At 55.2% G+C, this 115,343-nt stretch carries 106 protein-coding genes and 1 other RNA gene (1 of these 107 running past the window's edge); 8 read left to right on the top strand and 99 right to left on the bottom strand.

Going from position 1 to position 115,343, the window contains the following annotated elements:
• The 28 genes from murA to PT964_RS10510 all read right to left on the bottom strand — a co-directional run.
• On the bottom strand, positions 1–395 hold the beginning of the coding sequence (gene murA, locus PT964_RS10645; RefSeq protein ID WP_274363329.1) for a UDP-N-acetylglucosamine 1-carboxyvinyltransferase. Its footprint begins 886 nt before the window's first position; 395 of the gene's 1,281 nt are visible here — the first part of the coding sequence; it begins with the start codon at positions 393–395; its stop codon lies off the left edge, out of view.
• Positions 396–411: 16 nt separating this feature from the next.
• Positions 412–1,317 carry a UDP-N-acetylmuramate dehydrogenase gene (gene murB, locus PT964_RS10640; RefSeq protein ID WP_274363328.1) on the bottom strand — a complete coding sequence of 302 codons (906 nt, stop codon included), beginning with the start codon at positions 1,315–1,317 and terminating at the stop codon, positions 412–414.
• A gap of 187 nt (positions 1,318–1,504) precedes the next feature.
• Positions 1,505–2,602: a stage V sporulation protein E gene (spoVE, locus tag PT964_RS10635; RefSeq protein WP_274363327.1), complete on the bottom strand. Its 1,098-nt coding sequence runs from the start codon at positions 2,600–2,602 to the stop codon at positions 1,505–1,507.
• Positions 2,603–2,670: 68 nt separating this feature from the next.
• Entirely contained in the window at positions 2,671–4,059 is a 1,389-nt protein-coding gene (murD, locus tag PT964_RS10630; RefSeq protein WP_274363326.1) for a UDP-N-acetylmuramoyl-L-alanine--D-glutamate ligase, read from the bottom strand.
• 3 nt (positions 4,060–4,062) lie between these two features.
• The gene (mraY, locus tag PT964_RS10625; RefSeq protein ID WP_425262700.1) at positions 4,063–4,998 is read right to left on the bottom strand and encodes a phospho-N-acetylmuramoyl-pentapeptide-transferase; all 936 of its coding nucleotides are present in this window, start codon (positions 4,996–4,998) and stop codon (positions 4,063–4,065) included.
• A gap of 43 nt (positions 4,999–5,041) precedes the next feature.
• Complete coding sequence (locus PT964_RS10620) at positions 5,042–6,436, bottom strand: UDP-N-acetylmuramoyl-tripeptide--D-alanyl-D-alanine ligase (RefSeq protein ID WP_274363324.1); 1,395 nt, start codon at positions 6,434–6,436, stop codon at positions 5,042–5,044.
• A gap of 3 nt (positions 6,437–6,439) precedes the next feature.
• A complete protein-coding gene (locus PT964_RS10615) occupies positions 6,440–7,918 on the bottom strand; it encodes a UDP-N-acetylmuramoyl-L-alanyl-D-glutamate--2,6-diaminopimelate ligase (RefSeq protein WP_274363323.1) in 1,479 nt (492 codons plus the stop codon).
• 75 nt (positions 7,919–7,993) lie between these two features.
• Positions 7,994–9,946, bottom strand: a complete 1,953-nt coding sequence (locus PT964_RS10610; protein WP_274363322.1) for a stage V sporulation protein D — start codon at positions 9,944–9,946, stop codon at positions 7,994–7,996.
• Between the two features lie 95 nt (positions 9,947–10,041).
• Positions 10,042–12,357, bottom strand: coding sequence for a penicillin-binding transpeptidase domain-containing protein (locus tag PT964_RS10605; protein ID WP_274363321.1), 2,316 nt, complete (start codon positions 12,355–12,357; stop codon positions 10,042–10,044).
• Between the two features lie 40 nt (positions 12,358–12,397).
• On the bottom strand, positions 12,398–12,811 hold the full coding sequence (locus tag PT964_RS10600; protein WP_274363320.1) for a septum formation initiator family protein: 414 nt from the start codon (positions 12,809–12,811) through the stop codon (positions 12,398–12,400).
• A gap of 98 nt (positions 12,812–12,909) precedes the next feature.
• Positions 12,910–13,869: a 16S rRNA (cytosine(1402)-N(4))-methyltransferase RsmH gene (gene rsmH, locus PT964_RS10595; protein WP_274363319.1), complete on the bottom strand. Its 960-nt coding sequence runs from the start codon at positions 13,867–13,869 to the stop codon at positions 12,910–12,912.
• 29 nt (positions 13,870–13,898) lie between these two features.
• Entirely contained in the window at positions 13,899–14,336 is a 438-nt protein-coding gene (gene mraZ, locus PT964_RS10590; RefSeq protein WP_274363318.1) for a division/cell wall cluster transcriptional repressor MraZ, read from the bottom strand.
• Between the two features lie 130 nt (positions 14,337–14,466).
• Positions 14,467–15,441, bottom strand: coding sequence for a DUF4349 domain-containing protein (locus PT964_RS10585; protein ID WP_274363317.1), 975 nt, complete (start codon positions 15,439–15,441; stop codon positions 14,467–14,469).
• A 73-nt stretch (positions 15,442–15,514) separates the two neighbouring features.
• Entirely contained in the window at positions 15,515–16,246 is a 732-nt protein-coding gene (locus PT964_RS10580) for a hypothetical protein (protein ID WP_274363316.1), read from the bottom strand.
• Positions 16,243–16,965, bottom strand: coding sequence for a fluoroquinolone export ABC transporter permease subunit (locus tag PT964_RS10575; RefSeq protein WP_274363315.1), 723 nt, complete (start codon positions 16,963–16,965; stop codon positions 16,243–16,245). The genes PT964_RS10580 and PT964_RS10575 overlap by 4 nt, the downstream gene beginning before the upstream one ends.
• Positions 16,962–17,819: an ABC transporter ATP-binding protein gene (locus PT964_RS10570; RefSeq protein ID WP_274363314.1), complete on the bottom strand. Its 858-nt coding sequence runs from the start codon at positions 17,817–17,819 to the stop codon at positions 16,962–16,964. The genes PT964_RS10575 and PT964_RS10570 overlap by 4 nt, the downstream gene beginning before the upstream one ends.
• Complete coding sequence (locus PT964_RS10565; RefSeq protein WP_274363313.1) at positions 17,816–18,433, bottom strand: TetR/AcrR family transcriptional regulator; 618 nt, start codon at positions 18,431–18,433, stop codon at positions 17,816–17,818. The genes PT964_RS10570 and PT964_RS10565 overlap by 4 nt, the downstream gene beginning before the upstream one ends.
• Before the next feature lie 168 nt (positions 18,434–18,601).
• On the bottom strand, positions 18,602–19,594 hold the full coding sequence (locus PT964_RS10560; RefSeq protein ID WP_274363312.1) for an NAD-dependent epimerase/dehydratase family protein: 993 nt from the start codon (positions 19,592–19,594) through the stop codon (positions 18,602–18,604).
• 151 nt (positions 19,595–19,745) lie between these two features.
• Positions 19,746–21,008, bottom strand: a complete 1,263-nt coding sequence (locus PT964_RS10555) for an adenosylhomocysteinase (protein WP_274363311.1) — start codon at positions 21,006–21,008, stop codon at positions 19,746–19,748.
• A gap of 38 nt (positions 21,009–21,046) precedes the next feature.
• Complete coding sequence (gene bshC, locus PT964_RS10550) at positions 21,047–22,708, bottom strand: bacillithiol biosynthesis cysteine-adding enzyme BshC (protein ID WP_274363310.1); 1,662 nt, start codon at positions 22,706–22,708, stop codon at positions 21,047–21,049.
• A gap of 118 nt (positions 22,709–22,826) precedes the next feature.
• Positions 22,827–23,783: an ABC transporter ATP-binding protein gene (locus tag PT964_RS10545; protein WP_274363309.1), complete on the bottom strand. Its 957-nt coding sequence runs from the start codon at positions 23,781–23,783 to the stop codon at positions 22,827–22,829.
• Complete coding sequence (locus PT964_RS10540) at positions 23,780–24,796, bottom strand: ABC transporter ATP-binding protein (protein WP_274363308.1); 1,017 nt, start codon at positions 24,794–24,796, stop codon at positions 23,780–23,782. Before PT964_RS10540 ends, PT964_RS10545 begins: the two co-directional genes overlap by 4 nt.
• A 16-nt stretch (positions 24,797–24,812) precedes the next feature.
• Positions 24,813–25,757, bottom strand: a complete 945-nt coding sequence (locus tag PT964_RS10535; protein WP_274363307.1) for an ABC transporter permease — start codon at positions 25,755–25,757, stop codon at positions 24,813–24,815.
• Between the two features lie 6 nt (positions 25,758–25,763).
• Positions 25,764–26,693, bottom strand: a complete 930-nt coding sequence (locus PT964_RS10530) for an ABC transporter permease (RefSeq protein ID WP_274363306.1) — start codon at positions 26,691–26,693, stop codon at positions 25,764–25,766.
• Positions 26,694–26,877: 184 nt separating this feature from the next.
• The gene (locus tag PT964_RS10525) at positions 26,878–28,617 is read right to left on the bottom strand and encodes a peptide ABC transporter substrate-binding protein (protein WP_274363305.1); all 1,740 of its coding nucleotides are present in this window, start codon (positions 28,615–28,617) and stop codon (positions 26,878–26,880) included.
• Between the two features lie 225 nt (positions 28,618–28,842).
• Complete coding sequence (locus PT964_RS10520) at positions 28,843–29,109, bottom strand: late competence development ComFB family protein (RefSeq protein WP_274363304.1); 267 nt, start codon at positions 29,107–29,109, stop codon at positions 28,843–28,845.
• Entirely contained in the window at positions 29,096–29,509 is a 414-nt protein-coding gene (locus tag PT964_RS10515; RefSeq protein ID WP_274363303.1) for a DUF3397 domain-containing protein, read from the bottom strand. The genes PT964_RS10520 and PT964_RS10515 overlap by 14 nt, the downstream gene beginning before the upstream one ends.
• A gap of 163 nt (positions 29,510–29,672) precedes the next feature.
• A complete protein-coding gene (locus tag PT964_RS10510) occupies positions 29,673–30,332 on the bottom strand; it encodes an RsfA family transcriptional regulator (RefSeq protein WP_274363302.1) in 660 nt (219 codons plus the stop codon).
• 279 nt (positions 30,333–30,611) lie between these two features.
• Between PT964_RS10510 and PT964_RS10505 the strand changes: the two genes are divergently transcribed.
• Positions 30,612–30,845: a DUF2626 domain-containing protein gene (locus PT964_RS10505; protein ID WP_274363301.1), complete on the top strand. Its 234-nt coding sequence runs from the start codon at positions 30,612–30,614 to the stop codon at positions 30,843–30,845.
• 141 nt (positions 30,846–30,986) lie between these two features.
• Here PT964_RS10505 and PT964_RS10500 read toward each other — a convergent pair whose 3' ends face one another.
• From PT964_RS10500 to PT964_RS10465, 8 genes are all read right to left on the bottom strand, one after another.
• The gene (locus PT964_RS10500) at positions 30,987–31,706 is read right to left on the bottom strand and encodes a response regulator transcription factor (protein WP_274363300.1); all 720 of its coding nucleotides are present in this window, start codon (positions 31,704–31,706) and stop codon (positions 30,987–30,989) included.
• 123 nt (positions 31,707–31,829) lie between these two features.
• Positions 31,830–32,813 carry an ABC transporter ATP-binding protein gene (locus PT964_RS10495; protein WP_274363299.1) on the bottom strand — a complete coding sequence of 328 codons (984 nt, stop codon included), beginning with the start codon at positions 32,811–32,813 and terminating at the stop codon, positions 31,830–31,832.
• A 2-nt stretch (positions 32,814–32,815) separates the two neighbouring features.
• Positions 32,816–33,820 (bottom strand): ABC transporter ATP-binding protein, encoded by a 1,005-nt coding sequence (locus PT964_RS10490; RefSeq protein ID WP_274363298.1) that lies wholly within the window; start codon positions 33,818–33,820, stop codon positions 32,816–32,818.
• A gap of 45 nt (positions 33,821–33,865) precedes the next feature.
• Complete coding sequence (opp4C, locus tag PT964_RS10485; protein WP_274363297.1) at positions 33,866–34,792, bottom strand: oligopeptide ABC transporter permease; 927 nt, start codon at positions 34,790–34,792, stop codon at positions 33,866–33,868.
• Between the two features lie 15 nt (positions 34,793–34,807).
• Complete coding sequence (locus PT964_RS10480; protein WP_274363296.1) at positions 34,808–35,776, bottom strand: ABC transporter permease; 969 nt, start codon at positions 35,774–35,776, stop codon at positions 34,808–34,810.
• A gap of 125 nt (positions 35,777–35,901) precedes the next feature.
• On the bottom strand, positions 35,902–37,536 hold the full coding sequence (locus PT964_RS10475) for an ABC transporter substrate-binding protein (RefSeq protein WP_274363295.1): 1,635 nt from the start codon (positions 37,534–37,536) through the stop codon (positions 35,902–35,904).
• Positions 37,537–37,560: 24 nt separating this feature from the next.
• The gene (locus PT964_RS10470) at positions 37,561–38,814 is read right to left on the bottom strand and encodes an S-layer homology domain-containing protein (RefSeq protein WP_274363294.1); all 1,254 of its coding nucleotides are present in this window, start codon (positions 38,812–38,814) and stop codon (positions 37,561–37,563) included.
• A gap of 1,060 nt (positions 38,815–39,874) precedes the next feature.
• Entirely contained in the window at positions 39,875–41,002 is a 1,128-nt protein-coding gene (locus PT964_RS10465; RefSeq protein WP_274363293.1) for a class I SAM-dependent methyltransferase, read from the bottom strand.
• 114 nt (positions 41,003–41,116) lie between these two features.
• Here PT964_RS10465 and PT964_RS10460 point away from each other — a divergent pair, with 114 nt between their 5' ends.
• A complete protein-coding gene (locus PT964_RS10460) occupies positions 41,117–42,175 on the top strand; it encodes a hypothetical protein (RefSeq protein WP_274363292.1) in 1,059 nt (352 codons plus the stop codon).
• A gap of 137 nt (positions 42,176–42,312) precedes the next feature.
• Entirely contained in the window at positions 42,313–43,422 is a 1,110-nt protein-coding gene (locus PT964_RS10455) for a hypothetical protein (protein ID WP_274363291.1), read from the top strand.
• On the opposite strand, the gene PT964_RS10450 is transcribed toward PT964_RS10455, so the two are convergent.
• Positions 43,408–44,679, bottom strand: coding sequence for an ABC transporter substrate-binding protein (locus PT964_RS10450; protein WP_274363290.1), 1,272 nt, complete (start codon positions 44,677–44,679; stop codon positions 43,408–43,410). The genes PT964_RS10455 and PT964_RS10450 overlap by 15 nt on opposite strands.
• A gap of 95 nt (positions 44,680–44,774) precedes the next feature.
• Between PT964_RS10450 and PT964_RS10445 the strand changes: the two genes are divergently transcribed.
• The gene (locus PT964_RS10445; RefSeq protein ID WP_274363289.1) at positions 44,775–45,266 is read left to right on the top strand and encodes a hypothetical protein; all 492 of its coding nucleotides are present in this window, start codon (positions 44,775–44,777) and stop codon (positions 45,264–45,266) included.
• Here PT964_RS10445 and PT964_RS10440 read toward each other — a convergent pair.
• Positions 45,258–46,589, bottom strand: coding sequence for a PhoH family protein (locus tag PT964_RS10440; protein WP_274363288.1), 1,332 nt, complete (start codon positions 46,587–46,589; stop codon positions 45,258–45,260). The genes PT964_RS10445 and PT964_RS10440 overlap by 9 nt on opposite strands.
• A 94-nt stretch (positions 46,590–46,683) precedes the next feature.
• On the opposite strand from PT964_RS10440, the gene PT964_RS10435 reads away from it, so the two are divergent.
• The gene (locus PT964_RS10435) at positions 46,684–47,340 is read left to right on the top strand and encodes a YhcN/YlaJ family sporulation lipoprotein (protein WP_274363287.1); all 657 of its coding nucleotides are present in this window, start codon (positions 46,684–46,686) and stop codon (positions 47,338–47,340) included.
• Positions 47,341–47,378: 38 nt separating this feature from the next.
• On the opposite strand, the gene PT964_RS10430 is transcribed toward PT964_RS10435, so the two are convergent.
• The 7 genes from PT964_RS10430 to PT964_RS10400 form a co-directional block, all read right to left on the bottom strand.
• Positions 47,379–47,834 carry a pyridoxamine 5'-phosphate oxidase family protein gene (locus PT964_RS10430; protein WP_274363286.1) on the bottom strand — a complete coding sequence of 152 codons (456 nt, stop codon included), beginning with the start codon at positions 47,832–47,834 and terminating at the stop codon, positions 47,379–47,381.
• Positions 47,835–47,923: 89 nt separating this feature from the next.
• On the bottom strand, positions 47,924–49,042 hold the full coding sequence (locus PT964_RS10425) for an LCP family protein (protein WP_274363285.1): 1,119 nt from the start codon (positions 49,040–49,042) through the stop codon (positions 47,924–47,926).
• 17 nt (positions 49,043–49,059) lie between these two features.
• On the bottom strand, positions 49,060–49,335 hold the full coding sequence (locus PT964_RS10420; protein WP_274363284.1) for a hypothetical protein: 276 nt from the start codon (positions 49,333–49,335) through the stop codon (positions 49,060–49,062).
• A 57-nt stretch (positions 49,336–49,392) separates the two neighbouring features.
• Positions 49,393–49,692 (bottom strand): YlaH-like family protein, encoded by a 300-nt coding sequence (locus PT964_RS10415; RefSeq protein ID WP_274363283.1) that lies wholly within the window; start codon positions 49,690–49,692, stop codon positions 49,393–49,395.
• A complete protein-coding gene (typA, locus tag PT964_RS10410) occupies positions 49,689–51,524 on the bottom strand; it encodes a translational GTPase TypA (RefSeq protein WP_274363282.1) in 1,836 nt (611 codons plus the stop codon). Before typA ends, PT964_RS10415 begins: the two co-directional genes overlap by 4 nt.
• Before the next feature lie 110 nt (positions 51,525–51,634).
• The gene (locus tag PT964_RS10405) at positions 51,635–52,111 is read right to left on the bottom strand and encodes a hypothetical protein (RefSeq protein WP_274363281.1); all 477 of its coding nucleotides are present in this window, start codon (positions 52,109–52,111) and stop codon (positions 51,635–51,637) included.
• Positions 52,112–52,199: 88 nt separating this feature from the next.
• On the bottom strand, positions 52,200–52,862 hold the full coding sequence (locus PT964_RS10400; protein WP_274363280.1) for a TerC family protein: 663 nt from the start codon (positions 52,860–52,862) through the stop codon (positions 52,200–52,202).
• A 313-nt stretch (positions 52,863–53,175) separates the two neighbouring features.
• Between PT964_RS10400 and PT964_RS10395 the strand changes: the two genes are divergently transcribed.
• Complete coding sequence (locus PT964_RS10395; RefSeq protein WP_274363279.1) at positions 53,176–53,889, top strand: TerC family protein; 714 nt, start codon at positions 53,176–53,178, stop codon at positions 53,887–53,889.
• 57 nt (positions 53,890–53,946) lie between these two features.
• On the opposite strand, the gene PT964_RS10390 is transcribed toward PT964_RS10395, so the two are convergent.
• The 4 genes from PT964_RS10390 to PT964_RS10375 all read right to left on the bottom strand — a co-directional run bounded on the left by PT964_RS10390 (position 53,947) and on the right by PT964_RS10375 (position 56,071).
• Positions 53,947–54,639, bottom strand: coding sequence for a lytic transglycosylase domain-containing protein (locus tag PT964_RS10390; RefSeq protein WP_274363278.1), 693 nt, complete (start codon positions 54,637–54,639; stop codon positions 53,947–53,949).
• Between the two features lie 225 nt (positions 54,640–54,864).
• Positions 54,865–55,296 (bottom strand): hypothetical protein, encoded by a 432-nt coding sequence (locus PT964_RS10385; protein WP_274363277.1) that lies wholly within the window; start codon positions 55,294–55,296, stop codon positions 54,865–54,867.
• On the bottom strand, positions 55,296–55,511 hold the full coding sequence (locus PT964_RS10380) for a DUF1540 domain-containing protein (RefSeq protein WP_274363276.1): 216 nt from the start codon (positions 55,509–55,511) through the stop codon (positions 55,296–55,298). Before PT964_RS10380 ends, PT964_RS10385 begins: the two co-directional genes overlap by 1 nt.
• Positions 55,512–55,570: 59 nt before the next feature.
• On the bottom strand, positions 55,571–56,071 hold the full coding sequence (locus PT964_RS10375) for a DUF3907 family protein (protein WP_274363275.1): 501 nt from the start codon (positions 56,069–56,071) through the stop codon (positions 55,571–55,573).
• Positions 56,072–56,247: 176 nt separating this feature from the next.
• On the opposite strand from PT964_RS10375, the gene PT964_RS10370 reads away from it, so the two are divergent.
• Complete coding sequence (locus tag PT964_RS10370; RefSeq protein WP_274363274.1) at positions 56,248–58,155, top strand: S8 family peptidase; 1,908 nt, start codon at positions 56,248–56,250, stop codon at positions 58,153–58,155.
• Positions 58,156–58,249: 94 nt separating this feature from the next.
• Here the strand turns inward: PT964_RS10370 and rnpB are convergent.
• The 30 genes from rnpB to PT964_RS10220 form a co-directional block, all read right to left on the bottom strand.
• Positions 58,250–58,656: RNase P RNA component class A (rnpB, locus tag PT964_RS10365), an RNA gene on the bottom strand.
• A gap of 73 nt (positions 58,657–58,729) precedes the next feature.
• Complete coding sequence (locus PT964_RS10360) at positions 58,730–59,845, bottom strand: Nif3-like dinuclear metal center hexameric protein (protein WP_274363273.1); 1,116 nt, start codon at positions 59,843–59,845, stop codon at positions 58,730–58,732.
• On the bottom strand, positions 59,830–60,600 hold the full coding sequence (locus tag PT964_RS10355) for a tRNA (adenine(22)-N(1))-methyltransferase (protein WP_274363272.1): 771 nt from the start codon (positions 60,598–60,600) through the stop codon (positions 59,830–59,832). Before PT964_RS10355 ends, PT964_RS10360 begins: the two co-directional genes overlap by 16 nt.
• A gap of 5 nt (positions 60,601–60,605) precedes the next feature.
• Positions 60,606–61,439: a hypothetical protein gene (locus PT964_RS10350; RefSeq protein WP_274363271.1), complete on the bottom strand. Its 834-nt coding sequence runs from the start codon at positions 61,437–61,439 to the stop codon at positions 60,606–60,608.
• An 87-nt stretch (positions 61,440–61,526) separates the two neighbouring features.
• On the bottom strand, positions 61,527–62,636 hold the full coding sequence (gene rpoD, locus PT964_RS10345) for an RNA polymerase sigma factor RpoD (protein ID WP_274363270.1): 1,110 nt from the start codon (positions 62,634–62,636) through the stop codon (positions 61,527–61,529).
• An 18-nt stretch (positions 62,637–62,654) separates the two neighbouring features.
• Complete coding sequence (gene dnaG / locus PT964_RS10340) at positions 62,655–64,493, bottom strand: DNA primase (RefSeq protein ID WP_274363269.1); 1,839 nt, start codon at positions 64,491–64,493, stop codon at positions 62,655–62,657.
• Positions 64,494–64,531: 38 nt separating this feature from the next.
• Complete coding sequence (locus tag PT964_RS10335; RefSeq protein WP_274363268.1) at positions 64,532–65,008, bottom strand: YaiI/YqxD family protein; 477 nt, start codon at positions 65,006–65,008, stop codon at positions 64,532–64,534.
• Between the two features lie 73 nt (positions 65,009–65,081).
• On the bottom strand, positions 65,082–66,470 hold the full coding sequence (locus PT964_RS10330; protein ID WP_274363267.1) for a glycine--tRNA ligase: 1,389 nt from the start codon (positions 66,468–66,470) through the stop codon (positions 65,082–65,084).
• Between the two features lie 341 nt (positions 66,471–66,811).
• Positions 66,812–67,573, bottom strand: a complete 762-nt coding sequence (gene recO, locus PT964_RS10325) for a DNA repair protein RecO (RefSeq protein WP_274363266.1) — start codon at positions 67,571–67,573, stop codon at positions 66,812–66,814.
• Positions 67,558–67,656 (bottom strand): hypothetical protein, encoded by a 99-nt coding sequence (locus PT964_RS26665; protein ID WP_482194167.1) that lies wholly within the window; start codon positions 67,654–67,656, stop codon positions 67,558–67,560. Before PT964_RS26665 ends, recO begins: the two co-directional genes overlap by 16 nt.
• Positions 67,657–67,821: 165 nt before the next feature.
• Complete coding sequence (gene era, locus PT964_RS10315) at positions 67,822–68,724, bottom strand: GTPase Era (protein WP_274363265.1); 903 nt, start codon at positions 68,722–68,724, stop codon at positions 67,822–67,824.
• Positions 68,717–69,139, bottom strand: a complete 423-nt coding sequence (cdd, locus tag PT964_RS10310) for a cytidine deaminase (RefSeq protein WP_274363264.1) — start codon at positions 69,137–69,139, stop codon at positions 68,717–68,719. The genes era and cdd overlap by 8 nt, the downstream gene beginning before the upstream one ends.
• Positions 69,140–69,168: 29 nt before the next feature.
• Complete coding sequence (locus PT964_RS10305) at positions 69,169–69,534, bottom strand: diacylglycerol kinase family protein (protein WP_274363263.1); 366 nt, start codon at positions 69,532–69,534, stop codon at positions 69,169–69,171.
• Between the two features lie 7 nt (positions 69,535–69,541).
• Complete coding sequence (gene ybeY / locus PT964_RS10300) at positions 69,542–70,009, bottom strand: rRNA maturation RNase YbeY (RefSeq protein WP_274363262.1); 468 nt, start codon at positions 70,007–70,009, stop codon at positions 69,542–69,544.
• Positions 70,006–72,303: an HD family phosphohydrolase gene (locus PT964_RS10295; protein ID WP_274363261.1), complete on the bottom strand. Its 2,298-nt coding sequence runs from the start codon at positions 72,301–72,303 to the stop codon at positions 70,006–70,008. The genes ybeY and PT964_RS10295 overlap by 4 nt, the downstream gene beginning before the upstream one ends.
• 24 nt (positions 72,304–72,327) lie before the next feature.
• The gene (locus PT964_RS10290) at positions 72,328–73,296 is read right to left on the bottom strand and encodes a PhoH family protein (RefSeq protein ID WP_274363381.1); all 969 of its coding nucleotides are present in this window, start codon (positions 73,294–73,296) and stop codon (positions 72,328–72,330) included.
• A 61-nt stretch (positions 73,297–73,357) separates the two neighbouring features.
• The gene (yqfD, locus tag PT964_RS10285; RefSeq protein ID WP_274363260.1) at positions 73,358–74,572 is read right to left on the bottom strand and encodes a sporulation protein YqfD; all 1,215 of its coding nucleotides are present in this window, start codon (positions 74,570–74,572) and stop codon (positions 73,358–73,360) included.
• Positions 74,573–74,594: 22 nt separating this feature from the next.
• Complete coding sequence (gene yqfC / locus PT964_RS10280; protein WP_274363259.1) at positions 74,595–74,870, bottom strand: sporulation protein YqfC; 276 nt, start codon at positions 74,868–74,870, stop codon at positions 74,595–74,597.
• Positions 74,871–75,019: 149 nt separating this feature from the next.
• Positions 75,020–75,349, bottom strand: a complete 330-nt coding sequence (locus PT964_RS10275) for a hypothetical protein (RefSeq protein WP_274363258.1) — start codon at positions 75,347–75,349, stop codon at positions 75,020–75,022.
• A 165-nt stretch (positions 75,350–75,514) separates the two neighbouring features.
• Positions 75,515–76,498 (bottom strand): flotillin-like protein FloA, encoded by a 984-nt coding sequence (gene floA, locus PT964_RS10270; protein ID WP_274363257.1) that lies wholly within the window; start codon positions 76,496–76,498, stop codon positions 75,515–75,517.
• A gap of 33 nt (positions 76,499–76,531) precedes the next feature.
• Positions 76,532–77,959 (bottom strand): NfeD family protein, encoded by a 1,428-nt coding sequence (locus PT964_RS10265; RefSeq protein ID WP_274363256.1) that lies wholly within the window; start codon positions 77,957–77,959, stop codon positions 76,532–76,534.
• Positions 77,960–78,453: 494 nt separating this feature from the next.
• Positions 78,454–78,897 carry a GatB/YqeY domain-containing protein gene (locus PT964_RS10260; RefSeq protein ID WP_274363255.1) on the bottom strand — a complete coding sequence of 148 codons (444 nt, stop codon included), beginning with the start codon at positions 78,895–78,897 and terminating at the stop codon, positions 78,454–78,456.
• Positions 78,898–78,914: 17 nt separating this feature from the next.
• Positions 78,915–79,088, bottom strand: a complete 174-nt coding sequence (rpsU, locus tag PT964_RS10255; RefSeq protein WP_138196048.1) for a 30S ribosomal protein S21 — start codon at positions 79,086–79,088, stop codon at positions 78,915–78,917.
• A 98-nt stretch (positions 79,089–79,186) separates the two neighbouring features.
• On the bottom strand, positions 79,187–79,528 hold the full coding sequence (locus tag PT964_RS10250) for a histidine triad nucleotide-binding protein (protein WP_274363254.1): 342 nt from the start codon (positions 79,526–79,528) through the stop codon (positions 79,187–79,189).
• A gap of 163 nt (positions 79,529–79,691) precedes the next feature.
• Positions 79,692–80,141 carry a hypothetical protein gene (locus tag PT964_RS10245; RefSeq protein ID WP_274363253.1) on the bottom strand — a complete coding sequence of 150 codons (450 nt, stop codon included), beginning with the start codon at positions 80,139–80,141 and terminating at the stop codon, positions 79,692–79,694.
• Between the two features lie 82 nt (positions 80,142–80,223).
• The gene (locus tag PT964_RS10240; protein WP_274363252.1) at positions 80,224–83,685 is read right to left on the bottom strand and encodes an AAA family ATPase; all 3,462 of its coding nucleotides are present in this window, start codon (positions 83,683–83,685) and stop codon (positions 80,224–80,226) included.
• Positions 83,682–84,863, bottom strand: a complete 1,182-nt coding sequence (locus PT964_RS10235; RefSeq protein ID WP_274363251.1) for an exonuclease SbcCD subunit D — start codon at positions 84,861–84,863, stop codon at positions 83,682–83,684. Before PT964_RS10235 ends, PT964_RS10240 begins: the two co-directional genes overlap by 4 nt.
• Before the next feature lie 125 nt (positions 84,864–84,988).
• Complete coding sequence (addA, locus tag PT964_RS10230; protein ID WP_274363250.1) at positions 84,989–88,870, bottom strand: helicase-exonuclease AddAB subunit AddA; 3,882 nt, start codon at positions 88,868–88,870, stop codon at positions 84,989–84,991.
• The gene (gene addB / locus PT964_RS10225) at positions 88,867–92,418 is read right to left on the bottom strand and encodes a helicase-exonuclease AddAB subunit AddB (protein ID WP_274363249.1); all 3,552 of its coding nucleotides are present in this window, start codon (positions 92,416–92,418) and stop codon (positions 88,867–88,869) included. The genes addA and addB overlap by 4 nt, the downstream gene beginning before the upstream one ends.
• 891 nt (positions 92,419–93,309) lie before the next feature.
• Entirely contained in the window at positions 93,310–94,722 is a 1,413-nt protein-coding gene (locus tag PT964_RS10220; protein WP_425262699.1) for a class I SAM-dependent rRNA methyltransferase, read from the bottom strand.
• Positions 94,723–94,807: 85 nt separating this feature from the next.
• Here PT964_RS10220 and PT964_RS10215 point away from each other — a divergent pair, with 85 nt between their 5' ends.
• A complete protein-coding gene (locus PT964_RS10215; protein WP_274363247.1) occupies positions 94,808–95,893 on the top strand; it encodes a Na/Pi cotransporter family protein in 1,086 nt (361 codons plus the stop codon).
• On the opposite strand, the gene deoC is transcribed toward PT964_RS10215, so the two are convergent.
• From deoC to PT964_RS10115, 20 genes are all read right to left on the bottom strand, one after another.
• Positions 95,856–96,539 (bottom strand): deoxyribose-phosphate aldolase, encoded by a 684-nt coding sequence (gene deoC / locus PT964_RS10210; RefSeq protein ID WP_274363246.1) that lies wholly within the window; start codon positions 96,537–96,539, stop codon positions 95,856–95,858. The two genes, PT964_RS10215 and deoC, sit on opposite strands and share 38 nt — an antisense overlap.
• Positions 96,536–96,973, bottom strand: a complete 438-nt coding sequence (locus PT964_RS10205) for an NUDIX hydrolase (protein WP_274363380.1) — start codon at positions 96,971–96,973, stop codon at positions 96,536–96,538. Before PT964_RS10205 ends, deoC begins: the two co-directional genes overlap by 4 nt.
• Positions 96,974–97,084: 111 nt before the next feature.
• Positions 97,085–98,446, bottom strand: a complete 1,362-nt coding sequence (gene mtaB, locus PT964_RS10200) for a tRNA (N(6)-L-threonylcarbamoyladenosine(37)-C(2))-methylthiotransferase MtaB (protein ID WP_274363245.1) — start codon at positions 98,444–98,446, stop codon at positions 97,085–97,087.
• Between the two features lie 33 nt (positions 98,447–98,479).
• Positions 98,480–99,244 carry a 16S rRNA (uracil(1498)-N(3))-methyltransferase gene (locus PT964_RS10195; protein ID WP_274363244.1) on the bottom strand — a complete coding sequence of 255 codons (765 nt, stop codon included), beginning with the start codon at positions 99,242–99,244 and terminating at the stop codon, positions 98,480–98,482.
• A gap of 75 nt (positions 99,245–99,319) precedes the next feature.
• Positions 99,320–100,012, bottom strand: coding sequence for a site-2 protease family protein (locus PT964_RS10190; protein WP_274363243.1), 693 nt, complete (start codon positions 100,010–100,012; stop codon positions 99,320–99,322).
• Between the two features lie 31 nt (positions 100,013–100,043).
• Positions 100,044–101,015, bottom strand: coding sequence for a 50S ribosomal protein L11 methyltransferase (prmA, locus tag PT964_RS10185; RefSeq protein ID WP_274363242.1), 972 nt, complete (start codon positions 101,013–101,015; stop codon positions 100,044–100,046).
• A 120-nt stretch (positions 101,016–101,135) separates the two neighbouring features.
• Entirely contained in the window at positions 101,136–102,869 is a 1,734-nt protein-coding gene (locus PT964_RS10180; RefSeq protein WP_274363241.1) for a copper amine oxidase N-terminal domain-containing protein, read from the bottom strand.
• A gap of 176 nt (positions 102,870–103,045) precedes the next feature.
• Positions 103,046–103,414, bottom strand: a complete 369-nt coding sequence (locus PT964_RS10175) for a hypothetical protein (RefSeq protein ID WP_274363240.1) — start codon at positions 103,412–103,414, stop codon at positions 103,046–103,048.
• A 1-nt stretch (position 103,415) separates the two neighbouring features.
• Positions 103,416–103,802, bottom strand: coding sequence for a hypothetical protein (locus PT964_RS10170; RefSeq protein ID WP_274363239.1), 387 nt, complete (start codon positions 103,800–103,802; stop codon positions 103,416–103,418).
• A gap of 15 nt (positions 103,803–103,817) precedes the next feature.
• Positions 103,818–103,979, bottom strand: coding sequence for a YfhD family protein (locus tag PT964_RS10165; RefSeq protein WP_274363238.1), 162 nt, complete (start codon positions 103,977–103,979; stop codon positions 103,818–103,820).
• A 76-nt stretch (positions 103,980–104,055) separates the two neighbouring features.
• Positions 104,056–104,238: a hypothetical protein gene (locus tag PT964_RS10160; RefSeq protein WP_274363237.1), complete on the bottom strand. Its 183-nt coding sequence runs from the start codon at positions 104,236–104,238 to the stop codon at positions 104,056–104,058.
• Positions 104,239–104,430: 192 nt separating this feature from the next.
• Positions 104,431–105,552 (bottom strand): molecular chaperone DnaJ, encoded by a 1,122-nt coding sequence (gene dnaJ / locus PT964_RS10155; RefSeq protein ID WP_274363236.1) that lies wholly within the window; start codon positions 105,550–105,552, stop codon positions 104,431–104,433.
• A gap of 126 nt (positions 105,553–105,678) precedes the next feature.
• Complete coding sequence (dnaK, locus tag PT964_RS10150; protein WP_274363235.1) at positions 105,679–107,535, bottom strand: molecular chaperone DnaK; 1,857 nt, start codon at positions 107,533–107,535, stop codon at positions 105,679–105,681.
• A gap of 61 nt (positions 107,536–107,596) precedes the next feature.
• Positions 107,597–108,172, bottom strand: a complete 576-nt coding sequence (grpE, locus tag PT964_RS10145) for a nucleotide exchange factor GrpE (RefSeq protein ID WP_274363234.1) — start codon at positions 108,170–108,172, stop codon at positions 107,597–107,599.
• 159 nt (positions 108,173–108,331) lie between these two features.
• Positions 108,332–109,357 (bottom strand): heat-inducible transcriptional repressor HrcA, encoded by a 1,026-nt coding sequence (gene hrcA, locus PT964_RS10140; RefSeq protein WP_274363233.1) that lies wholly within the window; start codon positions 109,355–109,357, stop codon positions 108,332–108,334.
• 113 nt (positions 109,358–109,470) lie between these two features.
• Entirely contained in the window at positions 109,471–109,938 is a 468-nt protein-coding gene (locus tag PT964_RS10135; protein ID WP_274363232.1) for an N-acetyltransferase, read from the bottom strand.
• A gap of 130 nt (positions 109,939–110,068) precedes the next feature.
• Complete coding sequence (gene hemW, locus PT964_RS10130; RefSeq protein ID WP_274363379.1) at positions 110,069–111,220, bottom strand: radical SAM family heme chaperone HemW; 1,152 nt, start codon at positions 111,218–111,220, stop codon at positions 110,069–110,071.
• Between the two features lie 75 nt (positions 111,221–111,295).
• Positions 111,296–113,110 (bottom strand): translation elongation factor 4, encoded by a 1,815-nt coding sequence (gene lepA, locus PT964_RS10125; RefSeq protein WP_274363231.1) that lies wholly within the window; start codon positions 113,108–113,110, stop codon positions 111,296–111,298.
• A 105-nt stretch (positions 113,111–113,215) separates the two neighbouring features.
• Positions 113,216–113,620 carry a hypothetical protein gene (locus PT964_RS10120; RefSeq protein WP_274363230.1) on the bottom strand — a complete coding sequence of 135 codons (405 nt, stop codon included), beginning with the start codon at positions 113,618–113,620 and terminating at the stop codon, positions 113,216–113,218.
• A 20-nt stretch (positions 113,621–113,640) separates the two neighbouring features.
• Positions 113,641–114,726: a stage II sporulation protein P gene (locus PT964_RS10115; RefSeq protein WP_274363229.1), complete on the bottom strand. Its 1,086-nt coding sequence runs from the start codon at positions 114,724–114,726 to the stop codon at positions 113,641–113,643.
• Between the last annotated feature and the right edge of the window lie 617 nt (positions 114,727–115,343).

The raw sequence follows: 115,343 nt of genomic DNA, 5'->3' as shown, positions 1-115,343 counted from the left end.
GCCTGCAGCCCTCTCAGATGGAGATCGATCTTTCTTTCTCCGATCGCGCAGCCGCCCGGCTGGTAGACGGTAACCTCGCCGAACCGCGCCAGCAGCGGCCCCATCAGAAAGATGGAGGAGCGCATTTTGCTCATCAATTCTTCCGGAATTTCGGAAGAGTTTACCGTCGAAGCGTCGACGGCCGCTATTTTGCCGGAATAAGACGCACGAGCGCCAAGTGCGCGCAAAATATCCAGCATGACATGGATGTCCAGTAAATCGGGCACATTGTCGATCAAGCTTTTGCCTTCCGCCAATAGGCTGGCGGCAAGAACCGGCAGCGCCGCGTTTTTGGCTCCGTCGATGCGTGCCGTGCCTTGCAAAGGCCGCCCGCCTTCAATCACCAGTTTCTCCAATGTTCCACCTCCGGAATTAGCGCCCGCCCACCTCCAACACTTCCGGAACCAATCGAATACCGAATTTTTGTTCGACGGTTTGTTGGATATGTTTCATCAAGGCAAGCACATCTTCCGCCGTTGCATTGCCGGTGTTGACGATAAAGTTTGCATGCAGCGTCGAAACTTCAGCGCCTCCTACACGCGTTCCCTTCAGGCCCGCTTCCTCGATCAGCTTCGCCGCGTGCGTCCCTTCCGGATTGCGGAACACGCTCCCCGCACAAGCATCCGCCAGCGGCTGCGTGCGAAGCCTGCGCTCTTTGTAGGCGGCCATCATCGCCGCTATTTCTCTGCGGTCTCCGTGCTTGAGCCGGAACACGGCTTCGGTCACGATCGCAGGCGTCTTATGCAGCGAGGAATGCCGGTAGGCGAATTGAAAGTCCTCTGCGCTCCATACCGCCAATTCACCATTCGATAGTATTACTTCGGCGGATTTCAGAATGCGTGAAACGTCAGAGCTCATCGCCCCCGCGTTCATATAAACGGCGCCGCCTACGCTGCCCGGAATGCCCCCTGCAAATTCCAAGCCGGTGAGTCCCTCTTGACCGGACATGACGGAAAGCTTAATGAACGAATAAGCCCCTCCCGCTATGACCAGCGTATCCTCAAACCTTACGTAGTCGAACGCCTTTCCCAGCTTGATCACGATTCCCGCAATGCCTTCGTCGGATACGAGTACGTTCGAGCCGCGGCCGATCGTCGTCCAAGGAACGCCGCTTTCTCCGGCGATGCGGATCGTATCCGCCAGCTCCCGCTTCCCCTTCGGAACGACGAGGACGTCGGCCGGACCGCCAATTTTCCATGTCGTATGGTTTGCCAGCCGTTCGTTCGGATAAATGTCTCCCACCTCGGAAGCTCGCAGCTGATCGATGAGTTGCCGCATAGTCGTACCTCCTTGCTAATTTTCGGGCATGAGGGAACTCGTTCTCTCGCGGACATCAACGCATAGGGTAAAGTCAGCGTTTCTGACGGTTCATTCATGCGATATACTATGTACCCGCGCGAGAGAGTGTGACAAATGCCCAGTACCTTTTCATCAATATGGGAAAAAGGGTTCCTGCCCCCTTACTTCACCTGGAATACCTCGAAACGTTAAGCAAAATGCCGATGGCCGTCAGCAGCAGCGTAAGCGACGAGCCGCCCGCCGAGATGAGCGGCAGCGTGATGCCGGTAACCGGCAGCATGCCGATAACTACGCCGATATTAATAAATACTTGAACGGCAAAAATGCCGATAATGCCGACCGCCAGCAAGCTGCCGAACGAATCCGGAGCCGTGATGGCCGTCCGCATGCCGCGCCACACCAGCAGCAGAAACAGAAGCAGCACAAGCGCTCCGCCGATAAAGCCGAGCTCCTCGGCGACGATCGAAAAAATAAAGTCGGTTTGCGGCTCGGGCAGGTAGCTGTGCTTTTGGCGGCTGGCGCCGAGACCGAGGCCGATCAAGCCGCCCGGCCCGATCGCATACAGCGATTGAATGATTTGATAGCCGGAGCCGAGCGGGTCGGACCACGGGTCCAAAAAGCCGGTGATCCGCTTCATGCGGTACGGCGCCGTCAGTATGAGCCCCACAAAGCCGGCTACTCCTACCGTTCCCAAGCCGGCCAAGTGAGAGATTCTGGCGCCGGCCGTGTAAATGATAATCAGCGTGGAGCCGACAAGCACTGCGCCGGAGCCCAGATCGGGCTGCAGCATGATGAGTCCGAAGGCAAGGCCGAGCAGCCCCAGCGGAGGCAGCAAGCCCGTCGTAAACTTGGATAAGGAAGCCTGGTTGTCCGACAAGTATTTTGCCATAAACACGACCATCGCCAGCTTCATGAATTCCGACGGCTGAATGCCGAAGCTTCCGATGCCGAGCCAGCTTCTGGCGCCGCCTCTTACGACGCCGATGCCGGGAATCAGCACGATGACAAGCAGCGCGAAGCAGACGATTAAGCCGATTTTAGCGTACTTCTTCAGCACCCAATAATCCAGGTTCATGGTAAAATACATGGCGACAAGACCAAGGCCGGCAAATATGAGCTGCCGCTTCAAATAATAGAACGAATCGCCGTACTCGTGAAACGCAAGCACGGCGCTTGCGCTGTAAACCATGACGATTCCGATTCCGAGCAATCCGAGCGTCGCCAGCAAAATGTAAACATCCGGCGCGGAACGAGCTTTCGGCATACGAGACACACCTCTTCACGTCTTGTGTAAGAGGCGGCACAAGTTTAATCCCCCTTGTACAACCTCTATTACAAGGTATGCACGGATTGCTTAAACATGCGTCCGCGTTCCTCGTAGGAAGGAAACATATCCCAGCTTGCGCAGGCCGGAGACAGCAGCACGACGTCTCCAGGCGACGCAAATTCATACGCGGCGCGGACCGCTTGAGCGATCGCCTCTTGCGGGTTGTCACAAGCTTCGACCGTTTTGCGGCGTTCTATTCCTGCGAGCTCGGCGATTCCATTCAGCTTCTCCCGCGTTTGCCCCATCGTGACGACCGCCCGGACGCGTTCCTTGAATACCGGGAGCAGGTCCGCGTAATCGGCCCCCCGGTCCAGTCCGCCGCAGATGAGCACGATGTTCTCCCGCTCGAACGCCCCGATCGTCTTGATTGTTGCGGTTGAATTGGTCGCCTTGGAATTGTTGTAGAACGAAATGCCGTTCAACTCCCGTACAAACTCCAGCCGATGCTCCACGCCGCCGAAGGAGGCGAGTACGCTGCGCACCGCTTCAAGCTTCGCTCCCGCGGACAGGGCGGCCGCAGCCGCGGCAAGCGCGTTCTCCACGTTAAAGGAGCCCTTCATGGCGATCTCGCTCACCGGCATAATTTCGTCAGGGCTGCCGCCGTTCGCGTACATTACTTTATCGCCGTCCAAGTAAACGCCTTTATCCAGCCGCTCGGTATATGAAAACGGCAGCACGTTCGCTTTGACCGACGGCAGGAGCGAACGGCAGAACGGGTTGTCCCAGTTCAACACCGCCGTATCGCCGGACGTCTGGTTGGCAAACAGCTTCGCCTTGGACGCCGCATAGTCCTCCATCGTGCCGTGATAGTCGAGATGCGTTTCGTACAAATTCAGCAGCACGGCCACCTTCGGCCGAAAATCGGTCGTTCCCTTCAATTGAAAGGAGCTGAGCTCCGCGACGAGCCATTGATCCGGCACAGCCTCCAATGCGGCTTCGGTCAACGCGCGGCCGATGTTGCCGGCAGCGACGGCGTTCACGCCCGATTCGGTCAGCATGAGGGAGGTCAATGTCGTTGTCGTCGTTTTTCCGTTCGAGCCCGTAATACCGATGATCGGCGCCGAGCATACATGGTACGCGACCTCCACCTCGGTGACGACCTCGATGCCGAGCCGAACCGCTTTCTCGATCGGAGCGATCGAATACGGAATGCCCGGATTTTTGACAACGAGGCTGACGTCTTGATCGATCAAATCGTCCGGATGCCCCCCGCAAATAACAGAAATACCCAGAGCCGCCAAATCGTCGGCTTCAGGGCATAATGAACGTTCCTTTTTATCGTTAACCGTTACGACGGCGCCCGCGCGGTGAAAAACTTGCGCGACAGCCACGCCGCTGCGCGCAAGGCCGAGCACGACGACCTTGCGGCCTTTGTAACTTTCCGGATGGAGCATATGCTACAACCCCTCGTTGATATAAATTCCAAGTCCGGCCAGCACGACTCCCGCCAGCCAGAACGTAACGACGACTCTCCACTCCGACCAGCCCGTAAGCTCGAAATGATGGTGAATCGGACTCATTTTGAACACGCGCTTGCCCCTCGTCTTAAACGACACGACTTGGATAATGACGGACAGCACTTCGATGACGAATACGCCCCCGATCAAGAGCAGCAGCAGCTCCGTCTTCGTCAAAATAGCGACAGCCGTAATGCCGCCGCCGATTCCGAGGCTTCCCGTATCTCCCATAAACACTTTCGCGGGATGCGCGTTAAACACAAGAAAGCCGAGCACCGCGCCGATCATCGCCGCCGAGAAAAACGCCGATTCGTGCTCCGTATGGATCATCGCGATGACGGCGAACGCTCCGAAGGCGACCGCGCTCGTTCCCGACAGCAGACCGTCCAGTCCGTCGGTGAAGTTGACCGCGTTCGACATGCCGAGCATCAGCAAAATAATGAACGGATAATAAAGCCATCCGAGCGGAATCGCCAGCTGCGTGCCCGGAATCGTCAAATCGGTGTTGTGTCCGTTCATAAACAGCATGACGCAGATGACGACGGAAAACAGCAGCTGGCCGAACAGCTTTTGCTTTGCCGTCAAGCCCAAGGAGCGTTTAAAAGCGATTTTGATGTAATCGTCCAAAAACCCGATCAGTCCGAACCCGAGCGAGGCGATCAGCAAAATATAAAACTCCGGGGAACGCATGGAAAAGCGCATAAACGACAGCGTCAACGCGATTAATATAATAATGCCGCCCATAGTAGGCGTGCCGGCTTTTTTCTGATGTCCTTTCGGCCCTTCCTCCCGGATTTGCTGGCCGAACTTCATCCGCCGCAGCACCGGAATAAAGAGAGGGCCGAGGATGACTGCCAGAGCGAAAGAAACGCCCATTGTAAATAAGATCGGATTAAGTTCCAAGGTAAAGCCCTCTCCTTTACTTCTCCTTGCGGAGCGAGTTCACAATATCCTCCAGCCTCATGCCGCGGGATGCTTTGACGAGCACCACGTCGCCGGGTCCGGCGGTTTGTTCGATTTTCCGCACGATATCTTCCTTCGAATCGAAAGCCTCCACATAACCGGAATCGAAACGTTTCGACGCTTCGTGCGCAATCTGTTTCCCCAGCTCTCCGTAGGTAAAGACGTAATCTGCAGTATGCGGGTCGATGAAGCGGCCGATGTCCCGATGCAGCTCCTTCTCTTGCTCGCCCAGCTCCAGCATATCGCCGAGCACCGCGAATTTGCGGCGGTAGCTCTTGGCGGCGGCGAGCAGCTCCAGCGCGGCTTTCATCGAGGCGGGGCTGGCATTGTAGGCGTCGTTCAGCAGCGTGATGCCGTTCACGCCTTCCAGCCGCTCGATGCGCATGCCGGTCGGAGTCATTGCGCGGAGACCTTCCGCGATGGTTTCGTCCGGGATGCCGAACGAGCGGCCGATCAAGATCGCGGCAAGCGCGTTCATTGCGTTATGCTTCCCGAGCAGCGGAATCGTGAAGGCGACTGACGAATCGTGCGTGCGGAATTCGGTCTGCGCTTCTCCGATCCGCACCTCCCGCAGCACCAAATCGTTGCCGCCGCCTTCCCCGAAGCGCAGCTTGCGGTAAGCGGACGGCTTGTTCGCGTCTCCTTCATATCGATCGATGAGCGGCTCGTCGCCGGGGGAGACGAACAATCCCCCCTCCTTCAGACCGCTCAATATTTCCAGCTTCGCTTTCGCAATGCCGTCGCGGGATCCGAGCTGGAGAAGGTGAGCTTCTCCGATATTCGTAATAACGACGGCATCCGGGTTCGCTATGCCGGCAAGCAGCTCGATTTCGCCGAAGCCGCTCATCCCCATTTCGAGCACGGCGACCTCCGTGTCCGGTTCAAGCGCCAGCAGCGTCCGCGGCAAGCCGATATGATTGTTCAGGTTCCCTTGCGTCTTATGAACCTTATATTTCATTCCGAGTACGGCGGCCGTCATATCCTTCGTCGTCGTCTTTCCGTTGCTGCCGGTAATGCCGACGATCGTGAGCGGAAGCGTCGAACGGTAAGCTGCCGCCAATCGTTGATAAGCCTTCAGAGAGTCGTCGACAATTACGGCCGTCACGGATTCGGGCGGCTCCCCTTGATTGTCCTGCCACAGCACCGCAGAGGCGCCGAGGCCGACGGCTTCCGTGACGTAGGTATGGCCATTAAATTTCTCTCCGATCAGCGGAACGAACAAATTGCCGGTAACGATCGACCGCGTGTCGGTCGATACGCCCGCAATTTTCGTTTCCGCGGCGGTTTCATTTCCCGCGGACAGCTTTCCGCCGGTCCATTGAACAATTTGTTGTATGTCAGCTTTTATCATATGTCAGGCACCTCGAATCGCTTCCCGTGCGACAGCGCGGTCATCGAACTCATACGTGGCGCCGCCGATGATTTGGTACGTTTCATGTCCCTTGCCCGCAATCAATACTACATCTTCGGGGCCTGCCATTTCAACCGCTTTTTCGATCGCCCGTTTCCGGTCCGCAATCAATTCGTAACGGGTGCGTTCCACCCCCGCCTCCAAAATTCCCGCCTCGATGTCCCGCATAATCGACTCCGGGTGTTCGGAACGGGGATTGTCGGACGTTACGATGGCATAATCGCTGCGCTCGGCGGCGATGCGGCCCATAATCGGCCGCTTCGTCTTGTCGCGGTCCCCGCCGCAGCCGAACACGGTGATGACCCGCCCCCGTTTAATTTCATTGACGGTGTTCAGCACGTTCAGAAGACCGTCCGGCGTATGCGCGTAATCGACGAGCACGGCGAACGGCTGGCCTGCGTCGACCGGCTCGACGCGGCCTTCCACGCCGGGGATGCTTTCCAGCGCGGCGACGACGGCTGCGAGCGGCAGGCGCTCCGCCAGCGTCGCGGCGATGGCGGCAAGCGCGTTGTATACGTTGAACTTGCCGATCAGCTTCACGTTTACGTACGCATCGCCTGCAAAGCTAGAAAGCCGAAAGCTTGTGCCCTGCGCGCTCATCCGAATATCGGACGCCCGTACGTCCGCTTCGCTGTCGATTCCGTAAGTAATCGTCTCTGCGGCGGTTACCCGTTTATATCGGGCGTGAACAGGGTCGTCGGCGTTGAGCACGGCGAACTTACCCGGCCCGTGATTCTCCTCCGCGTTGCCGAGTCTGGCGAAAAACAGCTCCTTCGCGGCGGCATACTGCTCCATCGTGCCGTGGTAGTCCAGATGATCCTGCGTCAAATTCGTAAACACAGCGGTCCGGAAATCGGTGCCGATCACCCGGCCCTGCTCCAGCGCGTGCGAGGAAACCTCCATGACGCAATATTGCGCGCCGGCGTCGCGCATGCTGCGGAATGTGCTCTGCAGGGCAAGCGCGTCCGCCGTCGTGTTTTTCGATTCCTTCGTTACGCCGCCGACCTTCGTCCGAACGGTGCCCATCAGTCCCGTTTCGAAGCCGGCCGCGCTCAAGATGCCTTCGATGAGCATCGCCGTCGTCGTTTTCCCGTTCGTGCCCGTTACGCCGATCACCTTCAGCTCGCGGCTCGGATAGCCGTACATCCGGCTTGCGATGCGCGCCATCGCTCGCTTCGCATCCCGTACGACAAGCTGGGGCAAGTGAAGCGGAAGCTCCCGCTCGACGACAAGCGCGGCTGCGCCTTGATTCGCCGCCGCCTCTGCGTAATCGTGTCCGTCCACCGTATAGCCCGGGACGCATATAAATAAACACCCCGGTGTAACATGCCGGGAATCGGCCGTTACGCCCGTCACCTCGGTATTGTCGTCGCCTATGATGCGGGAAAGCAAAAACAGCGAGGCGAGCTCACGGATTTGCATGGAATTTCCTCCGTTCATTAACACAATCATTTCTATATTATGGGGTGAAAATCGTTTTCTTTAACATGGAAGCGCCTATTTCTTCTTCGTTTCCTTCGAATTCTTAGGTTCGTCTTTCGATAAATAAATTTGAATCGTCGAGCCCCGGGGCAATTTCGTCCCGGCCTTCGGCTCCTGCATGATGACCGTATTGCCCGAGCCGTATTTCGCAAGGCGGAAATTGGAGTTGAGGCTTTCATAAATTTCCGACACGGTTTGGCCAACGAGATTCGGAACGACGGCCGTCGGGGTATCCAGCCCATAACGGTACTCCTCCTTCACTCCGTCCTTCCGCGGCGGAACGCCCATGTAGCGCAGCGCGTCCTCCATAATGTTCTTGACGATCGGCGCGGCGATCAGTCCGCCGAACTGCAGCCCCTTCGGGTTGTCGACGGCGGTGTAAATGACGATCTTCGGATCGTCCGCCGGCGCGAACCCGATGAACGATACGATATGCTCGCTCGCGGAATAGCGGCCGTTCACGACCTTCTGCGCCGTACCGGTTTTGCCGCCGACGCGGTAGCCGTCGATAAAGGCGTTGCGGCCCGTGCCTTGCGCCACGACATACTCCAGCGTCTCGCGAACCTTCTTCGAGGTTTCTTCGGAAATAACCGTTCCTACGAGTTCCGGCTCAACCTGATCGACCACTTCGCCCGTTTCCGGATGAATCCAAGCCTTTGCGACATGCGGTTTGTACAGCTTGCCGCCGTTGACCGCCGCCGAAACCGCCATAATTTGCTGAATCGGCGTCACGGACACCCCTTGACCGAACGAGGTCGTGGCAAGCTCGACAGGGCCTACTCGATCGAGCTTGAACATAATTCCGTTCTCTTCGCCGCCGAGGTCGATGCCGGTCTTGGTGCCGAAGCCGAATTTTTTAATGTAGTCGAACAGCGTTTCTTTCCCGAGCCGCTGGCCAAGCGCAACGAAGCCGGGGTTGCACGAATTTTCGACGACCTCCCGGAACGTCTGGGAGCCGTGCCCGCCTCTCTTCCAGCAGCGAAGCCGCGCGCCGCCGACCTCCACCGCGCCGGGATCGTGGAATCGGTCGTTCAGTCTCACTTTGCCTTCCTCGAGCGCCGCGGCCAATGTGATGATCTTGAAAGTAGAACCGGGCTCATACGTCATCCAGATCGGCAAATTGCGGTTATACACTTCCGTCGCGTATTGCTGATAATTGCCGGGCTCATAGCTCGGACGGCTCGCCATCGCCAGCACTTCGCCGTTCGTCGGATCGACCGCGATGGAAATAATATGGTCCGGCTGGTATTTGACCATCGCCTGATCCAGCTCCCGCTCCATGGCGGTTTGTATATATTTATCGATGGTGAGCTCTAAATTCAGTCCGTCCTTCGGAGGAATATATTTTTCGGACGAATTCGGCATCCTATCGCCGCTCGCATTCGACAAAAACGCGACATTGCCTCGATGACCCTGCAGCTCCTTGTCGTATTTCGCCTCGACCCCGGTCAAGCCTTGATTGTCGATGCCGGTAAATCCGAGTACGTGAGCGGCAAGCTGATCATACGGATAATAGCGCTTGTTGTCCTCCGCGACGACGATGCCCGGCAGCGCAAGCTTTCGAACGTCCGCCGCTTTCTGCTGCGTAATTTTGCGGCCTCCCGGCTGAATTTTGACGATCATTTCCCGCTTGGTAATCGTTTTATACACGCTCTCCTCGGTCATCCCGAGAATGCGCGACAGCTGCGCGGCGGTATCCTTCGGATTGTCGATCTGAGCGGGCAGCGCCCAGACGGTAGGCGTCGTGACGTTGTAGGCGAGCCGTTCTCCGTTGCGGTCCCATATTTCGCCCCGCTTGGCCGCGAACGGAATTTCCCGCCTCCACGATTCTTCCGCCTTTGCAGACAGCTCCGGCCCCATCGCCAGCTGTACCCAGCCGAGCCGAACGATTAACGCTATAAAAAGGATTGTCCCCAACACCAGCACAGAGTACAGTCTACGCCGCAGCGTAACGCTGGAAGCGCGCATGAAACCCCTCCCCCTTGTCCTCGAACGAGTCCTATAGTAATTACTAATAGACTATTCGGGACAAACGGTAGGTAGAACAAGCCCGGGAGGACGCGCTATCCGGCAGCGTCTCCCTGAGCCGGCGAAGCTTCGCCGCCGTCCCCGCCGCTTTCCGCATCGTCAGGCGGATCGGTTCCATGTTTCGCTCCTTCGCCTGTGTCGCCTTCTTCCGGCGGGCCGTTATCCTTCGGCCATTCGTGCAGAGGCTTCAGAACCACCTTCAGCACTTTCTCGCCTTGCGCTTCCGTTACTTCCTGGCTGACGACATATCCTTCGCCCTCTGCTTCGAACCTAAGGCCGAGCAGCGAAGCCACTTGAACGACGTCGCGCAAGCTTTGTCCGGTGAAGTCCGGTATGGCGGCCTGATCCCGGTCGGCAGTAAGCAGGATCACCTTAGATCCTTCCGAGATTTGTTCCCCCTTCGAAGGATATTGCCCGAGCACCTTCGGCCCGCTTCCGAGCGATTCCGCCGCGAGGCCTCTCGCCTTGAGCTCCTTCACCGCCGCCGCCGTCTCCATATCCGACACATCCGGCACGGTTATAAGCTCGGCTTCGGTTTTCACGGATTGAACGTTCGTCCCTTCCTCTGCGGTGTCGCCGGCTTTACGCTCCGTCGGCACTCCCATATAGCGCAAGCTTTGCGATACAATTTCTTTGAAGACAGGCGTTGTCGCCAGTCCGGCATTGTTCGAGTCGCAGCCTAAATTCGGGGAATCGATAATGACGGCCACCGCTATGCGCGGGTCCTCTGCCGGCGCATAGCCGATGAACGAAACGACCCAGTCGCAAGCCGCGTACTCACCGTTCTTGACGATGTTGGCGGTTCCGGTTTTCCCCGCCACGCGATATTCATCCAAGCGCGCCCGTTTGCCGGTGCCGCGATCGTCGGTAACGACCTGCTCCAAGTAACCGCTGATCTCCTTCGCCTTCGCTTCGGACACGACTTGCCGAATCACTTTCGGCTGCCGTTCGGAGATGACTTTACCGGTTTCCGGATCCAGCACCTTCTTCACGACATACGGCTCCATCAGCTTGCCTCCGTTGGCGATTGCCGCATAAGCCATCAGCTGCTGGATCGGAGTGACGAACACACCGCCTTGTCCGTAGGTACCGGTTGCGACTTCAACCGGATAACGAAACTGTACTCTGCCTTGACTTTCGCCGGGCAAATCGATTCCGGTTTTGCTGGTGAAACCGAAACGGTTAATATACTCCATAAACTTCTCTTCTTTTAACTGCTCGTACCCGAGCTTTACAAAGGCTACGTTACTTGAGCGGAGGAGTCCTTCAAGATATGAAATTTCGCCCCAGCCGCCTCTTCTATGGTCTCTAAGAGTCCAACCCGGCACACGGATCGAGCCCGATTGATACGTTTCGTCCGGATGGAATATCCCTTGATCGACCGCGCCCGTCAGCGTGACGAGCTTAAACGTGGAGCCAGGCTCGTACAGCGACTTGATCGCCATATTGTTGAAATCTTTTTCCGGGTCGTACTCCCAATACTTATTCGGGTTGAACGTCGGCAAATTCGCGAGCGCGAGCACCTCCATCGTCTTCGGGTCGACCGCGATCGCCGTCATCTGCTTCGGCTTAAATTCGTCATACACCTTCTTCATCGCTTGTTCTGTATAGTGCTGGATCGTTTGGTCGATCGTCAGCACCACGTTATTGCCGTTCACGGGAGGGACGAGCTCGGGCTTTTCGCCGGGAAGCTTTTGCCCCTTCTCGTCCTTCTTGTAGGCGATCTTCCCGTCCTTCCCTCTAAGCAGCTCGTCGAGTGAAAACTCCAGCCCCATGCTCGGTTTGCCGTCTTTGTTGATATAACCCAAAATGTGCGACGCAAGCGAATTTTTCGGATAATAACGGATTTTTTGCGGATACAGTCCGACCCCTGGCCAGTCCGCGCCAAGGATGTCGTGTTCTTTCATAAATTCCTTTTCCCAAGCTAAAACCTGATCCGCCAAATCCTTATCGATCTTCCAGCCTTCGATTCGAATTTCTTTATTTCGCAGCAGCTTGCCTTCTTTATTTGTGGCAGTCACTTGGGCGTATACCTGATCCTCCGGCTTATCGAGCACGGCGGAAAGTCCGGCGGCCACTTCGCGCGCAAGGCCGAGCTTATCGATTACTTGCGGATCCACGATCACCGTGTAGCCGTCGGCGTCCGAAGCCAACACGTTCATCTTCCGGTCGTAAATCGTCCCGCGGTCGGCTTCCAGCTTCTTCTCCGTGCTCCACGTTTTTTTCGCTTCGGCAAGCAGCGCCGATGCCTCTACCACCTGAAGCCAATAGAGCCTCGCAACGATCCCCATAAAAAAGAGAGTGAACACTACGCCGAGCACCAGCGAGCGCACTCTAATCTTTTTGTGCATCCTTACATCCCACCTTGGGTTGCCTATTAAAAGAAAACTTTTAATCCTGAGCTATAGACGCAACGGCTTGATCTCCGGCTTTCGGCGGAGCGATCTCATCCGGAAGCACAAGCCCGAGCTGGATTCCCGTATCGATCAAACGCTGCGGATCCTGAAGCTTCGCGACTTCGTTCTTGAGCGCTGTGTTTTCCTTCTCCAGCTTGCGGATTTCCGTTTCCATCTGCACAATGCGGGTATTCATTTCAAAAATCATGGCATACCGCCAAATGACGATTCCTGCGATCAAACTGAATGCTACGACTCCAAACAAATACAACAGCTTTTCCGGAGCGGTGAGCGACTTCACCTTCTGCGCTTTCTTCGCGGCCGGCTTCGCTTTCGTCTTTACCGCCGGCGCGGCTGTGTTGGACCGGCGCTCATCCAGCGCCAAACTTCCGTCTATGTATGCAGGCATGATTCAAACAACCTCCCCTATTATAATCGAACGAATCTCACCTCGTCCCGATCTCCCGCCATGCAAATGTTGGCAGTTTGTGTTGCCGGACGAACACCCTAGCCGGGAAGCTTTTCCGCGACGCGCAGCTTGGCCGAACGCGCCCTCGGATTGTCCGCGAGCTCTTCCGCGCTTGCTTCGATGGGCTTGCGGTTCACAAGACGAAGCGTCCCCTTCGCTCCGCATGCGCACATCGGCAAATCGGGCGGGCAGACGCATTTCCCCAGACGCTCGGCGAACGCCCTCTTGCAAATTCGGTCCTCCAGCGAATGAAACGTAATGACCGAGATGCGCCCGCCCGGCGCCGTGCAGCGAATCGCCTGCTCCAGTGCATCCTCGAGGGCGCCGAGCTCGTCGTTCACCGCGATGCGGATCGCCTGGAACGTCCGCTTCGCCGGGTGCCCGCCGGTTCGCCGCGCCGCTGCCGGAATGCCCGCTTTCACAAGCTCCGCCAGCTCTCCGGTCGACCGAATCGGCCCCCGCTCCCTCGCCTGTACGATTTCCTTCGCAATGCGGCGGGAAAACTTTTCTTCCCCATATAAGAACAAGATCTTTGTCAGCTCCTGCTCCGGCCATTCGTTCACGATGTCTGCGGCCGTAAGCGGCGCCGTCCGGTCCATACGCATATCGAGCTCCGCGTCTTGGTGGTAGCTGAAGCCACGTTCCGCCTCATCCAGTTGCGGCGATGAGACGCCGAGGTCGAACAGCACCCCGTCCACCTGCGGGTTCCCTTCTTTATCCATAGGAACGTTGAGCTTGCTCAATGCATCGGCCAAATGCCGAAAGTTGGATTTCACGATCGTAACCCGATTGCCGTAAAGCGCAAGAATTTCTTGCGCATGTTCGATCGCGCGTTCGTCCTGATCGAAGGCAATCAGCCTTCCCTCCGGTCCAAGGCGAGAGGCGATTAGAGAGCTGTGCCCCGCTCCTCCTAGTGTGCAGTCAACGTAAATTCCTCTTTCGCGAATGTTCAGTCCGTCAACCGCCTCTTCCTTCAGCACGGTTCTATGTATAAACAATGTTGCTAACCCCTTTGATTCCGCAGCCCTTACAAATCGAAATTAAAATCGACCAGCTTCTCGGCGATTTCATTGAACGATTCCTCGGACTGACGGAAATACGATTCCCAAGCTTCCTTGCTCCAAATTTCCACGCGGTTGGATACGCCGAGTACGACGCAATCCTTGTCCAGCTTGGCGTATTCGCGAAGATTGCTTGGTATATTTACCCTTCCCTGTTTATCGAGCTCGCATTCGGCGGCTCCCGAGAAGAAAAACCGCGTAAACGCGCGCGCATCCGATTTCATGAGCGACAGGCTTTTCAGCTTTTGCTCAAGCACGGTCCATTCCGTCTTCGGATAAATAAACAAACATTGATCCAAGCCGCGGGTCATAATGAAGTCGGAGCCAAGCTCTTCCCGGAATTTGGCGGGTATGATCATGCGACCTTTCTCATCAACGCTGTGTTGATATTCACCCATAAACATCGCACAATCACCACCTGTCCACCCTTTTCCACCACTTCGCCCCACTTTTCCCCACTATTGAATCACTATTCGATATAGAAAAAGAAAATCCTGCTCAATCGGCAGGATTTTCGAAAATTATTTTATAGAATTAAAGGTCAAGGGATGGAGGCGGTCCGTCCGGAGTCCGGCCTCTTCTCCGTTTCCACAGCCAATAAACGGGCGCCCCGATAATGCCGGCGGCGACGCCGATCGGCAGAAAGCCGGCAAGCACGACCATAACCCCTTCAAACACGGCAACAAGAACGTCGATGCTGCCGCTAACCGCCCGGCTCATTTTTTCCCCAAGCGGGATGCCTGCGCTTTTTCCGGCTAAAGTTGCCCGGTCGTTCACTACCTCGTATACTCTGAGCTCTACCGTGCTGTATGCGACATTTTGCTCCAAATATCTCATTCGGCCTTTCATTCGTTCGATGTCTTCCTGAACTTGGCCTAGCTCGTTCGAAAACTTGACCAAGTCGTCCGATTTCGTCGCTCTCTCCATAAAATCGAGCAGCCGCTTCTCCACGACCTGCTTCGCCTTCAATCGGGAATCCAGATCGACATATTCCTCCGAGACGTCCTGCGCCTTCATGCTCCGGTTCAGCTGAACGTTCGGAACGTTCTCCAGCTTCGCAAGGAACCCGTTAAAGCCGTCGGCCGGCACTTTTATCGTAAACAGCCCCGTCTTCTCGAAGGAGGTCGTCTCCTCCGTGAATCCGACAATATACCCGCCCGACAGATGGATCAAGTTTTGGATTTCCGTATACGCTTTGGCGTAGCTCTCCACTTCCATCGTCAAATTGGCGGTATAAATCAGCATTCTCGCCGTTCGCGGCTCACTCGCGGCCGGTGCCGCACCGGAGTCGTCCCCGTCTGCGGCTCCGCTTCCGAAACCGCTCCCCCCTGCCGCCGCCTCTTCCGGCATAGCCGCCGGCGCTTTATTGGCCGCCGTCTCCATGTCCGCGACCAACGCGCTTTCCGATGCCGCCGAATCCGTTCTTCCGCCCGACCCGGAACTGCAGCCGGCCGTCCATACCGCAGTAAGCGCGGCAACGGCCAGCCATTTGATCCATCTCCCCTTCATAACGTATCGCCCCTTTTTCCGTTTGATTCTCCTCATACTTTAGACGAAGACATAGGAAAAAGGTTCCTCCGCTTTATCCCGATTTTTTACTAAAATGCTTAAAAAACAGGAAACACCATCCGGCATGAACCGCCAAGCCGATCAGGCCGTACCACAGCGCGCGAGATTCGTCGGACAACGCCAGCGACATCGTCTTCGCAACCCAATAGGCAGGGAACGCCCATCCCGCAGCCTGCCACGTTTCGGGCAGCAGCAGCATCAGCGGAGCAAGCACGGGAAGCGCAGCCAGCTTCGAAAGCGCCAGCCCTTCGACTTTATTGGAAGCGAAACCGGCCAGAAATAAAGCGGTGATAACCCCTTGCATCGTAGCCATCAGAACCGCGCAGGCGAGTGCCGGCCAAACGAAACCGTCGTCCGCGGCTCCGCCGGCCACCAGAACCGTCAAGCAACCGTAACAGGCCATCAGAGCAACGGGGATCGTCAGACGGTATACAAAATATCCGCTCCTCGCAATCGGAGTAATGCCGTAAACCTGAAGCAGCCCCTCGTCCCGTTCGTCCAGCATGAGAAATCCCGCCATCGTTCCGGGCAAACCCGGGATAAGAAGCAGCACCGCGCACGCCGCGAACGGATAATACGCTTCGACGCCCCAACCTGTTTTCGCGCTTAACAGCTTAAGGCCGAACGGGACGACAGTCGAGAACAAAAGCACGAGCAGCAGCGGCGCCCCGGCCATGAACAGCATCATTGGATCTCGCACGACTTGGCGAGCGTCGGAGGCGGCCAAAGCGAGCGCTTTTTTCATACGGCTGCCTCCCTTCCTTCTTGGGCGCGAAGCACGACGAATCGCCGGAACGATCGATCCGCCCAAACATAGGCCAATACAATCCAAACGATTAACGAGCCGAAGCCATAAACATATTCCCAAACCCCCAGCCGGGAAAACATGGACTCAATCAACAGCAGCGAAGCTTTGGAAGGCAGCAGGTAAAAAAGCGGCGTCGACCAAACATGCACGGCATCCAATACCGGCAGCGTAAATACGAGAGCTGAAAGCGTCGATTCGATAAAATATTGATTGACTGTGCAGCAGCGCACGGCGACTCCTAAACCGAACAAAGTAAAAAAGATGGAGGTAAGCAGCATGCCGGCCACAAACCCAAACCAATGTCCGCCGAGTCCGAAAGCGCCGAGCCGCACAACGGATCCGGCCATCGCGGATAAAAAAGCAAGCGATATCACCTTGGACATCAAATACTCGCGAACACGCAAGGGAGTCACCATTAACGGATCTAAAATCCGCTGGTTTTTTTCAAGCAATACAAGCCCACCGACAAAATAAAAGCCGAGCATCGAAGGATCCGAGAACGTAATGACGATCTCCGCCATTTCTTTCGCTTCCCCGCTTCCGATCGAGCGCAGCAACACAATATAAACGGCGCTGATAATTACGTATGCCGCATAAAAGCCTTGCCGCAGCTGCAAACGAATGTCAAACCGCACCGCCGCGCCGAAACGGGTCATGAGATCAATTCCTTCCCGGTTACCTGTATAAAAATATGTTCGAGCGTCGCTTCCGTCGTATGAATCGTTTCGATGTTCCCGCTCCCGATCAACCGCATAAACCGATCATCGGCCGCTAGCCGGTCAAGCTCGAAATCCTCCCGGACCAGCTTTCCGCTTTCCCTGTATTCGACCCTAACCTTTTTGCCCCCCGATCGGATTTTGAGAGCTCGAGGCTCGTCAATCAGACGAATGGCGCCTTCGGCCATAAACGCCACCCTGTCGCAAAGCTCTTCGGCAATATTCATATTGTGGGTGGTCAGAAAAATCGTCTTTCCATCCGCTTTCATTTGCAAAATCAAATCCTTCATTCGTTTCGCGTTCACAGGATCAAGTCCCGAGGTGGGTTCATCCAAAAAGAGCAAATCCGGATCGTTCAACAGCGCGCGGCAAAAATTGAGGCGCATCTTCATCCCCTTAGAAAACTGCGACACTCTCACATTTGCCGCCTCGCTAAGCCCTACGCTTTCCAGAAGCTTATTAGGGTCTGCCGTACGTCCGTTGTATAATGCGCGAAACAAATTCAAATTTTCCAGCGCCGTCAACCGTTGATAGAACGAAGGAAATTCAAAAGCGACGCCGATTTTCTCATAATAATCCTTATTTATCGTCTTCAGCTCTTTGCCGAATACGGTTACGCTCCCCTCATATCCTTTAAGCGACCCGATCAAAATGTTTTGCGTCGTGCTTTTCCCGGCTCCCGACGGTCCGAGAAAGCCGAATATTTCGCCCGGCAGGACGGAAAAATCGAGCCCCTTAAGCGTCTCATCTCTTTTTCCGGGATACGTGAACCGAAGCTCTTCGACACGAATCATTCGGATGATCCCCTTTCCACAATCAGTCCTTGGGCGATGCATTCGATCAGCAATTGAATCGTCGCTTCGTAATGCTTTTCCCCGATTCGCTGTTTCTGCAGCGCGAACAGAACAAGGGAGCGGATTAACGACACAACCGCTTCCGGATCTTTGTCCGCAAGCCATCCCTCCGACCGGCCGCGGGCTAAGAACGGTTCCAGCGCCCCCGCGTCCTCGGTGAAGTGCTCTTCGATTGCCTCCGGCGGCAGCTTTCGGAATAAAGCTTCGACGATCCGCTCGTCATACAGCTGCTGCAAAATCGGACTTTCCTCGATACAGCGGATCGATTCGCGCAGAAATACCGCAAATCGGCTTCTGGTCATCGGGCCTTCCGACAAGTAACGCTCGAAAACCGTTGTGCGGACCTTCTCCTCCTCCATAGCGACAATCTCCATGTAAAGCGACTCTTTCGAATCATAAAACAAATAAAACGAACCTTGCGCGATGCCGATCGGTTTCGTCAAATCGGCGACGCTTGTTTTCTGTAACCCGAGCGAAGCAAATAACTTTTTTCCCGTTTCAATCAGCTTTGCGTGAATTCGTTCCTTTTCCTGATCTGAAAACTTTTTCGGCACACCTTGCACCTCATTTTGTATTTGTATGAATGATTTTATTTTATATTCACAAAAGAAGTGTATACCGATTTCTTGCAATTGTCAATTCTACCTTTCGGAAATACCCCTCCGATCCGTTACGTGCAAAAAAGCGGATTACCCGGCAAAAACCGGATACTCCGCTTTTTTCTACGCTCTTTCCTTATTCCATAGCTCCAACAGTGCTATCTCCTTCTCCGGTGCGAGCCCGGCTTTCATTTCGTAGCCGTCGGGACGCGAACGGTCCCATTCGGCGATATCCAGGAGCGTTTCCCGGAGAGGCCGATACGTAAGTCCCGCATTCTTGGCATGCGATACGTCAATCGACATGAGCGCTCCAAGGTTTTCCTTCTCGGGAATCCAAAGCGGCATTTCAATCCAGGACCCTACTTGATGCTTCAGCAAAAATTCGTCGTCCGCCCACGTCAGCTTGGCGTCGCTGTTTAGCACGTCTTTGCAGCTTTCCAAAAACGCCCCCACCGTAATCGGCTCCGAAGGACCGGTTGCCGTAAAGGTGCCGGACAGTTTCTTCTCCGCCATCCGTATAATCCATTCGGCCGCGTCGCGCGCGTCGATGAATTGAATCGGCGCATCGGGATTGCCAGGGGCGAGCACCTCTCCTCCGCGTGCAATGCGGCGCGGCCAATAGGTAAGCCGGTCCGTATGATCACCCGGTCCTGCCACCAAGCCGCATCGCACGATCAGGCTGCGATCCGGCATATTCCGCCGCACGATTTGCTCGCAGCGCGCTTTCATCGGGCCGTACGCCTTCTGGACGTCCTCCGTCGTCTCGTCCTCGAGCGTCACGGTCGGATGCGCTTCGTCAATCGTCCCGGGCACTGTATGATCGTACACATCAATAGTAGAAATAAAGGTATAATGCCCGGTCTGTTCCTTCAGCAGCTCAACCGAATCCGCTACGATTCTCGGAACGTACCCGCATGTATCGATGACGGCATCCCATGTCCGGCCCTTCAACGCCCCCAAATTGCCATCCCGGTCCCCGGTCAGCCGCTCCACATCGGGAAACAGGTCGGCCCGGCTGCCCCGGTTAAACAGCGTTACCTCGTGCCCTCCCGCAAGCGCCGCCTCAACGATCGTTTTCCCGACAAAGCGGGTTCCGCCGAGCACTACTATTTTCATATCCCTATCCCCTTTACATCGTTTACGAGTCCTCTATTGAAGAAACGGTTCCAATCGGGAAAAAGATACGGGTGCCGCGGTACTTTTTGCCGTTATCCCTTCCGTCAAGAAACAATCACCAAAAAAGGCACCCGCTAAGGTGCCTCCCGTGTTAATGCTCGGCCCAAGAATCCAAATATGCCTTCTGCTCGTCGGTCAACGAATCGATGCCGATGCCGAGCGATTCCAGCTTGTAGCGCGCCACCTGCTCGTCGGTCTCATACGGCACGTTAATGACCTTGTTGCCGACCTCTTTATAGTTGTCGTTGACATATTTGAGCGCCATCGCCTGCAGCGCGAACGTCATATCCATAATTTCGGCCGGATGGCCGTCGCCCGCAGCCAAGTTCACGAGCCGGCCTTCCGCCAGCAAGTAAATGCTGCGGCCGTCCTTCAGCTTAAATTCCTCGATGTTGCGGCGAACCGTTCGCTTGGCAACGGACAGCGCTTCAAGCTCCGGCTTGTTGACCTCGACGTCGAAGTGACCCGCGTTGCAAAGAATCGCCCCGTCTTTCATCACTTCGTAATGCGGACCGCGAATGATGTCTTTGTTTCCGGTTACCGTAACGAACAGATCGCCGTGCTTGGCCGCCTCCGACATCGGCATGACCGCGAAGCCGTCCATATACGCTTCGACCGCTTTGATCGCGTTAATTTCCGTAACGATGACGTTAGCTCCGAGGCCTTTCGCGCGCATCGCCACTCCTTTGCCGCACCAGCCGTACCCGTTTACTACAACCGTTTTGCCGGCGATCACCAAATTTGTCGTCCGCATGATGCCGTCGAACACCGATTGTCCCGTCCCGTACCGGTTGTCGAACAAGTACTTGCAATACGCGTCGTTAACGGCCACCATCGGAAACCGAAGCTTCCCTTCGCGCTCGAGCGATTTGAGCCGCAATATTCCCGTCGTCGTCTCTTCCGCTCCCCCGCGCACCTGCTCGAGCAAATCTTGCCGTTCGGAGTGCAAAATCGTTACGAGATCGCCGCCGTCGTCAATAATGAGGTCCGGCTTCGTTTCCAGCGTCTTGATCATTAAGTCCTTGTATTCCTTCGGATCCGGATTATATTTCGCGAATACGGTAATGCCGTCTTCGACTAACGCCGCGCACACATCGTCCTGTGTCGAAAGCGGATTGCTGCCGGTAATCGCCACCTCGGCGCCCCCAGCCTTCACGACCTTCGCCAAATAGGCGGTTTTCGCTTCCAAGTGAAGCGATATAGCGACCTTAAGCCCCTTAAAGGGCTGCTCCTTCTCAAACTGCGCACGAATCCGGTTCAGAACCGGCATGTGAGCCTGCACCCAATCGATTTTCAATCGGCCTTCGGGGGCCAGCTTCGGGTCGGTAATAATGCTTTGAGCCGTTGTTGCCATACGCGAAAAAACCTCCTGTTTTTTTGACTGCGACTCTCCTACAAATAAACTACACAATGGTTCGGCGGTTCGTGTTTAAAATCGATGAACGGATTCAGCATCAGATGATCCAGCAAGTCCGGTCCGTATTTCATTGCATATAAAAACAGATTGTAAACCCTCTCCTGCGGCTTTCCGTGCGGAGACACCGAAAGACGGATTCGTTCCCAGTGCCGGAGCGCCGCTTCGTGTTGGGATTTATGCGCCTCCAAAGACCGCGCTTGAAGAAAATCGATCTGTTCGAGAATTTTGCTCATGTTCGTCTCGCCCAGCTTCCGAAGTCCGCCGTTAATTTCCGCAACCGTTCGAATGAGCGGCTCGTAAACTTGCCGGAACTGCTCCTTCACCTCGGCGAACCGTTCGCTTAGTCCGAGCTCATCCTGTCCGCGCAGCCATTCGTCGCGTAGCGTCTCAATGCGTTCGGCCGCGTCCGCAAACGTCAAGCCGAACTTATCCATCTGCTTTTGAACCGTGCCTTCCAGCAGCGTGAACTCAAGCCGCGGAATGATTACCGGCGTGCGCATGCCGAACGCATGGAACGACTCCTTCAGCACGCCCCAGTAAGCGATCTCGCTCGGTCCAAGTACCGTGGCAAGCGTCGGGAACAAGTATTCCTGCATTAGAGGCCGGGTCAACGCATTATTGCTAAGCAGCTCGGGCGAACGGTCCGGCAACCGCTCCAGCTCGGCGAGCGGCATGGAGAATGTGCCCTTCCGGTCGACGGCCCGGTCGCCGTCGCGATACAGAAGCTTTCGCTCCCCTTCATGGAACACGAACAGCTGAAGCCCGTCTTTATGCGCCTCCGCCTGCAGCGGGTATCCGGCCTCCGCAACTGCGCTTTGTCCGGCTTGAATCGCCTCGTTCAGCTCCGCATTGCTTTGCAGCAGCCGACTGAACAACGGAGCTTCCAGCTTTCGCAGGTTTTCATCGTCGGAATCGACCAAGACGAGCCCGTATTTGCCGAACAACAGGGACATCGTCTTTGCGAAGGCGTCCGACAACGTGGCGGAGCGTTCGGATATATCACGAAGCTGCTCCATCATGCCCGGCTTAAACTCGGTATCCGGCAATGCGGCTTGCAGCGCGTCGAGCGCAGCCGTCCACTGCTCTTGCGACACCGGCGTCTTGCTGACGGATGTCCGATTTGCTCCTGCAGCGCCTTCATCCTTATGGATCGCAATTTTCTCGATGTGAAGCTGGGGCGTCAATACGTATGTATGATTCACTTCATCCCAGTCATGATCTTCCCCTGCGATCCAAAATACGGGGATGACGAAACGTCCAAGCTCCGCCTCTGCCGCTTTGGCCGCTTGAATCACGGTTAACGCCTTATAAAATACAAGCATCGGACCCGTGAACAGTCCCGCCTGCTGACCGCCGATGACGGCAAGCGTATCGGAACGGCGAAGCTTCTCGATCGCCTCGATCGCCTCCTGCGCATTTCCGTGCTTGCGATTATACGTAATAAGAACGTCCGCTAAAGTGTCTCGGTTCGCACTCGGCCGATCCGGCCGGTCCAGCCATGCGGCGCGTTCTTTCAAACCTTCGATGTTCCCGTAAGGGTGACTGAAGTCAAATCGGTTTGCCGCGTTTGCGGAATTTTGCATGACATCGCGCACAAACGGCGGACGCTTCGAACCGGTATAGCTTTCTGAACGCATGAAATTACTTCCTTTCCGCCTTAGGTTCCTCGCCCATCATTGTACTAAGCCTCGTTCGATCCGTCAAAGAAAAAGAGGAGCGTCCCCAAACGGGGCGCTCCTTTACTGTACCCATAAATTAAGCATAATGGCAAGCGGACCAGTGACCCGGCTTCATCTCTACAAACTTCGGCTCTTCCTTCGCGCATTTCTCCGTCGCGAGCGGGCATCGGGTGCGGAACGGACAGCCGCTCGGCGGGTTGATCGGGCTCGGAATGTCGCCCTTGAGCACGATACGCTCGCGTGTCGCCTCTACTTCCGGATCCGGAATCGGAATCGCGGACATCAGTGCGCGGGTGTACGGATGAAGCGGATTCGCATAAAGCTCTTCGCTGGTTGCGAGCTCCACCATTTTGCCCAAGTACATAACCGCCACGCGATCGCTGATATGCTTTACCATCGCCAAGTCGTGGGCAATGAACAAATAGGTCAAGCCGAATTGCTTTTGCAGCTTTGTGAGCAGGTTCACGATTTGCGCCTGAATCGACACGTCGAGCGCGGAGATCGGCTCGTCGCAGACGATGAACTTCGGATCGACCGCAAGCGCGCGCGCAATCCCGATCCGTTGACGCTGGCCGCCCGAAAATTCGTGCGGGTAACGAGTCGCGTGATCCGGGTTCAAGCCGACAAGATCGAGCAGCTCCTCGACGCGCTTTTTGCGCTCCGTTCGGCTGGACGTCAATTGATGGACGTCCAGCGCTTCCCCGATAATGTCGGTAACCGTCATTCTTGGGTTCAGCGATGCGTACGGATCCTGGAAGATCATCTGCATGTTCCGGCGCAATGCCTTCATCTTCGAGCCGGACAGATTGTAAATGTTGGTGCCTTCGAACTTCACTTCGCCTTTCGTTGGCTCGTAAAGGCGCAAAATCGTACGGCCGGCCGTCGATTTGCCGCAGCCGGACTCGCCGACGAGACCGAGCGTCTCGCCTTGCTTGAGCGAAAAGCTGATATCGTTAACGGCTTTTAGCTGGTTGCCGCCGCCTACATTAAAGAACTTCGTCAAATTGTTGACTTCCAATAACGCTTGACTCATTTCACTTCCTCCTTACCGGCAGCCGCCTGAGAAGCTTGCGCCATCGGATGAAGAAGCCAGCATGCCGCTTGGTGCGTCGGGCTCAATTCCGTCATATCGGCATCTTGCGTTTCGCAGATCGACATTGCGTGGTCGCAGCGAGAGCAGAAGCCGCAGCCTGCCGGCGGTTTGATCAAATCCGGCGGCGTTCCGATAATCGGAATCAAATCCTCGTCTTTCTTTTGGTCAAGTCTCGGTACGGAACGCAGCAAGCCCTTCGTATAAGGATGCTGCGGATTTTTGAAAATTTCCCACTTCGTGCCGGATTCCACGACTTTGCCCGCATACATAACGATGACGCGGTCGCACATATCGGCAACGACGCCGAGATCGTGCGTGATCAAAATAATGGATGTACCGAGCGTCTTCTGCAAATCCTTCATCAAGGTCATGATTTGCGCCTGGATCGTCACGTCCAGCGCCGTTGTAGGCTCATCCGCAATAAGAAGCGAAGGGTTGCAAGCAAGCGCAATCGCGATCATCGCGCGCTGGCGCATACCGCCTGAAAACTGGTGCGGATATTGTTCGAAGCGCGCTTCCGGATTCGGAATGCCTACCAGCTTCAACATTTCGATCGCACGATTTTTCGCATCCGCTTTAGACATATTTTGATGCTTGATCAAGCCTTCGGTAATTTGCCGTCCGATCGTCAATGTCGGATTGAGCGATGTCATCGGATCTTGGAATATCATTCCGATATCTTTGCCGCGAACCGATTCCATTTCCCTCTCGGTTTTCTTCAGCAAATCAACACCGTTGAATTTAATCGAACCGCTCTTTATTTTTCCTGGGGGAGTCGGAATTAAACGCATCAACGTTTGAGCCGTGACGCTCTTTCCGCAGCCGGATTCACCTACGATCGCAACCGCTTCTCCCTTTTTCACATCAAAGCTCACGCCGCGCACGGCCTGAACTTCCCCGCCGCGAACATGAAAGGAAACACTTAAATCTCTGACTTCGAGAATATTTTCCATGTGTGACATCCACCTCCTACCGTTTCATCTTGGGATCGAATGCGTCGCGCAAACCATCGCCGAGCACGTTGAACGCCAGCATCGTCAATGAGATGAAGAATGCCGGGAACAAAATACGCCATGGGTAAAGCTGCATAACCGCAAGCGCATCGTTGATCATCGTTCCCCAAGAAGCGAACGGCACTTGAACGCCAAGACCCAAAAAGCTTAAGAATGCTTCGGCAAAGATCGCGCCGGGAACCGTCAACGTCAGCGTAACGATAATCGGGCCCATCGAGTTCGGAATCAAATGCCGGAACAAGATGCGTGCCGGACTCGCGCCGAGCGAACGGGATGCGAGAACGTATTCCTGATTTTTGAGCTGCATGATTTGTCCGCGTACAATCCACGCCATGTTGATCCAACCGGTAATGGAAAGCGCGATAACGATCGTCAGCAAGCTTGGCTTAAAAACAACGAGCAGCAAAATAGCGATCAACAGGTTCGGAATTGCATATAATACTTCGGCGATCTTGTTCATCGTTTCGCCGATGCGTCCGCCGACATAGCCCATGATCCCGCCGTAAATAACGCCGATGATCAAGTCCGCGAGCGCGGCGTACACGCCGACCTGCAGGGAAACCTTCGCTCCCTCCCACGTTCGCGCAAACATGTCCCGTCCGAAATCATCGGTGCCGAACCAGTGATTCTGCTCCATCGGAGGCATATTCGTGCTGAGCAAGTCGTTCTCCGTAGCCGAATAGCCGGTCATCATCGGGCCGAAAATAGCCATAAGGACCAAGAAAATAATAATATATAGGCAAAACATGGAAAACTTGTTTTCTTTCAGCCGGAACCAAATATCCTGCCAAGCCGACAAGCTTTCTCGTTCGATCTTCTCCGCGGCGCCGCTGTCCCTTGAAACTTTCCGGAACAGGTCGGGAGTAAGCTCAGTACGGTTCGATTTTTGCAATTCTGCCATAGCGGATTACCCCTCCTTCCCGCCGGTAAGCTTAATTCTCGGGTCGACAAACACATATGCGATGTCCGTCAGCAAGCGGCACACCATCAAAATAAGTCCGTAGAAGATCGTAATGCCCATGATCATCGTATAGTCGCGGTTATTTACGCTCTCTACGAAATATTGGCCGAGTCCCGGAATACCGAAAATTCTTTCGATGACGATGGAACCCGTAATAACGTTCGCAGTCAACGGGCCGAGATACGTTACAACAGGAAGCAGCGCATTGCGAAGCGCATGTCTTACCGTAACGACGGAGCTCGACAAGCCTTTCGCTTTTGCCGTTTTAATATAATCGGACTTCAATACTTCCAACATCGTGGAACGCGTCAAACGTGCAATAAAGGCGATCGACAATGCGCACAATGCGATGGTAGGGAGTATAAAGTGCATCGGAGTCGTCAAACCCGCCACCGGGAAAATCCGAAGCTTTGCGGCAAAGAAATACTGAAGCAACGGAGCCAATACGAAGCTTGGAACAGAAACGCCGATAACAGCAAGAACCATTGTGAAATGGTCGAGAAACTTACGATGATACAGCGCAGCAATCGTACCTAAAGCAACACCGATGAACGTTGCGGCAATAACGGACACAATCCCGAGCTGGGCGGACAATGGGAACGCCTCGCCGATGATTTTCACTACCGTCCGATATTGGTACTTCATTGAAATGCCAAGGTCGAAGTGCAGCAATTTGCCCATGTAGTTGACATACTGTTCCCAAATCGGACGGTCAAAACCATAGTGTGCCATAATTCGCTCTTGAATGGCTCTAGGCGTCTTCTCCGACAGAAACGGGTTTCCCGGGATCACCTTCATAAGTACGAAAGTCGAAGTGGCTAATACGTATAAAGAGACCAGGGTGAAGAAAAACTTTTGCAGCACGAATCGTACCAACCTGGAAACACCTCACAATACTATCTTTCTATTTTATACATTCTATTGTAAACGGCACTAACCGGAGAAAGCTATTTTAAAATGTTGCCAGTAAAAAAAGGTAGCGCTTTATTCCAAGTCGACAGAAAAAGGGGGTATATATAGGGACCTATATATACCCCGCAGATTCCACAACTAATACCTGTTATTCTGCAGCGATGTAGCCACGAGTATAGTCGATGTTGCCGCTGTAATCGATAAATACATCCTTCACATAGGTCTTATTCATCCAGATGCCTGTGTAGTAGTAAATCGGCATGATCGCATAATTGTCGCCGATCAGGATTTTCTCGGCTTTCGCCATCAAATCCATACGCTCGTCATTATTTTGCGATGCATATGCTTGCTTAACAAGGTTGTCGTACTCTTCATTTCTGAAGCCGATGTCGTTGTTACCGGATGTAGAAGTATACATGTCGATGAACGTCATCGGATCGTTGTAGTCGGCACCCCAACCCGCGCGTGCTACTTGATAGTTCAGGTTCGTACGGTTTTGCAGGAACACAGCCCATTCTTGTTGCTCGATTTTCACTTCGACGCCGAATGCTTTGCTCCACATGTCGGCAATCGCCGTTGCGATCTTCTTGTGGCCTTCGCCCGTGTTATGAGCGATCGTGATGCCTTGTTTCTTATCCCAACCGGACTCGGCAATACCCTCTTCGAAGAGCTTCTTCGCTTCTTCAAGGTTTTCTTGGAAGTATTGCGAATCTGCCACTTCTTCACGGAACGTCTTCTCTTTGCCTTTGATACCGCCGGATACAAATCCGTAAGCAGGAATTTGCTCGCCGAGCGTGATTTTGTCGATGATCAATTGACGGTTGATCGCCATGGACAACGCTTTGCGTACTTTTACATTGTCGAACGGTTTAACCGTGTTGTTGAAGTTGTAGTAGTAAGTCGATGCGATCCCTTTGATCGTCATGTTTGCGTTCGGATCGTTCTTCAGTACCGGAATTTGCTCCGTCGGGATTTCTCCGTTCGGACGGCCGGACCAATCCAACTCGCCGGTGTTGTAAAGGTTCAATTCGGTTTGTGCTTCTTCAATCATGGACAATTGAACTTCAGTGAAGGAAACTTTGTCAGCGTCATAATAGTTCGGGTTTTTCGCCAGAACGATCTTGTCGTTGTGCGACCATTCCTTCATTGTGAATGCGCCGTTCGTTACGATGCTGGAAGCTTCCGTAGCCCATGCCGGGTTCGCTTCAACCGCTTTCTGGTTTACAGGGAAGTATGTGATGAATGCAGTCAAGTTCAAGAAGTAAGGAGCCGGATTAACAAGCTCAACTTCCAAAGTGTAGTCGTCAGTTGCTTTAACGCCTACTTGGCTTACATCTTTAAGATCGCCAGAGTTGTACTCAGCAGCGTTCTTAATGTAGTACAACTGGTATGCGTATGGAGCCGGTGTTTCAGCTTCCGGATTCAACGTACGCTTCCAAGAATATTCAAAGTCATGTGCCGTTACTTCGTCGCCGTTGCTCCACTTCAAGCCTTTCTTCAAATGGAACGTCCACTTCAATCCGTCTTCGGAAGTTTCCCAAGACTCAGCGATTGCCGGTTGCGGGTTACCGTCGGCATCCGCACGAGTCAAACCGTCATAGATACCGCTCATAACGGTGATGGAAGTGCTGTCTTGCGCAAGTGCAGGGTCGAGTGATGGCGGCTCCGTTTGAATGTTCATACGGAACACTTGGTTTGCCGCTTTAGCAGCAGTTCCTTCGTTTTCTCCAGCCGGTTGATCGGTTTCTGTACCGTCTGCCGGTGTGTTGTTTTCTGCCGGCTTATTAGTTTCGCCGCTGTTGTTGTTGCCGCAACCCGCCAACACAACGCCCATCATCAGCATGATGGCGAGCAGTGCGAGCATGCTGCGCTTGATCCCCTTAGACATCAGGCAAGTCCTCCTCAAAATAGTATAAGTATTTCTACCTGCACCTTAATATACAACCAGTGGTCAAAAAGGTCAATAAAAAATTTAGAATCTATGTTAGCAATACTAACGCCGTCCTAACAAGAAGATGACGCAAGGAAACTTGTTAGAGCGGCGCAAATGTATGCGTTTTCGCGAATTTTGGCAATGCGTCGTGTAATCGAAAAATGTAATCCAATCGATCTATCACTTGCGATCCGGGGAGTTCAATACTTTGTTCATCGCTGCCGTAAGCTCTTTATATACATCGCTTTCCACTTGCGCTCTAAGCTGCGTCTTGGCGATGACTTCGCCGCGCTCCGTCGCGACATAACGCGGGGGCAGGCGATTCAGTGCGATCGCGACCATATCGTCCAGCAATTTCGGCTGCACCTTGGTCAGAATCGGCTGGGTAGCCGCCATTTCTTTCAAACAGCTCTTTACGATGTCTTCCATTAAATTATGTACCGCCACTCGAATTCCCCCAAATCAATATTTGAGTCATATTGATAACGGATAATATAAGATATGCCGCGCTCAAGCCTACGAAACCGAGTCTCCATACGGCGCGAAAAATTTTTTTGGCGTCGATGGTTCCTCTTTTCCGGTGCTGGGCGTTTCCTAGGATGCCGAATCCGATGAGAAATATAAGCAGCAGCAAATATATTCCGAAAGTAGATCGAAAGACTGAATTGTACAACACGGATACGGAGCCGATCAACAATAAAGTAGAAAAGTCCATCGCCCGGAACAAAGCGGTCTTCTTGTCTTTCTTCCATAAATAGATGGCAAACCAGACAACCGCGAAGCCTATGAACGGTACGACGGATAATGCGGCATAAGCTGTAACGAGGATATCCTTCAACGCTTGCAAGGCGAGCTCACCTGCTTTCGTATCATAACCTATTCTGCGAAATCAAGATGCGCCGATTATATTATAACACGCTTCCATTGAACGCAAAAGATCCCGCGCCTGCTCTTTGCTAAAGAAGAGGCCGGGATCTTAACCTGCGCACCGCATTTTCTTGCTTCGCCAATTATTCGATTCGTTCCAAATTGCCGTTCGCATCCATCTTAAACCGCGACTTCGACTCTTCTTCCTCTTCGAGCAGAAAAGCCATCTTTCTGGCACGATCCATGATTTGAATCAAAGCCTTGTAATCGTCGTTTACAATTCGGTAATCGGTTTGCACGCTGTTGACCTCTTGAGACAGTCTCTCATTCACTTCGCGAAGCTTCATAATTTCTTCTTCTTTCTCTCGAAGCTCTTTCTCCAGGGCGCGGAGCTGGCGGGTCAACTCGGCTTGAGTGCCTTTCCATTGCCGCAAATACCGGATAATCGCATCGAAAGATAGAGTATCCTCCGATGTGCCGTCCCACTTCACCGCCTGGTCGCTCTCCATGACGGCAACGGAAGATGCGGAAGCCATGTCGGCTCCCGACGCTGCGGAGCTTTGCTTTTTCACTTGATTGCGCTTCTGTCTTTGCGCTTTGGCAATCTGAATCGCGGCATCATATCTCTTCCTAACGGTGGAATTCCACCGGAAGCCGCAAGCCGCCGCCGTTCTTCCGATCCGCTCGCCGACTTCCTCAAAAGCGGTAAGCTGCGTGCTCCCTTCGCGAATATGCCGAAGCGTTACTTCCGCCAATATCAGATCGTCTTCGGGACTCCATGCATCTTGTCGTACTGCAGACATGCGTATTATTCCTCCTAACCAAGATTTCGGTATAGATCCACAATTTATCTCTATGCCCATGGTAGAGTTCATAGAATCTATTTCATACTATCCGGTATGTCCAAAAGTGGCGTATATCATACCTGCGCGAACCGGTTAGCCGCATATATTGGTTGGAATAATAAAAGTTACTGATTCTGTCACGGTTAAATCGTTTACTTTATGACATCCTAAGGGTATAATATCCGGTAGCAAAATACACCTGTTAGCATCATTGCACTGTAGAGAGGGGGAGCGTCAATGCCGCGTATGTATCGGGTTCTCGGGTTTTGGACCCTTGTAATCGGCTTGATGGCTTTGGCTGGACATATGACCCAGATGGCTTTGCTGTTCTTTTTCCAAACGGCCGCATTCGTCATCTTAGGGTATATGAATTTATCGGAACGGACCTACATACTTCTGTTCTGGGGTTACATGATCCTTGCGTTTACCGGCTTTACCTATTGGTCCTTCTTAAAGATGGACACCTTCTAAAAACTTTACAAATGCAGCGCCGGGCCGCTCCTTAAGGAGCGGCCTGCTTCGTTACCTTCTGAATCGCAAACAAAGGGCCAAGCGTGCGACCGCACGCTTGGCCCTTTGTTTTATCGCATATGTACGCATCGTTGCGGCACACTATAAAGTGTGAATCCTCGGAGCGAGCTCCGGTTTTGCTTTTTCGAGCTTGTAACCGACACCCCATACCGTCTTGATCGCCAAAATATGATTGTATTTGCTCAGTTTCTTTCTGATTCGGTTCAGATGGGTGTCGATCATGCGATCATCGCCGAGCGCCTCGTAGCTCCATACGATTCGCAACAGTTCATTCCGGCTGACAATTTGATTTTGTTTGGACAGCAGCATCCACAGAATGGAAAATTCCTTCCGTGTCAAGTTTATTTCGTCACCTTCGACGAAAGTTTTGTGGGTTCGCCGGTTCATGGCAAGAGGACCGAAATGGAGCACCGTGCTCTCCTCAGGCTCTTCGGCCGGCTTAAAACCGGTGCGCCGAAGCCAAGCTGCGGCTTTGCTGGCTATTTCCTTCGGCTCGGCGTCGGCACCGATCACGTCGTCGGCTCCCGCCTCATAACAAGCAATTCTGTCCTCCGACGTCCCGCCTGCAATCATAATGATTACGGCTTGGGAAGCGGCTCTCACCTGCTCGCACAATTCCGCTCCCGACAGCTTGGGCACCGTACTGCTCAAGACGATAAGGTCCGGTTTATGCTGAAGCGTCTTGACTAGCGCACCGATTCCGTCCGTACACCGTTCCGCATGGCCGAATTGTCGGAAAAAAATTTCTAAAGCCGCACCCCGGTTGTCTTGCTCGTCAGCGATTAGGAATTTCTTGTCCATGAAAACTCACCCTAAAGTCCTACAAAGATAGTAAGATATATTCGCGGACAAAAGCTGTATTCCTGTCGGTTTCGTCTGCGGGTTAAAAAATTTTTCCAATCCGGTAACATCGAATGACATTTTTTAGTTAAGCGGGTAGTGACAAGCCGCGTAATGTCCGCCCTCGTCGACGGTAAGCTCCGGCTCTTCTTCCTTGCATTTCGCCTGCGCGTAAGGGCAGCGCGTATGGAACCTGCACCCGGACGGCGGATTGATCGGACTGGGTACGTCGCCTTGAAGCACAATTTTTTCCTGATGGCGCAGTCTCGGGTTTGCGATCGGATTCGCCGAGATGAGCGCTTGCGTGTAAGGATGCTTCGGGCGCTCGAACAGTTCGTCGGCATCGGCAAGCTCCACCAGCTTGCCTAGGTACATGACGCCTACCCGGTTGCTGATATGCCGCACGACATTAAGTCCGTGGGATACGAACAAGTAGGTCAATCCTAATCGTTCCTGCAGCTCTTCAAGCAGGTTAACGACTTGAGACTGAATCGAGACGTCAAGTGCGGAAACCGGTTCGTCCAGCACGATCAGCTTCGGATTTAAAGCGAGCGCCCTCGCAATGCCGACCCGCTGACGCTGTCCGCCGCTGAATTCGTGCGGATAGCGCCGGATATGGTATGGGCTGAGTCCGACCATCTCAAGTAACTGCTGCACTCGCTCTTCTCTTTCCTTGGCGTTGCCGAAGCCGTGAATTTTCAAAACCCGCTCGATCGCTTCGCCGATGCTTAACCGAGGATTCAACGAGGAGAACGGATCTTGAAAAATAAATTGCATGTCGGCGCGAAGCTTGCGCATTTCTTTCTCAGGGAGAGCGAAAATATTTTTGCCGTCGAATTCGACGGAGCCTTCCGTCGCGTCCAAGAGGCGTACCATCGTTTTTCCGATGGTCGATTTCCCGCAGCCGCTTTCCCCGACGAGACCTAGCGTCTCTCCTTTGTATAAATCGAACGAAATGCCGTCAACGGCTTTCACATGCGCTTTTACTCCGCCGAAAAAGCCCCCGCGAATCGGGAAATATTTTTTCACCCGATCGACCTTCAACAACGTTTCTCTTGCTGCCGTCATATTTATTGCTCCTCCCAACGATCCGTGTATTTCCAGCAGCGCACTGTTTCCTCATCATTGATCCGAACGACGTCCGGCATGGCGCTTCTGCACAAATCGTTCGCGTATTGGCAACGAGGCGCGAAACGGCACCCCGGCGGCAAATTGAGCGGATTCGGAACGACTCCCTCGATGGCATAGAGCTTTCCGGTGCGCTTTTCGTGGCCCGGCATCGAGCGCAGCAAGCCTTCCGTATACGGATGCTTCGGGTTTTCGAATATGGTAAACACATCGCCTTGCTCCACGATTTGACCGGAATACATTACGATTACGCGGTCCGCCATTTCCGCAACGACGCCAAGATCGTGGGTGATTAACACGATGGACGTGTTTATAGTCTGCTTTAGTTGTTTCATTAACTGCAAAATTTGGTTTTGAATCGTCACGTCAAGCGCCGTCGTCGGCTCATCCGCAATGAGCAGCTCCGGCTTGCAAGCGAGTGCCATTGCAATCATCACGCGCTGCCTCATGCCGCCGGACAACTCGTGAGGGTACTGCTTCACGCGGCGTTCCGGTTCCGGGATTCCAACAAGCTTCATCAATTCGATCGCTTGCGTCATCGCGTCCTGCTTATTCATATTTTGATGCAATATAAGAGTTTCCGAGATTTGGTCCCCGACTTTAAATACAGGGTTTAAAGACGTCATTGGCTCTTGAAAAATCATCGATATTTTGTTTCCGCGGATTTGGCGCATTTCCGCTTCCGATTTCTCGAGCAAGCTTTCGCCCTTAAAAGTGATTTCACCGTCTACAATTTTTCCTGGGGGCGACGGAATCAACCGCATCAACGATAAGGAGGTTACGCTCTTTCCGCTGCCCGACTCGCCGACAATTGCCAGCGTCTCGCCTTGGCGAACCTCGAAGTCGACGCCGTCGATTGCCGGCACTGTGCCGTCTTCCGTATAAAAGTAAGTTTTTAAATTCGATACTCTCACCAACGTCGCCTGTTTCTTCTCAATCGCTGCCATTGGCTTGTCCTCCTCTAGTTTTTGGCGCAGGAAAGTGGCTCTTGCTTATTTGTCTTTCATCTTCGGATCAAGCGCATCGCGAAGTCCGTCGCCGATAAAGTTAACCGAAAGAACGGCAATCATAATGAAAAGACCCGGAAATACGGCTACCCAAGGGTACATCGTCAACGTAACAAGCTCCTGTGCGGCGGACAGCATATTGCCCCAGCTCGGCGTCGGCGGTTGTATTCCCAATCCTAGAAAGCTTAGCGTAGCTTCATAAAGAATGTTTCCCGCAACGTCCAGCGTAGCAATAACAATAATCGGCGCGATCGCGTTCGGCAAGATGTGATAAAAAATGATAGACGGCTTTGTTTCACCTGTCGCAATGGCCGCTACAGCGTAATCTCTTTGGCGCAGCGATAAAATTTCGCTTCGAACAATACGGGCCATGCTCATCCAGCCTAAAAGACTGATTGCCAATATCGTCGACCATAATGAAGGCGTCATAATCGCGGCGATAATCAGCAGCAGGAAGAAAGACGGGATCGATTGAAGCGCGTCCACGATCCGCATCATGATCGCATCGACAACGCCTCCGAAATATCCGGAAACCGCTCCGTATGAAACGCCGATCGCTACGGTAATGACCATGGCTACGAAAGCGACCGTCAACGACACCCGGGCGCCGTACAAGCTGCGGATAAACACATCTCCGCCAAGAGAATCGGTGCCGAACGGATGACTCAAGCTGGGCGGCATGTCCGCATTCATCAAGTCCAAACCTTCAGGATTATATTCCGAAAATAACGGCGCGCAAATAGCAAGCAAAATATATATGGAAATGACGACTAATCCGGCGACCGCGAGCTTATTTTTTTTGTATCGTTTCCAAATGGCGGCTCCGCGGCTTTCAATTTTGCCTTGCATCGACCAGTCGTTCTGAACTTGCGGTCCGTTAGCGGGTGTAGCAGCGGGATTCGGTAAGCTCACGAATTTCACCTCAACTTAGTTTTTGCCGTATTGTATACGCGGGTCGACGATGGCATACAGCACGTCAGCCAGCAGATTGCCGATCACGACAAGCACGGACCCTACCATCGTTATTCCCATAATGACTTGATAATCTCTTATAAAGATCGAGCCGATGCCGAGCCTGCCCATTCCCGGCCAGGCGAAAATTTGCTCGATAATGAGCGCTCCGCCAAGCAGGTTCGGAAGCTGAAGGCCGATGAGCGTAATGATCGGCAGCATGGCATTCCGCAGCGCGTGTTTAAGAACTACTTTTCGCTCGGATAAACCTTTCGCTCTGGCGGTTCGAATGAAGTCTTGGTTAATGACCTCTAGCATGCTGGAGCGCATAAAGCGCGATAAGGAAGCGATGAGGCCGAACGCAAGAACGGTTGCCGGCAATACCAGATGATAAGCGATATCGGCAATGTCGAAGCCTGCCGTATCGTCGCCGCGCATTCCGCTGACGGGGAAAATCGATAGCTTGACGGAAAATACCAGAATGGCCATAAGCGCCAGGAAGAACGAAGGAATGGATACCCCAAGGAAGGATAGAAAAGTGAAAATGTTATCCGCCGTAGAGTATTTTCGTACCGCCGAAAAAACACCGATCGGGATGGCGATGAGGAACGACATCGTAATGGCTGTCCCCATTAATATTAACGTAGCGGGGATCCGCTCCACGATTTTCGTCAAAACCGGCCGCCCGTCTTGGAAGGAATATCCCATATTCCCTTCTAACACGATCAGCTTAAGCCACTTCAAATATTGAATGTAAATCGGATCGTTCAGACCAAGCGATTCGCGAATATTATCCAGGCTTTCCGCGCTGTTCACACCCTCCGGATTTTGAAACATCGCTGTCGGGTCGCCAGGGGCCAGCGTCATGAGCAAAAACGAGATGATGGAGATGATGAACAGTAGTGGAATCGTTTGCACCGTTCGACGCACGATATATACAAACAAGCTTAACCCCTCGTTTCAGAGAAAAATGGAACAGCCGCCGCGACCTGGCATGCATCGCTGGCGGCTGAACGAAAAAATTGTCCGCACGTATAACGATTATGCAGCTTCTAGGGTGTTAGGTACGCTTATTTTTTCCAGTACCAATCATGGATGTTGAAGTAGTAGTTGGACATAGAAATTTTTACGCCCATCAAGTTTTTATTCATGCCTGCCGTCTGACGAGGGTGGTGCGAGAAAATCGTTATAGCTTCATCGGCTAGGAACTTGTGCATTTCTTGATAGATCTTAATGCGCTCTGCCGGATTTTCCGTTACCAAGTATTTCTCGAGCATCTTGTCAACTTCAGGATAATGAACGCGCAGACGGTTGTTGCCTGCCCAGCCGTTCTCGGCCGTCGGGATCGCCGTCGAGTGGAAGAACCCGTAGTGCTCCAACGTTGCGCCGTCATAACCGCCCCAGGACAATACGAACATATCGAGCTCGCCTTTTTTGTATTTATCCAAATAAAGCGACCATTCGTATCCGCGCACCGTTGTCTTAACGCCAAGCTTTTTCAAGTCGGCGGCAAGCACTTGCGCCATCTTCTGTCTGTTCACGTTGCCTGTGTTGTAGGAAATTTCGAGTTCGAGCTTTTTGCCGTCCTTCGCGAGAATACCGTCGGAGCCTTTCTTATAACCGGCGGCAGCAAGCAGTTCGGCCGCTTTCTTCAAATCGTACGGATAAGGCTTCACGTCTTTGTTTTCTTGCGGCAGCTTCGGATGCATCGGGCCGGTACCCGGGAACGCTTTGCCCAGGAAAATTTGCGATACGATCGCTTGACGGTTATACGCATAGTTCATGGCAAGACGTACGTTCTTATCTTTAAAGATCGGGTTATCGTTGTTCCAGCCGACGTAATCGAATCGGCCGTAATCGTATGTCAGTGTCTTCAAGTCTTTATCTTTAGCAACTTCGGACAACGTTCTGGCATTCAGCGAGTATACGAAATCGATGTCGCCTTTGATCAGGTTCAACGTTTCAACGTTGGAATCCGGCAAAATGCGGATGACAATCTCATCAAGGTAAGGACGACCTTGCCACCAATCTTTGTTCGCTTCCAGAACGACGCGCTCGTCGGTTTTCCACTCTTTCATTTTGAATGGACCCGTGCCGATCGGATGACGACCGAACTTGGAGTTGTTCGCATTGTAGTCCTTAATTCCGTTCGGGAACAGGTGAGCCGGCAAGATTGCGCCTACCGAAGCAGGACCGCCTGTCAGGAAGAATACGTTGTTTTCTTTCAATTTGATTTTGACTTGATAGTCGTTGACGATCGTCGTGCTTTCAATCGACTCGTAGTCCGCACGGTACGTGTTGAGCGTATCCGGATGCGTATACATATCCATCGAGAACTTAACGTCCTTCGCGGTAAACGGCTTGCCGTCGTGCCACTTGACGCCCTTGCGGAGGTTAAACGTCCAAGTCAGGCTCGGCTTGTCGAAGGACCAGCTTGTCGCAAGCGCCGGAATCGGCTGGCCGTTGATGTCTGCCCCTACAAGCGCTTCATGAACGAAGCCCATAATATCGTTGGAAGCGGAATCGCTCGCTCGGTTCCAAATAAGAATTACCGGATCGGAAAATGAAGTCAGTACGACTTTCCCGCCAACCTTCTTCGGATCAAAGCCCGGGCGCACCGCTCCTGCGCTGGATGCACCGATGACCGAGAACACCAAAGCCGCAGTCAGCATGAGGGCCGCTAATTTGGTAAGAAATTTTTTCACGTGCTGTTTCCCCTTTTCTCAGTATTATTGTGCTTTTTCTTTCGCAGTAACTTTCGCCGTGATAGCAGTAACAATACCGTCGCTGTCCGCTTCGACAACGCCGCTCAATGTGTTGTTCGCTTGAAGCTTCGCGAGCTCCTCGAGCGTAATCGCTTTGTCCGGTGCGGAATCCAGAACGATCTTCGCGTCGGATGCCACTTCGAACGATTGGTTGGCGAGCGCGTCGCCGGAGAAGTCAACCGTTACTTTGCCATTAGCGATCGCGAAGTCTTTTCCTTCAATTTTCGCCAAGTAGAGTTGAAGCATCGTGATTTCGTCGTTTTCCTCGTTCACATAAGCGGAACCGCCGAACGTTACGCCTACCGAGCCGTAATTGCCGACGTGTTTAAACGTAAACTCATCGTTCGGAGAGTTCGGCAGCGAGCTAACCACCACGTTGAGGTCAACGTTCTTAGCCGCTCCGTTTACTTTCAGCTTACCGCCGGAATATTCGATCGTACCGTCGATCAAGCCGAGAATGCCTCCGGTCATGTAAGCGATTTCCCCGTTTGCGTTCAAGGCGACGCTTACCGGAGTACCTGGGCCGAAAGCCGAAACTTCAAGATTTTGTCCGCCGATAAAGAGCGCAGCGTTGCCCGCGAGCTTATACTCAACGTACTCGGAACCGTTATTAATAACGACCCCGGTATCCGTCAACGCGCTTACTACGCCATTGTCGGTATTATAATAGCCTTTGGCGGAAAGGAAAGCGTCGATGATAACAGCCGCATCTTCCCGAGTCACAACCTCATCCAAATCGGTATCGATGGAAAGGATGCCTTTGCGCTCAAGATAGTAGAAGGTGTCAATCGCACGATCGGACCAGGACGCTTTGAAGCCGAGGCCGTATGCCAAAGCTTTGCTGAGCTCGCCGTAAGTTACGCCTGCGTTTGCGACAAAGCTCCCGTTCTTCAAGCCTATGTAACCGTTACCTACTACACTTGCGATCTTGGCGTTAGCGCCGTTAGCTGTGACAACGTCTGCGATCTTGGGGGCAGTCTTAGGCGTTGTCAGTGTCAAAACTTTGTTGAGAATGTTCGCAAGCTCGCCGCGCGTAAGCGCCTCCTCCGGTTGGAAGGTCGTTTTGGCAGAGAATACGTTGAGAGCGACCAGCTTATTGATCGATACCTCACCGTCGAGTCCGACCGTGTCTTCCAACGATGCGGCAAAAGCGGAAGCACTGCCGACCGTTAAAGACATGGACAGAGCGCCGACAACTGCTAGTTTTCGGATGTTCAAGTTTGCATCCTCCTTCAAGAAGTGTGGTGTGATTGAAGCGCCGTGAGCGGCGGTCCGTTCGAATAATTAATCGACCGATGGGCAATTCCCCCCATTGCCTAACAATCGAGTTTCTTCGAACGACGCACTCGTATTGGCAGCATAGTTAATAATATTTCATATTTTATTAACAAATCCTTGTCGAGAATCTTGCGAAAATCTAACGAATTACTAACGAAAATATCAAAAAAACGGTTACATTCGAAGGAACGTGTAGATAACCTCGATTTATGGCATATAATCTGCCGAAAACAGGGCATACCGCCACTTTTGCTGGATTTCCGTTGGAGCTTTGCTGCGGTATGCAGGAGTGAAATTGTTTAGCGGCTGGAAATTGTTTGTCCAAGCCGGTCAAACAATGGTCGGGAGGTTGAACTTTGGGGCTGCTGCTCAAAATGTGGTCGGAGGTGAGTAACTGGATTCTTATTGTGTTCGCGGTCAATCGGTGGTCGGGAGATGAGTAACTGGAGTTTCTCCATTTGTTCGCGGGTCAAACGGTGGTCGGGGGGTGAGTAACTGGTGATTCTCCCTTTGTTCGCGGCTCAAACGGTGGTCGGGGGGGTGAGTAACTGGAGTTTCTCCCTTTGTTCGCGGGTCATTCGGTGGTCGGGGGCTAAAAAATGTAGACATTCACTCCGCTGAAGCGACTCTTCCCACCTTAATTCCGTTGCAGCGCCTCTTCCCACTAAATAGCTACTTCCAACGGAACTTTGTTCCGTTGTACCTTGGCGCACCATCTGATCGGCCGCCTCCTACGGAACTTATCTCCGCTGCAGCACCTCTTTTCCACTAACTAGCTACTTCAAACTGAACTTTGTTCCGTTGTACCTTGGCGCACCACCTGACCGTCCGCTTCCTACGGAACTTAACTCCGCTGCAGCGCCTCTTCCCACTAACTAGCTACTTCCAACGGAACTTTGTTCCGTTGCAAGCCTACGACGGCCAGCTGCGCACGCTCCAGCGGAACTTTGCTCCGTTGAGCGTCCGCGCAGCGGTATCAAGCCGGCCCCCCGGGCTGCACTCACTCTTTCCGTATAGTGAGCACCTTAAACAGCTCGCTCATGCCGTCACTGAGCAGCAGCTGCCGGATCGCACGGTTATTTTTCGCTTCCGGGGAGAATGGATCCGCGCCGTCGTGAGGCAGCAGTCGATTCAAAATACCGTAATCGACCAAAAACTGCTTCTGGCTGCGCAGCCGAATGTCCGAAAAGCCGGCATCTTCAGCGGCCATTCGGCACATTCCGAAATCGACATGGGCGGTCAGATCCTGCTCCCCCACCCATACGTAAGGATTGTCGTGCGCCGCATGCCTCCGGTAGCACATGAACGTGCCGTTCATGCGATGGCTTCCGTATAGCTCCTCCGTTACATCGCCGTAATCGATCAGAGCCGCCGCGCCTGAGGAAATCAAGCCGCCAAGCGAGGCGACCCACTCGGCGGCGTTCAAATTAAGCTCCGCCGTCTGCCCCTCCTTCAACCGGATATTGAGCCGTTCCAGCATGCGGGTTACCCGCTCCTGAACCGGCAACAGCCGCTCGCCAAACGTTTCCCGCTCCTCTTCCCAGACGACGTAAATTTCTTTCAGTTCTCCTTTAACCTTGCGCAGTCGGTGCACGGGCAAAGCATCCAGCAGCTCGTTAGCGTATAAAACCGTATTTCCGACTGACAGCAAGCGGTTAAGACGCTCGTCCCCGGGATGCAAAACCGCCTCAATGCGGCTTGCGTGCCCAGCCAACTGCTCCTGCTGAAGCGACCGGTGGAACGGACTCGACTCTATCGATACGAAACGAACTCTTTCATAGATATCGGGATATTCGGCGGCAAGGGTGTCCAGCACGGATTTCGCCAACCTGCCGTCTCCCCCACCCCATTCGGCCAGAACGAGATTCCCGCTCTTTCCCTTCACGTTCAAGCGGCCGAATTGTTCCGCAGCGAAGGCGGCCAGCGTCCATCCCATCGCTCCGCCGATATAGGCGCTGGTGTAAAAGTCCCCTTCCTTGCCGACCTTCCGGTCATCATTGGTGTAATAGCCGAAGTCGGTGTCATAAAGACACATCTCCATATATTCCGCGAAAGAAATGGCTCCGCCTTCCGCTACTATTTTCCGTTTGATCCGGTCGATTAACGCCGGATTTCCCGCTTGCGGCATACTGATTCCGCCCCCCGAAATTTTCCATATTTCCGTGCCTAATGCTCTACAGACAAAAGTTAACGTTGCTAGTATAATAGCTTTAGCTTCAACGGAAGGAGTTTACGTATTTCTATGTTTACAAAAAGCTGGCAACGCGCAGCGACGATCGTTACGGCAGCAGCTCTTGCTTCCGCACTGTTCGCCGGCTGCACCAATTCAAAGGATGAAAACGACGGCACGCAGTGGAAAACGACCGCCGCCGCCGCTTACGAAAAAAATGCGCAAATTGAAAATTACGCGTTCGAAGGCGATATGAAGCTGATTCCGGCAAACCCCGGTTCCGACTCCGAAACCGGAACCAGTTCGGGCCACCCCGCAGCCTCAGCCGCCGCCGAATCGCCGCTGGTCGGCCGCTTGACGGCACTGTTTACTTCCGAAGGCGGGCTCGGCTGGAAAGGCGCCGCATACGAGCAGCCTCTGCGCTTGGAAGCCGACCTGCAGCTGAAACAAGGCGATCAGCCGTACAACGTACCGTTGCTTATTCAAGATAACAAATTGTACATCAGCATTCCAACGCTTAATAAAGAGAACGAATTTCTCTTAATCGACAATACCACGGACGCAAAGGACAAAAAGGCATCTTCCCCGTTCGATCCTTCGATCGTATCGAAGCTGTTTCATGCGCTTGACGAGGTCGTCCCCGCCGCGATCGCCGCGGCCGATCCCAAGTGGGTGACTGCCGAAGCTCAAGGCGACAACGGCTCTGCCGACGGCGCTTCAGACAATGTCGCAAACGAAAGCGGCCAATCCGGACCGGTGCTGATAAAAATTACGGTAACCGAAAAAAACGCCGATAGCGTGACGGTCGCCTTACGGCAAGGACTTGACGCCGCATCCGGAAAGCTGAACGGGCTGGACCTCGGGAACGCGGCCGGATTGACGGCGGCGTCCGAGAACGCGCGCAAGCTTGCACCGGGCGGAACGATCTCCGCCTTGATCGATGCCGACGGCTTCATCGCCGAGCAGCATATCGACATTGCGTTTGCAGACGGAGGCGGCCTAAAGCTGAATCTCGTCAAGTCGCAATTGAACGGTCAGCCGAAGTTGACGAAGGAAACTCCCACCGACGTGCTTTCCTTCTCCGATATTCTAACATTCATAACCGCCAACCGGGCGGCAGCGCGGCAATGACGATGGAGAAAGTCCCGATTTTCGGCATGAACACCGATTTTCGGGCTTTTTTTGTCATGGCCGGCGCTTCGCATCGATATTTTATATGGACGGACTTTTGACTGCTGCGGATATTGAAAACAGGGGTGTAAATGCCGGTGTCTGTATTGAAACGAATTGGTTGCATATTCACTCTGTTTGCTTTCCTGGCGGGAAGCGCGGCGGCGGAGGAGTCCGAGCTCGCGGCAACGAAAGCCGAAATCAACGAATCGCTGCTTCAGCAAGGGCTGATGATCCACGAGATCGACAAAGAAGTGGAGCGTCTTAAGACGGAAGAAAAAGAAGTGGAACGGAAAATCGGCGAATCGGAAGCGTCCCTTGTTAATCAACAGGCTCGGCTCGATCGGAAAAGAGAAGAGGCCGGTCGCGTATTACGGGCCTATTATATGGGCCACCGCGACCACATGTGGCTGTTGCTCATTAACATGAAATCGATCAATGAGGCGCTTGTCGTGCTTGATTACATGAATGCCGTCGTTCGCAACGATTTCCGAGTGCTTTTCGCCTACCGGGCCGAATACGAGGAAAGGCAGCGGCTGCTTGCCGAGCTTGAGCTCAGGCAGCAAAGCCTGCAAACCGTTATAGCGGATAGGCTGAAGCAGAAAGACCGTCTGACGGCGCTCCAGGAAGAGCTGGAACGCGAGCTGGCGAAGCTGACGGAGGAAGAACGGGCCTTTCAGGAAGAGCAGATCGAACGGCTTACCGACAATTGGGAAACGGAAGGAATTCCGCTGTTTGAAATGTATTTGACGGAATTCAGCAAAGCCATGAACGACATTACGGAGCTGCTTTCGGATGAGAAGAGGATTTCGCTTAACGGAACGGAGCTCACCGTTACGCTTACCGACGATGATTTCAACGCGTTCCTCCGAAAGAAAAACCCGTTGTTCGACAGCTTCGAGTTCCGTTTTCAACCGGATAAGCTGCTGGTGACGGGCTCCTACGCTTCTAAAGAAGCCATAATCGAAGGAAGATACATACTGGAGAAGGAGCCGGAAAACCTTCTGCGCTTCGAGCTGATCTCGCTCGCCTATAACGGCTTTCAACTGCCGGAAACGACCGCCGGCGCATTGCAGCGGCAGTATGATCTGAGCTTTAGGCCCGGACAGCTGTTTGCCGGCCTGGAAGCCTCCGAGCTCGAAACAAAAGAAGGAACCCTTGAGGTCAAGCTGACGCTTCAAGGATTCCCGTTTTCACTGGGTTTCTAACAATGACTCTTCCGAAAGCCGCAACGGGACCATCGGCTTCTCCGCCGAAGCAGCCTCGGCGTTCGACGGAACCGTGCCGAACGAGCGGAGCAGCCAGCCGAGATTTGCGGAGTTGATTCCGTTAAGCGGGAATCCGTGTTCGTCAATGGCGGCGGAAGAAGGCGGCGTTGTAACGGTCGGAATATCGTAAGCGGTTTTTAAGGTCGAATAGCCGTCGTATCCGTATGCCGTTTCGGAAGAAAAATAGTCCAAAATGAACGTGATCCAGCTTGCCGCCTCCTCCGGATGCTGCGAAGCGGCGGAAACGGCAAAGCTTTGGCCGTAGTGCGGCGGTGCCATGCGCTCTTTGCCAGCGGCGAAAGGCAGCTGGGTTAGGCTGAGCCGCGGGCCTCCCGGCTCCGAGGCGCTTTCGTATTTCATAGCCTCGCTTAGACGCAGCACGGACCACTCGACTTTGCCGACAATAAGCGATTCGATCGCTTGGCGTGCCCCTGCGGCGAATGTTTCCTGTTCCTGCGACAGCGCATCGGCCATCCCGTTCACGGCGGCAGCGCCCGATTCCGAAGCAGGAGGCTCGCCTTGTTGATTCGCAGCCTCAACGCTTTCCTTCAGCTCGTCCATAACGAGACGATAGGCCGACTCGTCCGAGCCGTCGAGCGCCGGATTACCGTGCTGCTCAAACCAGCCGTACAAATCGGCAGGAAAGCCGGTCCCGCCCTGCTCCGCGGAAATCGCCTCGGGATTGTACAAAATTACATACGGATCCCAATAAAGCGGTACGGCCCAAATGTACCCGTTCCACTTCGCGGATTGACGCACCGAGTCGAACCAGCGGTTTTGACGTTCCACCGGGATCAGGTCGTCCAATGCGCGCAGCCGCCCATCCGATGCGTAGCCGTAAACCCAAGCCGCATCCAGCAGCATTACGTCGGGAGCGAGTCCGAGCGCGCTTAGCTTCGCATACTTGTCGAACGCCTGCTGCTCCGGGACGTTATCCAGAGCCACCTCGATACGAGGGTTCCACCGCATGAACGCATCCGTCGCTTCCTTAAGGAGCGACAGCGTCTTTGATGGTGCGCTTAAAGAAATATGCAGTTGTATCGGCTGCTGCGGCGGCGTAACGCTCGCCTCTTGATCGGACAACCCGTTCGGCCCTCCCGGCGCGTTCACCTTTACGGGCGACGTGGAACCGAGACCGAGCAGCAGAATGAGCATGCAGCTCAATGTGACGATGCTGACGATCAATGTCTTTTTCATAGATTCATCATAGCAGAAAGTAAAGTGTTCTTGGATTTCATTTTTGTTACAAGATTTGAGATAATAAAGTGAGTTTTTACGCAGGGGGATTTTTTATGGATAAAAAATTCGGATTGATGATGAGCTTGCCGGAAGGGAAGCTGCCAGGCTATTACGCTCAAGTCGTCAAGAACGTCGCTGCGGCGGCCGTCCTTTTCGACAGAGATAAAGAGCTTCTCATTGCCGATACGGAGCATGACCGCAATGAAATCGCCAAGGCGCTTGAAAAAATGAAAATCGAATGGGAGCCGCTTTCTTTGCTCTTGCTGCCCGAGAACGCCGGCACAACCCGCCTGTTTTCCGATTTCGGCTTTGTGAGCAAATTCGGAAATACATACCTTTATTCCGACAGCGTCAGCTTGTTCCGCTGCTCGGAGGAACAGCCGGCGGACGCGGAAACCGCCCCCGCCCTGCTCCAGCTTGAGGAATTGGTCGTTGCCGAGTTCGCGTGGAACGACGCTACATGGTATGCCATCGATCAAGATTCCCGCTTGACTGCGGAAGGAATCGCTCAAAGATACCACTGCTCCTTGGAGTTTCTAGAGTAAATCCGCGGCCAGCTGGGCGAGGGCGGACCGCTCGCCCTTCTCGAGCGAAATATGGCCCGACACGCTTTCTCTTTTAAACCGCTCCACCACATGAACGAGCCCGTTGCTCGAAGCGTCCAAATACGGATGATCGATCTGCTCCGGATCGCCCAGCAGCACGATCTTGCTTCCTTCTCCGACTCGGGACACGATCGTCTTCACTTCGTGCCGGGTTAAATTTTGCGCCTCGTCGATAATAATGAACTGCCCCGGAATGGAACGGCCGCGTATATACGTTAACGCTTCCACTTGAATGCTGGAGAGCCCCGCCAAAATTTTGTCGATGTCGCCCGATTTTTTCGTATCGAACAAATACTCCAAATTATCGTATACCGGCTGCATCCAAGGACGCAGCTTCTCTTCCTTCTCTCCCGGCAAAAACCCGATATCCTTGCCCATCGGAACGACCGGACGGGCAATCAACAGCTTCTTGTATTTTCGCTCGTCCTCCACCTTTAAGAGCCCGCAGGCCAACGTCAGCAGCGTTTTGCCCGTACCCGCCTTGCCTGTCAACGTCACCAGCGGAATATCGTCGTTCAGCAGCAGCTCGAGCGCCATCCGCTGCTGCGCGTTGCGCGCGGAAATGCCCCATACCGCTTCGTTGCTCAAAAATAACGGCTCCAGCTTTTGCCCGTCCGGATGAACCTTCAGCAGCGCCGATTTCGAAGTGCCCATCTCGTCCTTTAAAATTACAAATTCATTCGGAAACAGCGTGACGTTGATGCCCAGCGAACGTAAAGGCAGCTGACGATAAGAGTAAAATTCGTCGATCACCGAAGGGTGTACCTGAACCGTTATGCAGCCGGTGTACAAGTCGGTTAACCCGACGGTACGGTCGTTTAAATAATCCTCCGCAACCAAACCGAGCACATCGGCTTTGATCCGCACCAGCGTATCTTTGCTTACGATGACGACGGGCTTCGGCTCCTCCTCCGTCTGTTCTTCGGTATGATAATTCAGCGCTACGGCCAATATCCGATTATCGGTCGTAATTTCGCCGAACATTTCTTGCATTTTGGTAAAGCTGCGGTGGTTCAGCTCCACCTTGAGCGTCCCTCCGCCGTCCAAAGATATTCCGTCATGGAGTCCGCCTTTGCTTCGCAATCCGTCCAGCAGCCTGGAAACATGCCGCGCATTTCGGCCCAGTTCGTCCGCGTTTCTTTTCTTCGTATCGATTTCTTCCAATACGATCGCCGGGATCACGACATCATTGTCTTCAAATGCAAACATCGCGTACGGATCGTGCAGCAGGACGTTCGTATCAAGCACGTAGATTTTCTTCATCGGCTTTCCCTCCGTGACAGATATGTCGGTGTTATACATACTTGAACCCATTCGGAAGCACAATAACGCAAAAAGAAAGGAAAGGGCGGATCATATGAAACCGTTGCAGCGCGCGCCGCTCGGCGCGCTTCTTCTCGCAGTTTCCGTCTCCGTCGCCGCTTGCACCGCCGGAGACCAAGGCGCGGCCGAGGATCAGAACCGTTCGGGCAATCCGCAGGTCCGCACGCAGCAAACCGTGCCGGAGCCGATCCGCAACGCGGATCAAGCGGAGGTTACAAGGCGTTTGACGGCTTTGGCCAAGAGCGTTCCGGACGTGAAGGACGCCACTTGCGTCGTCCTCGGCAACACCGCGATCGTCGGCATCGATGTCGCCGGCAATGTGGACCGTTCCCGGGTCGGCACGATTAAATATGCGGTTGCCGAGGCGCTCCGCAAAGACCCGTACGGCGTAAATGCCGTCGTCACCGCGGACATGGATTTAAACTACCGTTTGCAGGAAATCGGAGCGGACATTCGTGCCGGACGGCCGGTCGCAGGCTTTGCCGAAGAGCTGGCCGATATCGTGGGCCGCATTATTCCCCAGCTTCCGCGCGATTCCGGCGGACGACAGGAAGTTCCTCAAAGCCCCGGAGCAACGTCGGAAGATCGCGGAGCCGCTAAAGCCGGCAATCCGTCCGCAGGCGACATGCAAAACAATCAAGGTCCGGTAAACCGGATGGGCTCTACGCAGCAGAACAGACAGGGCAAATAGGACAACCCTTAAAAAACACAAAAGCCTAGTCCATCGGACTAGGCTTTCTTCATGGCGGAGAACACCTGGTTGTCCAGCTTCTCTGCCGCTCGTTTATCGTACGTTTTTTCGTATTCCGGCTCCACGGTAATGCGCGCTCCGTAAAACATAGCGTCCCGCACCGACTCCACTTCGATATCGATGCAGACGAGCTTGAACGGAACGTTATCCAATTCGTCCTTCACGACCTTAGCTGTGCCGTATACGGCTTTCACCGAGCCCTCGGCAAAAATGACCGCGTTCACGCTCCCGTTCGCCCTAACGTTGCCTACGATTCTGGATCTGCCGTCGAGCGCAAACCGAAGCGTCTTGCTGTCCGGTGCGTAAATCCAGGAGATCGCGCTTGTAACCGGGCCCCCGTGCTCCGCATCGATCGTGCTGAGCAGCACGAGCCTTTCTTTCTCAAACTGCGAGATTAATTCCGGCGATAATTCGGTGATCTGTTCTGCTGCCATTGTTCAAGAACCTCCCAGCAAAGAAGCGTTGTTGCTGTGTTTACCGACAGTATACCATAGGAAATTACGCCTGTCAGGCTTAGGGGCGCCTAGGTGCCCGATGCCTCGTCCGCTCCCGCATCCGTTTCGGTGTCCGTTACGCTCTCATCCGGAGCCGGACCGTCAGGATTCAACTGCGACTGCAATCCCGTCTTTGCGAGATCCAACTGCTCTTGAGGGATGTTGACGTATTTTCCGTCCCATTTGCCCTCCAGATGGATGTAATTTATTTTATCGTTGTCGATGCCTATATATGTTTTAATCATGGCGTCAATTTGCTGCGACGGAATGTCGGTTTTCACGTTGTCTCCCACCGCGTCGAACACTTTGCCCAGCTTCAGCACACCGTCCGGCGTCTTCATCTTGGCAAACAGCTTGGAGATGACCTGCTGCTGGCGCGTGTTTCTTTCAAAGTCGTTGGACGGCTTCGTCTTCGGCGAGCAGTTGTGAGATTCGCGGTAGCGGACGAAATCGAGCGTTTTGCCGCCGTCCAAATGCTGCGTGCCCTTCTTAAGATCAATGCGCGTGCCGTCCGCATTGTCGATGTGGCACATATTTTGGTCCACATCGATCGTCAGGCCGCCGTACGCGTCCACCACGTCCTCGAACGTCTTGAACGTCACGACGGATACGTAATCGATCGGAATGCCCAAATACTCGCCAAACATTTGCTTAATCTGGTCCATGGCGTACTTTTGGCGCTCATCCTTATCCTGCGGCGCCGAAGACAGCTTGCCGTACAAATACGTCGCATAGAAGCTGTTCGCTTTATTAGGCTTCAGCCCTTCAGGATCGATCTTCGTATCCCGCGGAATCGATACGAGCGTCGCCGTCTTGCTGTTCGGATTGAGCGTCGCGATCATAATGACGTCCGTGTTTGCGCTGCGCGTCGCTTCACGGTAATCGGTGCCGAGAATGAGCAGCGAAAGCGGCCTCTCGTTAGCCTTCTCCTGTTGAGGAACATCCTCGTCCGTACCGATTACGTCCACCGTATCGCGAAACTTAAGCCACAAATAACCGGCATACGAACCGAGACCGATGACGGCAACCAGCATAACAATAATGACAGCTTTAAATATGCTCAGCCCTCTCGAGCCTTTGCTTTTGTTCGGCTTCTCAGGTCGCTGCACCGCACGTTCCCCGCGCGGGGGCAAAGAAGTGTCTCCCATGAAAATCACACCTGATTCTATTCGTTGTATTTCGGGTTGCTGTTAATGTCCGCCAGCAATTGGGCGGCGGCCTCCCGATCGAACATTTGTACCTTTTTTTTGCCGTCCTTCACGTAATGAACGTAGTACATCGTATCGTCCGAGCTTTCGACCGCGAATTCCGCCAGTTCATGATCCTCTTTCAAAATGTCCGCAAAAAACCGCTCCGTCTCGGCAGCTGCTCCGTCCTCCGGCCTTGCCTCCGCTACGATCTTGATTTGAAGCCAATTATAAAGCGCGTCCTGCAAATTCATTATTCCTCGTCACTCCTTACGTTCACAGCACAAGGATAAACGGCTTAGCCCGCGGGCTTACCCCTGCTCCTTGCGGCTTGCCCCCTGCTTCTTCCTCCGCTCCCGCTCCTCCACGAAATAACGGACTCGCACGAGGAACATCAGAAAGACGGCTACTGCAAGACTGAGTATAATCGGCAGTCCGTTCAGTTGAAAGAACAGCAATATGAACGAACCGAGCGCAATGATCAGGTAGATGAGCGCGTCCTTTATTAAGGGCAGCTTGCGAACCCTGAACACCTTGTTATAAACATACGAAATCAGAATGACAATGATCGCGTACGTTATCCAAATATGCTCAATAAAAAATTTGTTCATGAATTAACCAGCTTCCGATTTTTTTCCGCGCGCTCCCGCTCGCCTTTTTGCAAAATTTTCTTGCGGAGGCGAATCGATTTCGGCGTAATTTCACAATATTCATCGTCGTTCAAATATTCAAGCGCCTGCTCCAGCGACATGATGCGCGGCGTCTTCAGCTTGACCGTATCGTCTTTCGACGCGGAACGGACGTTGCTGAGCGCCTTCTCCTTGCAAATATTGACGATGATGTCGTTATCCCGGGTATGCTCCCCGACGATCATCCCTTCGTAAACCTCGGTTCCCGGCGTCAAAAACATCGTTCCGCGGTCTTCTACGGAAAGCATGCCGTAGAACGTCGAAGTACCGGTTTCGTTCGATACGAGCACGCCCTGATGACGTCCTCCGACGCCGGTTCCGGCATACGGACCGTACGAATCGAATGCGTGGTTCAAGATTCCGTAGCCGCGTGTAAGCGTGAGGAAATCCGTCCGATACCCGATCAAGCCGCGGGAAGGAATGAGGAACTCCAAACGAACCGTTCCCGTGCCGTTATTGATCATGTTCACCATATCGGCTTTGCGCGTGCCCAAGCTCTCCATAACCGCGCCCATGCTGTCTTCCGGAACGTCGATCAGCAATCGCTCGATCGGCTCCATCTTGACGCCGTCGATTTCTTTAATGATGACCTCGGGCTTGGAAACTTGAAGCTCATAGCCTTCGCGGCGCATGTTCTCGATCAAGATGCCGAGGTGAAGCTCGCCGCGGCCGCTGACGATGAATGCGTCCGGGCTGTCGGTATCTTCCACCCGCAGCGCCACGTCGGTTTCGAGTTCTTTGTACAGACGCTCGCGAAGCTTGCGGGAGGTAACCCATTTGCCCTCGCGGCCGGCGAACGGCGAGTTGTTGACGACGAACGTCATCTGCAGCGTAGGCTCGTCGATCTCAAGGAACGGCAGCGCCTCCGGCTGGTTCGGATCGGCGATCGTTTCGCCGATATTCACTTCTTTTACGCCTGCGATGGCCACAATATCTCCGGCCGCCGCTTCTTCAATTTCGATCCGCTTTAGCCCCTGGAATCCAAACAGCTTTTCTATGCGGGCTTGACGGGCTTTCCCGTCACGGTCCAATACGGCGACCGATTGGCCGGCGCGAATTTGTCCGCGGTTGACGCGTCCGATCGCGATGCGGCCCAAATATTCGTTGTAATCGAGCAATGTTACCTGGAATTGGAGAGGCGCATTCACATCTTCGCTTGGCGCCGGAATTTTCTCAAGTACGGTTTCGAACAGAGGCTGCATCGAATCTTCCAGCGAATCGGGCGTCAAGCCCGAAATGCCGTTCAATCCCGACGCGTATACGACAGGGAATTCCAATTGGTCGTCGTCCGCTCCGAGCTCGATGAATAAATCGAGCACTTCGTCGACAACCTCTGCGGGGCGGGCGTTCGGACGGTCGATTTTGTTGACGACGACGATCGGCTTCAAATGCTGCTCAAGCGCTTTGCGCAGCACGAACTTCGTCTGCGGCATGCAGCCCTCGAACGCGTCGACGACGAGCAATACACCGTCGACCATCTTCATAATGCGCTCCACCTCGCCGCCGAAATCGGCGTGACCCGGCGTATCGACGATGTTGATAAGATGGCCGTTATAGGTAACTCCCGTATTTTTCGCCAGGATGGTGATGCCGCGCTCGCGCTCGAGATCGCCCGAGTCCATCGCTCTTTCTTGAACGGCCTCGTTCTCGCGGAACGATCCGCCTTGCTGCAGCAGCTTGTCCACGAGCGTTGTCTTCCCGTGGTCGACGTGTGCGATAATGGCAATATTTCTAATGTTTTCTCTTGATAGCATGTATTCATTTCTCCACTCTATATAAATTCACAAATAAAGCGTCGGAGGACATTCCGACGCTTACGATACGTAATATTATAAAACAAATTCGGTACAAAAAGCAACTTTATTTAACGCGTCCTCGGCCTTCTTGCCACAATGACGACGCCGACGATAATGAGGATCAAAGCGATCAGATACACGTTCATGCGGGTCAAGAGCGTGATCACGAGCAAAACGGCGGAAACCGCGCCGACTCCGAAAGCGACGGTCCGCAAAGCGGTGTTTCTCTCCGCCGCAGAGAGCTCGTAAAGCCCGGCGGCAACCGACAGCGGAATGATCGGCCACAGCATCTTCATCCAGCCCCAGCCGAACCACGCGCAAAATAAGAAGACAAGTGAAAGTCCGATCAGTATGGCACCCGGTAACAAAACAACCGGGGGTAAATGCCGGTTTACATAGCCCCAATGCAAGGCGGCGCCGGCGGCCAGCAGAATCAGCGGCCAGAACAGCGTGCCGATCGCTTGAAACACGCCCAGTTTGCCGAGCAAAATGATAACTCCCGCGACAATAATACCGATCCCGAGAGGCAGCGTTCGATTTGACACCTTGATCCACTCCCGTTCTACAAGTTTCCGCTTCGTTCGACACAGGTGAACATTACCAGTGTAGCGGAAACGCCGGGAAAATACCACATCAAATCACTCGTATGCGGAAACCCTTTTTGACAAGCCCTGCTATGACGACAAACACCGCTCCTATGATGGGGATTAACATATGGATGAATGACGGAAGCGGCTGAAGCAGCCGAGCCATATGCTGATCGGCGGCAAGCATTTCGCCGGCGGTATACCCTAGAATGGCAGCACCGATGTATACGAGCACAGGATACTGATGCAGCAGCTTCATTACAAAGGTACTGCCCCAAACGATCAGCGGAATCGAAATGAGAATGCCGATCGCCAGCAGCATAATGTCCCCTTTCGCGATCGCCGCAATCGCCAACACGTTGTCCAAGCTCATGACGAAATCCGCAACGATGACCGTCCATATGGCGCCCGCCAGCGTCGCCCCGCTTTTGACGCGGTTGTGGCTTTCGTCGTCCGCCAGCAGCTTCACCGCAATATAAAGCAAGAGCAGGCTTCCCGCCAGTTGTATATATGGAATCGTCAATAAGTAAACCGCCGCCGCCGTCAAAACGATTCTTAAAAACACAGCCCCGAACGCTCCCCACCAAACCGCCAGAATGCGCTGCCGCTCGGGTAAATTTTTGCTTGCCATCGCAATCACGACCGCGTTGTCCCCGCTGAGCACGATATTGATCATAACGATTTTTACGATCAGGATCAGGCTTACCACTCTCGTTTCCCCCTATCAAACCGCTTTCTCTCTAGCTGCAGATTCGCTCCTTTCATTCTATGTGACAAGCTTTCTGCATATGAATTGATCCGTTCTTGACGAATAATTTGCGGGTAGTTTATAATGATTTCATTGGTAAAAGGGGAGTAGCTGTACAACAAAGTCGTCAATACAGGATTCGAGAAGCAATCCTCGGCTTTGTTGGCAACGGATTACGTTGTTAGCAAGACCTTTGTCGAATGGGTTCGGATTACCCATCGGCAGAGGTCTTTTCTTTTTTTCTTAGAAGACAAACTATTCAGGGGGAAACGGTATGGAGTTGTTTACACCGGAATTTTGGGGAGCCTTGATCAGCATCATCTTTATTGATTTGGTGCTTGCGGGGGATAATGCCATTGTGATCGGCATGGCCGCAAGAAAGCTGTCTCCGTCGCAACAAAAGAAGGCGATTTTTTGGGGGATGTTCGGCGCCGTCGCCATTCGCATCGTCGCAACGATTATCGTCGTTGAATTGTTAAAGGTGCCCGGGCTTCAATTGGTCGGCGGATTGCTCCTTTGCTGGATCGCATACAAACTGCTGATTCAAGAGGATGAACACGGCGATATTAAAGCGAAGGACAGCTTGTGGGCGGCGATCCAGACGATTATTATCGCAGACGCCGCGATGGGGCTCGATAACGTCATCGCAGTCGCCGGCGCCGCTCACGGGGACCCGCTGCTCGTCATCATCGGCTTGCTTATCTCCGTACCGATTGTCGTTTGGGGCAGCACGCTGTTCATAAAGCTGATCAACAAATTCCCCTACGTCATTTACCTCGGTTCCGGCATTCTCGCCTATACTGCGGCCAAAATGATTACGCACGAAAATCTGCTTCACAGCTTTTTCGATTCGCCTGCCGCATATTGGAGCTTTATCGTTATCGTCGTCGCCGCGATTTTGGCGCTCGGCCGATTCGTGAACAGCCGCCGCGCAGCGGCCAACGCCGCCGCCGCACAAAAGCATCATAGCCAGGAAACCGGCGCTTAACACATAGTAAAAAGGCAGTTCCTTACGCAGCGATTGCTGCATCGGGAACTGCCTTTTTTATTTATAATGCTCGCGCAGGCTGAGCACTTTTCCAACATAATGCTGCGTCTCGTTCGGAAGCGTGTCGAGCTTGGCCGCCAGCTCCTCGTCCGTACGAATCCCGAGCCGGTCTACTCTGCCCGGTCCTGCATTGTATGCGGCCAGCGCCACTCCGACGTTCCCGTTATATTTGTCAAGCAGGAAGCTCAAAAAACGGGTGCCGCCGTTTACGTTTTGCACAGGATTGAAGGAATCGGCAACGCCCAGCGTTCGGGCCGTTCCGTCCATCAGCTGCATGAGGCCCTTCGCGCCGGCGGAAGACACCGCATCGGAGCGGAAGCCCGATTCCGCATGCACGACCGCGGTAACGAGCGCCGGATCGACGCCGAATTTGCCGCTCGCAGCCGCGATAATCCGGTCGACCTCGGCGCGGTCGGCCGATGCGTTCTCGATCGGACCCGAGCTTGGCGCCATATACGCGGAATATTTCGCCGCAAGCTGCGCAAGCGCGTCCGTCGAAGCTGCCGGAGCGCCGGTTGGGGCGGATTCGCCGGCTTTTTGTTGAAGCAGCAAATCAAGCAGTTGTGCAAAATCGGTCTGTTGATCCGGCTCTGACGGCGCGGATTCGCCTCTGTCAAATACCATCTTCGTTATATCAACGGCCCATTGGGTTTTGAGCCGTTCGCTTATATATCTTGGGTCGACGCTCATCGGTATGTACGCTCCGTTCCGGATAACAATTACAAACCGTATTATACCATGGAACGCAGGTTGTCTTAAAGAAAAAATCCTGTTACATACCTTATTCGACCGTCCGTTCACCGCCTCCGAGCAAGTGGAGTTTGTCTACGGGGCGTATATCGGAATAAAGTTCCGTTGGAAAGCGCCGCGACACAATCAAAAAGAAGGTGCGGGTTTCTCCGCACCTTCTTCCTTTCAGTAACTCCTGATGGTCGTCAAAAAGCTGACGAATGCGATCGTCCCGAGTACGATGGACCAAACTCCGAGCTTGCGGCTTCCATTGACAAAGGCCATAAACCCGACCACTGCGGACACCGGGCCCAGCATGCCTGGCAATAAAAACAAGGATAAGACCGCAAGAAAGATGGCCACGTAACCAAGCGAGGCAGCAGGAGCTTGCTTCTCCTCGCCCGCCCCTTCACGCTCCGTACGCCCTCGTCTCTCGGAGGCGCGGGGAGCGGTCAATTCCGCGGCGTATTCCTCGTTATGCTGACCGTCTTCAACCACCGGATTGATGGCGGGCTCTTGGAAGAACGCCTTGTCGGATACGGAGCTCTCGCTCTCGAAGCCCGTCTCAGGACGGAACGATTCGTCCTTCTCCGCCGCCTGCTCCTGTTGATCGCGCATTACTGTGCCTTCTTTTCCTTAAAGGTGTGGCAGCACGTGGAAGACGAGCTGTTGGCGCTGTCCTTGTGCTGCGAATCGAAGCTTTCGCCCGCGAACTCGGCATTGAAGTTCATTTTCGCATGCTTGTCGATGTCGATCATAATGAGGTCTGCTCCGCATTTGTTCCCTTTGTCCCAATACTCGCAGTTCGATACGCTGCATTTTACTTGCGGCATAACGTAAATCACCCCCTCCACAACTTGCCCGGGCGGAGGGGGTTTTATTCGGACCAATATTACGCGCGATCGCCTTGCATGCGCTTTTGCGTTACATAATCGGTTTCATAATACGCAAGATCCTCGCGAAGCTCTTCGAATATTTTGGATAAATCCAGCGTTGTGTCCCGCACGCTCCGAACCGGCTTCTTACGGAAGCGAATGGCGTCTTGACCCGTATAGGCGTAACGTCCGTCTTCGGAATAACATTCATACTTAGGATAAAAGAACGAATTGACACAGGTATGGTACACGTCGTAAAGCACGCGTTCCGCATATTCCGCATTAAATTGAGGTCTGCGGAGCGCAACGCCGAGTTTTTCATATTGAACTTCCGAGTACACGATTAATGTGCGCATGTCGGATAAGAATTGTTTGTGAAACTCATCCATTTCCGGATTTTTTTCAGGATTCAGCTGGGATAACGACGATTCGTTCAAAAAGGGCTCAAGCAATGAAATCGCATGTTTCAGCTTTTCCCTTGTCGTTTCGCATAACTGCTGCACATTGTGAATGGCCATGAATAATTGAAATCCTCCTCACGATAGTCCAATAAAACGATCGTTCAAAACCTAATTCATCGTATCATAAATTCGGCCAAAACGGTACTACCTGTGCATAACGATTCCGCCTTGAGACAATCTAAGCGTACATGATATTTAGCCAATGCACGCGCACGCTCGAAGGAGGAACGCCGATGCGCAATAAAACACGAACATACGGAATCATTGCCGGAATTTGCGCGCTTGCCATTCCCGCAGCGCTCTTTTTGAACCGGAGCGACGTTGCGCCGCCCGCTCCCGCTCCGCAGCCGAACGCGAAATATGAAGCCAAGGCGAAAAAGCGGCTGCTGCAAAACGATGTAGCCATTACAAACGAGCTTTGCCGAACCCAATGCCGGAACGATTTGACAAGAGCCGCCCAACAAGTTAACCGGCTGGACGGGGCCGGAATGCAAAGAAGCTTAAGTGCTTTGCAGCAAGAGCATCCTCATATGAAACGGCTGGAGTGGGTTTCCGCAGCCCCAACCGCAGCCGCAGCCTCCGGCCAAAAACCGGCCGCTGTCGGATCGATTCCTTCCGGCGTAAAGGCAAAAGCGCTGGAGCAAATCGAAAAAGCGAAGGAAGCCGTCCGGCGCGGCCAAGCGTACGAATCCAAGCCGCTCAAGGATCGTGACGGCGAGGTTTATTTCGTGCTTGGGACACCGTCCAAAGAACGGAAAAACAGCGGAATTGTCGGCGTCGTCCACCAGCACGTTCTAAAGAAAGTGGAGCAGCATCAAATCCGCAACCTGCGGCTTAAGGAATACCCGAACGACCGCAGATACGGGATTCGCGCCATCGACCCGAATACCGGAAAAGAAGTGGATGTCGAAACGCCCGAGGAAAACCAAGGTATCAGCCATTACATTCATAAAGAGGTTGTCGTCCGCTTCCACAAACCTCCTACGGATAAGCAATTACAGCAAATCAAGAAAGACCTTGGGGTCACCAGACATCGAAAGCTGGGCTACTCCCACGTCTTTGAAGGCAACAAATCTACGAAGGAAATGCTGGCTTACTTCCAAAAGCTTGGCGTCGACTATGCCGAGCCGCATTACTTGTATGTTACGAATCAACAAAATCGCGCGGAGCCGATCGTGCCGAACGACGCCCTATACAGCCGATATCAGTGGAACATTCCGATCATCGGCACGCCGACCGGCTGGGAGCTGAGCCGCGGCAACGAGCAGGTGACGGTCGCCGTCGTCGATACGGGAGTCGACCTGACACATCCCGATCTGAAGGGGCGTATCGTAGACGGGTATAACGTTGTCGATCCGAAGACGCAGCCGAATGACGACGTCGGACACGGGACCCACGTAGCTGGCGTCATATCGGCGCTGACCGACAACGCGGAAGGAGTCGCCGGCATGACTTGGTACAACCGCATCATGCCGGTGAAAGTGCTCGATTCGTCGGGCATGGGCAGCACCTACGCGGTAGCGGAAGGCATCATTTGGGCTACCGACCATGGGGCTAAAGTCATCAATATGAGTCTAGGCAATTACGCCAGTGCGCAGTTTTTGCACGATGCGGTCAAATACGCCTTCGACCGGGACGTAGCGCTCATCTCGGCGACAGGCAACGACAACACCGATCAGCCCGGATATCCTGCGGCTTACCCTGAGGTGTTCGCGGTTTCGGCAACGAATGTCGGCAAGCAGAAGGCGTCCTTCTCGAACTTCGGCGATTACGTCGATGTTGTGGCGCCAGGCGAAAATATTGCCAGCACGTATATGGGCAACCAGTATGCCGCCCTATCGGGTACATCGATGGCAAGCCCGCACGTAGCGGCGCTGGCCGCCCTGATCCGTTCGGTCAATCCGAAGCTGAAAAATACGGAAGTGTACGACATTATGCGTAAAAGCGCGGTGGATTTAGGAGCGCAAGGAAAAGACACGTATTACGGTTACGGACAAATCGACGTTGCGCGTGCGCTTCAGCTCGCATCCGGAAAAGCGCCTGCGGAGGCGGCTGCCGACAAGCAGCCGGAGCGGACGATTCCGCGAAACGAGTCCCTCTTGCAATGGTTCCTACGGCTTTTGACCGGCTCCGCCAGGTAGCCCGCAAAGAGCAAATAACGAAAAAAGCTGCCGTTAAAGCGTCAAGCGACGCTTCAACGGCAGCTTTGTCGTTGTATACATCATTAAGGGTGAACAGAGAAGTTTGCCGTAAGCCGGGTTCTGTGCTTCAAGTGGTCCTAACGGGTCACCGGCCCTGCCACGAAAGAAGCGACAATCATCTATCTAGGCGCAGCATTGCTGCCGCGCTCAAGCGACCAACCCGAACGCGCCCCGGGCAAGGGCTGCAGCTCAAAGCTGCCGCGTTCCTCTTAGGTCTTGCTCCAAGTGGGGTTTACCAGAAGACATGTCACCATGTCCTCTCGTGGTCTCTTACACCACGGTTCCACCCTTGCCTGTGCGCTAGAATGCGCCATCGGCGGTCCGTTTCTGTGGCACTTTCCTTCAGCTCGCGCTGACTGGACGTTATCCAGCACCCTGCCCTATGGAGCCCGGACTTTCCTCCCGCGGCATAAAGCCGCCGGCGATTGTCTGTCAAACTTCTCAAATCTATAAATTAGTATACAGAGGATATGCCCCGCAAGCAATGATAACCTTCTGGCAATACCGTAAATCGTTAGCGAAACATGAAAGGTTCGGTGGAAATGGAGGAAGGGAACGCTTGAACGTTCAGCCCCTTCTCATGAAATTGCCCGTTAAGCCACCGGGACATATGCTCCTTCATGATTTGCTCCGAATGGTGGCCCGGGTCGACGATCGCTAGCCCTGCGGCAAGTGCGTCATGCGCCGTATGATGATCGATGTCTCCGGTCACGAACACATCCGCCCCCGAAGAGATCGCCTGTTTTAAAAAGCTTCTTCCGGACCCGCCCAATACGGCGACTTTGCTTACTTTGCGATTCAAATCGCCGACCACCCGCACCGCCGGCACTTCGAAAGCCTTTTTCACCGATTCGGAAAAATCCTCCAATGATACAGGACTCGGCAGCACGCCTATACGTCCAAGTCCGAACGACTTGCCCTGCAGCTCTACGGCATATAGGTCGTACGCGACTTCTTCGTACGGATGTGCCTGCAGCATCGCTTCTACGACCGCTCGACGCCCGGCTGCCGTGACGATCGTTTCGATTCTCGTTTCGTTTACTTTCTCAAGGACCCCCTGCTTGCCGATAAAAGGATCGGTGCCGTCTTGCGGCATAAAGGTGCCGAAGCCTTCTACGGTAAAGCTGCAATGGCTGTAATTGCCGATATGCCCCGCACCTGCGGAAAACATCGCTCCCGAAACGGCCTCCAGGTGCGTTGTCGGAACAAATACAACCAGCTTATACAGCTTCTCCGAATGCGATTGCGTTAACGGCACGGTCCCCGACAGGCCGAGTGCGCCTGCCATCATGTCGTTGATTCCGCCCTCGGCCGTATCCAAATTGGTATGCGCGACATAAACCGAAATTCGGTTCGCCAGCAGCTTCTCCAGAAGCTTGCCGGCGGGTTGATCGGTGCGTAGCGACTTTAACGGACGGTAAATGATCGGATGATGGGCAAATATAAGCTGCGCGCCTTGACGGATCGCTTCCTCCGCTACCTCCTCCGTCACCTCCAACGCGACGGAAACGCGCGTAACCTCGTTATGCTCGCTCCCGACCTGCAGGCCGATCGGGTCGCCTTCCTCGGCCAAATGCGGCGGGCAAAACTGCTCCAGCAAGTCGATCACTTGTTTTATTCGGACAGACAAGCGAGCACCTCCTTCAGCTCGTTGTATTCCTCGATAAATCTTCGACGCTTTGCCAGCGCTTCGGGGGTGTCGGATTTGCCGATTTGCTCGATCATCCGCTCGAGCTTTGCGCGGTAACCGTTCCATTTTTCAATAAAAACGTCATTCGGATGCGCAAGCTGCAGCGGCCCGACCAGCAGCTTCAAATCTTTCGACACGGCTCCGAACCCGGGGAGCGGCGAACAATATAAAGCTTCATTATAAGCGTCGGCTTCTTCTTTCGCCGAGGCGTCGGCCACCAATATTTCGTATGCAATCCCGTCCTCGGATAACAGAAGCTCCTGAGACAGCTTCCATCCGGATGCGATGAACCATTCCCTGACGAGCCGTTCCCCGATATTCGGCTGAAGCACGAGACGCGAAACGCCCTTCAGCTTTCCTTGCGCTTCGCCTTCCGTCAATATTTCAACGATCGTTCCTCCGCCCATTCCGGCAATGACGATCACATCGACTTCCTCCGGCGAAATGACGGCCAAGCCGTCCCCAAGGCGCACCGAAATACGCTCGGTTAGCCCCGCTTGAGCAACCTGGCGGCAAGCCGCCCGATACGGCCCTTCGTTCACCTCGCCAGCAACCGCATGGCTGGCAATGCCTTGCTGCAGCAAAAAGACGGGCAGCATGGCGTGATCGGAGCCGATATCGGCAACGGCGCTTCCTCTAGGTATAAATGTAGTAATGGCTTCAAGCCGTTTCGATAATTGCATCATAGAAGTCATAAATGTCAAACAACCCAATCGATCCAAGTTTTTCGGAGCGAGAAACCTAATGCTCCCAATACGGTCAGTTTGCCCAAAAGCAGCAGCTGTGTTACAACAATCGGCCAATCGGTCCATAGCAAAGCGTACGTCTCCGGCATAAACCAAAGAAAACACGCGTTGATTAAGCACACGGCTCCGGATTGCTTCGCCTTATGGCTGAACAGCCAGCCCAGCCAAGCAAACAATAAGGATAGCGGCAGCCAGCACAGTTCAAGCGTAAACCAATTGCCCGGAACGGATAGCCGATTTAATAGCAGCGCGTAGCATAATGCGAGGCTGAGCCAGCCGCATAAATGCAGCCACGGCAGCCGCAGTCCGATGCCGAAGCCCAGCCAAAGGAAAGCGCAAGCGGTCAAATACAAGGCAAGCTCGGTCCAGCCGCTCCACCCTAAATACTGCATTAACAGCGGGCCGGCAATAAGCATAAATGCGGTGCCCAATCCGAAAAAGCTGTGGGAACGCAGCGGCTTCCGCCGGCGAATCATGCTGCCGTAAATATACGGAACAAGCGCGGCGAACACGAACAGGCCGATTTGCATCTGCATGTCAAAAGCGCTAAAATGAAGAACAACATAGGAAATGCATGCAGCCGTTCCAAAAAGTAACAACCAGTGAAGCGGCTTGCTGTCGGCTACCGCCTGCTTTCCTTTCGCACGCTTCACCATTTTCATTTCTTCGGGTGTCGACGATTCGGCATACAAATTCATCAGAAAATCGCAATATTGCTCGGGCAGAAGCTTACTTCGGCGCCAGTGCTCGATTTCTTTCATGATAATGATTCGTTTTTCACGGTCCACTCGCTACCCTCCGAAAGAAAAGACCTTCTACTCAAGGCAGGAAGGTCTTCAACGTTGTCGATTCATTTGATCCGCTTTGAATGCCGATTATTCAAGAAAATCCTTTAACCGCTTGCTGCGGCTCGGATGCCGCAGCTTCCGCAGCGCCTTCGCCTCGATTTGCCGGATTCTTTCCCGGGTAACCCCGAATACTTTGCCTACTTCCTCAAGCGTACGCGTTCTTCCGTCGTCCAAGCCGAATCGCAAGCGAAGCACGTTCTCCTCGCGCTCGGTCAACGTATCAAGCACGTCTTCAAGCTGTTCCTTGAGCAGCTCGTATGCAGCCGCGTCGGCCGGAGCCAGCGCTTCTTGATCCTCGATGAAGTCGCCCAGATGCGAATCGTCTTCTTCGCCGATCGGCGTCTCTAACGATACCGGCTCTTGAGCGATCTTCATAATTTCCCGAACCTTCTCGGTGCTGAGCTCCATCTCTTTCGCGATTTCCTCCGGCGTCGGCTCCCGTCCAAGCTCCTGCAGCAGCTGCCTCGATACGCGAATGAGCTTATTGATCGTTTCAACCATATGAACCGGAATACGGATCGTTCTGGCCTGATCGGCGATGGCCCGCGTAATAGCCTGACGGATCCACCATGTCGCGTAGGTACTGAATTTATACCCCTTGGTATGGTCGAACTTCTCGACCGCTTTAATCAGACCCATGTTTCCTTCTTGAATCAAATCAAGAAACAGCATCCCGCGTCCGACGTAACGCTTGGCGATGCTGACGACGAGCCGCAGGTTCGCCTCGGCAAGCCTCCGCTTCGCTTCTTCGTCCCCGTTCTCGATCCGTTTCGCGAGTCCGACCTCGTCCTCGGCGGAAAGCAGCGGAACGCGGCCGATCTCCTTCAGGTACATTCTTACCGGGTCATTGATTTTTACGCCGGGAGGCAGCGACAAATCGTCGTCAAAGTGGAAGTCGTCCGATTCGTCCTCCGAATGCATCGTATCGTCGGCCTCGTTGACGACATCGATGCCTTGCTCCGCAAGCTGTTCGAAAAATTCGTCCATTTGCTCCGGATCTTGATCGAACGGAGACATCCGTTCCATGATTTCTTTATACGTTAAAGCCGAACGTTTCTTACCAAGCTCGATCAGCTGTTCTTTGACCTGTTCTAAGGTAAGCTCGGACTCTTGCTCCGTATGTTGTTCGTTCACCATACGACAACTCCCTCCTCCCTAGATCCGTTGGGCCTGCTGCTTCATTTCCTTCTCTAGGGCAATAATCTCGATACCGATTTGCGCCGACTTGGCGAAGTCGCCCTCGCGTTCGGCTAAAGTAAGCGCATGTTGCTTCTGCTTTAATGTAAGCTCCATACCGTGCTTCCGTATTTCCTTGAGGCTGTCTTCGATCACTTGCTCGTTGATGGCCTCTTGGGGAAACTGAAGCAGAATGGAGCCGGCGAGCGCCATGAGCCTGTCATCCTCCAAGCCCGAAATGAAGGCCGGGGGATTCGGGCGCTTGCCTTCAGCGTAATATGCATATAGAAAAGCAGCTAGAGCTGCATGAGCCTCCACATAAAAACCGTCGCCAAGCCTTTCGCGAACGAGCTCCGCGACATCGCCGCTGTGCATCATCGCGGATAAGAGCTGCCGCTCCGCACTCTGGTAGGCCGGACGCAATGCGGGGATCGCTTGCGCGGAAGTCCCCTTGTCATTCATATCATTATTCCACTGATTTTCGTTCTTATCCCCTTGATATCTCATTTTTTGACGAATTTCGTTCATCTCTTGTTTCAGAGATTCAAAGGAATAATGGACCTCTTGGGAAAGCTCCTTCGCGTAATGCTCCCGTTCCGTCGGCGACGAAAGGGCCGCGATGATGCCCAGCGCCGCACGAACGTAGGAAAGCTTACTCCCATCATCTTGTAGTGTATGTTCCTTCTTCAAATATAGTATTTTATATTTCGTCGACGGAACCGCATTTCCGATGATGGCGGAGCGGAATTTGTCCCCTCCGTGCTTCCCTATATACTCGTCCGGATCCAAGCCGTCCGGAATTAACGCAACGGATGCCTGCATCCCAAGCTTCTCGCATAGGAGCACGCATTTGTGCGCCGCGTTCATCCCTGCGCGATCGCCGTCGTAGCAAATGACGACCCGGTCGCAATAACGCCTGAGCGTCTGGATATGATGCTCCGTCAAGGCCGTTCCCAAGGTGGCGACGCCATTGTCGACGCCGGCTTCCCAGGCCTTGATGACGTCCGCATAGCCTTCAAACAAAACCGCTTCGCGCAGCTTTCGGATCGAAGCTTTCGCGGCGTGGAGCCTGTACAGCACGCGATTTTTGTGAAACAGCGGGCTGTCGGGCGAGTTCAAATATTTCGGCTGCTCGTTCCCCAGCGTTCGTCCCCCGAAGGCAATCGTTCTGCCTTGGCCGTCCTCGATCGGAAACATGACCCGATCCCGGAACCGGTCGAAGGCGCCGTCGCCCTCCGTTCTTCGAACGACAAGACCGGCTTTCTCCAGCAGCGCTAGAGGGAATTGCTTGGAGAGCAGATGCTTTGTCAGCACGTCCCAATTCGGCGGGGCGTACCCGAGGCGAAACTCGTCGATCAGCCTCTGCGTAAAGCCGCGTTCCTTCAAATATTGATAAGCCTTCTGTCCTTGCGCGGTGTTGTTAAGCACGTAGTGCATAAATTTGACGGCTTCCTCGTTCGCGGCGACCATCGTCTGCGCTTCCCGCTGCTCAGGCGTCAGTTCTGCCCGTTCCGCGGAAAAATCGTGCTGAATCCCCGTCTCTTCCGCAAGAGACCGCACCGCTTCCGGAAACGTGATTCCCTCAATATTGATAAGAAACTTGATCACGTCACCGGTAGCTCCGCAGCCGAAGCAGCGAAAAATTTGCAGCTCTTGAGAGACGTTGAAGGAAGGCGATTTTTCGGAATGGAAAGGGCATAAACCCAAATGGTTTCGACCGCGCTTCGTCAATGAAACGTATCGGTTTACAACATCGACGATGTCCGTCTTCTTCAACACCGCTTCAATGACTTCGCTTGGGATTGTTCCCGGTTTCATACCTACCACCACGTTCCGAATTGCATCTATAGTATTCGCTATGTGTGTCCGTTCTCCTGCAAGCCGCGTAAAACTTTTGTCAAAACTTGTAGAAAGATGTCTTTCTCCTGATCGGTGAGCGGCTTCGGCCCTTTCGTCCGTTTGCCTGCCCTTCTGCGCTTGGCGGCGGCATGACGCTCGTCCAACAAACGGTCGATATTATCGTTCGTAAACACCATTCCGCGCGGAGACAATACGAATGCCCGCTTGGCCAGCCCGATCGTGGCGAGACCGTAGTCACCGGTAACGAGCACATCTCCGTGCGCAAGACGGTTGGCGATGTACAAATCGGCCGCTTGCGAAACGGCGTCCACCGTTATATTCGTCACTCCGGAGAATTCGGGCAGTACATGATTATAGGAGGAAACCATCCATACGGGAATGCCCAGCGGCACCGCCGCATAGGCGATTTCCTCCTTAACGGGACATGCGTCTGCATCGACTAAAACCTTTGGCGATACGTTAATAGGGTTCATCTCATTTTTCACCATACTATTATATACGGTAAAAACTGAAAAAATCCTTCTTTCGAAGGCGGCGCGAGCCGCTTTACCAATCCGTCTTCTCCCGCAAGAACGCCGTCAGCCCGTCGATCGGCATGCGCACTTGCTCCATCGTATCGCGGTTTCGAACCGTAACTTGACCGTCCGTCTCGGAATCGAAGTCGTACGTAATGCAGAACGGCGTGCCGATTTCATCGTGCCTGCGGTACCGTTTGCCGATCGAGCCTGCATCGTCGTAATCGACCATGAACGATTTGGACAGCTGCGCGAACACCTTCTGTGCGCCTTCGTTCAGCTTCTTGGAAAGCGGGAACACCGCAGCCTTATACGGCGCAATTGCCGGATGAAGGCGAAGCACGACGCGGCTGTCGTCGCCTTCCAGCTGCTGCTCCTCGTAAGCGTCGACCAGAAACGCGAGCGTTACGCGGTCGGCACCGAGGGAAGGCTCTATACAATACGGAATATACTTTTCTCCGGTTTCTTGATCGTGGTAATGGAAATCTTCGCCGGAATGCTCCATATGCTGCTTCAAATCGTAATCGGTCCGGTCAGCGATGCCCCAAAGCTCGCCCCAGCCGAACGGGAATTTGTACTCGATATCGGTCGTTGCGTTGCTGTAATGCGACAATTCGTCCTCGGAATGGTCGCGCAGGCGCATGTTCTCTTCCTTCATGCCGAGGCCGAGCAGCCATTCGCGGCAGAACGAGCGCCAATATTCGAACCACTGCAAATCCTCGCCGGGCTTGCAGAAAAACTCAAGCTCCATTTGCTCGAATTCACGCGTACGGAACGTAAAGTTGCCCGGCGTAATTTCATTGCGGAAGCTTTTGCCGATTTGGCCGATGCCGAACGGCAGCTTGCGCCGCATGGTACGCTGCGCGTTCTTGAAGTTGACGAAGATGCCCTGCGCCGTCTCCGGACGCAAATATACCTCGTTCGCGGAAGAAGCCGTTACGCCCTGATGCGTCTTGAACATCAGGTTGAACTGCCGAATATCCGTGTAGTCGAACGCGCCGCAGTCCGGGCAAACGATATGATGCTCGCGGATGAGCTCCATCATTTGGTCGAAGGACATGCCGTCGACGACGATTTCCTGACCTTTCTCGGAAAGGGCGTTCTCAATCAATTTATCGGCGCGATGTCTCGACTTGCACTGCTTGCAGTCGATCATCGGATCGTTGAAGTTGCCGACATGGCCGGATGCGACCCACGTTTGCGGATTCATCAGAATGGCAGCGTCCAAACCGACGTTATACGGGGACTCTTGAATGAATTTTTTCCACCAAGCCCGTTTGATGTTGTTTTTCAGCTCAACCCCGAGAGGACCGTAATCCCAAGTGTTCGCGAGGCCCCCGTAAATTTCCGAACCGGGGAAAATAAAGCCCCGATGCTTAGCCAGCGCCGTTACGGCTTCCATAGTTGCGGCTGTCGTCATACCTTGTTCTCTCCTTATACCGTCAATTCTTGTGAAAACAAAAATAAAAAACCCGCCTCTACGCCTGAATCAGACGTAGGGACGGGCTCATTTCCCGCGGTTCCACCCTACTTGGCCGTTGACTGTTCATAAAGAACGCGTCATACCCACTTTTTTGGTGCCGAAACGTGAACGCTCCGAAAATCGCCGAATCCTTTCTCAACCGAATCCGGGCTTTCACCGTACCCCGTTCGCTGCAATCCCGATTAAGAAAGCTTATTTTCTTCAACGCGCCGATCCGTTTCGCATATGCAATTCATTACATTTACTTTTGTTGATTTTAAACAATTTTCTCCTGCGAGTCAAGAATCGTACACTGCTTCCACTTGGTCGAGTACGCTCCGGGTTTTTAACCGGATGTCCGCATGCGCATCCATCCACTTTCGGATGACGGCCTTGACCGCCGCTTTCGATTCCTTGCCGACGCTTATGTTTCCTATCTTACGCGCATCGGTCGCCTGCAGCAGCCGCAGCAGCTTCCATATGTTCGGCTTCATCGCCTCGCAATCCGCCGCCTTCGGCGCGCAGCCCGGACATACGACGCCGCCGAGCGATACGCTGAACAACGGCCGCTCCGGGTCAAGCGGCTTCCCGCAAAAAGCGCATTCCAACAAATTCGGGGCGTAGCCGGAGGCGGAAAACAGCTTCATCTCGAGAATATGCGAAACGATTTGCGGATCCTTCCCTTCATTCAAAGCGGCCAGCGAAGCCTTCAGCTGCTCGAACAGAAAAGAAGATGCTTCGTCGTCGGGGAGAAAGCGGTCTACCAATTCGGCAAAATAGGCCGCATAGGAGGAATTGCGCAAATCGGCTCGGATGTTTGGATAAGAATCGATAATTTCCGCATGCTGCAAAGTGCCGAGAGACCCGGCACTAGATTTGAAAAACAAGTATTCGCCGTATGTATATAATTGGGTGACGGCGCCGAGACGGCTTCTCGTCTTCTTGGCCCCTCTCGCCATCACCCCGATCTTGCCGCTGCCTTCGGTGTACAAAGTAACGATCAGGTTGCCCTCACCGTAAGCGGTGGCACGAATAACAATGCCCTCTACTCGATACTGCATACCTCCGCATCTTCATCTCCCGGAATTTCGTCTGGATGGACGTCTGTGGAACTTTGCATTTGGTCCCACTCTTTAAACAGCATGTAAGCATCGACATCTCCAGTCAAAGTAAAATACTTCCACGAAAAGTCTCGCATCGTATTCATCCTTTCCGGTGTAATGAAATGACGCTTGTACATCTAGAATGATACGCCGGCGAGGTTGCTATCCCATGCAATTGATGGTAACCGTAACGATGCGTCGGTGCGCTAATCGTGCCTGAAGCCCAAGTCCTTCAAGATCCGTTCTTCATTTCTCCAATCCTTCTTAACCTTCACCCAAAGCTGCAAAAAGATTTTCGATCCGAGCAGGTGCTCGATATCTCTTCTGGCCGACTCCCCGATCGCTTTAAGCATGGCGCCCTTTTTGCCGATCAAAATCGGCTTTTGCGAATCGCGCTCCACGAAAATAACGGCGGATATATCGACAATGCCGTTGTCCCTTGCCCGCATATCCTCGATAGCGACCGCGACGGAGTGCGGTATTTCTTCCTTCGTCATTTGCAATATTTTTTCCCGTACGAGCTCGGCGCAGACGAATTGCTCCGGATGGTCCGTCACTTGGTCCGCAGGGTAATATTGCGGCCCCTCCGGCAAATATTTGCCGATTTGCTCAAGCAGCGTTCCGACATTGTTTCCCTGCTTTGCTGAGATCGGCACGATTTCGGCAAAAGCATGCAAATCTTTATACTGCGCAATGATGGGAAGAAGCGCTTCGGGCTCCACGGTGTCGATTTTATTCAACCCGAGAATGACGGGGGTTTTCACACCAGACAGCTGTTCGATAATAAAACGGTCTCCGCCGCCGAGCCCGGCCGAAACGTCGACGAGCATAAGCACGACGTCCACCTCTTTAAGCGTGTCGGTCGCCACCTTGACCATATAATCGCCGAGCTTGGAGTTCGGCTTATGTATGCCCGGCGTATCGAGAAATACGATTTGCATTTGATCGTTCGTATACACGCCGTGAATTTTGTTTCTCGTCGTTTGCGGCTTGTCCGACATAATGGCGATTTTTTGGCCGATGACCTGATTCATCAAGGTCGATTTGCCGACATTCGGCCGGCCGATAATCGTCACAAAGCCGGAAAGAAATTTTTTTGCGTTAGACATCGGTGCGTTCCTCCAAAGTAAAGGCGCCGGGAAGCAGCTCGGACACAGTCATCACCTTGGTGTCGCCTTTTATATTGCTCATGATGACCGGCATATCGGGAGAGCAAAGCTCGGAAAGCACTTGGCGGCATACGCCGCAAGGAGTGCAAGGTCCTGCCGTATCGGCTACGACCGCAATGGCTGCAAACTGTCCCCGCTGCACGCCGTCGGCGATCGCCCGAAACAAGGCGGTTCTTTCCGCGCAGTTCGTCGGGGTATACGTCCCGTTCTCTACATTGCATCCGTAATGGACTCGTCCTTCTTTATCGAGCAGCGCCGCGCCGACCTTAAACCCGGAGTACGGAACGTACGCCCGCTCCCTTGCCTCGCGGGCGAATTTCAGCAGCTGCTCATTCGTGAATTGCGCTACAACCAAAGCGTTTCACCAGCCAATCGACAGTATATTTATTGAAATATGTTAGCCTTCTCAAGTACGCGGGGCAGCAGCACAATGGCTCCTACGGCGAGCGCAAAGACGGACAAAACAAGCACCGCCGCAGCCGAAGCGTCTTTCGCCGCTTTGGCGAACGGATGCTTGTCCGGCGACGCCAAATCGACGGCCCGTTCAATCGCCGTGTTCATCAGCTCGGCTGCCCAGACGAGCGCGATCGACAGCAGCACCCACAGCCACTGCCCGGCTTCAAGCCGTGCATATACGGACAACGCAACGGCTGCCGCAGCGGCAATGCCGTGAAACCGCATATGCTTCTCGGTTCGGAAGCCGTAAATCATTCCTTCCCATGCATATTTGAAACCGCGAATCCATTTCATAACCGTATCATCGGGTTAATCCCGCTTGCTGCAGCACCCGTTCCTGCTTCCCGATCATTTCCTTCTCAGAAGCTTCGTCCTGATGATCGTAGCCGATCAGATGCAAAAACCCGTGCACGAACAAAAAGCCGATTTCCCGCTCCAAAGAATGGCCGTACTCTTCACTTTGGCGCTTCGCCGTTTCCGCGGATATGACGATATCCCCGATCGGATCGTCGGACAGCTCAGGCGCCTCGGCCAATTCCTCGCCTTCCCACATGGAGAACGACAATACGTCGGTAGACTTGTCCAAGCCGCGATATTGTTTGTTCAGCTCCCGGATTTCTTCGTCGTTCACGAACGTCAAAGCCACCTCGCCGGCTTCGACCCCTTCCGACTCGCCGGCCAGCCGCAAAAGCCGGTGCAGCGTCTCCTCAATTCCGTCCGGAAGCGAAACGGCATCCTGTTCATTCATCATATCGAGCCGTAAACTCATGAGGTTTTGCGGTCCTCCTTCTCTTTCGCCGCCGTAGGGTTGTCCGGATATTCGATACGGGAGTGGAAAATGCCGAGCAGCGTTTCCTTCATGCTCTTCGCGATCGTATCCAGCTCCTTCAGCGTCATGTCGCACTCATGGAACTGCTGGTCGTCCAGGCGGTCTTTAATAATTTTGCGGACCATCCCGTCAATTTGCTCTACGGTCGGGTTGCGCATGCTGCGTACGGCAGCCTCTACGCAATCGGCGATGCCGACGATGGCGGCTTCCTTCGTTTGCGCCTTCGGACCCGGATAGCGGAAATCCGCTTCTTGAATCGTTTCAGCCGCAACCGCCGTCTCTTTGTCCCCGATGCTTTCGCTGTTTGCGGCCGCCTGCTTCTCCTCCAGCTGCTTCAGCGCTTTGAAATAAAAATATTTCAACAGCGTTGTGCCGTGATGCTGCTCGGCGATGTCGCGGATCGGCTTCGGAATTTTCGCGTCCGCGAGCATATCGACGCCGTCCTTCGCATGGGCGACGATAATCGCCTTGCTGACGCTCGGCTCGAGCGTATCGTGCGGATTTTCCCGGTTCATCTGATTTTCGATAAAGTAGCCGGGCCTGCGCGTCTTGCCGATGTCGTGATAGAACGATCCGACCCGGCACAGCAAGCCGTCCGCTCCGACCGCCTCCGCCGCCGCTTCGGCGAGATTGCCCACCATCACGCTGTGGTGATACGTTCCCGGCGCTTCCGTCAGCAGCTTGCGCAACAGCGGATGATTCGGATTCGACAGCTCCACCAGCTTCAGCGGCGAGAGGATGCCGAAGGTCACCTCAAAGAACGGCATCAAGCCGATGACGAATACGGCGGTAAGCAGGCCGCCCGTGAAAGCGTAGGCGATCGCCAGCAGCATATCCTGATACTCGGCGCTTCCGGATTCGGAAATGAGCGAGAGCATTCCGACCGTAAGAGCGGAAAAAATCGAAACCGATAAGCCCGCCCGCAATATCGACGCTCTCCGGCTTGCCTTGCGCACGGCGAACATCGACACAAAGCCGACGACCGTTGCGGCAAATCCGTATTCAAAATCGAACAGGATATCCGGATTCGTATTAAATATAATGCTCGACAATATGCCGAATATAACGGATGAAATAAGAGCGAGCTGGTCATCGAGAAGCACCGCGATCAGCATCGTGCCCATGGCAATCGGCGCCAAATAAGCGATGGACGGATCGATCCCTTGACCGATGGCGACGGTTTTCATCGCCACGGCGTTAATCGCGAAGATAAGCAGCAGCATCAGCAGCGGACGGTTGTCGCTCTTGATGCTCATGCGGCTGCTGGATACGAAGGCGTAAATTGCTCCCGTGAACAGCAGCACCATGATGATGAGCCCGATGCGCGGCAGCAAATTGTTGTCACGATTTTGAATCAGATTGGCAGCCTCGAGCTTCGCGTAAATTTCTTCCGTTATTTTCTGCCCTTTCTCGACGATCGGCTGTCCTTCTTCGATATAAATCGTTTCGGTTTCGCGGACCGCCTTCTCTCTTGCGTCTTCCGTCGCCTTGGCGTCGTAAAACCGGTTCGGCGTCAGCACAAAGCGGACGAGCTCCTGCACAAGCCCCCGCGCAAAGCTGCTGTCTACGGAAGATGCGTTCACAAGCTCGGGCACCTTCACTCGAATCGTAGAGGCATCGCTGACGGGATCGCTCATCAGCCGGTTCACGATATCGATGACCGCCTGCTCCATCTCCGGAAGCTGGGAGGCCTTCACCTTCGGCAGCTTGAACAAATCCTCTTCGGGGAACCTGTACTGCTGCTCGGCAAGCCTTTTCTTCATTTCCGCGATCAGCGTTTCATTGTACGAGTCGGTATTTTGCAGGCGGCGTGCGTATTCTTCGTAATATTGATTAAATACGTCCGGCAATTTGTTGCGGTATATGCTCGCCTTTTCTTCGGCCGTCAAGCTTTGCTCCGCATTGATTTTCTCGATCTCGTCGAACAGCCGCTCCACCAGCTCCGTATTTTTCATCGGGACGATAGTGCTGACCGGCTGCACCCGCTTGGAGGCCGTTTCCTTCGCCACTTCGGTAGCGATCTTGTCCTCAAGCCGCTCCGGCGCTAGAATCGTTTCGCGGCTTTCCGTTCCTACTTCAACGTCATAGGTCGGTTTAATCAGATCGCCTGCGATGGAAAAATAAAAAATAAGGGCGAACGACAGCAAAAGCGCTGCCCTTACACCCGTGCTATATCTCCAACCGGTGACTTGATAGCGGTGTTTTCCGCGTATGCGAACTTCTTTAGACGTCATAGAGCGTCGGGCCTCCTACTGCTTTTAGTTTTCCTTATCGCTGTTGTACGCCTGGATGATTTTCTGCACTAAGGAATGGCGGACGACGTCCGCTTCGGCAAAGTAGATAAAGCCGATCTCTTCCACTCGACTCAAGATGCGCTCGGCTTCGACAAGTCCTGACGACTTGCCGCGCGGCAAATCGATTTGCGTCACGTCGCCCGTGATGACCATCTTGGAGCCGAAGCCGAGGCGAGTGAGAAACATCTTCATTTGTTCGGGGGTCGTGTTCTGCGCCTCGTCCAAAATAATGAACGAATCGTCGAGCGTCCGGCCTCGCATATAGGCAAGGGGAGCGACCTCGATCAAGCCCCGTTCCAGCGATTTCGCCACTTGATCCGGGCCCAGCACGTCGTTCAGCGCATCGTACAGCGGGCGCAGGTACGGATCGACCTTCTCCTGCAAATCCCCGGGCAAAAAGCCGAGGCTTTCCCCCGCTTCCACGGCCGGCCGCGTAAGCACGATCCGCTTCACCTTTCCGTCCTTCAGCGCCGAAATCGCCATGACGACGGCCAAATACGTCTTGCCGGTCCCGGCAGGCCCGATGCCGAACACGATGTCTTTCTTACGAATCGTCGAAATGTAATGCTTTTGTCCGATCGTCTTGACCTTGATCGGTTTTCCTTTATATGTGGTTGTTATCTCGCCTTTAAACAAATCAAGCAATTGGTCGGCTTGCAAATTGCGGGCCAGCTCGATCGCATATTGCACGTCGCGTTCGGAAAGAGAATAGCCGCCGCGTATTAACGCAAGCAGCACTTCGAACAATTGGCTGAGACGCTCCACTTCGGCTTCGCTTCCTTGGACGACGATTTCCGCTTCCCGCGAAAACACGTCCGCTTCCGTATTTCGTTCAATCAGATGCAGGAAAGCGTCCTGGGGTCCGAATAGAGCAAGTCCTTCTGCTGCGTTGCGCAGCGGGAATTTTGCGGTAGAGGCTGCATCGCGTTCGATCAAATGCCACATTCACTCCTCAAGCTGTTCATGGTGGTGCATCTCGGATCGAGGTTTTTTGTCAGGGCGACTTCGTTTCCGGCGGATTCAGCTCGCTTTCGAAAATCGGTCGTTCCACCGCCATATCAACCTCGATTTCGAACAATACTTTCAACACCACTTTACCATTGTCGACACTCTCTTGCAAAATTTTTTCATCCTTAATGACCGATTTCCCGCCCGTTTTCCCGATCAAGTCCGCTCTGGCGTTTCTTAGGCCCGCATCCCGCGCTTCCGCCTTCGACACCGTCTCCTCCACCAATCGCGCTTCCTGGTAATTTTCCTTCAGCCAGCCGATCGGCAGCGACCATGCCTGCCACTGCACCCGGCTCCGCTCGTCCGTCAATTTATGGTGCTCGTACGGTTTCTGGCCGTAGCCGGTAATTTGCAGCGCGCGGTTGCCCAGCACAAGATACGATTTGGTCTGCTCCTCACCCGTTAACACCATATGCTTGCGCACGAGCGGCGAGCGAATCGTATATTCGTACCAGACCAGTCCTTTCACCTCGCCGTCCGCCACGACCACCTTCCGGTTATTTTCGTCGCCGAGTATGCCGGAGATCAATATGTCCCCTCTGCGCACTCGGGTGTTTACGCTCACCTTCGGCACTCCGCTCTCGGCCAGAATGCGCGTAATGACTCCGTCGGAGGCGGCGACCAGGTGGCGCGGGTTTCGAGCGGGACGCTTCTTCGGTATGACCGCCTCCACAACTTGAATGCGGACGGTCGTTCCCTGCATGTCAATACCGACCCAAGAGACGTTCGGAATGGCCTGAGCCAGCTTGGCGGACAACACGCTCGGATCCTGCAGCTTCCACTTCCATTGGAGCGGATGCAAGCCTTCGGCCCGCGCCGCCTTCAATATTTGCTCGTCGGGGATCCGTTCGCTGCCGGTCACCTCGACGCTCCACACGACGGAGGAAAGCAAATACAATCCGATCAAAAATGCCGCCGCCCCCGCCACGAACCATTTACGCCTGTCCAGTTTGCCGAGAAAAAAAGGGAGCCCTCCTCTTTCCAGCACGCGAATACGAAGGCCTGTCTGCTTCAAATGCGGCTTCAAACGAAAAAAATCGGACAGCGAAACGTACATTTCCGCTCTCGCTTTGTCCGTGCGGCGCACATCCCAAACCTGATAGCTTCGTTCGATCAAACGGTTGATGAACGGTTCGAACGGTTCTCCGACGACGGCGATCTTCACGTATCCCCTCAAGTATGAGACGAGGTGCGTATTCATAAGCCGTTCCTCCTTACTGTCATTACATATATTTCACTTGCTGTATCGTTCCTTCGATAAACATCTCTTCCGGAAGGATCGCGCGGATGGACAAGTTTTTTCCGTAAATTTCCATACTGCCCTGCGTCAGTGCGAGCTTTAAATATTCTTCCGTAAAATGAAGCACGCCGCGGTGATTTTCCACGTATAATTGCATGTTTCCGATCATCGTAACGCGGGGCAAATCGAAGATGACGTCCTGCGGCAGGTCGAGCATGTCGGCAGTCCATTTCGTAAATTTTCGAGTAAAGCGGCGCATCGATGTACCCGGCCTCCCTCCTAGTGCTCTTAACAAAATATGCCTACCCGGCGTCAATTATGATGGGTCCCTGAAGCGCAAAAAAAGACCGTCCGCGTGCCGGTTTGCACGTTGACGGTCTTGCTTGCGTGTATTTGCTTCGATATCGTTTATTTTTTGCCGCGGTACGGCCGTTTGGCGCGAGGCGGTCCGAACACTTCCGCCCACATCATGCCTTGAACCGCGGGATGAAGGTTTCCTTGGCCGGCAGCGGCCGGTACATCTTGCTTCGACTGGGCGCGGGCAGAGGAGGATGCCGTGGCAGCCGGCGCTGCCGGCGTTGTCGGCCGATGCGGCGTCTCGATGCTCGGCTGTTCTTGCCGCTCCGCCGGACGACGGAGCTCGCGGTCTTCGATCTCCGCCGGTTCTCCATAAGGCCGCTGCGCAGGTCTTCTTCTCGGCATTTGGTCCTGCCTCGGGCCTTCCCCAAACGGCGGCATGCCGCCCGGACGCCTGTTGTTTTGCGGTTCGCCCTTCATTTTCCGGAATAGGACCGACAATAGGCCGAACAAAAAGATAACGAAGAAAATATTGTTAATCAAAAAATCGATGATTTGCAGCGCCGCTCACCTCGTTTCGTAGCGCTTCATGCTTCAAGTAAGGAATTACTTCTTGTCCGTCGGATCGATGCCTGTGGAACGGCCGAACGATTCGCGCATTTGCGTGTCCGCGCCGATATTTTGCAAGTTCATATAATCCATGACGCCGAGCTTGCCGCTGCGAAGCGCTTCGGACATTGCGAGAGGCACCTGCGATTCCGCTTCGACCACCTTGGCGCGCATCTCTTCCACTCTCGCTTTCATTTCTTGCTCTTGCGCCACAGCCATTGCGCGGCGCTCCTCCGCCTTCGCCTGGGCGATGCGCTTGTCCGCTTCCGCTTGCTCCGTCTGGAGATGGGCGCCGATATTTTTGCCGACGTCCACATCCGCGATATCGATCGACAAAATTTCAAATGCCGTGCCGGCATCAAGCCCTTTATCCAGCACCGTGCGGGAAATCAAGTCCGGATTTTCCAATACGTCTTTATGCGTGTTGGAGCTGCCGACCGTCGTAACGATGCCCTCGCCGACACGCGCCAAAATCGTTTCTTCACCCGCGCCGCCGACCAAACGCTCGATATTGGCGCGAACGGTTACCCTCGCCTTGACCTTTACTTCAATGCCGTCTCTAGCTACTGCGGATACGAGCGGCGTCTCGATGACCTTCGGGTTGACGCTCATCTGAACCGCCTGCAGCACGTCACGGCCTGCAAGATCGATGGCGGCCGCGCGCTCGAACGCGAGCTCGATATTGGCCCGCTCCGCGGCAATCAGCGCGTTCACGACGCGATCCACGTTGCCGCCGGCTAAATAGTGGCTTTCCAGCTGATTGACGGACAAGCCTAGGCCGGCCTTGGTCGCCTTGATCATCGGATTGACGATCCGGCTCGGGATGACGCGGCGGAGCCTCATCGCCACCAGCGTTATGATGCCGACGCGCACGCCCGAAGCGAGCGCGGATATCCACAGCATAATCGGGAAAAAGCTGAAAAATACGACCAGCGCGATTAACGCGACGGCTATGAGCAAGTATACGGTAATATTAACCATGTACAACAACCTTTCTTTTAACGAAATTGGTATTTATTGCGGCGGACGGTTACTGTCGTTTGACCGCTCGGGCTTCGCTTGTTTTACGACGACGCGGATGCCTTCGATTTGGACGACCTCGATCGGAGCGCCTGCCGGTATCCAATCCCCGAGCGTTACGACGTCGACTCGCTCCCCGCCGATTTCTGCGGTTCCCGATGGCCGGAGCGGTGTCAGCGCCGTGCCCGCTTTACCGAGCAAGGATCCCTTCGGCGTGTGCGAAATATAGCCCTCGTCCGTACGAAGCTGGTCCTTCAGGATAAACCGGTTCCATACACCCTTGTGCTTGAAAAACCTAACGAATACGGCGACAACGACTCCTGCGACCAACACGGCAACGCCCAGGGAGCTTAGCGCATGACCCGTGTCATAGGCTGCCATAACGACTCCGCTTATAAGCGATACGATGCCCAAAATCCCCAGTATGCCGAAGCTCGGGATAAAAAGCTCAAGCAGCAGCAGTACAACCCCGGCGATAAACAAGGCCAAATGCTCCACCCCCGCAAACCCCGCGACATAGTTTCCAAAGAAATACAGTGCGAACGAGCAAATGCCAATAATTCCCGGGATGCCGAACCCGGGTACGAGGAGCTCGATAAGCAATCCGGCAATGCCTAGAATAAACAGGATCGTAGTGACGACCGGATTGGTGAGGAAGCGGGCGACCTGTTCGGCGGGTGTTTGGTCGATCCGCTCATAGTCGGGGGATCCGATTTGCTCGATCAGCTCTTCAAGCGAACCGACGACCCGCTCGGCGTACCCTACCTTGACTGCCTCGTTGGCGGTTAACGTAATGAGCTGTCCGGCCTTCTTCGTTTTGCCGATCTCCGGCATGTCGACCACTTTGCTTTCGTCCACCATACCTTCCGCGATCTTGTCGTTCCGGCCCGTCGCTTGCGCGGCGGAAACCATTTGGCCGACCCACATGGACACGATTTTCGAGTCGGTTACGCGCTCCCCGGACACCGTCACAACAGCGGCGTCGCCGATCGTGCTGCCTTCCCGCATGTAAATGCGATCCGCGTTCAGCGCGATGTAGCTTCCCGCCGAGATCGCCTTGCCCTCTACGTAAGCGATCGTTTCCATGTCCGATTTTCGAATGAGCTCTCCGATCTCTACCGCTGCGTCCACCCGCCCACCGAACGTATCGATTTCGAGGATTACGGTTTTGGCGCCTTGCTTTTCCGCCTCGGAGAACGCTCTTTCCATAAAGCTTTGCAGCCCGCTTTCAATCGTCTGGTCCACGGGGATGACGACGGCGCGTTGGCCGGGTCCGGACTTTGTCGTGGTCGTATCAGCCTCTGCCCCATGGGCCGTTTCCGGGCTTCCCCCGATTCCGGCGAAACCGATCGCCGCTGTCATGAATGTGATCGCGATTCCGATAATACTTAATCCCCTCAAAGCCAATCGAATCGGTTTCATAGCTAGTCAGCGCATCCCTCCGTTCTTGAAGCTATAAGTGGTTATACGCTTAATTATATCGATTGTTTCAATTATTTGTAACTATGGCGGAGAAATACCGGTTTCAACGTAGGAAATGAGCCTCAAACTTGGGGTGAAATTAAGTTTTTATGCAGCAAAAGTTTCGAACTAACACATCAATGTTACTGGCCCTGCCTCTTACCCACGTACCCGCCGAGCGGAATTCAGTTCCGTTCGAGGCGGTCGGTCAAGCGGTGCTGCAGAGAGCAACGGTTCGCCCAAATTTGTTGCTAACACCGCCGTTCACCCACGCACCTGCCAACTTTGCAGCATAAACTCTCATGTCATTACAAACATCACCAGGAACCAGGAATAGCTTTTCGTATAAACTTGGTACTAACTCATTACTCATATATGTCTACCGCCAGAGAAGCAAGGAATCGCGCCACAGCAAAAAACGCCCCCGAACTGAATCGAGAGCGTCTTGTTTTCTGTTAGGATAACAACCGCTGAACGGTCTCGTTGACGAGTCGTCCGTCCGCACGGCCTTTCACTTTCGGCATTAATGCGCTCATCACTTTCCCCATGTCGGCCTTGGAGGATGCGCCTACTTCCTGAATCGTCTCAGCGACGATGCTTTGAAGTTCTTGTTCGGTAAGCGGTTGAGGCATGTAACGCTGTATAACTTCAACTTCGGCTTTCGCATTCTCTGCAAGATCGTCTCGGCCGGCTTTCTCGAACTCTTGGAGGGCGTCTCTTCTTTGCTTGATCTCGCGGTTCAGGATATCCATGACTTCATCGTCATTCAACGTCCTGCGCTGATCAATTTCCACGTTCTTGATCGATGAACGAATCATGCGTATGACTCCGAGGGCGAATTTATCACCGCTTTTCATCGCTTGCTTCATATCTTCGTTCAATCGCTCGCTCAAGTTCATCGGTATGGACTTACCTCCTAGAATTTCCGTTTGCGGGCAGCTTCAGACTTTTTCTTGCGCTTTACGCTCGGCTTTTCGTAATGTCTACGTTTCTTAACTTCTGCTAAAACGCCGTCTTTGGAGATAGATCTCTTGAAGCGGCGAAGAGCAGCGTCGATCGTCTCGTTTTTGCGAACTTTAGTTTCGGACACCTGTTTTCCCTCCCTCCGAACATTCACTCCAAGAAACATGGTATATCAGACAATATTATATGTGAAACGGAAAGGGAGTGTCAACTTAAGAGTTTTAATTACTTGTTGAGAGCTCCGAGCTTCTCTCCCCCGAGCAGATGATAATGCAGATGGAACACGACTTGTCCGCTGTCCGGACCGCAATTGTTAAGTAATCGGTATCCGCTTTCTTTGACTCCCAGCTGATCCGCGATTTGCTGCGCTGCTTGGTGAATTTCACCGATCAGACTCAAATCCTCCGGCTTCACGTCGTTCATCGTCGGGATATGCTTCTTGGGAATGATCAGTACATGGACGGGCGCCGCCGGGCTAATATCGTGAAACGCCAGTACGCTGTCCGTTTCCAGCACTTTTTTGGACGGAATCGTGCCCTCGATAATTTTACAAAAGATGCAATCCATGGATTTAACTCCTCCGTTACGAATTCCTTTCCTCTAATAGTACCGAAAAATGTTACGCTCGTCCAACATTTCCCTGCACACGACCCAGTCAGGCATGCAAAGCAACGAAATCCGCTTGGCAACCGCCTCGCGCTCTTAAGAACGCGAGGCCGCCACAGCCGAATTAATAATACGGGATCGGCGAAACGGAGCAAATCGCCGCCAAAGGCAGCGGCAAACGCTCGAAGCTGCCTCGGTGCGGACCGTGGTGATAATGCCCGAAGCCCGAATAGCCCGGATATCCGCCGTATACCGGGTATCCTCCATAAGGGGGGAAATATCCCGGATATCCCGGGTAACCGCCGAAGTGCGGGTAACCCCCGTAACCCCCGTAGCCCCCGTAGGGAGGGTAATAACCCGGATAACCGGGATACAGCCCGGGAATCGGCAAGCCTAACCCACCTAAGCCTACACCGGTTAATGCGCGCGCTTCCGTCATCGGCACGGCCAAATATACGTTGTCGCCGTCCGATTCGGCGATAATACCGTCAATGCTCGATCCGTCGTTCAACTGGACGAGCACGTATTTGTTCACATGTTGATTAATGAGTTCCAGAGCTTCATTACGTTCCACAATCGAACACCTCCCATGGTGACATGATATTCACCTATGGGCAATCGGCTACAAAAAATCGTGGAGGTCAAGTTCACAAATGCTACAGCGACTCCATTCGGACGCGGGAACCGGACCCGAACGGCTGTGCCGGTGTAACGAGCAGCTTTCGCGGCAAGCGCGCCTGCAGCTCGGGAACGTGCGAAATGACCCCGACCGCCAAACGCTCGACGTGAAGCCGCTCCAGCGCCGACACGACATTGTCAAGCAGCTCCTGATCCAGCGTTCCGAAGCCTTCGTCGAGGAAGAAAAACTCAAGCGGATACTTGCCGCCGAGCTGAATTTGCGCGGAAAGCGCCAGCGCCAAGCTAAGGGACGTAAGGAACGTCTCGCCGCCGGATAGCGTTGAGACGGGCCGCTTGGTCCCGCCGTTCGCATCGTCCCGGATGACGAATCCGCCGCCGGAATCCACTTCGATGGCATAGCGCCCCCTCGTCAGCTGACCGAGCCGCTCGGAAGCGGCGCGGGTTACGCCGTAAAGCTGCTCCTCCGCAAGAAACTCGACGAACGCGTTGCCGCGGAACACCGTTTGGAGCTTCGTCAGCTGCCCCATCACCGTCGCAAGCCGTTCGTGCTCCTTCGTCAGCTTCATCCATTGCTCGTGCTTTTCTCTGAGCTGTTCGGCCCGCCGCTCCGCCTTCGCTCTCAGCGCCAGCGCCGCTTCCCGTTCAACCTTAACGGCCTGCAGCGCCTCCGCGCTTACCCGCCATTCTTCCTCGCTGATCGCTTTGCCTCCCAAGCGGGCCAGCACGGCCTCAAGCCGGGCGGAGATTCTCGTTGCCGTTTCCCTGTACCGCGACGTCTCCTCCTCCATCGCGCTTCGCCGATCGGGGGACAATCTTTGCGATAGCATTTCCTCGTCCGTAGCGAACGGGCTTTCCCGAAGCGCCTCCTCCCAGCGGCTTTGGGCCGATTGGAGCCGCTCCTGCGCGCCTTTCAGCGCTTCCGTGGCAGCCGCCAGCGCACGGCTCGCCTCCTCCAGCGCGAGGCGGGCCTCTTCTGCGGCGGCTCTCGCGGCCCGTTCGGCGCTCCTCCAGCCGTCGAGCTTGCCTTGCAGCGCCTGAGCTTGAGCGGCGGCGTCTCCGCCGCCGTCGAGCAAGCGCTTCAGCGCTTCCTTAACCTGCGAGAGCGTCTTGCGCTCGGCCGCTTCTTGCGCTTCGGCGTGAGCCAGCGCCTTCTCCTTCTCGGCGAGCTCGAGCTGCAGCGCTTCAAGCTCCAGCGCAATCGTCGCCAAAAACTCTTCGCTCTTGGCAATCCGCTCGCGCAGCTCGCCTGCGGCCTCATCCCGCCGTTCAAGCTCTCGAACGCGCTCCTCCAGCGTTTCCGGCGTCAGCCCCGGAAAATCGCGTTCCCACGCGGCTTGCGCTTCCGCCGCTTCCGAAGCGGCCGCTTCCGCCTTCGCGGCAGCCGAAGCAAGCACGCCGCGCTCGGCGGCAAGCGCCGCGGCAGCGTCGCGAAGGCGGCCTTTGCAGCCTTCCCATGCCTGCAGCGCCGCAGCGCTATCTCTCGCGAGCGTCGGAAGCTGCGCCGCCGCCTGTTCTACGCCGCGACGAAGCGCCTCGTAGCGCTCCCAAAGCGCAGCCGCTCCCGAACCGCTAGGTGCATCGGCTGCGGATCGTGCTGCGGCAGCTTCATTCCCGATCGCGCGCAGCTCTTCGCCGCCCGAGTCGCCCCGTGCCTCAGCCAGCGCCGCCGACAGCCGCTCAAGCGCGGATTCCGCGGAAACGGACTCCCGGCGAATGCGGTGCGATAGCTGCCGCACTTCGGCAAGCAGCTTCTCCAGCGATTGCAGCTCCGACTGATGTGCATGCCGCCCGTCTTCCGCCGCGTCGCCTTCTTCGGCTGTAAAATCGACCGCCCCGGAGCGATGCTCGGAGCCGCAAACCGGACAGCGGTCTCCCGGCTGCAGCTCCGCCGCCAGCGTCTGCGCCCACCGGCGGCGCTCGTCGCCTGCAAGCGCCGCGCTTGCTGCCGCAATGTAGTCCGGCAGCTGCGCTTCCCAAGATGTAAGAAGACGCAGCGCTTCGTCCAGTCCTCCGGAAAGTGCGCATAACGTCCCATGCAATGGCTTCATTCGGGCGGCAGCCCCGGCCGCCTCGCCTTCAAGCGCGCGAACCGCCGTTTCGCGCTCCGCGAAGGTACGGCCATACTTGTCCGCTTCCGCCTTCGCGGCATTCTCCGCTTTGACGGCCGCAAGCCATACGGTCCGCGCCGATTGGGCGGCGGACAGCAGCTTGCGCTCCTCTGCCGACACATCGCCCGCTGCAAGCTCCTTCTTGAGCTCCGCTTGCTTGTCGGCCCCTTTCGCACGCAAAGCCGTCTTCTTCGCCAGCGCATCCGCGCAAGCTTGCCGCTCGGCAAGCGCACGTTCCTTCGTCGCCGACCACACTGCGGCGGATTGCTCGCCGGCTTTCGCCTGCGCGGAAAGCTCCATCGCCTGCCGCAGCTGCTCGAGCCGCACCAGCGCCGGCGCTTCGCCCTCGGACAACGCGCGCTCCGCCGTCCGATGCGCCTCCCGCGCTTCGGCTTCCTTCCGCTCCGCTTCCGTGCGCTGCGCCTCGATGCGGCGAAGCTCCGCCGCCAAGCGCTCCGTCCGCTCCGCCGACTCCCGGAGCTCCGACCATAGCGGATGCAGCCGTTCCGCGGCTGCGGCGGCGGCCAAAGCCGCCTCCATGCCCGCGATCTCATTCCCGCGGGCCTCCAAAGCCGCGCGATCGCTCTCCAACATCCGCGCTTCCTGCTGCCACTCCCAAAGCCGCGCCAGCTCCGTATGCTTCGTCTCCGCGGCGCTCAGACGCTCCAAGCAGACCGCCTCCGCCTTGACGGCAGCCGACAGCTCGCGCTCAGCCGCCTCGACCTGCTCCGGCGACGCGTCACCGATGCCTTGAAGCTCGGCGGCGACTTCCCGCATCCGCGTATCGGCGCGGTTGCGTCTGCCCGCAAGACGCGCAGCCAGCTCGTCACCGTACCGCTCGAGCCGAAACAACCGCTGCAGCATCTCTCTTCGTTCTCGTCCCTTCAGGCCTAAAAACTCGGAAAATTTCCCCTGCGGCAGCACGACCGCCCGGGTAAAGTCCGTCATCGACAAGCCGATCAGCCGCTCCACCTGCGAGGTGACGTCCCCCGACTTGTCCGCCAGTACGACAGGTTCCCCGTTTTCCTGCGTCGACAGGCGGCTAAGCCGCTGCTCCACGTTTCCGTCCGGCTTTCTTCGGTATGTACGCTCGACCTTGTACCGCTTTCGGTCCGAGCCTTCCGCAAGCTCAAATTCAAAGGCGACGGCCAGCGTATCCTCCAGCGCGTTCATAATCCCTTGAATGCTGTTGCCCGCGCGCTCCACCGTTCCGTACATCGCCAGCGTGATCGCGTCGAGAATCGTCGACTTCCCGCTACCGGTCGGCCCGAATATTCCGAATACCCCGGCTTCGCATAAGGCCGCGAAATCGATGCGCTGCTCCTCGCGGTAGCTTTGCAACCCCGAAATCGATAAGCTTACCGGTTTCATACGCTCTCCGCCTCCTCTTCCTCGCGGACCAGCTCCAGAAACAGCTTAACCAGCTCGTCCCCCGGCTCGGCGCCGCCCGTCTGCCTCGCGTAAAACCGCCGGAACAGCTCGTCGATCGGCAAGCCCGCCTCCGTCCGGAGCGCGGCCGCCTCCTGCTGCAGCGCAAATACGGGGCGAATGAGCACAAGTCCTTCGCGGGACCGGCGCAACGACTGAATTTCATCCATCGTCAGCGCCTCCGTCAAATGCAGCTCCAAATCGATCCAAGCGCGCGCGTCCTTCCCTTCCTCCAGCCAGCGGTGAACTTGGGCGATGCCCTCCGTCGCCTTCCATCTCACGAGCGGCTTCCCGGAAGAGAGCGGAATCTCCTCAAGCTTCGCGCCCTCCCCCGGTGACAGGTCGACGATCGACACCGATTTCGCTTGGCCTGCTTCCGAGAATGAGAAGGCGAGCGGGGATCCCGAGTACCGGATCATCGGCCCGTTTCCGCTGCCGACAAACTGCGGCCGGTGAAGATGACCGAGCGCCACATATTGCGCAGCGGCCCCAAAAGCCGACGGATGGACCGTGTAGGCGCCACCGACTTGAATCGGCCGCTCCGACTCCGATTCGGCACCGCCCAGCGCGTACAGATGGCTCATGATCAAATTGACCGTACCGCTCGTAAATTTGTCCGCCGTCGCCGCCGCCACCAGCTCGCCGATCCGATCCGAGTACGCCCGCTGCAGCGTTTCCTCGTCCGTTTCGGCGGACAGCAGCTCCTTCAGCCGCGACTCCGACGGATACGGCAGCGCATACACGACCGCCTTCTCTCCGGTCCGGCTCACGCCAAACTCGATTGCCGCCGTCGTCGGCAAGCCGGTCAGCGTGATGCCGTGCCGCCGAGCAAGGGGTCCCGAGGCGGACAGCCGGTCGGGATGATCGTGGTTGCCCGCGATCGCCAGCACCGGCCGCGAACCGCCGTTCGACAGCCTTGTCAGCGCCTCGTAAAACAGCGTCTCCGCGTCGGCGGGCGGATTCACCGAATCATAGACGTCGCCCGCAATAAGCACAGCGTCGACGGCGGTTTCGTCCGCCATGCGCACCAATTCCTCCACGAACGCCTCATGTTCGTCCCATCGGCTTCTGCCTTCCAGCTGCCGCCCGAAATGCCAATCCGCAGTATGCAGTATTCGCAAAACGTTTTCCCCTGCCTTCCCTAATCCCGTTACAAACTCCAACATCTTTCCGAAATAAAACTTCCCGTTCCAAAATGACCCGCTGCCTAACTTCCTGTCTCAATATTTTCTTAACAACACTTCCGTTACAGCTTCAACACGGTGCTGCCGTCGAAGAAATATAAATATTTGGCGGTGACCGTCTTGCCGAGCGCAATTCGAACCGCTTCCGAGTACACCTGCAGCTGCAGACGGTAACGGCTTTCCAGCTCGTCCGTCCGCTCGCCGCGCACGCGGTCGGTTTTATAATCGATGAGCACGAAGCCGCCGTCTTCCTCTTCAAACAAGCAGTCGATCACGCCTTGCACCAGCACGAGCTCCGAAGCGGTTGCGGAGTCAAGCGCCGCGCCGCCGGCTTCTCGCCCGTACACGGCAGATGCGGGCAAGCCTACGCTGAACGGAAGCTCGCGCAGCACCCGCTTCGAGCGAAGCAGCCGCATGCCCGGCTCGGTCTGCATAAACCGGTATACCGCTTCCGAATCGACCGCAGCTCTCTGCTCCTCGGTCAGCAGCTCACGCAGCACCAAGCCCGCCGTATACTCCTCGATCTCAGCCGCCGTCAGCCCTTCCCGAAGCGGCAAATGCTGCATTACGGCGTGGTAGGCGACCCCGCGCTCCACCGGCGTAAGTCCCTTGCTCTCCAGGAACCGGGGGCGCTTCATCGGCTCGGCAAACCCTTTCTTCGGCTTCTCTCCTCCGAATTCAAATGCGTCGTCTTCCTCCTGCAGCCTGCGCTTCCACTCCGTGACGGACGTTTTGGCGTACAGAGCCGAAGCCGCCGGAAATTCGTAACGCCAGCCGAGCTTTCTCGCAACCAAAGTATCCAGCGCCGTCCATTCCTCGGGCACCGATTTGCCTTGGCGGATCGCTTCGTCGATCCACGGCGCCGCCGCTTCGCGGGTTGCCGCCGCTTCGGCGAGCGAATCGGTCGTAAGTGCGGCCAGACGAAATTTCGACCCGTCCCTGATGAGCGAGCCTTCCACCGAAATGCCGTACGCATCCCTGAGCTCCTCGGATGCGGGGTGGCGCAGCAGCGCGGGCATAATCCAATCGAGATAGCATGACGCTCTGGCGACGGCATAGGCGGGAAGAAGACGCCCTTCCTCGGCTGCCGCCGCTCCCCATCCTTCCATCTGACGGCCGAGTCCTTTGGCGGACCCGACCAAAATCAGCTTTTCTTTGGCGCGGGTCAGCGCAACGTACAGCACCCGCATCTCTTCCGCCAGCGCCTCCGCTCTCAGCCGCCGTCGAATCGCCAGCTGCGGCAGCGTCGGATAGGCGACGGAAAGCTCCGGATCGACGAATCTCGGCCCGAAGCCGAGCTCTTTATGAATCAGGAACGGCTCCCGTTCATCCCCGCGGTTAAACTGCTTGCCGAGTCCCGCCACGAATACGACGGGAAATTCCAAGCCTTTGCTCTTGTGAATCGACATGATGCGAACGACGTTCTCCGTCTCGCTCAGCGCGCGGGCGGCTCCCAAATCGGCGCCCGAATCGCGAAGCCGCTCGATAAACCGCAAAAACCGGAACAAGCCGCGGAAGCTGGTGGCTTCGTATTGCCGCGCCCGATCATACAGCGCCCGCAGGTTTGCCTGCCGCTGCGCGCCGCCGGGCAGTCCTCCGACAAAGTCGGAGTAGCCGGTTTCCCGGTAAATGCGCAAAATGAGGTCCGCCAGCGTGCCTTGACGCGCCGCCGTTCTCCACGGCTCCAGCACGGTCAAAAATTGGGACGCTTTGTCCTTCAGCACCTTCGCTGCTTCATCCGGCGGATGATCCAGCGTCGCAACGGCGCCTACGGCATCATATAAAGCGCCGCCCCTGCCGCCGAGCACCCGCAGCCGCCCCAGCTCCTCCGCGGTAAAACCGAACATCGGCGAACGCAGCGCCGCGGCGAGCGGAATGTCCTGCAGCGGATTGTCGATCGTTTGGAGAACGGAAACGACCGTTTCGACCTCAGGCGCCTCGAAATATCCGCCGCCCAGCTCCGCGTAGGCGGGGATGCCGTAGCCGCGCAGGCCTTCGATGATCGACGGCGACCAAGCTTTATCCGCCCTCAGCAAAATGACCATATCGCGGTACGTAACGTCCCGCATGCCGCCTGCCGCCTTGTCGTATACCTTCATCGCAGGCATTCCCGTCCCGCCCGTCAGACGGGTAATCATCTGCCCGATCGCCCGCGCCTCGGCCTCCGCCGTACTCCAATCGCCTCCGTCGTCCTCAGCGTCAAGCTCATCATCATCGGACGAAGAAGCCTCGACCGGCGCATCGTCCGCTTCTCCCGTCCGCGGATTACGGTCGAGCAGCACGAGATCGGCGGACAAATCGTGAATGCCGTCCCCTTCAGGGTAAACCGCGCCGCAAATCAGCTCCGCCCGCTCGTCGTAGTCAAGCTCCGCGGCCGCTTCGTGCATCGTTTGGCGGAACAAAAAGTTCACCGCATCCACCACTTCCAAGCGGCTGCGGAAATTGCGCGCCAAATCGATCCTAACGCCTTGTGCCGCCGCTTCCGCGTCCGACAATTCGCTGCCGTACGTCTTGTACTTATGTAAGAACAAGCCCGGTTCCGCAAGTCGAAACCGATATATGCTCTGCTTTACGTCCCCGACCATGAACCGGTTGCCCGATCTCTCGTCCTCCGGTGTATCGCCGCGCGACACGAGGCGGAGAATCGTCTCCTGCACCGCGTTCGTGTCTTGATACTCGTCGACGTACACTTCATCGAACTGCTCGCGGTACGCCAGCGCCGCCGCCGTCGGAACCAGCCGCTCGGGTGTTGAAGCAGCGTCCCGGACGATTTGCAGGCATGCGTGCTCGAGATCGGTGAAATCGACGAGACCTTTGGCCGCCTTGCGCTCCCGGTATGCGTCGCCGAAGCGCAGCGTCAGCCGCACGAGCTCCTCCATCAAAGGCGCGAGCTCGTTCAGCTCCGCCGCATAATCCTCTACCGATCTGGCCAGCAGCTGGTCTTTTACGGCCGAAAGCCGCTTCTTGGCGTCCTGCCGAAGCGCCTTCACCCGCTCCAGCAGCACGGCGTCCACATCGCCCTTCTGCGGCTTCAGCCGGCCGAAGGCCGCCGCATCCGCGCCGTTATGAGAAGCTTGCTGCAGCGCGTTCCAGCCTCCGGACGACAGCGCGAAAAGCAGCTTCTCCACTCCGTCGGCATCCTGCGCAAGATTATCCGCATACGCCTCCGGGCCGCCGGGACGAAGAGAAAGCTCCCGCGCTCTGCGCAATGTCGCGATGATGCCTTCCAGCTCTAGGCGCACGTCCTTCTCCAGGCTCGCCAGCCACGGATGCTTAGAAGGCAAGCCTTCCGGGACGCGAAACGCCGCGGCGGATTGCTTCAGCCACTCTTCGGGAAACGGATGGCTTCGCGAAAAATCGAAAAGGCGCTCCGTAAGCCGATATAACGCCTCATCTCCCCGCTCGCCGCCGAACCGTTCGGACAGCTGCCGGAAGGCGTCGTTATGCTCGCTCTCGCCATAAGCCTCCTCGAATGTCGCTTCAAGCGCCTCTTGGCGCAGCAGCGCGGCCTCCGTCTCGTTCGCGATGCGGAAGGACGGATCAAGCTCCGTCAAGTGCGCGTAGCGCCGAACTACCTCCAAACAAAACGAGTGAAGCGTCGTAATCGACGCCCGCCCGACAAGCGCAAGCTGCTTTCGAATATGCCGGGAGGCCGGATTTTGCGCTAACGCCTTCTCCAGCGCATCCCGCAAACGATGTCTCATCTCCGCCGCGGCTGCGTTCGTGAACGTAACGACGAGCAGCCGGTCGATGTCGGTCGGGCTCTGCTCGTCGGACACCGTCCGGATAATCCGTTCGACCAGAACGGCGGTTTTCCCGGATCCGGCCGCCGCGGCGACGAGCAGATGGCTTCCTCGTTCCGTAATCGCTCTCCACTGCTCGTCCGTCCATGTCGATTCCGCGGGTTTCGGGATCGCCGCATGCGTGTTGACCGATTTTGTCATGACTCCACCTCCCCTTCCATCCGCTCCCAAACGTCATCCTCCGATAGCGGTTGAAGATTGCGGTAATCGTTGCCCTCCAGCTCCGGATCGAAGCCGCAAACCGGCTTCAGCTTGCAGAATGCGCAAGCCGTGTCCGTCCCGCGCTTGTACGGCGAAGCTTCCACGACGCCTTCGCTGACCATCGTGCCGAGCTCCGTCATTTTGTTTCTTACGAATTTGCGAAGAATGTGCCAATGCTGCGCATCCGCCGCGGAGGAACGCTTGGCCAGGCTGCCGTCCGTTTTCAATTCCAGCGGCACGACGGGCGAATGGCCTTTATCCAGCTTCGTATCCATCATTTGAACGGCGGACGGGTCGTCCAGCAGCAGCCCCTTCATCTTGAACTTTCGGAACTGCTCAAACTCCGCCTGCGCCTGCTCCATGCCGTTCAGCGTCGTTAGGACGGGACGATGAACGTGGAAATAGAGCGCCCCCGCGGGAGCCGCCGGCGAGCCCAGCAGCTCCTTCGAATGCGTTGCGACGGCATCCAAATACGCAAGCAGCTGCAAAGACAGTCCGTAATACACGTCTGACAGCTTCAACCGAAGGCTTCGGGATTTATAGTCGATAATGCGGACGAGCAGCCCTTGTTCGCCCTCCGCGGCGTCGATGCGGTCGATGCGTCCGGACAGCTCCATCGTTACGCCGTTCGGAAGCGCAAACACAATAGGGGGAATGGCGCCGTCCGGTCCGAACGAGAGCTCCGAAGCCTTTTGCCTGAAGCCGCTCCGACGGTCTTGCTCCCTGAGCGCGGCCGCCGTTTTTCCGACGATGCTCTTCAGCTTTCCCGTAATGTACCGGTGCCGGTTCGAGCTGAGCAATATTTCCCCCGTCAGTCTCGGCGCCAAGGCATCCACGATCGCGCCCGCGCGCTCGATGCATTCCTCCGGCGACAAATCCGACCACGTCATCCCTTCCTCCTGCAGCTTCTTTGCCAAAAGGCTGAGCGAAGCGTGATACAGCTGACCGATGTCGGGGGCTTCCAGTCTGTACATACGACGTTCCTTCAGGCGCAGTCCGTACGTTGCGAAGTGGGAGAACGGGCACGCCGCAAACCGCTCGAGCCGCGAAACGCTGGAACGCAGCGTGGCGCCGTACAGCTCCCGCGCCGTTTCTTCCGACAAACGTTCGCCCCGGTTCGTGTAAAACAACGACGGCGTCAAGCTCCGCAGCCGTTCTTGCCACACGCGGTGCTCGGTCAGCCAGTTGTACACCGCCCACCAGACGCCGGAGATCGACTCTCCCCGCCTCCACCTGCGCAGCTGCGGCAGCAGATCGGAAACCGCGCGGCGCGGACCCGTAAGCAGCAACGCCGCCTCCTCGTCGGACAGGCCCGAAGGAGGCTCTCCCGCAGCAAAACGAAACGCAATATACGGCGAAAGCTTCTTAAGGAGCTTGATATATTCCGACGGCAGCAGCGATTTCCCCTCAGGGTCTGACAGGGAGTAGCTCGCCCACAGTCCGTCGGAGGGCAGGGCGATCGCGCAATAAAACAAAAACCGCTCGTCCAGCAGGCGCCTCCGCGCATCCGGCGCAATCCGAAGGCCTTGATCCAGCAGCGTTTCGCGCTCCGCTTCGGTGACGACGCTGCTTTCCTTCGGGCGCATCGGCATGACGCCGTCGTTCACGCCGAGCAAAAACAGCCGCTTCACGCCGAACGTCCTCGTCCGGTCCACGTTGCCGACGAGCACGCCGTCCAGCGCCGGCGGTACAAGCCCCATACGGATGCTTTCGAGTCCGGCGCCGATCATGCCGATAAACAGCTCCAAATCCGCAGGCTCGTCCCCGACGAGCTCCACCAGCTGATCGAGCGTATCCACCAGCCGGTCCCATATTTGGTCATGTTCCCTCGCCTGCTCCGGCAGCCCGTTTCGCTCCGCTTCCTCCCGCCATGCCTGGAGCTTGTCCGCGGCTCCCGTCTCCTCAAGCAGCAAATAAAGCGCCTCCGCCTGATCCTTGACGGAAGCCGCTTTGGATAATCGCTCTTCAAGCCGTTTGAGCGGCGCGGCGACCAGCGTCCGGCTGCGGTGGATGCGCTCCTCCTCTGCCAAGAGGCGAAGGCGGTCCTGCTCCTCTTCCGGCAGTTCGCCCTCCTCGTCCTCCAGCGACACTCTGTGCAGCACCTTCCAGCGGGAAGAATCCGCCCAGCGCGAGCCGTGGATGCCGTATTCGAGCACGTAATTTTCCAGCTTGTCCATCGCATAACGGGCCGCCTCGAACGTGCCGAACGAGCCCTTCGGCAGCAGCAAATCCGTCTTCACGCATCTGAAAACCGCATCATAGCTCCACCGGCTCTGCACCACCTCAAGGGCGGATCGAACGAGCTCGGTGAGCGGATGATGAAGAACTGTGCGCTTCTGGTCCAGAAAGTAAGGTATTTCGTATTCGTCGAACACCGACGCCAGCACGTCGGCATAGCCTTCCCAGTTGCGAACGAACACCGCCATCTCCCGCCATCTATACCCGTGCTCGGCGGCAAGCCTGACCATCTCCCGGGCGGCCGCCTCAGCTTCCGCACGCGGATTCGCCGCTTCGCAAATCGTGACGGCGGAGGCGTCGCGATTCGGATCCATAGCCGATTCGTTCGCAACGTATTTCGTCCCCGTCTGTCTGGCCACGTACGCGGTTGTCAATTCGAGAAGCGACGGATTGCCCGCATGCCGGTGCATGCCGCTTTCGCCGGAGAGGACGATCGTCTCTTGCTTCTTGACCCCTTCTTCCTCCGCAAGCTGCTTCAGCTGCAAGAGCGTGGTGGCTGTCGGGTGGAACAAATGAAGCTCGTCCGGCTGCTCCGGCAGCTCAAAATCGCGGTCGGCGCACAGCGTAACGGTGACGCCGGCCGCGCAGCGGAACAATTGGCGGAGCACGTTCAGCTCGGAAGGCGTAAAGCCGTGAAAGCCGTCCACCCAAATGCGAGCGCCGCGAATATAAGCCGAATGCGGAATGCTTTCGGCCAGCAAAGACAAGTAATCCTCGGAATCTATGTATTTTCCGGCCAGCTCCGTCTCCATGTCCGAGAATAACAGAGAAAGGTCGGACAGCTTGTCCTTCAACATGCCGGAAATTCGCCCGTTCTCTCCGTTCGCCATTTCGGCCAGCGCCTTCGCGTCGACCCGGTACCGCTTGCACTCCGCGAACCATTCCGCCGCCGCGTCGATCCAGCCTTGCCCTCCGTTGATTCGGCGGAACGCGCGAAGCTCGCCTTGGCGCTTGCGCGCGATTTTGTACAGAAGCATCTTCTTGCCCGTATCGTCAATATGTATGCGTGCCGCGCCACCGACTTCCTGCATGACGCGAAAGGCCAGCCGCCGGAAGCTGAAGCTTTGCGCCCGCACCGTTCCCCCTACCTCGGAGGCGAACATCCGGTCGGCGGCTTGCGTCATCTGCTCCGGCACAAGCAATACGAGCGGAGGCCCGTCCGGGGACGCCTTCAGCTCGGCCCCGATCTCCTCGAAGCAGCGGCGGCTTTTCCCTGTGCCCGCTTCCCCTATCATCCATCGAATCGCCACTTGCAACCCCTCTTTATATCAAAAATGTTCGCTTTTTCCGCTCATCGATCTTACTGCATCGTTTTTTCCAACTTATCACCGCTGTCGTCCCGTCGCAACGTTCAGTTTTTTCCGGCAGCGGCCGTTGTCTTCATTATACCTTCTTGCCCCATATTTGGAAAGAACGCTTGTTCGCAATGAAGGCTGGGAGAGGAGGTTCCAACCATTGCCGGGAAGTCGTGCGAAGTTAGTCTTGCTTCCTTTAACGGATTATGAGACTTAGGTTGCTAGATAAGAGGCGGCTGCTCCGAACTCCATGTAGGGTGCCTGTTCTCCCTCCGAGAACCGTTTTGGCAAAAGAGTGTTTACAGCATGTTGTCCGTTTTCCATAATTTCGCCGAAATTACGCCGGTTTGAGCAATCATGGAAAAAGTGTGTTTATAATCGGCAGCGGCGACGACAGGTTTTGAACACGACATTGCCAAAACGACTTCCACCAAAGGAAAAAAACCATAATCGGAACGGCTCGGCAAAGCTCGGTGATATCCTTGTCACGAACTCGACAATACCTCAGCATTCTCGGGTTATAGCGAAACTCAGAGACACTTATTTCGGGGATCGGAGAACCTTTTATTCGAAAAGCACCGCTCGAATGGATCGCAAGGTACTTATCTACCGGGCTCGAGGCGGTTGATCGGGGCATAACGGGCGGATTCAAAGGTAAATATTTCGGGGATCGGAGAAATTTATTCGAAAGCACCGCTCAAATGGATCGCAAGGTACTTATCTACCGGGCTCGAGGCGGTTAATCGGGGTATAGCGGGCGGATTCAAAGGCACTTATTTCTGGACGGAGGGCGCAATGATCGAGGTGCAGCGAAACCAACCGCCGCACCCCGAACCTGACCCCGACCTACCGGCTGCGCACCTCAAATATGGCGAACTTCAAATAATCGCCCTCGTCGACGCCCAGCAGCTGCGGATGATCCTTTCCCGCCCCGCGGTACTCGACGAGCCGCAGCAGCTTGCCCGCGTCCGTCGCGGCCTCTTGGATCGTCTCGAGAAACATGTCCGGCCGCACATGATACGAGCAGCTGGCCGTTACCAGAAAGCCGCCGTCGTTCACCAGCTTCAACCCGTGCAAATTAATATCCTTATAGCCTCGTAAAGCGTTCTTTACCGCGCCCTTCGTCTTCGCGAACGCCGGCGGATCGAGAATGACGACGTCCCACGTCCGTCCCGCTTCGCCCAGCGGCTTGGACGTATCGACCTTGGCGCCTCCCTCTCCCGCGTTCGCGCGGACGGCGCGCTCCTCCAAGCCGCGGGCTTGCTCCCGCAAGTAATCGAACGCGTTCGCCACAATAAATTCGACGCGGTCCTCGAACCCGTTGCGCGCGACGTTGCGGCGCGCGGTTTCGATCGCATGCTCGGAAATATCGAGGCACGTCACTTTCTTCGCGCCGTACTTGCAGGCATGCAGCGTAAAGCTGCCGGTATGCGAGAAGCATTCCAGCACCGTCGCCCCGTCCCAATAAGGGAACGTAACCTCCTTGCCCTTCGCGTTCACCGGAACGCGGCGGCGAACTCCATCCTCGCCTTCGGTTTCCCGCACCTCGATGCCGCTTCTTCGGCCCCATCCGGTCATCAGCGGCTCGATGCTCGCGCGGTTTTCCCGCTGATCGAAGAAATAGCCGGTTTTCTGGCCGCGGACGATGTCGACCTCCAGCTCCAAGCCGTTCTCCCGAATGATAAGCACCTCGGGACATTCCCCGTACAGCACGCCCGTCCGCTGCTCGAGCCCTTCCGCTTCGCGGATGCCGACGTCGCTGCGTTCATAGATGCCCGCCGGCTCAAACACCTCTACAAGCGCGGCTACAATGTGCTCCCGCACCCGGTCCATGCCGAGCGTCACAATTTGCAGCACGAGCACGTCGCCGAACCGGTCCACGGTCAAGCCGGGCAGGAAGTCCGCTTCCCCGTAAACCAGCCTGCAGTAGGAAGGCTCGTTCACAAACCGCTCTCGGTAATCCCGGCAGCGGCGAAACCGCTCCGCAAAGAACGCCCGATCCATCGCCTCTACATCCTCATATGAAATAACCCTGCCGATCATTTGTGAGCGCGGGTTCACATACGCCGATGCAAGAAACTTCCCCCGGCTGTCCGTTACCTTAAGCACATCCCCCGGCTCGAAATCTCCATCGATTTTTTCCGCTTCGCTTTTGTAAATCCACGGGTGCCCCGCTTCGAGCCTCTTTTTGCGGGTTTTGTTCAACACCAACACAGCCACATGTATTCCTCCAAAAAATTCCTTTATGTACCTCGGCATTGCCTGTAAATGTGCCGAGGCCTGTCATGCCCGTCCGTTTCCGCTCATATATATATGTACCGATTTTCACCGGAGGAGGGAGCTTATGCCTATAGCGGACGTACTGCCCGCCTTGCCGGCAATGCCCGCATACGTTCGCGACATCGCCGTTCCGCTCGGCATCGGCATCGCCGTCTTCCTGTTCGGGCTCAAGGCGATGGAGGTCGGCCTGAACGAATGGGCCGGCCCGTTCCTGACGCGCTTTATGCGGCGCTTTACCGTGACTCCGTTCCGCGGACTCCTCACCGGTACGGTTGCGACCGTTCTGCTGCAGTCCAGCAGCGCGGTAACCGTCATCACCATCGGACTGGTCAATGCGGGGGTGCTGTCGTTTCGCCGGACGCTCGGCATCGTGCTGGGCGCCAACATCGGCGCCTGTATTACCGCCGACATGCTCGGCCTCGACTTGTCGGGCAGCGCCCTGCCGCTGCTGCTCGGGGCGGGAGCTAGCTGGCTGATCGCCGTCGCTTTATCTCCCATGCTGCAAACCGCCGCGGAAAAAGGAGAAATGCGTTCCCTAAGCGGCGAACAGCCGCATAAGGAGCGCATTTTCATTCGCATCAATAAGGCGATGCCCTCCATCCGCTGCCTGTCCCTCTCGATCAGCGGCTTCGCATGCATCCTCATCGGAATGGAGTGGATGGATTCCATCGTCCCTTCGCTGCAAGAGCGGGGGTTATTCGTATGGTTTGTCGAGCAGTCGCAGCTCAGCCTCGTATGGGGTGTGATCGCCGGCGCCTTGATCACGGCCGTCATCCAAACGAGCACCGCAACGATTACGATTGCGATGGGTCTTGCGTCCGTTCAAGCGATCCCCGTCGAGCTCGGCATCGCCATCGTGCTCGGAGCGAATATCGGCACGTGCTCGACCGCCGTTCTCGCCTGCATCGGCGGAAGCAAAGCCGGACGGTATGTCGCTTACTCCCATATATTGCTGAACTTAGGCGGGAGCATGCTGTTTTTTCCGTTCATCGCGCAGCTGACGTCCTTATCGGCGCTCGGCTCCGCTGATCCCTACGAGCACCTTGCCCAAGCGCAAACGATGTTTAACGTCATATGCTCGGTGCTCGCGCTGCCTTTTTGCTATTTGCGGTTTAATAAGACCCCGCCGCGGACGCGCCTCCGGTTATAATCGCGATTCCCGAGCTTGTGCCGAGACGGTTCGCGCCCGCCGCGATCATCTTGACGGCCGTCTCGTAATCCCGGACGCCTCCGGACGCTTTCACGCCGATGTGGGCCGAGACGCTCGCGCGCATCAGCTCGATGTCTTCAATCGTCGCGCCGCCCGGGCCGAAGCCGGTGGACGTCTTCACGAAATGCGCGCCCGCTTCCTCCGACAGCTTACAGGCGGTGCGCTTTTGGTCGTCGTTCAAAAATCCGGTTTCGAAAATGACCTTCACGATCGCCTGCCCGCGCACGGCCTCGACTACATCGCGAATGTCCGCCTTCACGTCTTCAAGGCGGCCTTCCAACAGCAGTCCGATCGGCAGCACCATATCGATTTCCGAAGCGCCCTGCTTCGCCGCCAGCTCCGCTTCGTACGCCTTCGCCTTAGCCGCCATCGCCCCCAGCGGAAACCCGACGACCGCCGCGATTTTCGTTTCCGAACCTGCCAGCTGCTCCACGCAATGCGGTACCCAGAAGCCGTTCACACACACGCTGTAAAATCCGTGCTCCTTCGCTTCCGCGCACAGCTTGTCGATTTGCTGCGTGGTGGCATCGGGTTTTAAATACGTATGATCGATATATTTTTCAATGTTTTTGACCTCGAAGCTCATGCTTCACCCTCCGTTCGAATTCCTAACAGCTCCAGCGCCTTCGCAAGCACCTCATGATTGTTATTGTAACCGGACGCCTTCTGCATGTTCCATGCGTCCTCCGGCGAAAACCAATCGACCCCTCGAATTTCCTCGATTTGCGCTTTCAAATTGCCTTCAACGGCTTCTACAAGAAAATAATGCACTTCTTTATGTACGGTTCCTTTGTCATGATGGTTGTACGTATACCGAATGACCTTGATCGGAGCTTTAATTTTTCCGGTAATGCCCGTTTCCTCCCAAATTTCGCGCAGCGCCGTTTGCTCGACCGTCTCGCCGGCTTCCATCTTTCCCTTGGGAAGCGAAACCTTGCCGTAACGGTCTTGAATGAGCTGCACTTGAAGCCGGCCGTCCAGACGCCGGTACACTACTCCGCCCGCCGATATTTCCTTCAAACCGTTCACCCCTTTCACAAAATCCGAAGAACCTTCTTTTCGTTTAAAAAAAGGAGAAGAATCGCACGGCAAGCCTCGGCTCACTTCGTCAGACCTTCTCCTCCTTCCTGATTACATCGATGCCGCCTTCGTAAGCGGACGCGCCGGGACGGTACTTTCGACCGCTTCGACAAACTCCGCCTTGCTTTCGTTGACACCGGCCTCCGTAATCCGGACGCGCACGATTTGGCCTAACAGCTCCTCGCTGCCAGGGAACACAACCTGCAAGTAGTTGTCCGTATAGCCGGAAAGCAGCCCTTGACCCTCGAAGCCCTTCGCTTCGCGCTCCGGAATCACTTCAAGCACTTGGCCGACAAAACGCTGCGCATACTTCAGCTGCATGTCCTCGGACAAATCGATCAGCTTATGGACGCGTTCGTTCTTCACTTCTTCGTCCACTTGATCGTCCATCCGCGCCGCCGGCGTGCCGGTCCGTTTGGAATAAGGGAATACGTGCATTTCGGAGAAGCCGATTTCCTTCATGAAACGATAGCCCTCTTCGAACTGCTCCTCCGATTCGCCCGGGAACCCGACGATGACGTCCGTCGTTATCGCAACCTCCGGCCAACGCTCGCGGATGCGCGCTATACGCTCGGCGTACTCCGCGGTCGTATACTTTCTGCGCATCCGTTTCAAGACGCCGTCTTCTCCCGCTTGGAGCGGAACGTGAAGATGGCGGCACAGCTTTTCGGAGCTCATCATCACATCGATGACCTCATCGGTAATTTGGCTCGCTTCGATCGAAGAAATACGGATGCGCTTCAGGCCCTCCACCTTCGTCAAATCGCGAAGCAGCGCCGCGAAATTGTAGCCCTCAAGATCCTCGCCGTAGCCGGCCGTATGGATGCCTGCAAGCACGATTTCCTTGTATCCCGCCTCCACCAGCATTTGTGCCTGCTTCAGCACGTTCTCCGGCGCACGCGAGCGCAGCAGGCCTCGAGACCACGGGATAATGCAGAAGGTGCAGAAGTTGTTGCAGCCTTCTTGAATTTTGAGAAATGCGCGCGTGTGATCGCTGAAGCTCGGCACGTCAAGCTCTTCGAATTGACGCGTCTTCATAATGTTTCGAACCGCGTTGATCGGCTGCCGATCCGCCTGTACCTGCTTGACCAGCTCTAAAATTTGATCCCGGCCTTGCGTGCCGATGACCAAGTCGACGCCCGGAATCGCCATAATTTCGGCGGGCGACGTCTGCGCGTAGCAGCCCGTTACGGCAATGACCGCGTCCGGATTTTTTCTGACCGCGCGGCGGATAATTTGCCGGCTCTTCTTGTCCCCGGTGTTCGTTACCGTGCAAGTATTTATAATATAAACGTCCGCCGTCGACTCGAAATCGACCTGCTCCCAGCCGTCGTTCTTGAACAGCTGCCAAATCGCTTCGGTATCATAAAAATTCACTTTACAGCCTAGGGTATGAAACGCCACCGTATTCAAGTGAACGACCTCCTTTTGACGAAAATGTTCGCATTAATGTCCCAGCTCGCCGCTCTCGTACATCAAACAGCTCAGCGCCACCAAGCCGGCCGTCTCCGTCCGCAAAATGCGCGAGCCCAAGCCGACGACGGCGCAGCCCGCTTGTTCCGCAGCTTCGGCCTCCTCTTCGGTAAAGCCGCCCTCGGGGCCGATGACGACGAGCACCGGAGCTTTTGCTCCCGCTTCAAGGTTTCCGAGCTCCGCCTTCCTGACCGCTTCCCGAAGCTTCAAGCCGCCTTCCTTCTCGTAGCAAAACAATGCTAGGGAGGTGTGCGGCACCATAGCCAGCAGCTCCTTCCACGAGGCCGGTTCCTCCACTTGCGGAATCCGGCTCCGGTGCGCCTGCTCGGCCGCTTCTTTGGCGATTTTGCGCCAGCGCTCGAGCCGCTTCGCTTCCTTGCGCGCGTCATATTGGACGACGGTGCGCGCCGAGACGAACGGGATAAACCGGGCCGCTCCGACCTCGGTGCCTTTCTGAATGACGGTTTCGAGCTTGTCTCCCTTGGGCAAGCTTTGCGCCACCCATACCTCAAGAGCCGGCTCGCCGCTCATCGGACGTTCCTCCACGATGCGCAGCAAGACGTTCTCTTTATTTAATTCGGCTACTTCGGCAAGCGCCTCGCGCGCGGCTCCGTCGGTGACGATTACCTGATCTCCCGCGGCCGCGCGCATGACGCGCACCAAATGATGCGCATCGTCGCCTCGTATGATCGCCTTATCTTCCAAAAAGTTTTCCGGTTGAATAAAATATCGCTGCATGAGCGCTACACTCCAGTTTACATCGTTTATCGCGGAATATCTAGCTTCGGCGGCCAGGCAATCGGTGCCAAAGGGTTAGCTTAGCAAGTCCACCCACGGGACCATGGCGTGAAACGCCGAAGACATCGTGCCGAACAAGTAATTGCGGATATCGACGATTTGCCTGAGAATCGGCCCGATCGTCACATTGTAAATCGGGTTGATAAATACGATCAGCAAAAACAAATAAACGCCCCAATTTTCATATTGGGTCATCTTCGCTCTGATTTTTGCCGGCGCCAAATCTTCGAGAATCCGGTATCCGTCCAGCGGAGGAAGCGGAATTAAATTAAATAAAAACAGAAGCACATTGATGTGGACCAAATACCAGAACGTTACCCCGACCGCCTTCACAACGCCCTCCGAGGCCGAATCCAGCAAGCCGGCGCCGAAGATTGCGTACACCGCCGCTGCCGCGACAACCGCGACCGCCAGATTGCTTAACGGCCCGACGGCGGACACGGTAACGCCCATCAATCGGGGATACCGGAAATTCGCCCGGTTTACCGGCACCGGGCGGGCCCAGCCGAAGCCCAGCAGCAAGATGAAGATGAGTCCGAGCAGGCTAACGTGAACGGCCGGATTGAATGTTACGCGGCCTTGATTGTACGCGGTCGGATCGCCGAACTTATAGGCGAAATAAGCGTGCGAAAACTCATGAATCGAAAATGCGACGATAATCGCGATAAATATAAACGGGAGGTGCGACAATTCAAAAGGAAGGCTCATCCTCCGGGTTTACCTCCTTCTCCAAGGAACCTTATTTTTTTACCGCCACCAGCGCCACCCAATCGTTCTCTTCCCGGCGGCCCTTCAGCTCGAAGCCGGCGTCGAGCAGTGCGTTCGCCACATCCTGCTCCTTGCTCGTAATGATCCCCGAAGCCACATACGTGCCGCCCGGCGCAAGCGCCTGATACACGTCGTCCACGAAGGTGAGAATGATTTCGGCCAAAATGTTCGCCACGACCACCTGTACCGGCAGCTTGACGCCGACGTCTTCGGCTCCGGCTTCCTGCGTTCGGATCGCTTGCAGCAAATCGCTGAGCCGAACCGTTATGAGGTCGGACAACCCGTTCAGGCGCACATTCTCCTGCGCGCTGGATACGGCGACCGGATCCAGATCGAGCGCGAGGATGCGGCCCGCTCCCAGCTTCGCGGCCGCGATCGAGAGAATGCCCGAGCCCGTTCCGACGTCGATCACATGATCGCCGGGCGCGATAACGTCCTCCAGCGTCCTCATGCAGAGCGCCGTCGTCGCATGCGTCCCGGTGCCGAACGCCATGCCGGGATCCAGCTCCACGATCACTTCGCCCGGCTTCGCCTCGTATTCCTCCCAAGTCGGCTTAATGACAAGCCGCTCCGACACGTGCGTCGGCTTAAAATACTGCTTCCAGGAATCGGCCCAGTCTTCTTCGCGAATTTCCGCGGTTTCCACCGTCTTTTTCCCGGGATCGATCCCGAAGGACGGCAATGAATCCAAAAATTGCTTCAGACCCGTTATCAGCTGTTCAAGCTCCGAATGCTCCGAAAAGTAAGCCTTCATGACGGCTTCGCCTTCCGGTATATTGTTGAGCGGCTTTTCGTACCATTGACCGAGCGAGGTGTCCCGCTTGCGGTCCAGATTTCCCGATTCCTCGATTGAAACGCCGCCCGCCCCTTCTCCATGAAGCCAATCGGCGATCGCTTCCGTCGCTTCCTCGGTCGTATAAATCGTAATTTCGTGCCAAAGCATCTCTTTCTCCACCGCTTTCCATAGGTTGCCCGTTTACGGACTTCTGTGCCCCATTGTACCGAAAACGGCCGCTAAATACAAAAAATGAGAACGCCGCATAAGCAGCGTTCTCTCGTAAATTCAGTCTAGCGGGTACAGGATCAAATCGATCGGGAACGCCGAGCCTGCGGGCGGGCTGAACTCGATATCGACGAACGGTTCCGTCCCGTCGGTCCGCGTAATAAGGAAGACGCCGTCGTACGCCGTAATGATTCCGGACGGAGGGGCGAGCATCATCTCGCCGTCGATTTTGAACGGCCCCTTGAACGGGCCGCCGCGCGCGACGAGCAGCAAAGCCGCTTTGCCCGGACGGTTCACGCGGATTTGATACGTGACGCCGTAATTGCCTTTATTCATTACCGATTCCTGGCGGAACACGTCATAGCCCGTCACAAATTTGTCCCGGATATTGTCGCCGATCGTAATCGTGCCGCCCTGTCCGTACGCATTCACATCCCAATACAGCTCGGATACGGGGAAGGAGCCGCGCACGTGCCCGTTGTAGGGCAGCTTCGGGTATGTTTTCAGCGAGGACAGCGGATCGTTCGGCACCATCGCAACGAACGAGAATGTAACCTCGCCGGACGTCTCGACGTCGTAAATCAAATTGATGCCTTGTCCTTGAGTAAATTCCGGCAGCAGCGCATACGCCACCGTTTGGCCGCCGGGTACGTGAACGTCGGGCTTGCCGCCGTCATTAAGCAGAAAATCCAACGTCGCCTGGTGCCCGAGCAGATTCGCATAAATCGAAGGGTATACTTCGCCTTTGCGCGTCGTCTTGATCGTTACCGGCTCGGAGCCTTGATTTGTGGCTAAGATCGCAAATTGAAGCCGTTCGTTGGTGGAGTTTACGTGATTGGCGTACAAGCGTCCCCGCCCGTTCACCGTATCCTCGTACAGAATGCCGAGCTCCGTAATATTTTCCGGACTGTCGCTGACAAGCAGCTTTCGTCCCGGACGCTCGCTCATCGTTATCGGAAGCGGAGATAGCGATCCGAAGTACGAGCCGATCATCGAGCGGTCCATTTTGATATAGGTTTGCTCCGGAGCATAGTGTAGCTGGAATTGTCCCGGCGCATACAACTGCGTGTTCTCGATCGTGATTTCGCGCGTGTACCAATCGCTAACATTGCCTTTGGTGTCCTTCACCTGAAGCGATACTTGATGCTTTCCGGGAGTAAAGAACGCCTCTTGCTTGTTTTTCCAAGAAACGTACGCGATACCGTCCCCGTCCACATCGTAGCTAAGATCGATATATTTGATTTTTTCGCCCATCTTATAGGACGACTTGCCAAATGTAAATTTGGCGATCGGCCTTGAATTTCCGTCAGCACCGATGATGCCGCCCGCCTTCGGCAGGTAGTTCACTTCGATGCGTTTCAGCTCGGGGCTGTAAGTATAATTGGCGCCCGCCCGGTCCATCATCCAGGTTAACTGCGCCATCAGCCGGTTGTTGATCATTTTGAAGATCGGGTCGAACGATTGCGGCATGCCGCCTACGAGCACCGAGTTCGTTTTCAAATTGATAAACACGTCCGTATCCCCGGCTTTGACCGTAATACTTTTGGACGCTTGGTCGAACGTTACCGGAAAACCGAACGCGTCGCCCAAAAATTTCACCGGCACATATGTTTTTCCGTTCACTACGGTTGCCGGAGAATCCAGCATCACCGACTTTCCGTTGACGAACGCCTCCTTGCCGTTAATATAAAGCAGCACGCGAACGGCCGAGGTGGATACGGCGCTTGCAGATGGGGCCCAAGCTCCCGCGAGTATGGCCGCGGTCAGCAGCATCCCCAAAAATCGGTACATCATTCAGTTTCTCCCCATTCCCTATATCTCTTTAACATTCCGTTAACATTAACGTCATGAACGGCCGGAAAGTTTCGGTATTATAAAAATTTCCACCATTTGGGCAAAAGGAAAGAAAGCGCAAATCGCGCTCTTGGGTCGGCGTCGATTTGCGCTTTTTTTTTGCAAAAGCTCCGATTTTACGTTAAGCCCCCGCATTCCTCCACCACTTTTAACGCTTGATGATGTACGCTCTCATCGACTACCGCGGTAAGCAAAATATCGCGGCCCGTCACCATGCCTTCCCCGCCATGGCTCATGCCGCTCGCATCCGGACCGGCCGCCATTAAAATTCCCGGGCTCTTGCCAGAGATGTCCGCGTCGAGCGACAGCGTAGCCAGGCTGGCAAAATCGCCTGTCACCGGATTTTCCCGATGCTCGATGCCGTCCCCCGGATATTTCGAGAACCGGTCGATGCTGACGGCTTCCGCTCGAAGCGCCTGCAGCTTGTTCGCCGCGGCTTGCGCTTCCTCCGGCGATTTGAAATAGGCAAGTATGTTCTTTTCCACTTTAACTCACACCCCTTGGATCCGTTGTTCCGCCCTTCTGTCTCACAATGTTTATCGCTTCATCGTAAAGCGCGTCGTCAACGGCTGCGCTGAGGACCGGCGTTCCCGCCAGCGATACGTCGTCTTCTTGGTTCGTTGAGACCCCCGGCTCTTCGCCGACGCCGTATGCTGGGGTCGAGACAGGGTCAAGGGAGACGAGCGGAGGTCCGGTAAAAGAAGGCTCGTCTACGCTGGCGGTAGGCGGGAACACCATACCCATATCTTCTTCGAACGTATCTACTTGTGTCCGGTCCGTTGTCACGTCTTCGGCTCCGAGCGCCCGCAGCGAAGTGGCGGCGCTTTCCGCATTGTCGCGCTCCTTGAAATAAGCTTGAATATGCTTGGTCACGCTCGGCCACCCGCCCTATTCCTGGCGGCGATCGGCCGCTTCCATGCGCTTCATCGCTTCCATATCTTCTTCATCCGCCAGCTCGCGGGAAAATTCTACGTCTTCGTTTTTGGCGATCGGCAAATGGTTTTGCCTCTGCTGACCGGCATTCGTCGGGTTGTTGTTTTCGTTTGTCATTTTGGCTTTGATTCACCCCGTTATGGTTAGTGTTCGAAAGTTAGTTTCTCGTATTTTCCAACGTTTATCCGCCGCCCTAGCTTTGGTTGCGGAACACTTCCGCCACATCGACCGCGTCCGCCGAATTCGTTTCATCGTCGCGTTCGTAAAATTCCCGCTCCATGGCAAGGTTGGCCTGCGACGCATCGATCGACTGATTCATCAGGCTTCGCTCGATCGCCGTGTCTGCGGAATCGGCGGCTTGTTTTTCCCGATCCATTCATACCCTCCCTTTCCGTTGGCAAGCACTCACGGGTAGATTTGCCTAACGGGGGTGAAATTATGAGTGCACCAAAATTTGTTACTATCACCCCGTCTTCCCCTCCGCACGAACATCCCGCAAACTAAAAACGCCACCCGGCACGCGCCGGACCGATGGTCCATGTGCGCCGAATGGCGTTTCTAACCTTTTTTAATCTCCTCTAATGGCTTTCTTCATCCGTTCGAAGAAGCCGTTGTTTTCGTGCGTTTTCTCGCCGGAAAGGCCGGCAAATTGCCGCAGCAGCTCGCGCTGCTCCTCCGTGAGGCTCGTCGGCGTAACGACGACCACCTTCACATGCTGGTCGCCTTGGCCGTAGCCGCGCAGTCTCGGCACGCCTTTGCCCTTTAAGCGGAAGTACGTGTCGGTTTGCGTGCCGGCCGGAATTTTCAGCTTCACGCGTTCGGTAAGCGTAGGGACCTCGATCTCGTCGCCGAGCGCCGCCTGCGCGAACGTCAGCGGCACCTCACAGAAAATATCGTCGCCTTCGCGCTCGAAAAATTCATGCGGCTTCACTCGAATCGAGATGTACAAGTCGCCCGGAGGACCGCCGCGCACTCCCGCTTCCCCTTCGCCGGATACGCGAAGCTGCGCTCCGTCGTTCACGCCCGCCGGAATCTTGATGTGGATCTTGCGCTGCTTCTTAACCTTGCCGGCACCCCAGCAATTGTTGCAGCGGTCTTTGATGATCTTGCCCGTGCCGTTACAATTGCCGCAAGTCCGCCGGTTTACGATGCGCCCGAACGGCGTGTTTTGCGCCACCTCTTGTTGACCCGTGCCGCGGCAAACGCCGCACGTTTCGGGCTTGGTGCCCGGCTTCGCGCCGGAGCCGTCGCAGACGTCGCACGTTTCGGTGCGCGGAATCGTAATATCGGCCTCTTTGCCGAAGACGGCCTCCCTAAACTCGATCTCCATCGGATATTCAAGATCGGCTCCGCGTTGAGGCGCGTTCGGATTTCTGCGGCCGCCGCCGCCGAAAAACATATCGAAGATATCGTTAATGCCGCCGCCGAAATCGGCGCCACCGAAGCCGCCGGCACCGCCGAAGCCCGCATTCGGGTCGACGTGGCCGTATCGGTCATAGGTCGCGCGCTTTTGATCGTCGGACAGCACGTCATAAGCTTCTTTCGCCTCTTTGAACTTCTCCGCCGCATCGGGAGCCTTGTTTACGTCGGGATGGTATTCCCGCGCCAGCTTCCGGTACGCCTTCTTAATTTCATCCTCTGAAGCGCCCTTAGAAACACCGAGCACTTCGTAATAATCTCGTTTCGCCACGCGTTCACCTCCCACAAGGATAAACGGCAATGCCTTTCCCGATCGGACGGCGCCGCTTACCGCTTCCACGAAAAGAGAGTCGAAACCCGAATAAGGCTTTAGGCTTCAACCCTCCGTTCAACTGTATTACTTGTCTTTATCGTCGACGACTTCATAGTCGGCGTCCACAACGTTGTCCTTCTTCGCGCCTGCGCCGGCGTCTCCGCCCGCGGCACCCGCCCCGGCGTCAGCACCTTGCGCTCCGGCAGCGGAAGCCTGCTCGTAAAGCTTCACGGACAATTGCTGAACGATGTTCGTCAGCTCTTCCGTCGCTTTCTTAATCGTCTCGAGATCGTTCCCTTCGAGCGCCTTCTTGACGGCTTCCTTCGCTTCTTCCGCCTTCGCCTTCTCGCCCGCGTCGACCTTATCGCCCAAATCCTTCAACGTCTTATCGACAGTGTATACGAGTTGATCCGCATTGTTGCGAACCTCTACCAATTCCTTGCGCTTTCTGTCTTCCTCGGCGTTCTTCTCGGCATCCTTCACCATCCGGTCGATTTCATCGTCGGAAAGGCCGCCGGAAGAAGTGATCGTGATCTTGTGGCTCTTGCCTGTGCCTTTGTCGAGCGCGCTCACGTTAACGATGCCGTTCTGGTCGATATCGAACGTAACCTCGATTTGCGGAATGCCGCGCGGCGCCGGAGGAATATCCGACAGGATAAAGCGTCCGAGCGTCTTGTTGTCGGCTGCCATCGCGCGTTCGCCTTGGAGCACGTGAATTTCAACCGACGTTTGGTTATCGGCGAACGTCGAGAATATTTGGGACTTGCTCGTCGGAATCGTCGTGTTGCGGTCGATCATCTTCGTGAAGACGCCGCCTGCCGTTTCGATCCCGAGAGACAACGGAGTAACGTCGAGCAATACGACATCCTTCACTTCGCCCGTCAATACGCCCGCTTGAATCGCTGCGCCGACCGCGACGACTTCGTCCGGGTTAACGCCTTTATAAGCTTCTTTGCCGGTAAGCTTCTTCACCGCTTCTTGAACGGCCGGAATACGCGTGGAGCCGCCGACAAGCACAATTTTGTCGATCTTGTCAGCGGACAAGCCGGAATCCCTCAACGCTTGGCGAGTCGGTCCCATCGTGCGCTCCACGAGGTCCGCGGAAAGCTCCTCGAACTTCGCGCGCGTCAGGTTCATTTCCAAGTGCTGCGGCACGCCGTCGACAACCGTGATGAACGGAAGCGAGATCGTAGTGGTGAGTACGCCCGAAAGCTCCTTCTTCGCCTTCTCGGCCGCGTCCTTCAAGCGCTGCACAGCCGCGCGGTCCTTGGACAGGTCAACGCCCTGCTCGCGCTTAAATTCCGCAACAAGGTAGTCGATGATGACTTGGTCGAAATCGTCGCCGCCCAGATGGTTGTCGCCGCTGGTCGCTTTCACTTCAAAAATGCCGTCTCCAAGCTCAAGGATGGACACGTCGAACGTACCGCCGCCCAAGTCGAATACGAGGATCGTTTGATCTTCGCCCTTCTCGAGACCGTACGCAAGCGCAGCCGCCGTCGGCTCGTTGACGATCCGAAGCACTTCAAGTCCGGCGATTTTGCCTGCGTCCTTCGTTGCTTGGCGCTGAGCGTCGTTAAAATATGCCGGCACCGTAATAACCGCTTGCGTAACGGGCGAGCCGAGGTATTCCTCCGCGTCGGACTTCAGCTTTTGAAGAATCATTGCGGAAATTTCTTGCGGCGAATACTCTTTATCGTCAATTTTTTCTTTATGATTCGAGCCCATATGGCGCTTAATGGAGCTGATTGTACGGTCCGGGTTCGTAATTGCTTGGCGCTTCGCCGTTTCGCCTACGATCCGCTCGCCGTCTTTCTTAAAGCCGACTACAGAAGGAGTCGTACGGTTCCCTTCCCGGTTCGGGATTACAACCGCTTCGCCGCCTTCCATTACGGCTACGCAAGAGTTTGTCGTACCAAGGTCAATTCCGATGACTTTGCTCATGACTCTTCAAGTCCTCCTTAGTTAACATCAGCGATATGTGTCAATGAATCAAAAATCCGCCTTACTCCGACACCTTTACCATGGAGGGACGGATTACTCTTTCTTTCATCATGTATCCTTTTTGCAATTCCTCCACCACCGTGCCCGATTCCACGCCTTCTTCGGCGCTTACCTGCATGACCGCTTGGTGGAATTCCGGATTAAACGGCTTCCCGGCCGCCTCGATCGGCGTTACGCCTTCTTGCTCGAGCAATTGCAGCAATTGCCGCAAGATCATCTCGACGCCCTTGTGCAGCGAATCGTAATCCTTCTGCGCGCTGTTCGCGTTAACCGCTCTTTCAAAGTTATCTACGATCGGCAGAAGACCTTCAATCACCTTTAGCGAGGCGTATTTCGCAAACTCTTCTTTCTCTTGTCTGGAACGCCGGCGGAAATTATCGAAATCCGCTTGCGCGCGCAAATATTTCTGGTAGTTGTCCTCCGCGGTTTGCTTCAATTGCTCGATCTCCGCTTCGTATTGATTCTCTTGCCCCTGCGGCGCCGATTCCGCCTCCGCGGTTACGGTTTCTACCGTCTCTGCCTGCTCGGCGGCCGTTTCCTTTTTGTCCACCGCTTCATTGCCCGTCTCTTGCTTCATCTTCGCCTCTCACCTCCTTAGTATGCGCATATTCGAAGCCGCACGACGCAGCCTAATCCATAATGCTTCCGCGCCTAAGCACTGCGACCCGAACCAAACGCGCCAAAAAGCAGGAGACGTTATATAGCCTCCTGCCCAGTAGGAACCATGCTTACACCGTTATTTCAGCCAGCGGTTCAAACTGCTTGTCATATCTTTCGTAAATTCATGCAGCAGGGCGATCACCTTCCGGTAATCCATCCTCGTCGGCCCTAAAATCCCGATCGTTCCGACCGGTTGGCCGTCAAGGCTATAGGTAGCTGTGATAATACTGCAGTTGCTGATCGCTTCAAGCAAGTTTTCTCCGCCGATTTTCACTTGAATACCCTCAGGCGCATCGGAAAACATCCGTGCCAGCGTCTGCGACTCCTCAAGCAAATCTAAGAGCGTCTTCACTTTATCGACGTCTTTAAACTCCGGCTGCGTCAGCATATTTGTCGCTCCTCCGAGAAAAACTCTGTCTTTCTCGTTGGAATCGAGCACCTTCTCCACCTCGGCGAGCAGCTCTTCGTAGCCCGCAATGTGACGGCTCAGCTCCGCGTACAGCTCCGAGTGCATCTTCGAGCGCAGCCTGTAAAGCGGAACTCCCCTGAGCTTGGAGTTCATCAGCCGCACGAACTTCTCGATTTCCGAGATCGGAACGCCATTCGGAATCGTGACCTTGCGGTTCTCCACATGCCCCGTATTCGTGACGATTATCGCAACGGCCGTGTGCTCGTTCAGCGGGATGAGCTGCAGCGATTGAAGCGTCGTCTTGTACGTCTCCGGACCGAGCAAAATCGCCGTATAGTTCGTTAAACTGGACAAAATCGTCGCAGCCTGCTGAACCGCCTGTTCCAGTTCAACAATCTTGCTCTCGAAGAACGACTTCATAAAATGCTTCTCGTTCAAAGTTACCGTACCCGGACCGATTAAGTGATCGACATAGTACCGGTAACCCTTGTGAGACGGAATTCTTCCCGCAGACGTATGCGGCTGCTCCAAATAGCCGAGCTCTTCCAAATCCGACATCTCGTTGCGAATCGTCGCCGGGGAAAACCCGACGTCGCCGCGTTTGGAAATGCTCCGGGAACCGACGGGTTCGGCAGAGCGGATATAATCATCAACAATCGCCGTTAAAATCATCTTCTGACGTTCCGACAACATCGCCGCTTTCCTCCCGTACTGTAGTTTTCCAAAGCTTTCGTCTTCATTAGCACTCAATAATGGTGAGTGCTAACCTTAAACCAAACATACCGAATCCGCCGGTCATTGTCAAGTCAATCCAGCCGCTTTAATACGGCAATTTCATCGCAGCAATGTTGTTTTTTGCAATGGACGCAATCGCGCCAAACTTTTTCCGGAAAAATTTCCTTCGGCACGACTTCAAACCCGTTTCTTTCAAAAAAAGCCACCTCGTACGTCAGCGCCATCACCTTCGGAACGCCCTGACTCCGGGCCTCCTCCACAAGCATCGATACGATTCTTTTGCCGATCCCTTGTCCCTTATACTCAGGCTGCAAGCCGAGCGAGCGAATTTCGAGCAGGTCCGTTCCGAGCTGGGTAAGCGCGCCGCAGCCGACAAGCTTTCCGTCAAGCTCCGCTACGACGAACGTGTCGATTTGCTGCGCCAGCGCATCCTTGGACCGCGGGAGCATTATCCCGTTCACTGCATAGCCATGTATTAAATCGTAGAGAAAATCAATATCGTCAACTGTCGCTTTGCGACATACCGCCGTCCCCATCATGCGAGCTCCACCGCTTCCATTCAAGAATATGAATAAATATACAACAAAACCGGCTGCCGCTACAATCGTTTTTTACCATGAAAGCAAAAACCCCCTTTGGGCACTGAAATGCCGGAAAGGGGGGTTCTGCCTACTCTAAAAATGCGCCGAACACTTCATTGCCGAGAAAAATGCCCTTCGGGCTCAACCGGTAACCGTCTTGGCTCTCTTCAATCAAGCCGTCGCGTTGCAATCGTCTCAGCGTATCCCCGAAGCGCTCCTCCATCTCCAGCCCGAATTGCGCCCGGAAATCGGCGCGGCGGACGCCGCTTAGCAGGCGCAGGCCGACCATAAAGAAGTCCTCCATCGCCTCTTGCTCGGTTACCTCGGTCGTCTCCAGCAGCGGGCGTCCTTTTGTCGTCGCATCGATATACGGCTGTATGCCTTTTATATTGACGTGGCGCATGCCTCGGACGTACCCGTGCGCGCCGGCACCGAGACCGTAATAGCTCTCATTTTTCCAGTAGACCGTATTATGCTTGCTCTCGAAGCCCGGCTTCGCGAAGTTGCTGATCTCGTATTGGCCGTAGCCCGCTTCCTTCATGCGATCCATGATCAAGCGGAACATCGCGACCTCCTCGTCCTCCTCCGGAAGCGGCAGCTCTCCGCGCTGATACAGCGTATGGAACAACGTATTTTCCTCTACCTTAAGGTTGTAGATCGAATGATGAGGCAGCTGCAGCTCGAGCGCTTTGTTCAGCGTATCCTCCAAATCGGACAGCGACTGTCTCGGGAGCCCGAATATTAAATCGATGGACACGTTCGTAAAACCCGCGTTTCTTGCATTGTCGATGCTTCGGTACACGTCGTCGACGGAATGAATGCGCCCGATTGCCGAAAGCAAATCGGAATTGAACGATTGTACGCCGAACGAAATCCGGTTCACTCCGCCTTCCTTCATTGCAGCCAGTTTATCCGCATCGGTCGTACCCGGGTTCGCCTCCATGGTGAATTCGAAGTCGTTCGCCCGGTCCGGGAAATAACGATTCACGATATTTAGAAAGCGCGCCATCTGCTCCGGCGTCAGCACGGTCGGCGTCCCGCCGCCGACAAACACCGTCCGAACGATTCCCGGCGGCGTTTCCTTTACGGTCGCCTCCGTCTCGCGCTCCAGCGCATCCAAATATTGCTGCACCGGCTGCCCTTTCAGCACATAAGAATTAAAGTCGCAGTAGTGGCATTTATTCGTACAAAACGGAATATGGATGTACACCGCCTCCGGCGTTTCCGTCCGTTGTCGCATCATCAAGAGTCCCTCCCTTCCTTCCAAATAATGAACCCCGAGCGCTTCAGCGGCCGGGGCCATAGGTTTCGATCTTTATTCGTCGATTTTGAGCACGGCCATGAACGCTTCCTGCGGCACTTCGACCGAGCCGACCTGCTTCATCCGCTTTTTGCCTTCCTTCTGCTTCTCCAGCAGCTTGCGCTTCCGCGATATGTCGCCGCCGTAGCACTTTGCCAGAACGTTTTTGCGCATCGCTTTAACGGTTTCGCGGGCAATAACCTTCTGGCCGATGGTCGCCTGGATCGGCACCTCGAACATTTGGCGCGGAATGATGTCCTTAAGCTTCTCGCACAAAATGCGTCCGCGGTTATAGGCGTTATCCCGGTGCACGATGAACGACAAGGCGTCAACCTTCTCATTGTTGAGCAAAATGTCCATCTTCACCAAGTTGGATTTCTTATATCCCGACAGCTCGTAATCGAACGAGGCGTAGCCCTTCGTGCGGGACTTCAGCTGATCGAAGAAGTCGTAGACGATTTCCGACAGCGGTATTTCGTAAATGAGCGTCACGCGGGTAGCATCGAGGTATTGCATATCGATGAAGTCGCCGCGCTTGTTTTGGCACAGATCCATGATCGGGCCGACGAAATCTTTCGGTACAATGACAGACGCCTTCACATAAGGCTCTTCGATATGATCGATGCGCTGCTGTTCCGGCATATTGGCCGGGTTGTCGATGTCGACCATGCTGCCGTCGGTCATATGCACCTTGAACACAACGCTCGGAGCGGTGGTGAGCAGCGGAATATTGAACTCGCGCTCGATGCGCTCCTGGATAATTTCCATGTGCAGCAACCCGAGGAAGCCGCAGCGGAACCCGAAGCCGAGCGCTTGGGACGTCTCCGGCTCGTAGCGTAAGGAAGCGTCGTTCAGCTCCAGCTTCTCGAGCGCCTCGCGCAGCTCGGAGTAGTCGGCCGTGTCGATCGGGTACAGACCGCAGAACACCATCGGATTGATGCGGCGGTAGCCCGGGAGCGGCTCTTTGACCGGGTTTTTCGCATCCGTGATCGTATCGCCGACACGCGTATCCTTCACATTCTTAATACCCGCGACGACAAAGCCGACATCGCCCGCCTTCAGCTCGTCAACGGCTGTCATTCTCGGACGGAACGCGCCGACCTCGATGACCTCGAACTCTTTTTCCGTCGCCATAAACCGGATTTTGGAGCCTGCCTTCATACTGCCGTCCATGACGCGAACGTAACTGATGATGCCTTTGTAAGCATCGTAGTGCGAATCGAAAATGAGCGCCTTCAGCGGCTTTTCGATATCCCCCGTTGGCGGCGGAACCTTCTGGACCACTTGCTCGAGAATTTCTTTAATGCCGATGCCGGCTTTCGCGGAGGCGAGCACCGCCTCGGAAGCGTCTAGCCCGATGACGTCCTCGATTTCTTGCCGAATGCGCTCCGGTTCTGCGCTCGGCAAGTCGATCTTGTTGATCACCGGCAAAATTTCAAGGTTGTTGTCGAGCGCCAGGTAGACGTTGGCCAGCGTCTGCGCTTCAATGCCTTGCGCGGCGTCAACGACGAGCAGTGCGCCTTCGCAAGCCGCGAGCGATCGGGAAACCTCGTACGTAAAGTCGACGTGTCCCGGGGTATCGATCAGATTCAATGTATATTCTTCGCCGTCTTCGGCCTTGTAGGTCATCCGTACGGCTTGCAATTTAATCGTAATGCCCCGCTCCCGCTCCAGATCCATCGTGTCGAGCAGTTGCTCCTGCATTTCCCGCTTCTGCACCGCGCCCGTGTATTCGAGAATCCGGTCGGCGAGCGTCGATTTTCCGTGGTCGATATGGGCAATGATACAAAAGTTGCGTACCTTGCTTTGGTGCCCGTTCGATGTAGACATAAGTCACCTCATATGAAAATAGCCGTATATCTTCACTATTATAACAACAGTGAGAGACAACGGCAATTTCCTGTAAATCGTGCTCGGCATGAGGCAAAGAGCGAATTACAACAGTCCCTGGAACAAGCTGACTGTCAGTCGGATTGCCTGCTGGGCTCCCCAGCGGAGCGCCTCGCCGAGCTTGACTGCAAACCGGTTAACGAGCGTCAGCTTTTCGGGAATGGGCTGTCCCGTTTGAACGGCTCCGCTTGGCAGATGCGTCTCGGGATTGGCTGCCGGGGCGAGCGATGCTTGAGCCTCCGATGCGCCGGCGCCGGAGGTATCCTTCGTCGCGGCAGCAGGTTCTGCAGCAGAGGCGGCAGCTTGTGCAGAGGTTGGCCCGGGCGGCTGGCCGGCGTACTCGTAGCTTCCGTATACGCGATCAATTCCCGTGGAGGCCAACTCGATGCCGTAAAACACGCCGGCTGCGATCAACGCACCTACGATCCCCGCTTTCAAAGTTGCTTTCATCGCCCATTCGCCCCTTATTTTTAAGAAGGTTCGGCCGCGCTCGCCACTTGTACAGGCACGGGTGCGTCGGCCTTTTCCGCATTTCTGATAATCCCGGCAATCACCTTCGCCAGCGCGTCGATCGTACGGTTGGATTCATCGATCGTATTGCCGACGCCGCCTACCTCGATCAGCAAACTGTTGTCGGAGAGCGATTGGTTGTATTCCCCGTGGCCGTGCTTCGTCCCTTTGGCCATAATTCCTTTCGAGATGCCGGGAAGCAGCTTGTTCATTCCTTCGTGCACCTGCTCCGCAAACGCCTCATTTTGTTTCCAGTGCGGATTGCCTTGTCCGATGATGATGTAAATCTGGGCGTAATCTTTTCCGTTGATCGTTTTTGTCGTATATTTCCTGGTTTGCGAATCTCTATGGATGTCAAACAAATATTCCAGTTCGGAATTTACCGCGAGCGCCTCGCGAACCGTTTTTTGCGAATATTTGTAGGAGTAGTTGTAGTTGAAATTTTTTATCGTTCCAGCATAATCTTTGCCGGAATGGATCGCTCCTACACCGTTCTTTTCAAGTTGCTTTTGTAGCCGTTCTCCCAGCTTGGTGACGTTGATTTTCGCGTCGAACGCTTCGTCGGGCGAATCCTTCTTCGTTCCTTTCAATTCCGGCAGCCACGATTCGCGATTGTGAGAATGATAGATGAAAGCCAGCTTGCGGTCGGTCAGAGAAGCGGTTGCCGTCGCTTGTTCCGTCTCCGGGGCCGGGGACGGGGGCGTTTCCGTAGTCGGCTCGACCGCCGGTTCAGTGCTGGCCGTTAGTTGCTCCATGTCCTCCGGTGCGGGCGGACCCTGCTTAATCGCCGTGCTGTTTGTATTTCGTGTTGCGGCTTGGGTAGACGCCTTTTGGGCCAGCACTTTATGGATATGCGCATCGTTTGCGCCGGCAATCTCGGAATTGATCAATTGCGATACGAGCGTGCGGGACGCCGTTTCCGCCAGTTTTTCGAAGGTTAGGGCAGGGGTCTGATACAGGCTTGTCCGTACATATCCGGCAATCCCGATACATACCAGCAGGGCAACAATCGCTACGGTCCATTTCAACTCGGAAAATCGGTTCATATTACAGGCTCCTCCTTGCCGCTTCCTTAAAGGTTAGTTGAAGCAGTCTCTACTCTACTTGTTACTAATCTATGAGGAAGTTGAGAGAATAGAACCTATCATTTTTTTGTTTGCTGTTTAAGCCGTCCGCCGCCATACGACAGTTCCGTCTTGGGTAAGTGGAGTTTCTCCATCTGCTCCGCCGCCTCATGCCAGTTCCGTCTTGAGTAAGTGGAGTTTCTCCATCTGCTCCGCCGCCCCACGCCAATTCCGTCTCGAGCAAGTGGAGTTTCTCCATCTGCTCCGCCGACGCACGCCAGTTCTGTCCCGAGCAAGTGGAGTTTCTCCATCTGCTCCGCCCACGCACGCCAGTTCTGTCCCGAGCAAGTGGAGTTTCTCCATCTGCTCCGCCGACGCACGCCAGTTCTGTCCCGAGCAAGTGGAGTTTCTCCTATGTTCCGTTGCCGGCACGCTAGTTTCTGCCTAAAAATTGGGACATTCCTTATGTCACGAGTTATTTCACGCAATCCAGCGGAATAAAGTTCCGTTCGGGGCGGTCGATCAAGCGGTGCGGCAGGGCGCAACGGAACATGTGTACTTCTGTCAAGAAAGTGGACAACCATTAAGAGAATTTAAGC

It is taken from the genome of Paenibacillus thermotolerans, assembly GCF_028745515.1.
GTDB classification, from domain to species: Bacteria; Bacillota; Bacilli; order Paenibacillales; family YIM-B00363; genus Paenibacillus_AE; species Paenibacillus_AE thermotolerans.
The sequence above is the reverse complement of the archived record's forward strand: the minus strand, read 5'-3'. Positions and strand labels throughout refer to the sequence as shown.

What these genes read in the sequence shown, in the direction of transcription:
- murB (WP_274363328.1), bottom strand. Translation starts at nt 1,317, where the DNA reads ATGCGGCAACTCATCGATCAGCTGCGAGCTTCCGAGGTGGGAGACATT.
- spoVE (WP_274363327.1), bottom strand. Translation starts at nt 2,602, where the DNA reads ATGCCGAAAGCTCGTTCCGCGCCGGATGTTTACATTTTGCTGGCGACG.
- murD (WP_274363326.1), bottom strand. Translation starts at nt 4,059, where the DNA reads ATGCTCCATCCGGAAAGTTACAAAGGCCGCAAGGTCGTCGTGCTCGGC.
- mraY (WP_425262700.1), bottom strand. Translation starts at nt 4,998, where the DNA reads ATGGGCGTTTCTTTCGCTCTGGCAGTCATCCTCGGCCCTCTCTTTATT.
- PT964_RS10620 (WP_274363324.1), bottom strand. Translation starts at nt 6,436, where the DNA reads ATGATAAAAGCTGACATACAACAAATTGTTCAATGGACCGGCGGAAAG.
- PT964_RS10615 (WP_274363323.1), bottom strand. Translation starts at nt 7,918, where the DNA reads ATGCAAATCCGTGAGCTCGCCTCGCTGTTTTTGCTTTCCCGCATCATA.
- PT964_RS10610 (WP_274363322.1), bottom strand. Translation starts at nt 9,946, where the DNA reads ATGCGCGCTTCCAGCGTTACGCTGCGGCGTAGACTGTACTCTGTGCTG.
- PT964_RS10605 (WP_274363321.1), bottom strand. Translation starts at nt 12,357, where the DNA reads ATGCACAAAAAGATTAGAGTGCGCTCGCTGGTGCTCGGCGTAGTGTTC.
- PT964_RS10600 (WP_274363320.1), bottom strand. Translation starts at nt 12,811, where the DNA reads ATGCCTGCATACATAGACGGAAGTTTGGCGCTGGATGAGCGCCGGTCC.
- mraZ (WP_274363318.1), bottom strand. Translation starts at nt 14,336, where the DNA reads ATGTTTATGGGTGAATATCAACACAGCGTTGATGAGAAAGGTCGCATG.
- PT964_RS10585 (WP_274363317.1), bottom strand. Translation starts at nt 15,441, where the DNA reads ATGAAGGGGAGATGGATCAAATGGCTGGCCGTTGCCGCGCTTACTGCG.
- PT964_RS10580 (WP_274363316.1), bottom strand. Translation starts at nt 16,246, where the DNA reads ATGAAAAAAGCGCTCGCTTTGGCCGCCTCCGACGCTCGCCAAGTCGTG.
- PT964_RS10575 (WP_274363315.1), bottom strand. Translation starts at nt 16,965, where the DNA reads ATGACCCGTTTCGGCGCGGCGGTGCGGTTTGACATTCGTTTGCAGCTG.
- PT964_RS10570 (WP_274363314.1), bottom strand. Translation starts at nt 17,819, where the DNA reads ATGATTCGTGTCGAAGAGCTTCGGTTCACGTATCCCGGAAAAAGAGAT.
- PT964_RS10560 (WP_274363312.1), bottom strand. Translation starts at nt 19,594, where the DNA reads ATGAAAATAGTAGTGCTCGGCGGAACCCGCTTTGTCGGGAAAACGATC.
- PT964_RS10555 (WP_274363311.1), bottom strand. Translation starts at nt 21,008, where the DNA reads ATGGCAACAACGGCTCAAAGCATTATTACCGACCCGAAGCTGGCCCCC.
- bshC (WP_274363310.1), bottom strand. Translation starts at nt 22,708, where the DNA reads ATGCGTTCAGAAAGCTATACCGGTTCGAAGCGTCCGCCGTTTGTGCGC.
- PT964_RS10545 (WP_274363309.1), bottom strand. Translation starts at nt 23,783, where the DNA reads ATGAGTCAAGCGTTATTGGAAGTCAACAATTTGACGAAGTTCTTTAAT.
- PT964_RS10540 (WP_274363308.1), bottom strand. Translation starts at nt 24,796, where the DNA reads ATGGAAAATATTCTCGAAGTCAGAGATTTAAGTGTTTCCTTTCATGTT.
- PT964_RS10535 (WP_274363307.1), bottom strand. Translation starts at nt 25,757, where the DNA reads ATGGCAGAATTGCAAAAATCGAACCGTACTGAGCTTACTCCCGACCTG.
- PT964_RS10525 (WP_274363305.1), bottom strand. Translation starts at nt 28,617, where the DNA reads ATGTCTAAGGGGATCAAGCGCAGCATGCTCGCACTGCTCGCCATCATG.
- PT964_RS10510 (WP_274363302.1), bottom strand. Translation starts at nt 30,332, where the DNA reads ATGTCTGCAGTACGACAAGATGCATGGAGTCCCGAAGACGATCTGATA.
- PT964_RS10505 (WP_274363301.1), top strand. Translation starts at nt 30,612, where the DNA reads ATGCCGCGTATGTATCGGGTTCTCGGGTTTTGGACCCTTGTAATCGGC.
- PT964_RS10500 (WP_274363300.1), bottom strand. Translation starts at nt 31,706, where the DNA reads ATGGACAAGAAATTCCTAATCGCTGACGAGCAAGACAACCGGGGTGCG.
- PT964_RS10495 (WP_274363299.1), bottom strand. Translation starts at nt 32,813, where the DNA reads ATGACGGCAGCAAGAGAAACGTTGTTGAAGGTCGATCGGGTGAAAAAA.
- PT964_RS10490 (WP_274363298.1), bottom strand. Translation starts at nt 33,820, where the DNA reads ATGGCAGCGATTGAGAAGAAACAGGCGACGTTGGTGAGAGTATCGAAT.
- PT964_RS10465 (WP_274363293.1), bottom strand. Translation starts at nt 41,002, where the DNA reads ATGCCGCAAGCGGGAAATCCGGCGTTAATCGACCGGATCAAACGGAAA.
- PT964_RS10460 (WP_274363292.1), top strand. Translation starts at nt 41,117, where the DNA reads ATGTTTACAAAAAGCTGGCAACGCGCAGCGACGATCGTTACGGCAGCA.
- PT964_RS10450 (WP_274363290.1), bottom strand. Translation starts at nt 44,679, where the DNA reads ATGAAAAAGACATTGATCGTCAGCATCGTCACATTGAGCTGCATGCTC.
- PT964_RS10445 (WP_274363289.1), top strand. Translation starts at nt 44,775, where the DNA reads ATGGATAAAAAATTCGGATTGATGATGAGCTTGCCGGAAGGGAAGCTG.
- PT964_RS10440 (WP_274363288.1), bottom strand. Translation starts at nt 46,589, where the DNA reads ATGAAGAAAATCTACGTGCTTGATACGAACGTCCTGCTGCACGATCCG.
- PT964_RS10435 (WP_274363287.1), top strand. Translation starts at nt 46,684, where the DNA reads ATGAAACCGTTGCAGCGCGCGCCGCTCGGCGCGCTTCTTCTCGCAGTT.
- PT964_RS10430 (WP_274363286.1), bottom strand. Translation starts at nt 47,834, where the DNA reads ATGGCAGCAGAACAGATCACCGAATTATCGCCGGAATTAATCTCGCAG.
- PT964_RS10425 (WP_274363285.1), bottom strand. Translation starts at nt 49,042, where the DNA reads ATGGGAGACACTTCTTTGCCCCCGCGCGGGGAACGTGCGGTGCAGCGA.
- PT964_RS10420 (WP_274363284.1), bottom strand. Translation starts at nt 49,335, where the DNA reads ATGAATTTGCAGGACGCGCTTTATAATTGGCTTCAAATCAAGATCGTA.
- PT964_RS10415 (WP_274363283.1), bottom strand. Translation starts at nt 49,692, where the DNA reads ATGAACAAATTTTTTATTGAGCATATTTGGATAACGTACGCGATCATT.
- typA (WP_274363282.1), bottom strand. Translation starts at nt 51,524, where the DNA reads ATGCTATCAAGAGAAAACATTAGAAATATTGCCATTATCGCACACGTC.
- PT964_RS10395 (WP_274363279.1), top strand. Translation starts at nt 53,176, where the DNA reads ATGGAGTTGTTTACACCGGAATTTTGGGGAGCCTTGATCAGCATCATC.
- PT964_RS10390 (WP_274363278.1), bottom strand. Translation starts at nt 54,639, where the DNA reads ATGAGCGTCGACCCAAGATATATAAGCGAACGGCTCAAAACCCAATGG.
- PT964_RS10385 (WP_274363277.1), bottom strand. Translation starts at nt 55,296, where the DNA reads ATGCGCGATCAACAGGAGCAGGCGGCGGAGAAGGACGAATCGTTCCGT.
- PT964_RS10380 (WP_274363276.1), bottom strand. Translation starts at nt 55,511, where the DNA reads ATGCCGCAAGTAAAATGCAGCGTATCGAACTGCGAGTATTGGGACAAA.
- PT964_RS10375 (WP_274363275.1), bottom strand. Translation starts at nt 56,071, where the DNA reads ATGGCCATTCACAATGTGCAGCAGTTATGCGAAACGACAAGGGAAAAG.
- PT964_RS10370 (WP_274363274.1), top strand. Translation starts at nt 56,248, where the DNA reads ATGCGCAATAAAACACGAACATACGGAATCATTGCCGGAATTTGCGCG.
- PT964_RS10355 (WP_274363272.1), bottom strand. Translation starts at nt 60,600, where the DNA reads ATGACTTCTATGATGCAATTATCGAAACGGCTTGAAGCCATTACTACA.
- rpoD (WP_274363270.1), bottom strand. Translation starts at nt 62,636, where the DNA reads ATGGTGAACGAACAACATACGGAGCAAGAGTCCGAGCTTACCTTAGAA.
- dnaG (WP_274363269.1), bottom strand. Translation starts at nt 64,493, where the DNA reads ATGAAACCGGGAACAATCCCAAGCGAAGTCATTGAAGCGGTGTTGAAG.
- PT964_RS10335 (WP_274363268.1), bottom strand. Translation starts at nt 65,008, where the DNA reads ATGAACCCTATTAACGTATCGCCAAAGGTTTTAGTCGATGCAGACGCA.
- PT964_RS10330 (WP_274363267.1), bottom strand. Translation starts at nt 66,470, where the DNA reads ATGACGACAGCCGCAACTATGGAAGCCGTAACGGCGCTGGCTAAGCAT.
- recO (WP_274363266.1), bottom strand. Translation starts at nt 67,573, where the DNA reads ATGCAGTATCGAGTAGAGGGCATTGTTATTCGTGCCACCGCTTACGGT.
- PT964_RS26665 (WP_482194167.1), bottom strand. Translation starts at nt 67,656, where the DNA reads ATGCTGTTTAAAGAGTGGGACCAAATGCAAAGTTCCACAGACGTCCAT.
- era (WP_274363265.1), bottom strand. Translation starts at nt 68,724, where the DNA reads ATGTCTAACGCAAAAAAATTTCTTTCCGGCTTTGTGACGATTATCGGC.
- PT964_RS10305 (WP_274363263.1), bottom strand. Translation starts at nt 69,534, where the DNA reads ATGAAATGGATTCGCGGTTTCAAATATGCATGGGAAGGAATGATTTAC.
- ybeY (WP_274363262.1), bottom strand. Translation starts at nt 70,009, where the DNA reads ATGAGTTTACGGCTCGATATGATGAATGAACAGGATGCCGTTTCGCTT.
- PT964_RS10295 (WP_274363261.1), bottom strand. Translation starts at nt 72,303, where the DNA reads ATGACGTCTAAAGAAGTTCGCATACGCGGAAAACACCGCTATCAAGTC.
- yqfD (WP_274363260.1), bottom strand. Translation starts at nt 74,572, where the DNA reads ATGAATACGCACCTCGTCTCATACTTGAGGGGATACGTGAAGATCGCC.
- yqfC (WP_274363259.1), bottom strand. Translation starts at nt 74,870, where the DNA reads ATGCGCCGCTTTACTCGAAAATTTACGAAATGGACTGCCGACATGCTC.
- PT964_RS10275 (WP_274363258.1), bottom strand. Translation starts at nt 75,349, where the DNA reads ATGCCGCCGTTTGGGGAAGGCCCGAGGCAGGACCAAATGCCGAGAAGA.
- floA (WP_274363257.1), bottom strand. Translation starts at nt 76,498, where the DNA reads ATGGTTAATATTACCGTATACTTGCTCATAGCCGTCGCGTTAATCGCG.
- PT964_RS10265 (WP_274363256.1), bottom strand. Translation starts at nt 77,959, where the DNA reads ATGAAACCGATTCGATTGGCTTTGAGGGGATTAAGTATTATCGGAATC.
- PT964_RS10260 (WP_274363255.1), bottom strand. Translation starts at nt 78,897, where the DNA reads ATGAACTTGAGCGAGCGATTGAACGAAGATATGAAGCAAGCGATGAAA.
- PT964_RS10250 (WP_274363254.1), bottom strand. Translation starts at nt 79,528, where the DNA reads ATGGATTGCATCTTTTGTAAAATTATCGAGGGCACGATTCCGTCCAAA.
- PT964_RS10240 (WP_274363252.1), bottom strand. Translation starts at nt 83,685, where the DNA reads ATGAAACCGGTAAGCTTATCGATTTCGGGGTTGCAAAGCTACCGCGAG.
- addA (WP_274363250.1), bottom strand. Translation starts at nt 88,870, where the DNA reads ATGACAAAATCGGTCAACACGCATGCGGCGATCCCGAAACCCGCGGAA.
- PT964_RS10220 (WP_425262699.1), bottom strand. Translation starts at nt 94,722, where the DNA reads ATGCCGAGGTACATAAAGGAATTTTTTGGAGGAATACATGTGGCTGTG.
- PT964_RS10215 (WP_274363247.1), top strand. Translation starts at nt 94,808, where the DNA reads ATGCCTATAGCGGACGTACTGCCCGCCTTGCCGGCAATGCCCGCATAC.
- deoC (WP_274363246.1), bottom strand. Translation starts at nt 96,539, where the DNA reads ATGAGCTTCGAGGTCAAAAACATTGAAAAATATATCGATCATACGTAT.
- PT964_RS10195 (WP_274363244.1), bottom strand. Translation starts at nt 99,244, where the DNA reads ATGCAGCGATATTTTATTCAACCGGAAAACTTTTTGGAAGATAAGGCG.
- PT964_RS10190 (WP_274363243.1), bottom strand. Translation starts at nt 100,012, where the DNA reads ATGAGCCTTCCTTTTGAATTGTCGCACCTCCCGTTTATATTTATCGCG.
- prmA (WP_274363242.1), bottom strand. Translation starts at nt 101,015, where the DNA reads ATGCTTTGGCACGAAATTACGATTTATACGACCGAGGAAGCGACGGAA.
- PT964_RS10180 (WP_274363241.1), bottom strand. Translation starts at nt 102,869, where the DNA reads ATGATGTACCGATTTTTGGGGATGCTGCTGACCGCGGCCATACTCGCG.
- PT964_RS10165 (WP_274363238.1), bottom strand. Translation starts at nt 103,979, where the DNA reads ATGACAAACGAAAACAACAACCCGACGAATGCCGGTCAGCAGAGGCAA.
- PT964_RS10160 (WP_274363237.1), bottom strand. Translation starts at nt 104,238, where the DNA reads ATGGATCGGGAAAAACAAGCCGCCGATTCCGCAGACACGGCGATCGAG.
- dnaK (WP_274363235.1), bottom strand. Translation starts at nt 107,535, where the DNA reads ATGAGCAAAGTCATCGGAATTGACCTTGGTACGACAAACTCTTGCGTA.
- grpE (WP_274363234.1), bottom strand. Translation starts at nt 108,172, where the DNA reads ATGAAGCAAGAGACGGGCAATGAAGCGGTGGACAAAAAGGAAACGGCC.
- hrcA (WP_274363233.1), bottom strand. Translation starts at nt 109,357, where the DNA reads ATGTTGTCGGAACGTCAGAAGATGATTTTAACGGCGATTGTTGATGAT.
- PT964_RS10135 (WP_274363232.1), bottom strand. Translation starts at nt 109,938, where the DNA reads ATGATGGGGACGGCGGTATGTCGCAAAGCGACAGTTGACGATATTGAT.
- hemW (WP_274363379.1), bottom strand. Translation starts at nt 111,220, where the DNA reads ATGCGACAACGGACGGAAACGCCGGAGGCGGTGTACATCCATATTCCG.
- lepA (WP_274363231.1), bottom strand. Translation starts at nt 113,110, where the DNA reads ATGTCTACATCGAACGGGCACCAAAGCAAGGTACGCAACTTTTGTATC.
- PT964_RS10120 (WP_274363230.1), bottom strand. Translation starts at nt 113,620, where the DNA reads ATGAAAGCAACTTTGAAAGCGGGGATCGTAGGTGCGTTGATCGCAGCC.
- PT964_RS10115 (WP_274363229.1), bottom strand. Translation starts at nt 114,726, where the DNA reads ATGAACCGATTTTCCGAGTTGAAATGGACCGTAGCGATTGTTGCCCTG.